The sequence below is a fragment of the Ignavibacteriales bacterium genome, assembly GCA_026390595.1.
In the GTDB taxonomy this organism is placed as follows: Bacteria; Bacteroidota; Ignavibacteria; order UBA10030; family UBA10030; genus UBA9647.
Map to the genome: position 1 here is coordinate 1 of JAPLFQ010000032.1, position 115,343 is coordinate 115,343.

Below are 115,343 nucleotides of genomic sequence, written 5' to 3' on the forward strand. Positions count from 1 at the left end.
TTGACCGGGAAGCTCATAAGCATGTAGTCATCAGTGATACAACGCTGATCGTCTAGCGATTGCGAGGATTATCAGTTGTCCTTCGGGACTCAGTGAGAGCGCCGTTACTTGCCGGGCGCCGTGCATGACGCCTAACGTTTAAGCAAGCCGCCGTTGCGAGCTGCCGGCATCGAACTGATCGTCAATTGCTCCGGCAGCGAGCAATGGAGCGAGCTCATTTCATTTTGCCAATCGTGAACTATACGCGCCTATGCAGTGAGCGAGCGCCGGCTTGCGTTTTGTTAGCCGCTGCCGCATCCTGGTAGATTACTTCCCGATTTCTCTCAACCCAACTCTGCCTAGAGGCGGCGCACGTTTCGAACCGTGTCGCATTCGTTTTGTCCTTTGCCTCTGGTTCGTTTCCGCTCCGCTTTCCGACCTTTGTCCCAAATCCATAAAGCCAAGTGCGCCGCCGGCCTGAGGGACGCTACTTCTTCCGAGCAATGCGGTGGCGGCTAACGTTTAGCCAAACCGCCGTTGCGAGCCGCCAGAATCGAACTGATCGTCGATTGCTCTGGCGGTGAGCAATGGAGCGAGCACTTTACATCTAGCCAATTCTTGTTTCAACATCGCCTATTAAGTGTGCGAGCGCCGGTCGAGCGCCGGTTTGGCGTTTGTTATGCGCAGGCAAAGAACTATATCGATCGCGTTTTGCGGCACAAAACCAAAGTCAACAAGATGATCTATAGCTCGCTGACATTTGTCGCTTAACGGCGGGAGCTAAGCTGCGCCGATGCGCTTTGAGATGAAAAGATTTTTACGATTGCAGTTGGTTTGGCGCTATTGTACTTCTTCAGATTGCGCTGCCCGTTCTTCTACAGGACTTGCTGCACCGAGCGCAGCTTGAGCGACCTGTTAGGCAGGCCGCGCTTACTACAGTGGATCGCTAAGCCATGCCAAGTACAACGGCATGGGAGAAGTTCGGACTGGTCCGACAATGGTGTTGATGGCGGCCGTTGCTGAAAAGAGATTCACGAACGACCTGTAATCGTCGAATGAGGTTCTGGTCGCGCTGAATGAATGGACCAACATCACGGTTGCGGTGCAGTGAAATCGCTGAGCCTCGAGAATGGCGGACGCCGTTCGGTGAAGCAATTGATACCGTAGGTTGTGAACTGACGACTCTGGCAACGACAGAAGCTTGAGTAAGTATGCCATTCGTTCACGCTTGCCAGCTGAGGCATTCTCAAGCCACTCAGACACGAAAGGTCCAAATGGCTCTTCGACTTTTCCTTCAACCATGATGGCTGTCAGTCCGTCCGCTCCACCGGCCAAGACGAAGAGATCGTTCTGAGAAGCCCGAGACCCGCCTGGTAAATCAACCTTGTGCTCCGGGAAACCTGCGAGAAAAGTCAGATTGTGAAGACGGAGTATATGAGATGAATCGAAGAGCCTCTTTAGGCTTTGCGGGAATCCATTCGCTCCTTGCCAGCTAAGCGCGAGCGATTTGGCGGAAAAGCCATCCTTCCAGTGCTTCTCAGGGTCCGCGAGAAGCTGCTGCCAGTCGGAAGCTTGAGATGTGGGCAAATAGAACATGGTCGTTCTCCTATTTTGAGATGCCGGTTATGAATCCATGACCAAGCTGGTAGACGACTGTCTCAAAGCGCTTCGCCGGCAGGTCATCGTTGAATTCGAGTACCACACAAAGGTTCTCTTGTTTGGCAGGGTCGAATGTCGCTTCCTCATACTGGCCAGAGAATAGCTCATTGGCCTTGGCCAACACGAGTTCGCGCATCCGCTGCTTGATGACAGCATGCTCTATGTTCAAGCCCAATAATTTGATACTCGTACGAGACAGATTGAACTCAAGAACGCCATTTGTGGCAGCGGCGAGCGAGAGAATCTGGGCCTTCTCATTGACATTCTGCCGTTGAAAGAAAAGATACTTCCTTTCGGCGGACTCCGCATTCGGTACATAGTCGACGCGGCTGAACTTAGGACCAGACACGATCGAAGGGAATTCAGAAGCGAGACGCTTCATCGCAAGGTCAGCGTAGTATCCGAATCCACGATTTGCCCGCTGTCCAAGAATTCGGTAGAGGGGCACAAGGAGCACCGCAACCGTGGATAGAGTTGTGAGCACTTGGGCAATCGTCTCGCCAGTGAACCCATCAAGATATACCCAGAATGATCCGGCAATGAGAGCAACGGCCGCCGGAATCAGTTCCTTTGCGCTGATAGAAGTGCCTACTGTCGTTGCCATGCTCGTCCTCCGATATGGGTGGTTCGTGTCGCGGCCTGCCGAACTATTGCTTATATGGTTTCCGTGTAAGACCACTGTATGTTCCACCGCAGCATGACACGCCACAGTGAGAATTTCCAAAAGCGCTCAGCCCAAACAAGTTATCGCAGCTCAGTTCACGGGCGAGATTGTTAGACAGTTTCGGCATGACATGGCACGCCTCTCGTTCCCTCGTGCCGCAAAACGCAGTATCAAATGAATCTTTGCTTGCGCATAACGTTTAGCCAAACCGCCGTTGCGGACCGCCGTACTAGCGAATTCCGATTTGCGGCGGGACGCAATGGAGCGAGCTCTATTCATTTTGCCAAACCCGAACTGTCTTGGCCTATCCAGTGAGCGAGCGTCGGTTTGGCGTTTGTTAGGCGTTCGTGACCGGAGGCGGTGCCATCCATTTGCTGCGTATGGATGCACGATGCTTCGACGTTTTGCTTAACAGCAAACCAAAGATCTGAATTCGCCACTCTCTCAAGATCTTTTCCCGCCGACGGGCATGACGCCTAACTAGTGCAAGAATGTACTTTCGCGTTTTCGCGCGGCATGGGCGTGCCAAAATCGCGTTTATTTTTCTCTTGGCTGTAAGATCTGATCAATGGGGCTCCGCAATGTGGCAATCTGCTTCCGGCTCACATGCGTGTAAATCTCCGTCGTTCTTACACTACTGTGCCCCAAGAGCTCCTGGATGAATCTGATGTCGGTTCCCTGCTCAAGTAAATGCGTCGCGAACGAGTGCCTTAACGTATGGATCGAGACATCCTTCTGTATGCCTGCCTTGGCCGCTGCGTTCTCAAACACCTTCTCTGCACTTCTCACCGAATACGGCCTGCCGGGTATCTGTCCCTCAAACAGCCACGTCCTCGGCTTGTAAGCCTTCCAGTATTGCCGCAGTACGTCCAACACACCATCGGAAAGCAACGTGTACCTGTCCTTCTTCCCTTTTCCCGAGCGGACATAGATCATTTTCCGCTCGCTGTCTATGTCCTCTGGCTTCAGAGTGACGACCTCACCCACACGCAGGCCAGCCGAGTACACGAGCATCATCATAACTCGATGCTTCAGATTCCCTAACCCGTCCAGGATCGCCCGCACTTCCTCGAGCGAGAGTACGACCGGTAGTTTCCTTCCCCGCTTCGGTCGCTCAATCTCTCCAACAGCAAATGGACGCTTGTACACCTCAACAAACAAGAACCGTAGGGAGTTAATGATCTGACTGATCGTCCCCGCAGATAGCCCTCTCTCCTCAATCTGAAACAGCAGATAGTCCCGCACGTCATCCACCGTGACTGTTTCAAGGCGCCGAGGCGACGAGTACTCTTCAAACGACCGGACACAACTCGTATAGGTCTTGATCGTTTTAGGGGAATAGTTGCGAATAGTCAGCTCCCTTCGCAGGGCCTCAAGAGTCGAGGAGGACTTTGTAGCCTGCTTCGGAGCCGGGGGTATTGATGGCTTCGATCGCTCATGAAAACCAAATGCGTCGGCAACAGAACGGTCAAGAATGCGCCAGTCTGTCTTAAATATCGTGAGAAGACTGTCGAGGACATCTCTCGTTCGTGGAAAGGTCCATGATCCCGCGACCAAATCCCTATGATGGCCGGGAATCGACCCGAGCAAACGAGTCTTCAGTTCATCGCATTCGCACTTGAGTCCCAATCGGTCGGGAGGCACAAGGAAGAATTGGGGTTTGGATCGGGGGGAGTGAGAATTGTCCGACTTCGAGGAAAGCATGCGCCCTCCGGTGAAATGATCCGATACATCTGTTCTCGCAGCGAGGCGTGAGCGTTCCAGAGATCAGGAATAATCCCTGAACGCGCATACGGTCAGAAGGAGCCACTGCCGCAAACGTACTGCTGTCTTGCTTAAGAATCAATAAGTACAAGTACTTACAAATCCTTGTAGCGTAAAGTACCGACAAGCACTCGTCGTCGAAAACAATTGGCAGGAATACTCCACGGCGGGAAACGTTGACAGGACGGGTCGGCAGCACATCGCACGCTATTTCACGCCGAGGTACCGGAGAAGGTTCGACAGGGCGGTTATCGCATCAAAAAGATTGACTTGATATGGAGAAGGTGGCGGCTTCATTGGGTTTTCTGTTGTTCCATAGACCGCGAGGTTTCTTCGCAACTTCGACTCCAGCTCGCTGGGAATGCGGAGGTCCGCAAAAGCGCGGTCGAGTAGCTTCTTTCTGTCCCGTTCAGCTAAATCGATTTGCAGTACGCCGAGAATGAACGCTTGTTCAAGCAAGTAGTCCTTCAACTCGGGGTACAAAATGCCAAGCGAATCTATGACGTGAATCGTCAGTTCAGGAAACCTAACATCGCGGAAATCCAAACGGCTCAATGCCCCTGGTGCAGAGGATTGTCTTGATCTTGAAGTGACCCGGGGAGGCTGAGTCTGGATCTCCGTCTCCGGAGCATTCGTCTTCTTGTCCTGAGGGAGTTTCGTCGAGTCCTGAATTCCGATGTTCCTTACGGGAGAGAGCTCCTGTGTCACTCTAGGAGGGCCTACCTGCGCAAGGGCGATGGCCGGCCAAAGGATCAGGACACCTATACAGAGCTGTGCCCGACATCGAAGGTTGGAAAATAAAGTCGTGTTGTATACTCTGAGTTGTTCAGGAGTAGGAGGACAAACTAGAGACGAGCCGGCCCTTCGGAAAGTTCCAACGCCTACGCAGCAATCTCGACAGGCTCTCGAACACCAATAACGTCGTACAGGGTCGTCCTCTGAGCCGCCGCGAAGCCCGACTCGTGAATCAACCGGATGCACTCTTCCGTGTTGGTCTTGTTCACGAAGTTGGCAGCCGCATGCACGTTCTCTTCCATAAGCGTTCCCCCAAAGTCATCTGCGCCGAAGTGGAGAGCGATTTGTCCGGTCTTCTTTCCTTCTGAAAACCATGAGGCCTGAATGTGCGGGAAATTGTCCAGGTAGATGCGCGAAAACGCAATCATTTGAAGATAGCGAGTCGGACTCGCATAGGTCGGGATGATCTTCTCGAGGGGCGTATTGCCGGGCTTGAACGACCAGGGGACGAACGCAGTGAAGCCTCCCGTCTCGTCCTGCAACGACCTGATACTCTCGAGGTGCTCCACAATGTCTTCGTCCGTTTCAAGGTGGCCGTACATCATTGTCGCGGTCGACCTGTAACCGATCTTGTGTGCCTCACGCATCACGTTCAGCCAGTCTTCGGAAGTGCCCTTCTTACTGCTGATCTTTTTCTTGACCCGATCAGAGAGGATCTCCGCTCCCCCGCCGGGGATCGACCGAAGTCCCGCATCCCATAATTTACGGAGAACCTCTGTAAGGGAATACCCCGAGATCTGCATCATCCCGATAATTTCTGAGGTGGAGTAGAAGTGCGGGTGAATCTGAGGCACTTCCGCTATCGCACGCCTCACCATCTCTGTATAATACTCAAACGGCAAAGAAGGATGCACTCCCCCCTGCAGGAGAACGGTCGTTGCACCGGCTTCAGCTGCTTCCTTGAACTTCTGGATCATGTGGTCCACAGTGTACGTGTACTCCCCCGCTTCACCGGGATGACGATAGAATGCACAGAAAATGCAATCGATGGTGCAGACATTCGAATAGTTCGGATTGGTGTCGAGAAGATACGTCACCGCCCGCTGCGGATTTTTGTTGAAACGGATCTCGTTCGCCAAAGCGCCGAGCTCAAGCAATTCTGCATTGCGGAGAAGGAACACTCCCTCACCCTTCGTGATCCGATGTCCCGCTCGTACTGATTCCTGGATTCCTTCTACTGTCATGCCCTCTGCTCAGAATGTAAGTGCGTATCCAGCTGATTTGAGTTCTTTGATGATGCTCAGGCTCGCTTCTTCCAGCTTCACCACGATTGGCTTCACGACAACGCCTGGAATATTCTTCGGGACCTCGACGTCTGTCATGTGCAACACCATCACATGGTTCTTTCCTAGATTGCCGACAAAGTGACCCAGTTCAAACATCGCGTAAGCAAGATCATCAGAATTGAGGACGAAGAATGCAAATTGCGCCCCCTCTTCCCTCGAAATAGTCTCAAGCGCAATCATTTCTCCGTGGCTGCGGTCAATCGGTATTTCTTCGACTCCCACATCTGAGAGAAACTCTGCTATCTGCTGCCGCAGAGGATCATTGATCTCGCCAATCACATACGCTTTCTTCGGTGCAGTCGGCGGCGCTGCCGCCTGGACAGGAGCAGCGGCTTCCGGCGGCGCTGCACTCTTCACAGGAGGTCTCAGTGTCCTCGGCCCTCCGGCTCCCTGCGGCTGGCTCTCTGACGGCGACGACAGAGGAGCGGGTGATGCCGCTTTGACCGGTTCTGCCGCCAACTCGGGAGTGGCTTTCAACTTCTCGAAGAGCTCCCGCATGCTTGTATAGATGAGGTTGGCCGACGCCTGATAAAACAATCCGCCATTCGCATCGCCGGTGATTTTGTTCTTGTATGGGAAACCGATTGGACCAACAACCTCCAGGGATTCGAGACAGGCTTTGCGCCATGCAAGGTACTTGTCCTGCATGCGCGCATTGTAGCCAGAGAAATCAAACCCGCCGAGAGGTGTGAGTTTCGCACCCTCGTCAACGAGCGATTCAAATCTCTGGATCATCGTCTCAGCCATACCGTAACCCGGTGTCTAGTTCTGGCGCAGCTTGCTGCCATCCGTTGTCCGATCCGCTTCCCCCTCAAGCGACGCAAGCAATCCTTCGAACAGATCGATCGCTTCGCGTTCACGTTCCCCTAAATGATAGTTGAATCCTTCCAGGTATTCCGTCGCTTCATGGGAACTCCATCCAATTCTCTTCGCGTGTGCGGCGCTGATGCGCTCAAGATCCAACTCTCCATTTTTGAGGGCCGTTTGGATCAAGGACGAAAGCTCCTCTCTTTTCTCGGTGCCAAGAGCGTTTCTCACTGCCCAGACTGCGAAGACAAATGGCAGCTTCTGCCAGTCATACCATTCGGCTGCCAGGTCATAGACGAGCTCAAAGCTCTGCAACCCCGTCTTTTGATGGCGCATGGCCTCATCACCGATGAGCAGCACCGCGTCAAATTCATCATAGCTGTTCACACCCGTGTGCATGCGCCTGAGCTCAGCCTTCACTCCATACTTTTTTTCAAGAAGGACCTGAAGAAGCCGTACGGACGTGGCAGTGTCGTCAACAATCCCGACGATCTTTCCCTGAAGTTCGCGCCATCCATGGTTTGAAAACAGCATGACGCTCTTGACCTGATCGCGGGTCGCTATGCAATACGGCAGTACCGTTAATCCCTCTTTCTGGCTGAAGTAATCACACAACGAGAACAACCCGGCATCGAGCTGATTGTTCCGCGCCAACACCCCCATGCGCCTCGGCGTCACCGGCAGCATCTTGAACTGACGCTTCTCGAAATGATGGTAGAACGGGACCGAATTGAGATACGGGATCTTCCCGACTACATCCGTCGCGTAGAGGTTCAGAGGATTGTAGTACACGTCGCGCTCCACGGGAATCTTGCCAGCGTCGCGAATGATCCTGATTATCTTCTCCTTCGTGAGCTGCATCGGGGCGATGGCACCAGCGTCGTGGGCTATCTTCTCACCGCCGACCGTTCCGTCGAGGTCGTCCGCGCCGAAGTTCAAAGCAACGGAAGCCACCTCCTCCGTCAACATCACCCAATACGCCTTGATATGCGGGAAGTTGTCAAGCATCAGTCTCGACACCGCAATCATCTTGAGATCATCGATGGCAGACGTGAAGCGGTTTGTGGGCTTGATACCTGTTGCACCAGGCTGAAATGCCAGAGGTATGAACGTCAAGAACCCGCGCGTTTCATCCTGCAAGGTCCGAAGCCTTATCAAATGCTCAACACGCTCCTCCTGCGTTTCGATGTGGCCGTAGAGGATCGTGCTGTTCGTCGGAATACCGAGCCTGTGCGCTGCTCTGTGAATATCGAGCCACGCCTTCGCTCCGATTTTCGAGCTGAACAGGCGCTTGCGAACTCTTTCAGAAAACACTTCGGCTCCGCCCCCCGGCATTGTGCGCAGTCCGGCTTCCTTCAGCTGCCGCAGAACTTCTTCTATCGAAAGCTTGAATTTCTTATGGAAGAAATCGATTTCAACCGCCGTGAACGCCTTGATATCGACGTTGGGAAAATGCTTCTTGATCTGCCGCAGCATATCGAGATAGTATTCCCACTCCCAATCGGGATGCAGCCCTCCGGTGATGTGCACCTCGTGAATCTCCGGGGTCAGCTTGCTCAGAATATCATGCACCGTCATTTCGTATGCTTGCGGGCGCCCCTTCTTTGTCGCGAAGTCACAGAACTTGCAGGCAAGCACGCATACGTTCGTCGGCTCGATCTTCTGGTTGAGCACAAAATACACAGCATCGCCGCTCCGCTCCCTTTGTACGGCGTGCGCCATCTTCCCCAGCGAAATGACATCGGTGGTCCCGAAGAGGGTCAGCCCGTCTTCAAGATTCAGCCTTTCGCCCTGCTGCACCTTCTCCCAGATCGGAAGGAGATTCGTGTCACGAAAATGAATTGTCTGCGCCATCACCTTCCCGCATTATGACCAATACTCTTTCCAACGACTATCGACTTTCTTCACTACTTCTTCCGGCATGCGCAATGGTTCCGGGTAGCCGGCTTTCCACGTCGCGTCGATGCCCATCACGCCCTTATATATCGGTGCGATTCCCTGCAGCGTCTGTTCTCTGAAGACAACATCCCGTTCACAATCAAAACGCGTAAACACACCCCAAATGGAATTCTCCTGGTCTTTGATGTTCACATCCTCGCTGACCGCCGCGATAATTCTGAGATGTTGGAGCTCCCGGCGCCTGACCAGTTTGTCTACGATCGCTCTGCCTTTGCCGGCAACTGTCACCGTCAGGAAGCAATTGTCGGCTATGTGCGCATCGAGTATGCGCCGATCCATGGCTCGGATGTCCGCAAGCCGGGCGCGCCCGGTCGATTTCACCTTCGCAGGCTCGGCAGCACGATGCTTCTTCGTTGCATCGAGTATCATCCTGCTTCCCAGCTCGGTCTTGAAGCTCGTGAAGTCAAGCGTGTCCATCGGTACCTTCGGCAACAGCACGAAATCAAAATACGGGTCGAAGTGATCCCGAATCTCACCCAAGACCGCACTCCAACTGCGCACATCGACGCCTGCGCTCACGAGGATCATGGATTTCGTCAGCGAAAGCTGGCCGGTGCCGAGCAACCCAAGAGCGGTCTTCATTGCTTCTTTCTTGTACCGCGCGTTAACCGAAACGACGAGGAGGTTATGGAAGCCCCCCTCGTAGTACGCCCACACATCTCTGATTTCGCTGTGAAGAACTCGTGCCAGCGGGCCGAGTATCTGCTGCGTCGCGTCGCCGAGGAACTTGTCTTCCATCGGCGGTATACCCACAACAGTCGCCGGATAGACCGGGTTCCGCCGGTGGGTCATCGCTTTCACATGAAACACAGGAAACGGAGCCGAATGCGAGTAATGCCCGAAGTGATCGCCGAACGGACCTTCTTTTCTTCGCTCCTTCTGCGGCACCACGCCTTCGAGAATGAATTCCGCCTGGGCCGGGACCTGAATTGATACGCTTTTCCCTTTTGTCATGGCTATCGGGCCGCCGCGCAGGAACGCTGCGAATGCCACCTCATCCATTCCTTCGGGAAGGGCGGCGACAGAGGCAAGCAGAAGCGCCGGCTCGGTGCCGAGAGCAACAGCGAGTTCAAGATCCTGTCCGAGCTGCTCGGCCTGATGATAATGGAATCCGCCCCCCTTCTGAATCTGCCAGTGCATGCCGGTGGTCAACTGGTCGTACACGTGGATGCGGTAAATTCCGACATTTCGTTTTGCATTCACCGGGTCATAGGTGAAAACCTGCCCGAGCGTCACAAACTTGCCGCCATCTCCCGGCCAACAGGTTTGGATCGGCAACGTGTCGAGATTCGGCCCGAGAACGACTTGCTGCGAATCTGCCACTCGTACACGCCGTCCGCGGGCAGAGAGGATCCGTCTGAACATGCTTCTCCGGTCCCACATCGCGCCGAAACTCGGCGGCGTCAGGCCGTCAACAAAATTGAAGAGCTCCTGACCAATCTGTTCCGGATGTCTCCCCAATGCATGCTCGATGCGGCGCTCGGTGCCATACACGTTTATCACGAGCGGAAACTGCGAGCCCTTCACGTTCTCAAACAACAACACCGGCTTGTTCTCCCTCAGGGAACGAACAGCGATTTCCGTCACTTCCAAAAACGGATCGACCTCTGCCTTTATTCTCCGCACCTCTCCGATGGATTCGAGATAACGAAGAAACTCCCCCAGCGATTTAAAGTGCATCGGAATTCCCTAAGAGAAAGCACCCTTGAAATTGTCGATTGCCAATTTTCGATTATCGCTTGCCGGTTGTCAATTGGCGATTATCAATTGACCATTCACAATTCTTCCGCTCTCCACCCCTTCGATTCCCGGACACCAATCACACCGAGGACCTTATCTACGAACCCCTGCACGTACTCGTCGACCGTCTTCGGCACGAAGTAGAGCGGCGGGGAGATGGGCATGATGACGGCGCCGCTCCTCGAAAGCGCAGCACACTGTTCGAGCGTGATCGTCGAGAGCGGCGTCTCGCGAACGCAGATGACGAGCTTGAACCGTTCCTTCAACGCGACCTGTGCAGTCCGTGTGATGAGCGAATCACCGATCCCCGACGCGATCTTCCCGAGCGTCGAGGTTGAGCATGGAAGGATCACGTATGCGTCGAACCGGTTCGAGCCGGACGCCACAGGAGCCGTGAGGTCTTCATCAGAGAACTCAGTCTTCACGTATGGATGAAGATCCTTCACGTTGATACCGAGTTCATCCTTCAGCAAAACCTTCCCCCACTTGCTGACGATGAGATACTTATCCCCTTCACACTGCTTCACGAACTCGCGTGCGTAGACCGCTCCGGAGGAGCCGGTAATGCCGATGACGATTCTCATGGGAAGTATGCTCCGACGACGATCATGCCCAGGACCACAAAGCCGAGCACCGCGTTGATCTTGAAAAATGCCAGCTCCACATCGCCCGCTTTCTTGTGCTCAAGATACAGCAGGTATCCCGACAGCATAAGAAGAGGAAGCGCCGCGAGCGCCTTGATATAGAGTATGAAGAGAAGCGCCAACGAACCGAACGCGAGGACGTGCAACAACGCCGAGATGCGCAGGGCTTTCGTCCTTCCGTAGCGCGAGCTGAACGAATACAGTTGTTCCGTCCGGTCGAAGAGTTCATCCAACGTCGAATAAATGATATCAAACCCCGTCACCCATAGGAGCGTAAACAGCGAAAGCAGCGCTCCGGGGACGATGTTCTGCAATGATTGTTCGACGGCGAACCACCCTCCGAGCGGCGCCATGGCGAGCCCGAGCCCGACGCCGAAATGGGCCAGCGCAGTGAACCGTTTCATGTATGGGTAGAGGGTGAAAATGAGAAGCGGCAAAGGCGATAACGCCAGGCAGAAAGGCGAGATGAGCGCAGCAGATCCCAGATACATGCCGACACCGACTGCGAGGACCAGGAGCGCCTCGGGAACATTCATCCGCCCGCTGGGAAGTTCGCGCACAGCCGTGCGCGGATTACGCCGGTCGATCTCCCGGTCGATGATCCGGTTCAGCGCGAGCGCTGCAGTCCGAGCCCCCGTCGCCGCTGTGAGAATCAGCAGCAACAGCATGAGCGTAGGCGGTGCCTTGGATGCAAGAAAGGCGCCACTGTATATGAGCGGGAGCGAGAAAAGCGTGTGTTCGATCTTGATGAACCGTAGGAACTTCTGAAGTCGCTGCAACAATACCCCTTGAGGCAATGATGGTAGATTTTTCTTCAATATAGCGCAAAATGGTACGGCAATCAAGAATAGCCAAAACGCCAAAAAAAAATGCCATCAACAAGGATGGCATCTTCTACAGCTGGAATTATGGAAGAGCTACTTAATGCCGGCGCCGCTTTCCAGATCGCCGTTCACGGTCAACACGGCGAGTTTGCCTGTGCTGTCGCTTGCGGCAAGGAGCATACCGTTCGATTCCTGTCCCATCAGTTTGGCAGGCTGGAGGTTCGTAACGACCACAATCATCTTTCCCACCAAATCCTCCGGCTTATAGTGCTGCGCGATGCCGGCTACGACCTGGCGCCGTTCCGTCCCGATCTCCAGCTGAACCTTCAGCAACTTGTTCGATTTGGGAACGAGCTCCGCAGACACGACGCGCGCGAGCTTCAGCTCCACCTTCTTGAAATCATCTATGGTGATGAGCGGCTTCACGTCCGCCGGAGGTTTTGGCGCTTCCACCGGTGCCGGTTCATTCAATGCCTTGATGATCCCGTCTATCTGTTCGTCTTCGATCTTAGTCACCAGTATCTCCGATTTTCTGAATGTATGGCCGGGTTGCAGCGGCCGGTCTCCGGCACTCTCCCACCCTGCTGCACTCGGAGCCCCTTCGAGGTTCAGCGTTTCCCAAATCTTCCGTGCAGTCGAAGGAACGACAGGTTCCATGAGAATCGCCAGAGAACGGACAACCTGAAGGCAAATATTCAGCGTCGTCGCACAATGCTCCGGATTGGATTTGAACGATTTCCACGGCTCGCTGTCGTTGAAGTACTTGTTCGCGGCCCTCGCGAGATTCATCGACTCGATAACCGCCTCGCGGAACTTATACCGTTCGTACAATGCTCCGACTTTCGCCGGAGTTTCTGCGATCACCGCTGCCATGTCTGCGTCGCGGGCATCCAGCGGACCGAGGACAGGAACCGCTCCGCCGAAGTTCTTCTCCGTGAACGCGAGAGTGCGGTTCACGAAGTTCCCGAATATGTCGGCGAGTTCGTTGTTCGTCCTGGCTTGAAAATCCTTCAGGTAGAAATCACTGTCACGCGACTCGGGAAGATTGATCGCCAGCGTGTAGCGAAGCGAATCCGCCGGGAAATGGTTGAGGAAGTTCTCGAGATCTATTCCCCATCCCCTGCTCTTCGAGAATTTCTGACCTTCAAAATTGAGGAATTCGTTGGCCGGCACATTTTCCGGAAGGATATACTGTTCCTTTCCGGAGTCGTTCCAGGCCATCAACATCGCAGGGAACACGATACAATGGAACACAACGTTGTCTTTGCCGATAAACGCTACGTATTTCGTGTCCTGGCCAAGCCAGTACTCCTTCCACTTCTCAGGTTGTCCGATCCGTGCAGCCCATTCTTTTCCGGAAGAGATGTAACCCAGAACTGCATCGAACCAGACGTACAGCACTTTCTTTTCGTATCCGGACACAGGCACAGGAACGCCCCAGCTGAGATCCCTCGTCACGGCCCGGTCCTGCAACCCGTCTTTGAACCAGCTTTCGCAGTACCGCAGAACGTTATCCTTCCATCCATCCCGCTCGGACCGCTCCTTCACGTACGCAACCAGCCGTTTCTGAAAATCTCCGAGGGGAAAATACCAGTGCGACGTGGTCCGGACAACCGGCGTGGTACCGCACAGCTTGCACTTCGGATCGATCAGCTCGGATTGGTTGAGCCACGTGCCGCAGTTTTCGCACTGATCACCCCGGGCCTCCGGCTTCTTGCAATTCGGACACGTCCCTTCGACGTAACGGTCTGCAAGGAACATCCTGTCCTTTTCGCAGTAGAGCTGTTGTTCTTCCTTCTCTTTCAGTACGCCACGGCGGTGGAATTCCGCAAAGAATTCCTGCGCTGTCGCATGATGGAGAGGCAGCGAAGTCCTCGAGTAATTGTCGAAGCTCATGCCGAACTTGTCAAAGGCGGCTTTGTTCAGACTATGATAGCGGTCTACGACGGCCTGCGGCGTGATCTTCTCTTTCTCCGCGGTCACTGTAATGGCGACCCCGTGTTCATCAGAACCGCACAGAAACAGGACATCGCGCTTCTTTGCCCGCTGATAGCGAACGTACATATCGGCGGGGAGATACGCTCCCGCCAGATGGCCAAGGTGGAGCAATCCGTTTGCGTACGGCAATGCCGCGGTGACGAGTATTCTCTTGGGCTGTGATTTCACGAAATGTCTGCTAGGATGATGCCAGATGGCGTTTCAGGTCAATTGCAAGTGACGTGACGACAAGAGGAAGGTAGCCATTTTTGCCAACAAGAGCAATGCTGGTCTCGACACTGCCGAGCGCGTCGGAGAGACGGGCACGTGGAAATTTCTCATTGAAGCTGGTCAGATCTTTGAGCTGCTCACGGTTCAACAATCCGCTTTCACCCTGTTCGCGGAGCACCATCGCGTCTCGCAGCCACACGCCCAGCAATTTCATCCATCGCTCGACCGCATTTCTGTCTCCGAGCGCAACGATCCGTTCCACTTCGAGGGCAAGCGGGATCTTCTGAGTACCAAGGAGCAGCCGCAGAAATTGCACAGCCTCCCGCCGCTGTGCGACGATATCGATCGAAAGCAATTCGAGCGCGGCCGTGTGGCTCCCGTCCGCCAATCGGGCCACAAGCGCCGCCTGTTCCGGTTCCACGCCGTGGCGGTCAATCAGCGCGGCCTGCAATTCCTCCTCACTGAGCGGATCGAACTGAACGAGCTGGCACCTCGAGAGTATTGTCGGCAGCAGCTGTTCCTTGTGCGCGGTGGTCAAGATGAAGACGGAATCGGAAGGAGGCTCCTCGAGCATTTTCAAGAGCGAGTTGCTCGCCTCCGGGTTCATTTCCTCGGCGTGCGATATGATGAATACGCGCTTCCCGCCTTCAAAGGATGAAAGCGAGGCCTCACGGCGGAGAGTGCGGACGCTGTTGATTTTGATGAAATTCGCCTTGGGTACCAGTATTCTGTGGTACGGGTTCTCCGCTTTCAGTTTCAGCTGTCCTTGGATCGACTCGATCTGCTCTTCCGTCAAGCCCGCGACAGGATCATCGCCCGATTGCTCGTTCTTCCCTACCGGCAGGGCAACGATGAGACGGAGGTTCGGATGCTGAAGCTGGTCGACTTTCCGGCAGCTTGCGCATACTCCGCACGGGTCAGCTGGGTTCACCTGGCAATTCAGGGCGCGGCCAACCTCGATCGCCATTGCGTCCTTCCCTACTCCTTCGCCTCCCCAGAACAAATGCGCGTGCGCCACAGAGCCCGACGAAAGGACCCGCCTCAGCAGCTCTTTGACCCGATGTTGACCGATGATTCTGTCCCAACCCATGCGCAGTACCTAAAATGAATGGCCGATACCGAAGTGAAGCACAAGTGCCCCGAGCGTTTCTTTGTAGAACTTTTTCTGTGAGATCCACTGCCGTTCCTGTTCCGCTGATGGATCGTAGACTCTGAATCCAAGATCAATGCGAATCGGACCGGCAATTGTCGCGTATCGTATGCCGAGGCCAGCCGCCATCGCAATTTCACTCGCCTTCACGTCGCTGGCTCTTGGCCAGACATTTCCGAAATCATAGAAGAACACCAGGGAGAATCGACTGAACTCAACGAACCCGAGGCGGCCGGCATTGCGGAGAAGATTCCACCGAGTCTCGATGCTCCCTTCAAACACAGCGTTCCCTCCTTCTTCAGGAAGCCGTGACGCAGCAAGACCCCGAGCCCCCCACCCGCGAACGCTGCCGCTCCCGCCCCCGAAAAACCTTCTCGTAACAGGCACAGGCGCCGGGGAATTGCCGTAGAGTTCGGCAACGCCTCCGTACAACCGGAAAGCCCAGATCGCCGCCTTATCCCGCAACGGGTCCACGTACCATTGGCCGCGGCCGGAGAGCTTCACATACTTCGAATACGGCAGGTCCGTCCCAAACAAACTGCCGAATACGGAAGGTATGACGCCCGCTTCTTCGATGCTGACCGAGTGGAAGAATCCGCCAGATGGATAGAAGATGTCGTTCCGTTTGTCCCGCTGGAGTGTAAATGAGAGAATGGAATTGAACTGCGGGCGCCGATCGATGCTCAGCGAATCGAAGTAGAGTGCGGCGACAGTCGCGTTGATCGCCTCGTAGCCGATTCGTTCCAGACTCCATTCGAGAAACGCGGTCGTATACCGCGCAGTCTGCGACGTGACTGCAAATCGGCCGCGAATGATCGGATTGAAATAATATTTGTGCCTCTTCTCCACGATGAATGAGAGAGAAGGTGTGAAGGAAGTTTTGTTGTTGAAAAAGTAGGGCTGGTTGATCTGGAACGAAAGTTCGGCATTTCCGATGACGGAGCTGTCCCTAAGTCCCGTCCCACTAAACACCCGCGAGAACTCCACGTCCTGTATGGACTGGAGCTGGAATTGGAACTTCGTTTCGAAATTCCTCGCCCCGCCGAAAAAGTTCCTGTTATTATAGCTTACACCAAGAAGGATGTTGAACGCGTTGTTCTCGTCGTTGACACCGATTTCAGGAACAAGTTCCTGGAACGGGCGCGGGCGGACGAATACCTGCGTCGAAATATCGAATGTCGTGTCGGCCTTCACACCGATGACCGGCTCGATGCGCGATGTCTCGAAAACGCCAAGTCTGTTCAGGTTACGCTCGCTGTCGGATCGTTTTGCCTCGCTGTAGAAATCCCCTTTCTGAAAATCGAGGTGCCGCAGAATCGCGCCTTCATCAACAGCTCCGGATGCGATGGAATCCTGCCGCACCGTGATACCGCCGAACACATACCGTTTGCCCCTGGTAATCGCGATCACCAGCCTGATGTTTCCGGTCGACGTATATCTGTACGGGACAATGCTATCGACCCGGACATCGGCATATCCGTTGTTGAAGAACGCGTTGACGATCCGGGCGCGTTCGCCGATAACGCGGTCGGCGACATAGGGCTCCCCTGGTACGACCAGCGGGCGTGCTTCTATTTCTTCCACGACAGACTGCGGAAGGTCTTCAAACCCGACTCGCTGAATCGAATCGATGAGCGACCGATGTCCCTCATGAATGAGAAACGACAACGCAATGGTCTTGCGGCCGAAGTCGGGGCGGAGGAGCGTGTCGATGTGAACTGAAAAGAATCCCTGATCCCTGTAGAACGCCTGAAGGCGGGTATGGTCCTGTTCGAAGCGAGTCCGATCGAAATACTCGGGCTTGTCGCCGAGTTTCTCGCTGATGGTGTACATGAACTTCCAGAATCCGGCCGGCGATTCCTTGGTCTGCATGATACCGAGCAACGCGTCATCGCGGAACGATTCGTTCCCCTCGAAACGCATTCCCGAGATTTCAAGCCCCTGCGTCTGTTCCTGCGCGGCAAGCAACGCAGCGCAGCCCGCAAGGAAGAGAACGATATTGAGTAACCGGCAGTTCATCGGGAGTTCATAAAAAAACCCAGCCGCGCAACGCTGGGTTCAAACCTGGCCCTTACCAGTTTCACGGAGGGCAACCTCATCCGAGGTGGAGTGGAATTAGTACTCTTTGTCGTCTTCAAAAAAGAAATCTTCATCGGTCGGATAGTCCGGCCAAATCTCCTCCATACTTTCGTACGGCTCGTCGCTGTCTTCCAATTCTTCCAGATTCTGCAAAACCTCCAGCGGCGCCCCCGTTCTCACAGCATAATCGATCAATTCCTCCTTGGTTGCGGGCCACGGCGCGTCATCCAGATACGATGCTAATTCGAGTGTCCAAATCATTGCTCAAAATCTCCTCCGAACTCATCAACCACCCGGGAACATCCCCCCCGAGTCTCCACGACTACTGGCTCGATGCGAGCTGTTCTTTAATCTTTTTGTAATCAACGTCGTCAAAGAAATAATCAACGGGATTCTGCAGCACGCCATTCAGGCGCACTTCGTAATGCAGATGCGGGCCCGTGGCGATGCCTGTCTTGCCGGACAGCGCAATCGTTGCGCCCCGCTTCACACGTTCTCCCGGTCGGACCAACACTTTGCTCAGATGGCCGTACACCGTCGTGTATCCGTATCCATGACTTACCACAACCATGACTCCCAACCCGGCTTCAGTACGCCCGGCAGCTTCCACGACGCCATCACCCGTCGAGTGCACCGGCGTGCCGATGTCGTTCGAGATATCGAGACCTTCATGCATCCTTACATCGTGGAAAACAGGATGAAATCTCATCCCGAACCCATGCATCGAATAATATCCAGCCATCGGCTTGATGGCAGGCAGACAAGAATACATTCCTTTGTTCCGGTCATATTTCTGGACAGCTTCGGTGTAGCTCGTCTGCTGAAGCTGTACTTCCTTCTCTGCCTTCGACATCGAAAGCCGGAGATCGTTGAGCACCCTGTTGACGCCGCTGGGCACCCCAAGGTCAATACGTTCATCCGTTCCGCCAAATCCCGCAGATCGAGTATCATCATCGAGCTTCGGGAGGTCTACCAACAACCGCAATTCGTTTCCCTGATCGCTCAGGGCCGCGAGTTTGTTCTGCAATCCCTGGAGTCTGACGCCAATTGTCCGAAGCTGATCGCGCAAGATGGAATTTTCGGCAACGAGAACCTGATTCCTCTGGAGGCCGAGACCGAGAACATCGTCAAACATCTGGTTCGTGACGAATCCGGCGCCGAGCACGAGCATCCCAAGGATCATCGAGATCGTGGTGACTTTCGTCTTAAACCATCGAGCCTCGATGAAACTGAGAGATTTCGACGAGAAATAGTAAAGTCTGAATCTCTTCATCCTGTAGTTGGGCCGTATTCTTTTGTGCCTGTTTGGGGTGACGGCAGATTCGCCTGAATCAATCCCTCACCGTGAAAAATGTGACCGAAGTTAGATAATATTAGGGGTTTTGTCAAGCCAATTTGTCCCCATTACTCGAAATCGTGCTCAAAGTAGTCGATGGCTCGTTTCCCCTTTGATTTCTCCGCAATTGCCGCATCGAGTCGCTTGGCAAATTCACGTGCAGCGTCATATCCATAGTGTTTCTGCAGATAATCAAGGGCAATAACTTCCACTATGACGGTGATATTCTTGCCTGGGAATATCGGGAGCTTGACGTGCGGGATATCCACACCAAGGATTGCGATGCTCTCGTGATCGAGCCCGGTACGGGTGTATTCCATATCGTTTCGCCATTCCTGCAACTCCACTACAACTTCCACGCGCTTCTGGAACCGGATGGACCTTATCCCGAAAATCGAGCGGATGTCGATCAGGCCGAGGCCGCGGATTTCCATAAAATGCTTCACGACGTCAGTTCCGGCACCGATCAGGATCCCCTCCCCCTTGCGAGTGACCATGATGACGTCGTCCGCCACCAGGCGATGCCCGCGCTCAACGAGGTCGAGGGCAATCTCGCTCTTGCCAATCCCCGACCTGCCGGCCAGTATGACGCCAATGCCGTACACGTCCATGAAGGAACCATGAATCACGGTTTGAGGCGCGAACTGGTCGTCCAGGAAATCGCTGACAAAATACACAAGCTTGGTGGTCTCAAGACTGGTCTTAAAGACAGAAACGCCGTGCTTCGTCGCGATTTCCACCAGCTCGTTGTCGAGCTCGTGATCACCGCTGACTACGATGCACGGAATGTCGAACTGGAAGATGGTGTGGAATGCCTTGATACGTTCGGCGAGACTCAAATGCCGGAGATACCGCAGTTCCGTGTTGCCGAACACCTGCACGCGGTCATAGGTAAACAATTCCACATAGCCGGCGAGGGCGAGCCCGGGCCGGTGAATGCTCTTGTCACGGATCACCTTCTGAAATCCCACGTCCCCGTTCACCGAGGCCATTTTCACGCGGCTTTTGTTCGCTTCAAAGAAGTATCCGACCGTGATGCTCTCCCGCCGCGTCTCTTTCAGATTGTCAAGTGCCATGGAAGGTTTCCCCTGTGTTCATTCCACTTTCGATTGTACGCGCCGGACCTGTTTTCGGTCCTTTGCGTGGAGTTTCGCTTTGTATTTCTTCAACTGAGCCAGCACCTTCGCGACCGCTGCGTCTATCGACTTGTGGTAGTCATCGCTGTCCGCCACCGCGGCGATCTTTTGTTTGTATACGGAAAGAACAACCTCAGCGGTCTTCACGCTGTTCTGCGCCTTCTGATAACTCAGCTTGATCTCGCATTTCATGATGCCATCATAGTAGCGGTCGAGCTTGTCCACTGCGTCCTTCGCATAGTCAATCAGTTCCTCGTGCGCCTTGAAGTGACGTGATGTAACGATCGCGTTCATCGTAAGCTCCTTTCCTCTGCTTCACACTGTTCTATGCTTTTGGATGAGATTGACGGTAGACCTTCTTCAACTGTTCCGTTGAAACGTGTGTGTACACTTGCGTCGTCGACAGACTCTCGTGGCCCAGCAGTTCCTTCACCGCCCGCAAATCCGCACCGCGGTTCAACAGGTGTGTTGCGAACGAGTGGCGGATGACGTGCGGCGACCGCTTCTGCATCTCCGACACCTCGCCGATCAGCCCTTTCACAAGCCGGATGATCGCCACAGGGTAGAAGCGTGCTCCCTTCGCAGTCACAAAAAGCGCAGACTCTTGACTGTCAGCGGCTCCTTTCAGAACGACCCGCCCCCGGTCGAGCAGGTAGGCCCTGATCGCCTGAAGTGCCTGACGCCCCACCGGAAGAATGCGCTGCTTCGATCCTTTGCCCGTCACCTTCACGATGCCCTGCGCGAAATCTACATCGTCCACATCGAGGTTAATCAGTTCGCTGAGCCTCATGCCGGTGGAATAAAACAGTTCGAGGATGGCGGCGCTTCGCCTTCCGTCGGGCGTACCGGTATCAAGAGATTCGAACAAGCGATTGACGGCGGACTCGTCAAGGTACGATGGGAGCCTTTTGTCGAGCTTGGGCGATACGAGAGTCAGCGTCGGATTTGTTGCCGTGATTTTGTGTCGTTTCGCGTACCGGAAAAAAGAGCGCATGCTTGCAATCTTTCTCGCAATGCTCTTCTTGCTCAGATCTGCTTCGAGCAGGCTGCTCAGATAGGAACGCAGGAGCGGCTTCCGGACATCGTCGAACGAATGGGCGTGGTGTGCATCGAGGAACGTCAGTAGCTGGTGCAGGTCTGCTTCGTACGAGCGAATGGTGTTGACTGAATAGTTACGTTCGACATCAAGATATTCCAGGAAATTGCGAACGCTTGTGTGCATGCCAACACAACCCTTAGAGATCGTCATCGCATTCGATGGGTGAACTAGGCAACAACAGCCATTTGTTCCCTCTCAAATTCCTCTCCGCAATCGGGGCATTTCAAAAACTCCCCTTTCGTCTGCGTGTATTTCTCCACAAGATAGGTAGAGCCGCAATTCGAGCAGGGGCGGTTGACCGGCTTGCCCCACGAGGCAAAATCGCACTCAGGATACCGGTTGCATCCGTAAAACGTACGCTTGCCTTTTTTCGTCTTTCGCTCGACGAGATCCCCTTGCTTGCACTTCGGACATGGGATCCCCATGGAAATCGGTTTCGTGTTCTTGCAGGCCGGATACGTGGAACAACCAAGGAACGTTCCGAACTTTCCGGCCTTCACGACCATGTCTCCACCGCACAATTCGCACTTCATACCGGCCAGGTGCTGGTGCTTCTCCGCATCTTCGGCGAGTGGTTTCGTGTTCTTGCAGTTGGGATACCCGGAACAGGCCATGAACCGGCCGTTCCTCCCCCACTTGATGATCATCTTTCGCTCGCACACCTCGCACACTTCTTCGGTCTCTTCCTGGAGCGATTTCTTGATCTTCGCGGCGTTCTTGTCCACCTTCTCCAGCGCCCTGATGAACGGATCGTAGAAATCCTTCATCACTTTTACGTACAGCTGTTTGCCGGAGGCGATTGTGTCGAGTTCCGCCTCCATTTGCGCAGTAAACGTCACGTTGAAGATGTCAGGGAAGTACTGGACCAGCAGCTTGTTCACCTGCATGCCGAGCTCGGTGGCAAAGAGTTTCCGCTCGGTGTGCTCGACATATTTTCTGTCAATGACCGTACTGACGATCATTGCGTAGGTGCTCGGACGACCGATGCCCAGCGACTCGAGCTCCTTCACAAGGCTGCTCTCTGTGTAACGAGGAGGCGGTTTCGTGAAATGCTGCCTGGGGATAATATCGCGCAGCGTCGCAGACTGTCCCTTTCCAAGGTTTTCCGGCAGTTTCGAGACAGGATCGACGTCCTCCTTCTCACCACCGTTATCCTCAGCAACGTCATCGTAGACCTGAAGAAACCCGCGGAAGAGCGGACGCTGGTCGGTTGCACGGAACAGGTAATCCCCGCCCACGACATCGACAGACATCTGTTCGAATTCAGCGGGAGACATCTGGCAGGCTACAAACCGGTTCCAGATCAATTCGTAGAGCAGGTACAGATCTTTGTCCAGATGTTTCTTCACCTCTTTCGGGGTGAATTTCAGAGACGTGGGGCGTATGGCTTCGTGCGCGTCCTGCGAAGATTTTCCCTTCTTGAAGAGCTTCGGCTCCTTCGGGAGGTATTCCTTGCCGTAGTTGTTGAAAATGTACTCCCGGACCTGCGCGACAGCTTCTGCGCTCAATCGCGTCGAGTCGGTTCGCATATACGTGATCAATCCAGTCGGACCTTCTTCGCCGACGACAACGCCTTCGTAGAGCTTCTGCGCAAGCATCATCGTCCGTTTGGCAGAGAAGCGCAACCGTCGTGCGGCTTCCTGCTGCAGCGTGCTCGTGATGAACGGAGCTGGCGCATTGCGCTTGACGGGCTTTCGTTCGACGCTCTTGATTTCGTACGTGTGCTTCCGGATATCATCCAGATAGCCCCGCACGGTCGTCTCGTCCGGGATTCGCGGATCGGACCCCGCGACCTTCATCAGCTTTGCGAGGAACGGTTCGCTCTGCGAAGTTTGAAATTCGCCCGTAATGGACCAGTACTCTTCTGGAACGAATGCTTTGACCGCAACTTCCCTCTCGCAGATGAGCCTGAGAGCTACGGACTGGACACGTCCAGCGGAGAGGCCGTAGTACACCGTCTTCCATACGAACGGGCTGACTTTGTAGCCTACGATCCGGTCCATCGCACGGCGGGCCTGCTGAGACAGGACGAGATGCGAATCCACTTTCTTCGGATGCCGCATGCCCTCCTGCACACCTTCAGCGGTAATCTCGTGGAACAACACGCGCTTGATGTTCTTGTTGACCCCCCGGATCTCGTCTGCAAGATGTGCGGCAATCGCCTCCCCTTCGCGGTCAGGGTCAGTCGCAAGAAAGATCGCCTTCGCTTTCGATGCGCGGTCGCGCAGTTTTTCTATGACTGCGTCCTTTCCCTGGATGTTCTCGTAGACAACAGCAAATTCATTCTCGACATCGACGCCAAGCTTGCTCTTGGGAAGATTCTTGATATGACCGACCGACGCCTCGACAATATACTCCTTGCCGAGGTACTTGTTGATTGTCTTCGCTTTGGAGGGAGACTCAACTATGATGAGAGATTTCTTTTCCATTCAACCTGCGCTAATGAATCGTATCGTCACTATTCAAGGAAATGCGGCCACCGAGGCCGGACTGATTGTCGCCATCGAGCAGCATACCTGCCACAAAACTTTTCATCTCGGGAACGCCGACGCTTGAAAACCCAGCCCCCATGATCCGCTCGATGATGGTCTCGATATCCGAATTGGAGAGCAGCCCCAGCTGGCGGCACTGCAGAAGATACCCGAATCCTTCGGATGTGATGACCATCTTCTCCGCCTCATGCAGAACCCGATGTGAGAGGCGCGTGTCCTGGTCTTTGGCGACCAGTTCCTGGCCGACAGACATCCGCTCAAACAGCCACGAGAAGGCCGTTGAGATTTCGGTCTGCGTATATCCGTTTTCCGTCAGGAGCGAGACATCGACATCATTGAGCTGCTTGTGAGACTTCAGCTCGCTCACCAGAAAAAGGATGATCTCAACAATCCGTTCCTGCATTGCGCTACTCCCTGTTGGATCCAGCCAGTCGGGCCAGAATTCTGTCTTCCCGCTTTGTCATTCGTGCTTTCCTTCGGCCATCTGTATCAGTGTAGCCGAGCAAATGGAGCGTCCCGTGGATCAAGAGCCTCCGGGCTTCCTCCGCGAACGGGACGGCATACTCTCGGGCCTGGCTCTTCGCCCGGTCGAGGTTTACGTAGATCTCCCCTTCAAGAGGAGCCCCTTTCCCTTCGCCAAGCGGGAACGCGATGACGTCGGTGACAACGTCGTGTCGTAGATAGCGCCGATTGATGCGCCGGATGAACCGACTCCCAACAAAGACAACCGACACCTGGAACGATCGCACGGACTCGTGCTCGAGAACGCTCTGAACAACTCGGAAAGTTTCCCGCTTCGGAAATCGAAGAGACGGATGATGGTGCGCGACGAAAATCATCCAGCCTTCTTTGGTAGTTTCCGTTTCGTTTTCTCCTGACTTTTCCGACTCCCCTTCGCCTCTGAGCCCGAGGATGCAGACTGAGGAAGGATGTTTTCAGTGAGTGATAATGCGATGCCGGAGAGCATCACTTCCGGACCTAATGTTGTGAAGTCACCCGAGAGGATACCGCGGTCCACATTTGCATAGAGCGAGCACCCTCCCTCACGCTCCACGGTAAGACCCGAGAGCTTCCCTTCGGACTCTGCGACAAAGGTAATTTCACCCAGGAGCTTACTGACCACATACCCCGTGCAGAAATGCAGCTGCAGGTGAGCCGTTGGCGTGTAGACCGAAATGAGATTTCCCCGGCGAGGGCCGATGGAAATCGACGGGTAGACCTCCAGCGCGAGTTTTCGATTGAGGCTCTTGTTCTCGAGCTCAAATCGATAATTGCTGCCTCTGTGTTTGACCGATACACCGAGGATCTGCGCGATCTTCTTGATGTCCGATTCTTTGAACTCGAATTCTATCAGTGAGCGTCCTGTCATTGCATTCAGAGAAATAAAAACCCCGTCAAGTCTCTTCAGCACTCAAACCATGTGTTGAGACGCGGGGTGTCGACATGAATGGAATCGCGTATTGTCTTCAAATCAAGTTCTTGTAAATCAACTCTTGCCTCAGACTATGCTTCGCCGTCCCTCTGATTCCTGACCTGAATATAACCAAGGCACGAGTGATTGTCAAGTTTAGATGCTCAGGACCATGTTCTCCGCGGCGGCATCACACTCAAAACCGTATCCGCGCGTCTTCAATTCCGCTTTGCACTTTCTCAGGATATCGTCCACCTTGTCATCGCTGTGCGTCGGTTCGTGATGGAACAACACCAACCGCTTCACATCCGCCTCGGCTGCAACCCGCAATGTAAAGAGATAGTGTGAATGGCCCCATCCTACTCTGTCAATGTATTCCTCGGGCGTATACGTCGCGTCATGGATCAGCACATCCGCGCCGCGGCAGAAATCGAACACGCGCTGATTGGGATCTCCCCGCTGGGAGTCGTACTTCTCCTTTACAATCGGCTCAAAGTTCGTCATGGACGCAGCGACTTTTCCGTCATATGGCTCGTTGTCGCTTATGTACACCAGCGTCTTTCCCTTGTACTCGAGGCGATAGCCGACGGTGAATCCCGGATGGTTGACGTACATCGTCTTCACCGTACACCCGCGCAGTTTGATCTCTCCCTCTTCCCGTATCGGGCGGAAGTTGATCTTTGCCTTGAGCTCGTTCAGCTGAACAGGGAAATAGATCCGATCCATTTGCTCTGAAATGATCTCGCTCAGAGATTTGTCGATGCGGTCGGTTCCGATAATTGTCAATTCATTTCCGGAAATGAAGGCAGGCTTGAAGAACGGAAATCCCTGAATGTGGTCCCAGTGCGGATGGGTAATAAGGAGATGTGCATTGAGGGACGCGCCGTTGTTGATCATCTCGTCCCCGAAATTCCGTATGCCGGTCCCGGCATCGAAGATCACCAGCTCATTGTCGTCAAGTCGCAACTCGAGGCAGGGCGTGTTGCCGCCATACCGGACAGTCTGCTTGCCTGGCGTCGGAATCGATCCGCGCACACCCCAGAACCTGAGCTTCATACGAAATCCTTCCCCAAGCTATTCCCGATATGATTTGACGTAGTCAACATAATTGTGTGCCGATTGAACGATGCCTGCGCGCTCCTCCTCTGTCAACATCCGCTTTACCCGTGCCGGTACTCCCGCAACAAGCGCCCCTTCGGGCACTTCAAAGTGCTCAAGAACAAGCGAACCCGCGGCAACTAGCGCATACGGTCCGACCGTCGCGTCGTCCAGCACCTTCGCCCCCATCCCGATGAGACAACGATCCTTGATGGTGGCTGCGTGCAGTATGGCACCGTGCCCTACAGTAACATCGGAACCGACAATGAGAGGATATGTATCGTGGGTCACGTGCAGGACACAATTGTCCTGGATGTTCGTCCTCTCGCCGATCCGAATATAATGAACGTCTCCGCGAATAACTGTGTTGAACCACACACTGCTCCCCGCGCCAATCTCGACATCGCCGATAATCTGCGCCCCTTCCGCAATAAACACCGAAGGGTGAATCCTTGGCGTAATACCCCTGTACGGGATGATCATCGTCCGGATGCCTCGACATACTTCGGCGGCTGCCACCCGGGCCGGTTCCACCTCTGAAGCTGTATCTTGATGCTCCCGAGGATCACGTTCATGCGGGCAACGATGGGAACCCTGGCCTGGTCGTTGCTGAACCAGCCCCGGAACCCTCCAGTCAATCCGAAAATCCCTACATAATCCGCTTTCCCGTCGAATGCAACGACATCCACAGGATAATCAACCACATCGATGTCAGCATCCTCGTGCCGATTCATGAAATTGATGTATGTGTAGACCAGTTTGTTCTCGATGAGCGTCGGCACTCGAACCTGGGATTTCTCGAGGACATGCTCACGGGCATAGTAGAACAACGAAAGGCCATCCTGACACTGGTCAGTAATGACGATTGTTTCGGTCGAGTCGACCTTTCGCACACCGGAAGTGAGTTTTCTCCCCTTCTCGAGGAACGCCTTCTTGGTTTCGTAGTCGAAACGGAACCTCTTGAAGATGACCCCATTCTTCGAGCTGTCATCCTCCACCCAGGAATAGGAGTACACACTGCCATCCATCTCGCTGTAAAACTGAATATGGAGACTGACGAGCCAGTCCAACGACGGGTTGGAATCGATGAGCGCGCGGGTTTTGTAGATAGTTCTGCCGCCCCGCTGCTCCTTCTCAACAATCTGAGTCCGGATCGTACCGATGTTGAAAAACGAATAGCTAACTTTGTATTCCAGTTCCTCGCCGACCTCCAGCATCTGGCTTTGCAGAACGGGAGACGCAACGACTTCCGGACGCGCGTACGTATGTGAAGGGATGCCCGACCCCATCAAGAGCAACGAGCAGAAGGCCATCCATGCAAAAGCGGCTGATGCCGGCGTCCACCGGCTAAGTGTTTTTTTCGTCATCTCGGGGTCAGTTCAACTTCGCAATCTTCTCAGCTTCCGGAAAGAGGCTCAACGCCTTCTGGTATTGAGCATCGACCTGAAGCATCAATGGATACCATCCCTCGTTTCCCCAGAAATTTCTCGCGAACGTTGCCTTCAATCGTGTCTTTGTGAATGTGAGGTCTTTCTGAAATTCCTTCTCGTCGACCTTGAGCTCGTGAGCTTCGAGGTAGGACCGGAACCCCGTGACCATTTCATCCGATATCGTAAAGGAATCGCGGAATTTCTTCCAGTTTTTCGAATACTCGGACCGGATGGAGAGGCCTTTCCCGTCGAGGTGTGCAGTGACATACTGTTCGTACAGGCCACGCCGGAGGATGCTCTGTGTCAACGCGGTGAGTTGCGCGTTCTTTACAACGTAGTCTGGCGTGATGCCGCCGCCCCCGTAGACCACACGCCCGGCGTGCGTATGGAAGACCGGATGTGACGAATCACTTTCGGCTTTGTGCTCGAGGTTTTCCCCCTCTTTCTCCTTCCGGGCGAACGCTTCCTTCTGATACTCCTCCTTATCCTTTCCCTCGTACTCCCTCTGGATCAATCGTCCGCTCGGCGTGTAATAACGCGCGATGGTCAACCTCAGCGCCGATCCGTCCTTCAAACGCCATTGCCGCTGCACAAGCCCTTTTCCGAAGCTTGTCTCACCGACAATCAAGCCTCGATCCCAGTCCTGTATTGCACCGGCGACGATCTCGCTCGCGCTCGCCGAGTAGTTCCCCAGCAAGACGATAAGCGGCAGATTTTCATAGGACTGACCGGTCTTTGCGAAATACACCTCATCAAACTCCGAGATGCGCGCTTTTGTATAGACGATCTTGTGGGGTGTCTCTTTGGTTCCGCCATCCAGGAAGAGATCTGCCATCTCAAATGCCTGTTCGAGCAATCCGCCGGGATTCGAACGAAGATCCAGAATCAACCGCTTCATGCCCTGGGTTTTCAGCCGCTTGAGCGCCTGCTCCATCTCTGCGGCTGTCTGTTCGCTGAACTTGTTGACGCTGATATAGCCTATATCGTCATTCACCATCATGGCGATGTCAACGCTGGTGATGGCTATTTCGTCGCGTATAATCTCGAAGTCAAGCAGTTCCTTTGTCCCGGGCCGGTGCACTCCCACTTTCACTTTTGTCCCCTTCGGCCCCCTGAGGTGCGCCTTGACCTGATCGTTGTTCCAGCCGACAGAAGAAGAATCACCGATGCGGACGATGCGGTCATTCGTTTGGATGCCGACTTTCGCGGACGGTCCGCCGCCAAATGTATCCACAACGAGAATCGAATCATTTCGAATGGTGAAGGTGACCCCTATTCCATCAAACTTCCCGCGATACTCTTCCGCGACCTGCTCAAAGGCTTTCGGAGCGATATAGACCGAGTGGGGATCGAGTTTGTCCAGAAGTCCTTCCACAGCAGACTCTGTGAGTTTCTTGGCATCCACCTCTTTCACGTAGTATTTCTGCGTCAGGCTGAGGACCTCGCGGAACTTGTCCGCCTGATCGATCACCGAGTCGCCGGAAACCAGCTGCCTGATTTCCATTCCTGCGAAGAGGCTGACTGCCATCAATGCGACAACCGTCCAAAGTGAAATCTTACTCTTCATGCTCCAATCCTTCGTCAGAAAACCTTGCAGAAACTCATCCAATTCCTATCTATCACAAAATGCTCGAAAATTGGCACAAATGCAAGAAACAAGCCGCATTGGCCCCGAATACTGATCGGGACACCTCACTCAGGCAAAAAGGAGGGAAATTGATAATGCGGTGTGGGGATGAGGGGTGATCTCGCTTGTGGAATCGTCGACGGAGCACTCACCGAAAATCGACCGAACGGATCATCACTTCTCCGGTTTCATCTGCGGGAAGAAGATGACGTCCCGGATCGAATCCTTGTTCGTCAGCAGCATCGTCAGACGGTCGATACCGATGCCGAGACCGGCCGTGGGAGGCATGCCGTACTCGAGTGAACGCAGATAGTCCTCATCGAGAACCTGCGCCTCTTCGTCGCCGCGGGCGCGGAGCTTCATTTGTTCTTCGAAGCGGGCCCGCTGATCGATGGGATCGTTGAGTTCGGAAAACGCGTTGCAGATTTCGTGACCGTTAACAATCCCTTCAAACCGCTCCACCAACCCGGGTTCGGTCCGGTGCTTCTTCGCCAGCGGAGACATCTCGAGCGGATAATCGGTGATGAACGTCGGCTGGATCAGGTACGGTTCGGCTTTCTGGCCGAAGATCTCATCGATGATGGCGCCGACACCCGCAGAGGGCTCAACGTCGATGTGAAGTTCCTTTGCGATCGCCCGCAGTTCCTGTTCGGTCTTGCCGCGCAGGCTCTTGCCCGTGAATTCCTGAATCGCGTCAAACATCGTGATGCGTTTCCACGGAGGCGTGAAGTTGATTTCATGGCCGGCAAGGCTCGCGATCGGCGTCCCGTTGACGGCCATCGCGACTTCGTACACCATCTGCTCGACCAGCTCCATCATCCAGCGATAGTCCTTGTAGGCGACATAGATCTCCAGCATTGTAAACTCGGGGTTGTGCGACCTGTCCATCCCCTCGTTGCGGAAGTCTTTGGATATTTCGTACACGCCGTCATAGCCGCCGACGATCAGGCGCTTGAGATACAATTCATCTGCGATTCGCAGGTACAGGTCGATGTCGAGCGCGTTGTGATGCGATTTGAACGGCCGCGCAGAAGCCCCGCCGTAGATGGGCTGAAGCACCGGGGTTTCCACTTCCAGATATCCGCGATCGTCAAAAAACCGCCGGATGGTGCTGATGATTTTTGCCCGCTTCACGAACACCTGCCGGACATCCGGATTCACAATGAGGTCGACGTAACGCTGCCGGTAGCGGAGTTCCTTGTCTGAGAACGGGTCGTACACCACCTTGTTCCCCTGCTCGTCGACCTTTTCCTTGACAACCGGAAGCGGACGCAGCGACTTTGCCAGCAGCGTCAATTCCTGCGCATGGATCGACACCTCTCCCATCTTTGTACGGAAAACGAATCCCTTCACACCGACGAGGTCGCCGATGTCCATCAGCTTGAAAGCGTCGTACACAGAACCGAGCTCTTCCTTTTTCAGATAGAGCTGTATCTTTCCCTGCGAATCCTGTATGTGGCAGAAGGACGCCTTCCCCATGCGGCGCAGGGAGAGAATCCTCCCGGCAACCACGACGGTGCGCTGCGGTGCTTCGTCCTTGAAACTGTCGACAAGATCCTTCGAGAAGTCTGTGCGGTCAAATTCGTACGGATAGGGATTGATGCCCGCATTCTTCAGGCTCTCGAGTTCCTCACGACGGCGCAGCATCAGGATGTTCAAATCCTCATGCTCGGGAACCTGCTGCTCTGACGGTTTGTGTTTCGGATGTTGTGGGTCGTTCATACTCTGTGACTATCGTTCTCGTGATTGAATCCTGAAAAGAGCATTCGTCCGGCAGCTATGGTCGCCGCCGGTTCTGAGGATACTCGGGAAGGTTGAGGCGGTCGGGCGCAACGCGACCATACAGTGCTGACATCTCGTAGACTCGCAGAGCGTGCTCAGGTCCGACCTGGTCCCATGAGAATCGCCAGTCCCAATTGCCGAGGGCCTTGCCCGGAAAGTTCATGCGGCCTTCAGTTCCGAGGCCGAGCACATCCTGGAACGGGAAGATCGCCATGTCGGCGACTGAGCTCGAAGCGAGCCGCATCAGGTCAAACTGCGCTTCATGACCATTTGCGCCGCAGTACTTCTTCACAAAAGTTTTTTCCCTCTCCGTCGCGCTTTCGTACCATCCCCGGGTGGTATCGTTGTCGTGAGTCCCGGTATAGACAACGCTGTTGTGTTCATACTGATGCGGAAGGAACGGATTGTCCGGACCTCCGGCAAAAGCGAACTGGAGCACCTTCATCCCCGGAAACTCGAACTGGTTACGAAGCTCGATGACATCCGGCGTGATCACACCGAGATCCTCCGCAATGATCGGCAGGTTACCGAGTTTTCGCTGCACGGCCTTGAACAGTTTCTCCTTCGGCCCGGCAACCCAACGACCGCGGACAGCGGTTCTTTCAGTGGCCGGTATTTCCCAATAACCGACGAAACCACGGAAGTGATCGATGCGCGCGATGTCGACAAGGAGAAACGTGCGCCGGAAGCGTTCGACCCACCACTGGAACCGATCCTCCTCCATCTTCCCCCATCGATAGAGTGGATTGCCCCAACGCTGGCCCGTCTCACTGAAGTAATCCGGCGGAACCCCGGCGACCACGGTGGGTTTACCCTTTTTATCAAGGAAGTAGAGCTCGGGATGAGACCAGACGTCCGCACTGTGATGTGCCACGAAGATCGGAATGTCGCCAATGATTTTGATGCCCCGATCGTTCGCGTATTTCTTTACATCTGCCCACTGCCGGTAGAACTGCCATTGGGCGAACTTCCAGAATTGAATCTCCCCCGCCAGTTCGTTGCGCGCACCTTCGAGAGATTTTGGTTTTCGCTGAGCCAGGTCTGCGTCCCATTTTGTCCATTCGACGCCGGCGTAGTGGTCCTCAATCGCCTTGAACAATGCGAAGTCTTCAAGCCATGACGAGTGTTCCTTGCAGAACGATTGGAAGTCGGCTTCTTCGGACTCGCGGTGTTGGGCAAAAAACCTGTCCGCCGCTTTGTGAAGCGCCAGCATGCGGTACGGGATAGCCTTTGTGTAGTCTACGCGGTTTGACTCAAAAGCGGGAACCGGAAGGAGATCTTCCTGCTTCAGCCATCCTTTAGCCAGAAGTGCCTCAAATCCAATCAAAAGAGGATTTCCGGCGAATGCTGAAAGTGCCATGTACGGAGAATTTCCATAGCCCGTCGGTTCGAGCGGCAGAATCTGCCAGACCTTCTGGCCGGCCACGACGAGCCACTCGATGAAGTGTCTCGAGACTTCGCCCAGGTCTCCGCAGCCATAGGGACCGGGGAGCGACGTCGGGTGAAGGAGAATTCCACTGCTTCGGGAAAACCTCATAGGCTACTCTTCCAATCCCGCTTGTTCTTTCAGATGTCTGACTTCCTTCCGTGTGAGAGCTCTCCAGCGTCCGCGGGCAAGACCTTGCGTCGTAAGACCTGCGAACGATACGCGTTCGAGAGCATCCACTTCATAGCCGAGTGTCTCGACCATCCTGCGCACTTCCCTGTTTCGTCCCTCCGTCAACGCTATGAAAATCTCCTTGCGCTTCGTTCCCGGGATCACTCCTGCCTCATGCGGCTTCGCAATTCCATCCTCCAAACGCACACCGCGTTTTAGCCGGCTGAAATCTTCGTCGGCGATCCCCCGCTCGAGCTTCACCCGATACACGCGCTCGATTTTGCCCTTCGGGTGTATAAGGGAGTTGGCCAATTCTCCATCATTCGTGAGGAGAAGTACACCCGTGGTGTTCCTATCCAATCTCCCAACCGGATAAATCCGATCGCGCATTTTCACATAGTCCATCACTGTCACACGCCCGCGCTCGTCGCTGGTGGTCGTGATACAGTCTTTGGGCTTATTGAGAAGCAGGTAGTGAATCTTCCGCTGGAGGGCTACGATTTGACCCTGGAGGGTCACACGGTCGGAAAACGGGTCGACTTTGACTCCAAGCTCGCGAACGATTTTGCCATTAACCTTGACGACTCCGGAGAGAATCAGTTCATCATTCTTTCGGCGTGAGCCTACCCCCGCGAGAGCGAGAAACCTGTTTAACCGAATAGCTTTTTGATGAACCCTTGAATCTTCTCTTTCCACGACTTCCACCGGGTCTTAGGTTGGGAACCATTGTGAGCATCAGGCTCGTCCGCATGCGCCATTTCAGACTCCGTGTACCAAACAACCTCAGTGTGGTCCGCACTTGTTGGGGGAACGGCTTGCGGTGTGAATTCGGTTATATCCTTGACAGTTTCGCCCGCGCTGGCTGTATCGTCTTTCTGCGTCGGAATCACATCCTTCACAGCAACATCAGCCGGCAGAACAGTTTCCGTATCAATCTCCTGGACAGTATCGGCGGCCGTTGCTTCATCAGCCGATTCCTCCTCAATCACAAGCGGATTCTCTTCTTCCGCGGGCAGTTCTAAGACTTTCGGCGCTAATTCCAGATGGTCTTCCACGACAGGCGAGGCCTTCTCTTCACTTACGACTTCTTCGGGCCCAACCAATGGTTCGGTCGAATCCGACTGCGTGAGGCCTATGTATCTGGATTGCTCTGCGCTAAGGAGGACATCGCTGGAATCCACTTCAGGTTCTGATGGCTGACTTTGAATCGTCAACTCATTGTCAACTGTGGGAACGGCGCCCGACTCACTCGGTGCCAGCTCATCAGATACAACCACAGGCTGATCTTCAAGCATGGAGGCAGAAACCGTTTCAGGAGAGACGTTTACCGACTGCTCCTCCTTTGCCGCTTCAGGTGTCACGGCACCTGCCTCGTCAGCCAAGCGCACCTTGATTTCCCGCGTCCGCTTCCTCGGCAGGATCTTGACATCGTCATCCAACCCGGCTTTTCGCTTCGGGATATGAGGCAAGCGGGATTTGAAGTCCTCTTCCTGCTTCACCTCTTCCATTCCCTGCTGTGCTTCCAGCATACGCCGCTCGGTCTCAAACTGACTGTCTCCGAGGATCTCCTGGATTTCGCGAGGCTTCGGGAGGTCATTCAGATCATTCAAACCGAAATGCCTCAGAAACTCTCTTGAGGTGCCGTAGAGTAACGGCCTTCCAACTGTCGGGGCACGTCCAACGATGGTCGCGAGGTCCTTTTCCAGCAGCGTGCTGAGCACGTAGTCGCAATTGACACCGCGAATTGCCTCCAGTTCGGGTTTTGTAATCGGCTGCTTGTACGCGATAATGGCGAGCGTTTCCACCGACGACTGGGACAGTTTCCGTCGGGTCTGCTCTTTGTAAAGCTTGCCAAGCCACTCCGCATAGGCCGGCAGCGTGGCAAACTGGTAGCCGCCAGCAATCTGGATGACCCGAAAAGGCTTATCAGATGACGTATACTCGGCATTCAACTCTTCAACGACCTGCGCGATCTCGTCGTATGAAATCTTGCGCGGCTCGGCCCCTTCGGTACCCTGGTCTTCGTACAGCGCTTGTATCTGGCGAACGGTCAAAGGTTCGCGTGCTCCGAAAATCAGCGCCTCCACAAGGCTCCTCACTGAGGTCGGCACTTGCAGCATTGCTCCTGGTTGGGTTGTCGTGATTGTCTCAGCCATCGGGGTTTACGCCACATTCCTCATGATAGATACCTCGCCAAACGGCTCCGCCTGGCGCACCACTATTCTGTTCGATCGAATCAGTTCGAGCAACGCGATAAACGTGACGACGACACGGATCCGCTCTACCATGTCCTTCACCAACTCGTAGAACGTAGCCTCCGAGCGCCTGGAGAAGTAGTCGTTGATATAGTCGATTTGTTCCTCGAGCGTCACATTGAGCCGGACAATTTCATGAACGAACTTCTTCGGCATGCGCTCGATTGCGAACTTGAAAGATGAAATCAAATCAAAGAGCGAAACGTCCCTGAGCGACTCGTCCTCTTCCTGCTGGGTGGTAACCCTCGGGTCGGCCTCGTAGTATCCGCGATAGAACACCTTCCGCTGGGCTGCTTCCTGAACCACCATGCCGACGGCTACCTCCTTGAAGCGTTTGTACTCGACGAGGCGTTTCACCAGGTTCGCCCGCGGATCCTGTTCCTCTTCCTGCCCAGGTTCGGGCGGGAGAAGCGTCTTCACTTTTATCTGCATCAACTCAGCCGCCATGACAAGAAACTCTCCTGCAATTTCCAGATCGAGCGCTTCCATGTAATGGACGTAGTCCAGAAACTCTTTCGTAATTCTCGAGATCGGGATGTTGTAGATATCGAGCTCGTCCCGTTTGATGAAAAACAGGAGGAGATCCAACGGCCCTTCGAACTCGTGAAGCTTTATAGTATATGTTTGATCTGGCATCTTGGTTTGGCTGTCACGACAGAAGTCGCGGCTCACCCCATCTTCATCGCTTCATGCACTTCGCTCATCGTCTGATGCGCGATGGTTCTGGCCTTCTCTTCCCCATCGCTCAGGATCGACTTGACCTCGTCGAGATGATTTTCGTAGTACAAACGTTTCTCTCGATGAGGTCCGAGCGCGTCCACTATCCTGCCGGCACATCGCAACTTGCAGTCAACGCATCCCAATGCCCCACTCTCACATCCTGACCGGATTTCCGCTGTTTCTTCCGGATTGAACTTGTTATGGTACGCAAATACGAGACAGACATCCGGATGTCCGGGATCCCCCTTCCGCAACTTCTGGGGATCTGTCACGGCCCCTTTCAGTTTCTTCTTGATCACGTCGGGCTGATCAGAAAGGAGCACGGTATTGCCGATCGATTTGCTCATGCGACGTCCGTCCAAACCTGGAAGCCGCGCAAATCTTGTAAGCTTCCCCTCCGGCTCGGGGAACACCGGTTTCGCCGCCGCGTACTGTGCGTTGAACCGGCGGGCGATCTCCCGCGTAATTTCGATATGAGGAAGCTGGTCCTCACCAACGGGAACGACATCGCCTTTGTACAGAAGAATATCAGCTGCCTGCAGCACGGGATATCCCAAATGGCCATACACGATTGTGTCCATTTCCAGGTCACGAACCTGCTCTTTGAGCGTGGGATTCCGCTCGAGCCTGGAAGTGGTAATCAGCATCGAAAAAATCAGATGCAGCTCTGCATGTTCCTTTACCCGTGATTGCCTGAACATCGGGCTCACTGCCGGATCGAGCCCGGCAGATAACCAGTCGACGAGCATATCCACCGAGTTTTCGTAGATCTCGGATGAATCAGGATTCGTCGTAAGAGCGTGATAATCCGCTATCAGATGATAGTTCTGGTATTCACCCTGAAGCGAAACCCAGTTTTCCAATGCGCCGACAAGATGGCCAAGATGCAACTTCCCCGTTGGGCGCATACCGCTCAGGATGACTTTCTTTCTTTGGCTCAACGCTCGCTGCAATCTCCTTTCGCCACTCGTATTCTAACGACACATCGCCAGATTCTCTAAGCACTCAATTCATGAAGAGATACGGTTTCCAGCCATCGTCCACACTTCCCACAAAATCACGAATAAACATAACGTGATTTGGACGGATCGGCCTCCTTTTCAAAGACATCATCACTTCACCCGGCAGCCGATCCCCCTTCTTGTTGTTGCATCGCACGCATGCAGCGACAAGATTCTCCCACGTATCCTCGCCCCCTCTCGCCCTTGGAATTACGTGATCCACAGTCAACGGCACATCACCGCGCCCGCAATACTGACATCGGTGTCCATCGCGGCGCAGAATATTTTTTCGAGAAAGTACAATCTTCTTGAAGGGGATACGAACGTAGATAGAGAGGCGAACGATGCTCGGGAACGGCATCGTCATCGAAACGGCATGAAGGGACCTACCATCAGAAGCTTCGATCAACTCAGCTTTCCCAAGAAACAGAAGGATAACAGCCTTTTTTACGTTGCAGACGCTCAACGGCTCGTAATTGTGATTCAAAACGAGCACCTTGCGGTTAAGTTTTCCGTTGGAACGTAGAACGAGTTCTACTGCGCTGAAGTCTAAAGCACCTCCTCACGTCTACAAATATGGACCTTTGGTGAACAGTTGCTTGAAGAATCAATCATTATTCCTTGCAAAATATAGCATAATCGAAAATGATAGTCAAGGATTGAAATCGCGAGGAATTGAAGGAAAAGTCTGAATCCGAGGGAGTTTTGAACTTATCGGCCGGGAAGATGAGGTGCTTTCCGAGGAGGAAATGCTCACCCCTTCATGCATGGGTCGTGGTATCAGTGAAGCAGAGTCTGACGGGCAAAAAGCGGGTCACTTTGGCTTTCTAAATCGGGTCTTCATCTCCCGGATCGAATCTCCGCCAAATTTCTCAAGAAATGCGTTCGCGAGAACAGGCGCGATGACCGCTTCGCCGATCACCGAACAGGCCGGAACAGCGCAGACGTCCGATCGCTCATAGCGTGCGCCGACAGTCTTCATCTTCCTCAGATCAACGGATTGCAGCGGGTTGGCAAGTGTCGAAATCGGCTTCATGGCTGCATGGAGGACAATCATCTCGCCATTCGTGATTCCTCCCTCCAGTCCGCCGGCTTTGTTCGAAGACCGAATGACCTTCCCGCCCCTGAGATCGAATCCATCGTGCACCTTAGACCCAAACTCGGCAGCATTCGCGAATCCAGCCCCTATCTCAACACCCTTGACGGCGTGTACCGACATGAGCGCTTGAGCGAGCAACCCATCCAGCTTCCGGTCATAATGCACGTAGCTCCCCAACCCGATGGGAGATCCAGTCACAATAACCTCAAACACCCCTCCGAGCGTATCGCCGAGCTTCTTCGCCCGTTTGATCAGAGCGATTGCCTTTTTCGAAAGAGAGTCATCGAGTATTCGGACTTCAGACTTGTCGGCTTCCTCTGTAATCTTGTACGAGCCGCACGAGGCAGTTATGAGCTTTCCGAAAATCCTGTCGATGACTTTCCGATCAGTGACTCTCACCTGGCCGATTGAGATGACATGGCTCCCGATGAAAATCCCAAAGTCCTCCAGCAACTTGCGTGCGATAGTGCAGCACGCGACACGCATTGCAGTCTCACGCGCACTTCCACGTTCAATAGTATTCCGGATGTCGTCGAAGGCGTATTTCTGAGCGCCAGCAAAATCCACGTGACCTGGCCTGGGAACGGAGATTTTCTCAACGCCCTTGCCATCTCCGCCTACCGCCATTTTCTCTGTCCAGTTCTGCCAATCCTTGTTCCTGATCAACAACGAGATCGGAGATCCAAGCGTCTTTCCAAAACGGATGCCCGAGAGAATCTCAACGGCATCCGATTCTATGCGCATCCTTCCGCCTCTTCCATACCCCTGCTGCCGGCGCCACAGTTGATGATTGATGTATTCGGCTGTCATGGGGAGCCCGGCTGGGATTCCTTCGATGACACCGACGAGTGCCTGGCCGTGCGATTCACCTGCAGTAAGGTATCGGATCAACGTGAACTCCTTTGGTTCTTGCAGTTTTTCAAGGTGCCTATAACCAATAAAGCGAAAATTGGTCCGATTATCAATCGGCCAAAAACCAAAAGGCGCAAGTTTCGCCCGCTCACTGCGGAGGAATCCTGCGCCCTTCAATATCAGCATTCGTCCAGGGTTTACTTCCCAGGGACCTCAATCGCCACGAAACGCATCGACTTGTCCTTCCCCTTGACTCTCATGAGAACTGCATCTCCCGCCTTCTTCCCTTTCAGGACCTTGTCGAACTGTGCCACCGAAGAGATGTTCTGATCACCGACGCTTACGATGACGTCGCTTGCAGCGAGTCCGCGCTTGTTCGACTCGCTCATCGGCTCAACATTCTCCACGAGCACACCGTTCTCTACGCCATACTCCTTCTTCACTTTTGAATCGAGATTGCGGACAGTCATGCCAAGATTCTCGAGCTCCAACGTTCCTTTGGAGCCCGCATCCGTCGGCTCCTCGGATTCATCCTTCGGATTCCTGGCGGCCACTTCCTCCTCAGCTTCATCGCGGGACTTCAACGTGACCTTCTTCTCGAATGACTTTCCATTTCGATACACTTTGAGAGTTACGTTCTCACCAGGATAATGCGAAGCAACAATCGTCTGAAGTTGATTCGAAGTATTGACTTCTTTTCCATCGACAGAGAGAATGATGTCTCCCTCCTTCAGCCCTGCTTCGGCCCCCGCACTGCCCGGGTTCACGGTCTGCACAAAGACCCCCGACGGTTTGCTGAGACCATTCGCCTTCGCGAGGGTCGCATCAACCGATTGTATAGACACACCGATATACCCGCGACGCACCTTTCCGTATTTGATCAGGTCAGTCGCGACTTTCTTCGCGAGGTTGATCGGAATCGCAAAACTGTATCCCTGATATCGGGCGTTAGTCGTGGCAATCGCCGAATTGATGCCGACGACCTCCCCCTTGACGTCCACCAGAGCACCGCCGCTGTTTCCGGGGTTCACTGCTGCATCCGTCTGAATGAAATCTTCGATGCCCAACGGAGAACCATCTTCGATGATCCTCAATTGGCGTCCGAGCGCGCTCACGATTCCCTGCGTCATCGTGGACGTAAGACCGAGAGGGTTGCCGAACGCGAACACCGTGTGCCCGACCTCCACGTTATCTGAATTCCCGAGGTGAGGTACCGGCAAATCCTGAACATCGACTTTGATTACCGCCAGATCCGTGTACTTATCTGTGCCGATCAGTTTCGCTTTCTTGAATACTCTGTTGTCCCAGAGCGTCACTTCAATGCCATCCGAGTTTGCACTTTCAACAACATGATTGTTGGTGAGGATGTATCCATCCTGGGTGAGTATGACTCCGGATCCAGCGCCTACTTCAGGCTGCTGCCTCGGAGTCTGCATATCTGGACCGAAGAAATGGAAAAAAGGATTCTGGGAACTTCGGCCATTCTTCGGCTTGGACGTCACGACAATGTAGACAACCGTCGGCGTCACTTCCTTCGCTATTCCGTGATACGCCTCGTTGAGCGACTGCAGTGTAGGGTGCGGCGTGGATTGCTTCGACTGAGCACCGAGCTTGACATCCTGCCCCGCAAATGTGAAATCGACTCCCTTGAAACTCGACACGAGCGTTACTCCAAAAACGATGCCCAGAGCAATGAGCAGTACTGCAGCAACAACTGATTTCATCGACATGGAAAATCTCCTCGACACTGTGTTAATCCTTTGATAATTGGTTAGTCATTGAACAACCCCGGTATTCAGGGGGGCTGTCCTTCCTCTGAAACAACGAAATTCCTCAAGATGTCTAATGATTTTATGGGCTTGAGATCCTCAAAATGTTGACGCAAATATAAACGCAAAGTTCCATCAATTTCGTTCCCCGCCGCTGCCGTGAACTCAACCGAAGCGACGGATTCGAGCCGTGCCGTGAGAAACCGGTGCAGAATCTTCAGCGTGCTTAGGGAAATACGTGTGTTTCCGTCCTCCTGATTTCGGTGCTCCCCGATTCCCTGGAAGGCTCTTTTCTGCAGATGGATGTTGGTTTTAGCAACACCTACCTGGGAACTGCAGGGACCACAGATGACAGAGCCCCTCGACAGCTGGAATACAGCGGACCCGTCTGGCCCGATCTCATCCAGCTTTCGCCCGCAGTCCATGCAAGACTCGATGTCGGGCGAATAACCGAAAATCGATGCACACCGGATTTCGAAGGCGAAAAACAGGTTCACGAAGTTCTTTCCGGCACGCTCGATCTCATCCAGAGTCTCGACCAGCAAGTCGTACAGCGCTTTGTTTTCTTCTTCGTCGTGCGCCAGCTGGTTCACGAGTTCGAGTACGGCAAGGGCGACGGCCATACGTTCGAGCTCACTATTGATCCTTTTGTAGGTTTTGACCGCATCACACTGCGAGACCAGCTGCAGTTCACGGTTCTCTTTCTTGTACAGGACAAGCAGGACGTTCGTGATCGGCTCGAGACCGGCGCCAAATTTGCTCTTCGCCTGCCTGGCCCCTTTTGCGAGGCATTTTACCTTCCCGAAGCGGCGGGTGTAGAACGTGACGATTTTACTGCTGTCACGGTAGTTCATCGATTTCAGGACAACGGCCTCGGTCTTGGTAATCATCGCCGCACTCAGCGAAAGACCGCTTTGCGGATCAGTTTCGACATGTCCTGCTTTTTCAGCACATCGAGCGCATCACGAAATGGCTTTCTCAGTACTCCCTTTTCGGTTACGATTGCCGTGATGAGGTCATTCGGGGTCACATCGAACGCCGGCGAATAGACATCCACTCCTTCAGGCGCTATGACGTAATCACCAATCATCGTGACTTCCAGACTGCTTCGTTGTTCTATCGGAATCTCACTCCCCGACACCATCTCGAAATCAATTGTTGTGCTTGGCGCTGCGACATAGAATGGGACTTTATGATATCGTGCAAGCACTGCCAGGCTGTATGTCCCCACTTTGTTGGCCACGTCCCCGTTCAGCGTGATACGATCCGCACCGACAACAATCGCATTGACTTTGCCTTGTTGAAGCAGAAACGCTGCGGTGCTGTCTGTGATAAGCGTGGAGGGGATTTGAAGCTGCCGCAACTCCCAGGCAGTCAAACGCGCACCCTGGAGGAGGGGACGCGTCTCGTCCATATAGACGTGTTTGAGCTTATGCTGTTCCCACGCTGTTCTCAAAATATTCTGAGCGGTTCCGTCGCCCCCGGTCGCCAGGCTCCCGGTGTTGCAATGTGTCAGGACGCTCGCAGCATTGGGAAGCAGCTCCGCCCCGAACTGGCCAATGAGCCGGCACATTTCTTCATCTTCTGTGTGAATTGCCATCGCTTCCGCGAGAAGAGTCGTATGAATGCTCGCGAAGGACTTGCCGGCCGATTCGATGGCGACGTTCCGCATGCGATTCAGAGCCCAGAAGAGGTTCACGGCGGTCGGGCGTGTGGAGGCGAACAGGTGGGTCGTGCGTTCGACGAACGCGGCAAAAGACCGGGCATTAACGGGCTTCTGGCGGTCGAACGCGAGTACGAAACCGTACGATGCCGCGATGCCGATCAAGGGCGCACCACGCAACGCAAGGGTCCTGATCCCGCGGGCGACGACGTCCTCATCATCGGTTTCGATGTAGCTCTCTCTTGTCGGAAGCTGCGATTGATCGAGAAATCTGACTTTGCCGTTGCACCACTCAATCGATCGCATGACGATTACCTTTCATCAAACCGCGAGATCTGCATGAAGGCCCGGTATCGGTCCTGGATCTGGAGATATGTCAGGTCCTTCATTCCGTCGACGCTGAACTTCTCGACGCAGAACGATGCGAGTGTGCTTCCATAGACGACGGCGCGCTTCAGATTCTCGGGAGAGAGATCGTCCGTGCGTGCCAGCCAGCCCACGAACCCTCCGGCGAACGCGTCACCTGCCCCGGTGGGATCGTTGATGTTCTCAAGCGGATATGCAGGCGCGGAGAAAATCGTTTCCTCGGTCACCAGCACGGCACCGTGTTCCCCCTTCTTGATGATGATGATCCTCGGCCCCATTTTCATGATCCGTTTCGCGGCCTTGATCAGGTTGGGTTCGTTCGTCAACAAGCGCGCCTCCGATTCGTTGACAACGAGGACATCCATGATCTTCAGGGTCTCCGTGAGTTCTTTCGGCTTGTGCTCGATCCAATAATTCATGGTATCGCCAACAACCAACCTGGGCTTGCCAACACGTTCGAGGACATGTCTCTGCAGCGTCGGATCGATATTCCCGAGGCAGACGTACGCGCTGTTCTTGTATCCGCTGGGCACGATCGGGTCGAACTTCTCGAAGACATTCAGGTCCGTGTATAGCGAATCTCTCATGTTGAGGTCGTAGTGGTACCGTCCTCCCCACCGGAACGTCTTCCCCTCGCGCACGATCTGCAGGCCGTCGACGTCGATGTCGCGGCTTTCGAGGAAGCGTATGTGCTCCCGGGGGAAATCGCCGCCGACAACAGCAACCAACCTGACGGGCGCGGTGAAATAACTCGCCGCCACCGAAATGTAGATGGCCGACCCTCCCAGAGCATCCTTCACATTACCAAAGGGCGTTTCGATGGAATCGAACGCGACGGAACCAACGACAAGTAAACCCAATGACGACTCCTTTGTGTTAGACTACAACGATAGTGATAACAGCCGGGATGCTTCCTGTCCCCCGACGAGGTACTCATGGACAATCTGCAATTCCTGTCGCTGGCCGGGCCAGACAAGCAGCGCATGAGCTGCCGCAAGGACGCACCACGCATATTCTTGATGCTCATGCGAAAGCAGCGGCGTTTGCTCCGGGTCAGTTTCGATGGCAAAGCACGGACTGACGTGAACCGTATCGTTCGACGCATCGTAGAACGAATTTACAAAAGGTATGACCCACCATCGCAATGGAGTCAATCCTGTCTCTTCCTGAAACTCACGCATGGCGGCTCTTGCCGCTGGTTCCCCGTCATGCACCGATCCGGTAACCAACTGCCACATCCCGGGGTACAGGCTTTCGTTTTCCGATCTCTTCAGTAGCAGATACCGCGGAGCGTCCTTGTTTCGTTTGAAGACACAGACCTCTACCGTCCGGGAGACGACATTTGACATGTCTCAGCCTCTTCGTTTGCCGGGTCCAGGTTTCCGCTTATGATCAGCCGGATTGGAGCGACGGAGTCGAGGTTCTCGTTCATGTTCGGCCGGATTGGAGCGGCGGAGTCCAGGTTTCCGTTTATGTTCGGCCGAATTGGAGCGACGGTGTCCGGGTTTCCGCTTATATTCGGCCGGATTCGAGCGACGGAGTGCAGGTTCCCGTTTATGTTCGGCCGGATTGGAACGACGGAGTCCCGTTCTCAGTAGTTGAACTTCTTCAGCCGACAGGTCCCGAAACTCCCCTTCGCGCAGACCTCCCAATTGCAGGGACCCGACGGAGATTCTTTTCAGTGACATAACTTCGTATCCAATGGATTCCATCATCCGCCGGATTTGTCTGTTCTTTCCTTCTGTAATCGAGAATTCCAGTATCCCGGGCGAAAGCTGCGAGGCTTGCGCAGGCTTCGTATGATGAGGGTGTCCTTCGATTCTCAGGTCGATGCCGTCGGTGATGAGGATCAACTCCTTTCTCCCGATAGGCCGGTCGAGACATACATAGTACTTCTTCTGGATATCAGACTCCGGACTCGTCAGCATATTTGCGAGCTGGTGATCATTCGTGAAGAGCAGCAATCCGCTGGAATCCTTGTCAAGCCTGCCGATCGCTGAAAGCCCTTCCCCGCTTTCTCCAAGTAGGTCGAAAACCGTCTCTTGACCGCGTTCGTCGGACCTTGTTGTGACGAATCCCGGAGGTTTGTGCAGTGCGAGATAGCGAAAAGACTTCCGCTTCACGAGCTGGTTTTCAAGTTCGATACGGTCGCCGGACATATCGACCCATCGATGCGGATTCACTTCGATCTTACCGTTGACCGAAACAAGGCCTTTCTCAATCAAGCCTAGCGCCTGCGTCCGCGATGCGATGCCAAGCTTCGAGAGCGCACGCGGCAACGTGACGCGTCCCGCTGCGCGAGAAGTTTTCATAGGGATTCGAGACCTGCAATGGAACGATTGAACAAGGAGGGACCCTTATCTGCGACGAAAAAGATAAAGCAAATTCGAATAGAATCCAAGAAAGGCAAACAGGAACCGTTATCCATTCAATGCCGGGATCCCTGTCACGTTCTTCGCCGATTTCACGGCCCGTCGGATTGCCTCTGCTGTCATTTGAGCGGCCAGTTCGGCCACAAGATCGAGATCGGCTGCGACCTGTCCGCACGAGAGGGCAAACGCGACATCACCGTCGAATGATGTGTGTACCGGAACGATCGCTCTGGCCATCCCATCATGCATACGCTGGGAAATGCGGAACAATTCGAGCTTCGAAAACAGCGCGTTCGTCGCGGCCACGACGAGCGTCGTATTGGTTTCTTCAAGGACTTTTCCCCTGGAGAGGGGGCGATGTGTCTCGGTCGTCCCAAAAAATCCTCCTTCGGGCTTGCGGGCGCCTGCGAGGACAGAACCGTCCGCATCAACGACATCACCCACAGCGTTGACCACGGCAATCGCGCTCACAATCACGCCAGCGAGTGCCGTCGAGGCTGTCCCGATTCCCCCTTTCATGCAGTGCTCAAGCCCTTTCCACTTTCCAACAGTACATCCGGTTCCCGCTCCGACGTTTCCTTCTCGCTTGTCCTCGTCACTCGCGGCAGCACAGGCCTGGTAACCGCTCAAGGCATCAGGACGGACGATATTGCTTCCGACATTCAGGTCGAACACCACTGCAGTGGGAACAAGCGGGACCCTGGCCCATGGCGTGGAGTACCCGATCGAATGCTCTTCCAACCACCGCATCACGCCGTCGGCCGCGGACAATCCAAATGCACTTCCGCCGGTGAGCAGGATTGCGTGGATCTCCTGCGCCGACTTCTCGGGAGCGAGCAACGCCAGCTCTCTGCTTCCCGGAGAACTCCCGCGGACTTCACAACTCGCTTTGGTGTTTGGAGGGCACAGAATGACCGTGCAGCCGGTGAGCGATTTGGCGTCGGTGAAATGTCCCACTTTGATTCCCGGTACGGCGGTCAGCATACGACGATCAGCCTCCTCTCTTCTCCTCTTTTTCGGCCCGCACCTGCGCAAGCACTATCCCGCACGCTACTCCGACGTTCAGCGATTCTGCTTTTCCGTATTTTGGAATCCGAACAACGAGATCTGCGACGGCAAGCACTTCCCTTGACACGCCATGCGCTTCATTTCCAAACACAAAAACGGTCCGTTCCGGTTGCTTCAGGGTCGAGTAGGATTGTTTGCCATCGCCAGACAGCGCTACAACAGAAAAGCCCTTCCGCTTCATGGCTGAAAGTGCAGCGGGAAGATCGACCCCCTCGACAATGGGGACATGAAACAAGGAACCGACTGTGGACCGAACGACTTTGTCATTGTACAGCTCTACGCATCCACGACCGAGCAGCACCACATCGGCGCCGAACCAATCCGACGAGCGTACGATAGAACCGAGGTTCCCGGGATCGCTGACAGCGTCCACCGCAACAACGACGGATACCTGACCCAAGTCCGCGCTCTCAAGCGAGTGTATTGGCTGGTGAACGATCGCCAACACTCCCTGCGCGTGAACCGTATCGGCCACCTGGCCAAGCTCAACCTCGCTGATCTCTTTGATGTCAGCACCCCGCTCTCCCAGACTCGCGAGAATCGACCTGTAATCAGGATCCTCAAAGTAGCGGGAAAGGACAGCGACGGTCTCGACCTTCGAGGACGAATTCAGTACTTCCTTCAATGCCCGCCAGCCTTCCACAACGAACACCTTCTCAGCCTGGCGGACCTTCTTCTGCGACAAGGACCGAAAGTACTTGATGTTTGCCTTCGAAACTCTCATGTCTTAATATAGACAAAATGACCAAAAGAGACAAAGCACCGCGCTGAAAGGTGACGGTCACAGCAGGCTTTGTCATCAGACTACTTGTCGTACTCTCCCCATACACTTCGAAGCTCGTCCGAAATCTCGCCGATCGTCGCATACGCCTCAACGGCATCGAGCAGGTATGGAACAAGATTCTGATCCGTCCCTGCGTTCGCATGCAGTTGCTTCAAGGACTCGTCCACCTTCCGCTGGTCCCGCGCGGCCTTGATCTCACGGAGTTTTCCGATCTGTTTCGCCCGCGTTCCCTCGCCGATATGGAGAATGGGAGGCATCTCTTCATCGCCGACCTTGTATTCATTCATTCCGACGATGATCTTCTCCTTCCGCTCGATCGCCACCTGATACTTGTAAGCGCTCTCAGCTATCTGCGTCTGGTAGAACTGCTGTTCGATCGCGGACACCGCTCCGCCCAGCTCGTCGACCTTCCTGATGTGTTCCCATACGCGGCTCTCGATTTCATTCGTGAGCGATTCCACGTAGTACGAGCCGCCAAGAGGATCGATGGTATCAGTGACGCCTGATTCATTTGCGATAATTTGCTGCGTCCTGAGCGCGAGACGAACCGAGTCCTCAGTTGGCAGGGCGAGGGCTTCGTCGCGTGAATTAGTGTGGAGGGACTGACATCCTCCAAGCACCGCTGCAAGCGCCTGAAGAGTAACACGGACAACGTTGTTGTCTATTTGCTGAGCTGTGAGCGTTGATCCGGCAGTTTGAGCATGGAACCGCAGCTTCATGGTCTCTTCCAGCTTCGCCCCGAATCGCTCCTTCATGATCCTCGCCCAGAGTCTTCGTGCCGCCCGGAACTTGGCGATTTCTTCAAAGAAATTACTGTGGGCGTTGAAGAAGAACGACAACTGCGACCCGAACTTGTCAACGTTCAGGCCCCTGTCGATCGCCGCCTGAACATATGCGATGGCGTTCGTCAACGTGAACGCGAGTTCCTGCACCGCGGTGGACCCGGCTTCGCGGATGTGATATCCGCTGATCGAGATCGTGTTCCAGCGTGGCAGGTGCTGACTGCACCACTCGAAGACATCGGTCACAAGTCGCATCGAAGGCTTCGGAGGAAAGATGTGCGTTCCGCGGGCGATGTACTCTTTCAGAATGTCGTTTTGAATTGTGCCCGAAATGTTCTTGAGGTTCACTCCCTGCTTCTTTGCCACGGCAACATACATGCAGAGCATGATTGCCGCCGTTGCATTGATCGTCATCGAGGTAGTCACTTTGTCAAGCTGAATGCCGCTGAAGAGCGTTTCCATATCTGCCAGCGTGTCAATCGCCACTCCGACTTTCCCGACTTCTCCTTCGGCGAGTTCATGGTCGGAATCATACCCGATCTGCGTCGGCAGGTCGAACGCGACGGACAACCCCGTGGTCCCCTGATCAATCAAGTAGAGGTATCGCCGATTTGACTCCTCTGCAGTCCCGAACCCGGCATACTGGCGCATGGTCCAGTGTCTGTTGCGGTACATCGCGGGATACACTCCTCTCGTAAACGGAGGCTCTCCGGGAAACCCCAGTTGAGACTGATAATCCATCGCGAACGGCAGGTAGAGAGGCTCAACCGGAATGCCCGAGTCCGTCTCGACTGATTCCTTTCGCCCCGGGAGCTTCTCAAGAGCCGGGCGGAGACGTTCCTTCGCCCATCGTGCCCGTTCCTCTTTGAATTGATCTTCCATCACGACCTCCAGTATACCGATTTGATGATTCCAGACATCCCAACCGCAACAGCATTGTCCCACATGTGCAACTCCGTGACTGTAGTCCCATGCTTCTCTCAGATCAATCCCGATCGGATCCAGGGAATCAGACGGATTTTCATCCCATCGCTCTGCAGGATCACGGCTCCATCCAGATCCGTCCGGCGAATGGGAATGCCAAGTTGCCCGTAGCGAGATAGAACCGCGCGCGATGGGTGCTTGAACTTGTTCAGCCGACCAACCGATATCAGAGCCAGCGACGGCCGAACAGCCTTCAGGAATCCCTCACTCGAACTCGTCGCCGCACCATGGTGAGCGACTTTGAGCACGTCGCTCATCAACAAATCAGTGGACGTGCGAAGAATTCGATCCTCGACCTCAGTGCTTGCATCGCCGGTGAGTATCGACGACGTTGAGCCATAACACGTTTTCAGAACAAGCGATTGATTATTGAGGTCACCCCCTGCAAGCACAGACCCCGGCTGGAGCACAAAGATGCGCGTCGCAGGGTCAAATTGCAAGCTTTCACCGGCGCGAACAACAGAAATCGGGATCCCCCTTTCTCTGACAGCGCTGAGCACCGCTTCGTACGATTTCGAAACGGGGGCAGTATCAGCAACAATAAGAGATCCCACACGAATGCTCTTGAGCAGAGAGATACACCCGCCGATATGATCATCGTGTGGATGTGACAGGATAAGAGCGTCAAGAGCCCGTATCCCCCTCTTCTTGAGATAGGGAGCAATGGTTCTCTGAGCAGCGTCGCCCTGGCTGTAGGTCGGTCCCGCGTCTATCATGACTCGCCGGTTGTTGGGAAACTCGAGAAGGAGCGCATCCCCCTGGCCCACATCGATGACGGTCACGGTGAACATGCCGCCACGCCGGGTGAAGGCTTCTGCATAGAAGGACACATTCATTCCCAACAAGATTACACCGAAAGCCCATACCACAACTCGAGGATTTCGCCGATTGAAGAGCGCTGCTACCGTTGCGTAATAGAAGACGGCGGACATAGCTCCTACACCCACGGTCTCCATATGCGCATACGGAACGCTTGCACTCCATGTGACGAATTTCAAGAGGAGTGAAACCAGGAGGTCGTTGAGAGCCGCATAGGATGAAGCGAGCCAGCCGGAAATGTAGGCGGCCCCGAGCGTGGCAAACCCAAGAAGTGTATTCAATCCGCTGACCGGTACAACGACCAGATTCGCGAGAATTGAAACAGGTGACACCTGACCGAAGTAGTAGGCGGAAAACGGCAGAGTGCCTATTTGTGCCGCAACTGATACTGCGAAAAGCTTCAATGTCGAGTCGACCCCCGTGATTCGAACCAGCTTCGCCGGAAGAAGGCTAATCAGCGGTTCAAGCTTTGGGAAGAAATATACGATGGAAAGTACTGCTGCGAAGGAGAGCTGAAAACCCACATCCAGAAGGTACAACGGGTCCCACAGCAGCATGACCAACGCCGCGAAGGCAAGCGAGTTGTAGATGTCACCCTTCCTGCCAATTACATTCCCGACAAGAATCGATCCAGCCATGATCGTTGCCCGGACGACAGAAGGACTCATTCCGGTCATCACCATGTACCAGAGCAATCCCACCAGCGTAAGACCAGTCGCAGCGCGTGGTGAGACACGCAGAAAGCCGATGAGCGAATAGAAAATCAGGGCTACAACGACGACATTCGATCCCGAGACCGCGAGAATATGAATCGTTCCGGTGTCCATAAATGCCTTTTTCACCTCAGCGGATAGATCACCGCGGTATCCGAACACGACACCTTTGAGAAAGCTCGCCTCTCCTTGGCCATGAAAGCGGTCATAAATACTGTAAATGTTATTTTGCGCTTTGGCGGAAATCTCAGAGAGGCTGAACGAACCGGGTCTTGCCAGGAGGGAAATTGAATTCGTGTCTCGGACGGTGACGAACCCTTGTATCCCGTTCAACGCCAGGTAGCGGCCATAATCGAACTCTCCCGGATTGCGCGCACCTGGAAGTGCTTCGAGATACCCTTCGATCATGATCCGATCACCTATCGCGAGCGAGTCCGGATCCGACCAGTGTGCCTTCCGCACGATCTGGACGAGAAGACGCCGCTGAGCCTGAATCTCAGCCGAATCCCTGCGGATGGACTCGGTGCGGACAATCATGTCCGCTCGGGCTCCCCTTTTCACCGGCTCCGACTCGATTCTGCCATGAATGAGTATGCGTTCGCCAAAGTATCTCGGCCCCAGGATGTCGTTCTGTATCTGGTCTTGCCGCGCGATGCTCAGGAGCAACCCAAGCAATACCATAACCGCGTGGACATACAGCGACGGAAGTATTGATGAGGAGACCCTCACCCGCGAGAACACGAAAAGCGCCGCGAGGATGCTGATCGCGCTGAAGACTGAAATGATTGTCGGCCGGAAGAATGTGGACAGGATGATGCCCGAAGTGAACAACAACACTGCCCGTACCGCTGGTCTCCGGCTCCACGGAGATGTGGTCATGCGATTTACAGTGAGGCGAGAAGCGCAGGAGTTACGTGAACGAGGTTTTTCAGAACTGTGCTGAGGTCCCGGTGTTTTCGCCCTGCAAGAATGCAGGGGACGGGATTACGGGTGTGGGATTTTGTCGAAAGGTCTTCAATATTGCCGTGATCGCTGGTCAAAATGAGGGTACACTCCCGATGGTCGAAATTTTCGAGCAGCCCTCCGAGCATACCATCGAAACGTTCGAGCGTTTCAACGGCAATCGCCATGTCTCTTCCATGGCCGGCATAGTCCGTCAACCAGTATTCGAAGAGCGTGAACGCGTGCCTTGCCGTGATACTCCATAAATGCTTGCCGGCCTCCCGCGGAGTGATGATAGGAAGATCCGGATATCCAAGTTCGGGCCAGCGAGCCCGGGTGATGTCGGCGGACACCGATTCATCCCGGCCAAGGGATTCGGCGTGCTGCAACGGCACTTCAGCGTACCTGCATGAGAGTGTCGTAACGCTCAGTCTTCTTTTACCGGAAGCCGCATACTCGAAGAACTGCTTCGGAAATGCATTTGCGAAACAGACTGTTCGTCCTCTCGACTTGTATTGCCGGAAGATGTTGTTCGATTCAATAAGCGGATGAAGCGGTGTTGCAGCATACGGTCCGAAGTGGCGACCCATCAGCTTCGACGCGTTGACACCGGTGAACAATGTCGCCTGTCCCGTACCACTTTGCGGCAATCCCTCGACACCCAGGGTGGCATTCAAGGGAATGGCGACGGCGAGATCGGATGCAATTCTTCGAAGGCCGAGATGAGGAAGCTTGCCTCCCAACAGCGACCGCAGATGAGGGAGTCGTGCCCGGAACAAAGGATTGACATCCGGGTCAGCTTTTCCAAGTCCCACGCCGTCAAGAAACAGGAACAGTGTTCGCACGTCCCACCCTTCTGATCGGGCTAAGTGCCCGTTTTGCTCTCGACCATCACAGTGACAGGTCCGTCATTGACCAGTTCGACATTCATCATTGCCCGAAAAACGCCTGTGGCGGTTTTTTCGGCGCCGAGCAATTCCTTGATCCGCCCTGCGAAATGATCATACAGCAATTCTGCCGATTCAGGAGCTGCAGCCTCGCTGTAACTGGGGCGGTTCCCCTTTCTCGTATCGCCGTACAGAGTGAACTGGGAAACCACCATCACCGATCCCCCGACATCCTTGACCGAGAGATTCATTTTGCCCTGAGCATCTTCGAAGATCCTCAATGCCGCACACCGGTCGGCAAGATACTCGGCATCAGCCGCCTGATCTCCTTGTTTCACGCCGAGAAGAACCAGGACTCCCGGCCCGATGGCACTGTGCATCGATCCATCGATTGTGACCGAACACCGCTTCACCCGTTGTATGAGCGCTCTCATTGCTCCTTGCCCTCAATGCAGAATCGTTGCTCACCTCATCTTGTGAGTCACTTCTAATCACGCGGACTGCCCCAATACGATCCTTGGAATCCCCTGTAGGTCTTTGGCGACCGAAAGGTCCGCGAAGCCAGCCTTCCTGAATATTCCGACGACAGTTTCCGACTGCTCGTGTCCGACCTCGACGAGGATCCATCCGTTCTCGCGGAGAAGGGAGCGTCCGATCTCGGCCATTCGACGGTAGAACGCGAACCCATCCCCGGCATCGCTGACCGCCGTGAGCGGTTCATGGTTCCTGATCTCCGGAGCTAGCTGCTCCCATTCCTGAGCCGAAACGTACGGCGGATTGCTGACGAGCAAATCGAACTTCTGCGAAAACGCTTCCACAATGGAATCAAAGACCGACAACTCCCTGAGAACAACTCGCTCGGTGACTCCATGCGCCGAAATGTTTCCCCTCGCAACTTCGAGGGCCTCTCTATCCACGTCGATACTCGTCACATGAGCGTTTCGCACCAGCTTCGCGACTGAGACTGCAATATTGCCGCTCCCGGTACCGACTTCGAGGACGGTTACCGGGCTTCCCTCAGGCCTTCGGCCACAGACAAGCATGATTTGTTCGACAAGTGTTTCGGTTTCGGGCCGGGGAATGAGCGATCGTGGATCAACTTGAAACTGCATGCCCATGAATCCCGCGGAACCGACTATATACTGGACTGGTTCGTGCTGCAGGCGGCGCTCGAAGAGGGTTCGGAAACCTTTCAGTTCGTCCTTGCTGAGCGGTTGGTCGAACCGCGTGTAGAGCTCGATACGCTGGCAATGGAGAGCATGCGAAAGGAGAAGCTCGACCGTGAGGCGAGCTTCGTCGAACCCGTGACGTTGGAGATAGTCGATCGAGAACTTCATCAGGTCCCGGATAGTCCAAGACTGCGGCACCTGTTGAAGCGTCATGTTCGGGGAGATCGTTTGGACTTTGGGTGTGCGGCCCGTTTCTTTGCGCGGGAATTGACGGTACGTGGCCGGGATTTCTTTCTTGACTTCACTTTTGCCGACGGCCGCTCCTTCGCAGCGGGCTTCTTTGATTTGCCGGCAGAAGGCCTCTTGGCGGTCTTGCCAAGAACTGTTTCCAACTCTTTCATTTTGTCAGCCGAAAAGGTCTTCTTGACTTCGCGTTGGAGTTTCTGCGTCCTCGCGAGAATCTCAAGTAACTGGTCTTCCGTGTCCTGGTCTCCCTCCGGACGGCGCTCCCACGCTTTTGTCAAAGCGGTCATCGTCAGGTCCACCTTGCGCCGGATCATCCCGCCGAGTATCTCTGGGGTGAGCTCGACACTTTTCAGCTTCACGCGATCGCCGGAGTAGAATCCGAGCGTCTCGAGTTCTTCCTGCTGTTCGGATTCTTCACGCTGTGAACCGTCGAACGGTTCACCATTCTCGTCGAGGGATGGCATGAATTCGAATCGCGTATCGCCTTCGAGCAGGGCTGTGAAATCAGGAAGCGAAGGGATTTCGAATCCCTGCTTCTTCCCCTGCCTGTCCATCGCCTCCCAGATCTTTTTCACCGGGACGATGACATCCTTGTCTGTCGCCAATATACGTTCAGCTTCATTCAGACAGCGCTCGTACACTCAATCCTCCGAACCAAAGCACGTGAGATTTCTTTGAATGAATGTAAAGTTATTTAGAGGAAAGCGCAAGCAAGCCAATTTGCAGTCCGATGAAACGCAAATGTAGTGATCCGTTTCCAAGGCGAGACTACGTGGAAGGCGGTCTACAAACGACAACGGGTCGAACAATGTCGACCCGCGGGAGATTCGCAAAGCAGTGTTGAGAGACTCACTTTTTCTTCTTCATCTTGTCGGCGAAAAGCTGGGCCGACTTCTCGATGTCATACCCCACCTTTGGCATATAAGATCCGCCAAATTTCTCGACCATTGACTTGAGAGTGTCGTAGGCGTCTGCGCTGCAGAAAAATATCGGCGTGCTCTTGTTCACGCCCTCTCGGCGCGCAAGCTGGAGGAGCGCAATGCCGGGAAGATGGCCCTTTAGGTGCGTGTCTTTAAAGTCGTTGTCGAGAATGACGAGGTTAAAAAGCTCAGACCTAATCTTTTCCCACGTTTCAACGCTCGTCGCCGTCTCGACGATTGTAATTTCATCTTCGAGGATCGCCGTACACACTTCGAGCGCAAATCCGTGGGATCTGCGTTGCCCGTCATCATCATCAGCAACCAGAACTTTGTAGGGCATCTCTAGCTATTTTCCTTCAACGAATACGGCGATAGTTGTGTGTAAAACGTACGACTTTTTCAATGTAAAAACAACACTCACTCGCCCGCTCAATTGCGCTTCACTGTTTCCTGTGCGCGTGCGTACACAACGGTTCCCCCGACGATGGTCTTTTCCACAACCGTCGTGGGAATTTCGTGTGATTCAATTCTCATGATGTCTTTCGACAGAATGACAAAATCCGCCAATTTGCCTTTCTCCAATGACCCCAAGAGATGTTCTTGAAAGGCCGCGTATGAAGCCCAGGATGTGTATGCTCGAATTGATTCCTCACGTGTCATTTTCTGCGACGCGTACCAGCCGTTTTCAAATGCGGCGGTGTCACGAACCCCACCCGATGAAAGCTCAAAAAAAGCCCGAATATCCTGGGAGTTTTTCGGCTTCCCGGCAAGGTCCTGCCTCGTTACCGCTGCATAGATTCCGAGTATTGGATTGGGGCTTTCAACCGGAAAATCCGATCCTCCGGGAATGATAACTCCGGTCTCCAGCAGCGAGCGCCAAGCGTACGCACCCAGGATTCTGGCCGATCCCAGTCGCGCTTCTGCCCAGTACATATCCGATGTACAATGAATTGGCTGCATGCTCGGTATGATGCCCAGCTTTTTGAAACGAGGGATATCCTCAAGCGCGAGAACCTGGACATGCTCGACTCTCAGTCGATGGTCAGCAACAGGATGATCTTTCAGTGCCGCCTCATATACGGCAAGAATAATCTTGTTGGCACGGTCTCCAATGGCGTGTGTGCAGACCTGGAATCCGTTCGCCAGTGCTTCATCAACCGCCTGTCTGAGCGATTTTTCATCGGTCACCGTCAGTCCTCTATTGCCCGGATCGTCGCTGTACGGTTCCAGGAGGGCAGCCCCCCGCGAACCGAGAGCCCCATCCACATACAGTTTGAGGGCCCTCACCCAGAGTCGATTGTCGCCATAGCCTGACAATCTCCCCTTTGCCGGACCGGACTCCGTCTTTTTCGTGTACTGATCCCACGTTTCCCCCAATCCTTCAATCGCGGTATACACTCTGAACGGAAACTCTTTCTTGTCGATCAACCCTTTGTAGATCTCAATATCCTTTGCATCAACCCCCATGTCATCCATACACACGATGCCAAACTGCAGGCATTCCCCGACCGCCAGTTTGATGGCCTCCTCAGATTCCTTGACGGATGGCGGGGGAAGAAACTTGCTCACCAGCGACATGGCGTTGTCTACGAATACGCCTGTCGGATTCCCCGACTTGTCCCGTTCGATTTTTCCACCTGCCGGATCTGGTGTTTCTTTGGTGATTCCGGCAATTTCCAGACCTTTCTTGTTGATCCATGCGGCGTGCCCGTCGACGCGGGCCAGATAAACCGGATTGTTTGGAGAAATCTTGTCAAGAACTTCGTGTGTCGGAAATCGCTTCGTCGGCCACAAGTTCTGATCCCACCCTCTGCCCCGGACCCACTGACCCTGTTCCGTTCGTTGCACTCGTTGGACCACAAGACCTGCAACAACTGCTTCAGATGACGCCCCCACCAAATCGACAGTTATCTTGGATACCCCCAGACTCATGAGATGGGCATGGGCATCAATGAAGCCGGGCAGCACTGTTTTTCCACCGAGGTCGATCACTTGTTTTGCCCGGACGCTTCCTTCGAGATCATGCTTCGAACCAATCGCGACAATACGGTCCCCGCGCGTGGCCAGCGCTTCTGCGACATTCATTCTCCCGTCCATCGTGTAGATGCGACCATTGACATACAGCACGTCAGCGGGCTCGGGAACGGTGTGAAGGAATAGGTATGTGCAAAGAGCGATACACACGAAGAATAGTATGAACCAGGCTAATTGTGTATTCATGAGTTTTCCGGGGAGTCAGTTTTGAATTGACCGGACCGTAATCTCCGCGTCAGAATCAGGTTTTCGGCGAGTACACTTGCCACCGACATCTTCGTGCACTCCTATCGCCCACATAATTCTCATCCGGCAGAGCAGCCCAAGTATCGGTGCGGAAACGGCCAATGATGTCGAACGGTCGTGCGTGATGAATCATCGAACACGTGAGGGTACGGCTAAAGGTAGCTCACGTGAAGTGGAATTGCAATTAAAAAGGGCGTGTGCTATCAGGAACAACTGGAAGACAACAGGGTCGCCGTCCTCGAATTGTCGTTGGGATCATGGAATCTTCCCTTTTGGTTCGCGACGCTCGACAATAATCTGGTCGCGCCACTTCCTCATGTTTGTTGGTCACGTCCTGACGCAGCAGTATCAACAATTTCGAACAGAGCGTCAATGCTCGGCGTCATCTCGTTTTCGGTTGGCACCTTTTTAGCTGACCTCGGAATTAGGCGATTTTTGTCAGATGACTTCTTGCAGAAACTGCTTTTTCTGATTGGCCGGCTAATGATGGCAGGAAGGCCGATTTCGGCCCAAATATCAAGAGATACCTTATCCAAGGGACTTAATCTATTGGGAGTAAACGGCCTTGACAAGTCGCTCAACAATCCCTATTTTCCACCTGCATTTCGCAAAAACGAGCTCAAGACAGTAAATTTCAGGGAAACGACAGGACCAATGCACATAGATCTTCTTGCCCAGACGCTCCCCTTTATAAAGAGCCATATTCACCAGAACCCTCTTCCGCTTTCGGAATGGAAACTGAAGGAAGGGGAATTGCCAAACGGCGGCTCACCGACGCTGAACGACAACACCTGGTGGAAATACACTATTCCTGCCCCGTGGGGTGGATATGACAAGACCGTCTGGTTTCGCCGGAGGGTTGTGATTCCTGAAGCGTATGCAGGAAAGAGATTAGGTCTCGTCTTCGAAATGTCTGACGCCCTCCTCTACGTAAATGGAAAGGCATTTCAGGGAATCGACAAGAACCATCAGGAAGTGCTCCTCACAGACAAAGCTCGCACAAATCAGTCTTTTCTGATTGCCCTTGAAGCGTATAGCGGACGAAAGAAAGATCTTAGCACGTTCAACTCCGCACAGCTCGTTGTTCTCAATCCCGTTGCCAGGGCACTCCATAACGGGCTGACGGCCCTGCATGATCTCGAGAAAATTCTCGGCCCCACGTCTCACGAAACAAAGGACATCAAGGAACTCATCAGGCAAACCCTGATTTTTCTCAAATACTTCAAACCTGACGGTGAAGAATATCCAAACGCGATCGGGAGAGCATACAATTTTCTTACCCGGACACTTGAGGCGGATTACAAGACCACAATTCCCGGGCTTATCCATCTCGTCGCTCAATCTCACATCGACGTGGTCTGGCTGTGGCGGCTCCAGGAAACAAAAAAGAAATGCGCCCGGACATTTTCAACTGCCCTGAGGCTCATGGAGCAGTATCCGGAATTCACCTTCAGCCAGAGTCAGGCATTTCTGTATCATCTCACCAAGGAACACTACCCCGACGTTTTCAAGGAAATCAAGCAGCGAATCGCCGAAGGCCGATGGCAGGCAATTGGCTCCATGTGGGTTGAACCAGACTGCAATATCCCGAACGGCGAAGCACTTGTCCGTCAAGTGCTGCATGGCAAGCGGTTCTTCAGGAATGAATTCGGCGTTGATTCCGACATTCTGTGGCTCCCCGACACATTCGGCTACAGCTGGGCGCTGCCACAGATCATGAAGAAATCGGGGATCAGGTATTTCTTCACGACGAAACTCACCTGGAACGATACAAATCCATTTCCCCACAATACGTTCTGGTGGCGGGGAATCGATGGTTCGAAAGTCCTGGCGCACATCCCCGCGGTCGGTCTGGAAGGATCCGTGACACCGAAAGATCTCAAGAAAAGCTGGGAGAGCTACCAGGAGAAGGAAACAAGTCCGCACACAATCCAGACTTTTGGCTATGGCGATGGGGGTGGAGGACCGACGGCGGACCAGCTCGACACAACACGGGTCGTCAAGTCCGTTGTTGGACTTCCCGGCTCAGCACTCTCGACGACGGGGCAATTCTTCAAGACCGTTGAAGAACACGCGAAGGAATTCGAGACCTGGAATGACGAACTGTACCTCGAGAAGCATCGTGGCACGTTCACGACACACGGCTGGGTGAAGCGCGAGAATCGCCAATCAGAAGCTCTGCTGTATGCAACGGAGCTGCTCGCCGTGGTCGGCATGCTGGTCGGCAATAAAGGCGCCTCGAGAAGATATCCTCAGCAACAGATTGAGCGTGCCTGGAAGAAACTCCTCGTCAATCAGTTCCATGATATTGTCCCGGGTACATCTATTGCGGAAGCGTACGAGGATGTTCGGAAAGACTTTGCCGCTCTCCGCTCTTCGTGCCAGACGATTCAGGCTCATGCCCTCTCGGGACTGATCACAAAAGAAGGAAAGAAGAAACCGCAGACGGACTTCCGTTTCGCCGCGTTCAATCCCCTTGGTTGGCAGCGCAACGAGTACATCATTCTGGAGTTGAATTCACAGGCGAAATCGTTCGTCGTTACGGACGGGAATGGCAATGCGGTGGAGAACCAAGTCCTCGGCCGGCGCAAGGGAATCGTTCAAGTCCTTTGCTATGCTGAAAACATCCCTCCCCTGTCGTTTGGGCAACTCATCGTCACACCATCAGACGCGAAGCCCGCTCCTCCAAGCCCCTGGAAGATGACGAATCGTCTCGTGGAGACGCCAAGGTACCGCGTTCGGTTCGATTCACGCGGCGGGATTTCTTCGCTTCACGACAAGACGCTTAGACGCGAGCTTGTTGCGAAAGGCGCCCGTATCAATCACTTTCAGGCATACAAGGATATCCCGAAACAATGGGAAGCCTGGGACATAGAAGCAGATTATATGAGCAGGCCCGTTGACCTTTTCAAGCTCGAGCGCCTTCGCACAGTTGAAGATGGACCCCTGCGCGCAACGGTCAGACTGGAACTGAAATCAGATACTGGATCACGCCTCACACAGGATATCCATTTCTATCACAAATCTCCCAGGATTGATTTCGAAACATCCGTGTCCTGGAAGGAGCGGCAAACACTCCTGAAGGCCGCTTTCCCGCTCAACGTGAAGACGCACGCCGCAACATACGAAATTCAATTCGGCGCCCTGCAGCGATCTACCAAGAGCGGCGACGCCCGTCAAAAGGCGAAGTTCGAGGTTCCCGCGCAGCAATGGGTTGATCTCTCGGAACAGAAGTTCGGCGTGAGCCTTCTGAACGACTGCAAGTACGGCTATGACGCTTCCGGCACCACGATCCGCCTCACGCTGCTGCGCTCTCCACATCACCCACACCCCCTCGACCCGTCGCGGCTCAACGACGACCGACTGACGGATCAGGGCGATCATGTCTTCACGTACGCTCTCTATCCTCATTCGAAAGACTGGCGGGGCGGAGAGACCATTCAGCGCGCCCGGGAGTTGAATCACCCATGCATCGTAACACCCGGAACAGCTGGTTCTCTGCCATGGTTGTTCTCGGTCTCAAGCCCGGGGATTGTGATCGACAGCATCAAGAAGGCGGAGGATTCAGACGATGTGATCGTTCGTCTCCACGAAGCGTACGGCCAATCGGTCAAGACGACGCTCACCTTCGGCGTACGAGCAGATGCCGCTACCGAATGCGACCTGCTGGAACAAGAAGTGGCAACTCTGAAGATCGCCAAGATGAAGCTGTCGCTGAAATTCTCCCCCTTCGAGATCAAGACATTGAAGGTGAAGTTCAGGACGAAACGATAGTTCTCGGGTCGTACAAGCCGGACTATTTGGACAGGCGCGGGCCGTCAGATCCCGGAGCTGTGGCGCCATCAGCTTCCCTCTTCCCTGAACATTCATCCGCTTCCGCAGTACCGCACTTCCGAGTACCGAGACAGAAAACACCGGCCTCTTTTTCAAATGCCCATATGAAAACACGCAAGAGCGGTATCTGGAACACTCTGTTTGGAATCCTGCTTACTGTCTCTCTCGCTTTCTCACCCGGAGCGTTTACTGGCATTGCTCAGTTGCCAGAATACCTGGAGGTTCAGGTCGGGGCTGACAGACTCCTGTCCGAATACAGCCACCTGATCAACGGGAAGAGGCTGGCCCTCGTCTCCAACCACAGCGGGCGACTCTCGGATGGCACACATCTCGCCGACGCGCTCTTCAGATACAAAAACACCAGGCTGATGGTTCTCTTCGGCATGGAGTTCAATATCAGGACGAACGACTATTCACTTCCACGCGACAAAGAACAAGATGTAGACAAAGAGACCGGCCTCGTGAAGTATTCGCTCTATGGCGACGTCCACAAGCCCACTGCCGATATGCTGCGCGACGTCGATGTCATCGTGTTCGACATTCAGGAGGTCGGCACGCGGTTCTACGAGCATGTCAATGTTCTCGGATTCGTAATGGAGGCAGCGGCGGAGAATAACAAAGAGGTCATTGTGCTCGACCGCCCCAATCCGCTCACCGGACTGCAACCGGACGGTTTCCTCCCTGATGACGAGTTCCTCTACCGCTTCGGGTCTTTTGGCAAGATACCAGTGCTTCACGGGATGACTATGGGAGAACTTGCCCGGATGTACAACGATGAGACCATGCTGCGCGGAGGACGCCGGGGGAAGCTTCACGTTGTTGAGATGAAGGGATGGAACCGACGGATGTGGTTTGACGATACAGGATTGCCATGGAGAAAGCCGTCACCGAATCTCATCACGCTCAGCTCGGTTATCGCATACACGGGGACATGCCTGTTCGAAGGTATCAACATATCGGAGGGACGCGGGACGGACAGACCTTTTGAATATGTCGGCGCTCCATGGATCGATCACCTCAAAGCCGCAGAATTGCTCAATGATCTTCATCTCGATGGAGTCGTGTTCGAACCGGTGGAATTCACTCCCGAGAAGAAGCCTCATCTGAGCCGCGAGCCTGAACTGAGCGGGCAGCCATGCAAAGGGATTTTCGTCCACGTGACCGATCGGAACAAGGTGAGACCTTACAGGGCCGGCATTGCGCTGGTTTGGGCATTCCATACACTGCATGCTGACAAAATGGCGTGGGACGAAAACGTAATCGAAAGGCTGACCGGAACGAAGAGATTTCTGAAGATGATTCGAGCCGGAGCTCGGCCCCGGGAAATCTACTCTTCATGGGGGGATGAGCTAACCCGGTTCGCAGAACGAAGCAGCAAGTATCTGCTCTACCGGTGAGCAGAACACATCAGTATGCATCAAAAACAAACGGGCGAGTAATCCTCGCCCGTTTTTCATTCCATCTGCTTCAGCCCCGCTTAACGAAGCAGAGTCCCAGGATCGAGATTCGGCGACTCGATATCCTTGAAATACTTCACCGTCCCAACCTTCAGCTCCAGCGTTGCCTCGTCGTCGGTGACGATGATGCCGTGCGGATGAAGCTGGAGGGCGCTCACCGTCCACATGTGATTCACGCCGCCTTCGACAACGTTCGCCAGCGCACGCGCCTTCTTGTAGCCATTGATAATGATCAGCACTTCTTTCGCATCGAGGACTGTTGCCACGCCGACGGTCAATGCAGTCTTCGGCACCTTCGCCGTGTCGTTGTCAAAGAATCGGGCGTTGGCAATAATCGTGTCCAGCGTCAGGGTCTTCACTCGTGTCCTTGAAGAAAGCGATGATCCCGGCTCATTGAATGCGATGTGGCCATCGGGCCCGATGCCGCCGAGGAACAGGTGGATGCCGCCGATCTTCTTGATCCGGGCCTCGTAGTCGGTGCATTCCTTCTCAAGGTCCTTCGCGTTCCCGTTCAGGATGTTGACGTTTTCCTTCTTGATATCGATATGCTTGAAGAAGTTGTTCCACATGAATGAGTGGTAGCTCTCAGGATGATCTTCGGCGAGGTTGATATACTCGTCCATATTGAACGATACGACGTTTTGGAACGACACCTTGCCAGCCTTGTGCATTGCCACCAGTTCCTTGTAGGTTCCAAGGGGCGATGATCCGGTGGGAAGTCCAAGCACAAACGGCCTATCCGGCGCCGGGTTGAAATCGCGGATCTTGCGGACCACGTACGATGCAACCCATTTACTGACCAGATCATAATCAGATTGTATGATGACTCTCATGCGAGTTACCTGCCTTCCTTAGTTCTTTTTGTATTTGTTGAAGTAATCCGGCAAGTGAAGCTTTACTTGTTCTTCCAGTTCCTGATCTGTGATGGACGACATCCTTCCATCCTTCTCGTACTGGTCCATCACCCATCGGAAAATCTTCGCCACCTTCATCACAGTCAATCGTTCTTCGCCTTTGAGCCCGAGGAATTCGTTCACCCAGAGGGCGACACCATCGGATCCCGATTTGTCCGTAATGGAAACGCGTGGCGGACGGTTCAGAAGCGCCGTCGTGTCGAAAATATTGTAGATCTGCTCAAACTTCCTGAGACCGCCGGCGTGGATGCCGGCCCGCGTTGTGTTGAAATCTCTTCCCACGAACGGATAATTCGTCGTGAGCTGCGTACCGATGACCTTCTCGTAGTATTGCGCCAGTTCCGTAATTACCTGGAGATTCACGCCGTTGAGTCCGCCTTTGAGTGCGACGTACTCGATGACCGCTCCTTCGAGCGGCGGATTTCCCGTCCGCTCCCCAAAGCCGAACAGCGTGGAGTTCAGTGCATTCAATCCATAAATCCATGCGCTCGCGCCGTTGGTGTGAACCTTGTGAAAATCATTGTGACCGTGCCACTCGAGCCGGTCTGCCGAGACTCCGATTTCGTTTCTTAACCGCCATATCATCTTCGGGATCGACCGCGGTTCGGCTGCGTTCGGATACGAAATACCGAACCCCATCGTGTCGCACAGACGGATTTTTACTTTCATATGGTCGGGGACCTGCTCGCTGAGACGCTCGAGTCTCTGTACGAACGGGTAGACAAACCCTGCAAGATCTGCGCGTGTTACATCTTCCAGATGGCAGCGCGGCCGGACGCCAGCCTCAAATGCGGCTTCGACGACCTCTACATACTGATCCATCGCCTGTTTGCGCGTCTGATTCTGCTTGTGAAAAATATGGTAGTCCGACGATGACGTGAGCATGCCGGTTTCTTTCAACCCCATTTCCTTCACAAGGCGGAAATCCCCCTTGTTCGCCCTAATCCATCCGGTGATTTCGGGATAACGGAGATTGAGTGCACGACAGGCATCGATCGTGGCGCGGTCATTTTTCGTGTACAGGAAAAACTCCGATTGGCGGATAACGCCGTTCGGACCACCGAGTCGTGACATCATCTCAAAGAGAGCGACCATCTGCTCCAGCGTATACGGCGGGCGCGCTTGCTGCCCATCGCGAAACGTCGTGTCGGTGATGTGAATATCGCGCGTCTTCACCTCGTGAGGATCGAACTCGACAATCTTCCCGTCGATCAGTTCGTGGATCTTCCCCTCGAAATTGATGAGCGGGGGAAGCGTGTAGGGAAATGACTCCTCAAGAAGATTGGGGGATGACACGTCCTTCAGCTCGTAGGTCTTCATCGCTACTCCTCCTGTTGTGTAGAGTCATGGCTTCGCCCGTTCCCCCACCATTCACGCTGCCAACGCATTCACGGTCAGCCGGGGCACAGCGAAACCTAGACAGTGCTTGATGCTATCAAGGCCCTGAATTGCTCTTTCCGCGTTCGAATCGCCGCTCCCTCTGCGGCAAGCTTCTGCACGACGCCGTTCGTCTCGATCGTGCCCCGAACGGCTTCAAAGTCCTTCTGCATATCTTCGCCCGACTGATGAAGCCCGTAGCCGATCTTCGCGAAGGTACCGAATTCCTTCTTAGAATCTTCGATGATGATCCCCTGCAGCGATGTCGCGGCATTCTCCCAATCGTCCGCGGCCGCGAGCAGCTGATCCTTCGTCACATTCTCGAGCTGAATGCCGTACTCCTTCGCATACGCTTCATACACGTACTGCCATTCGTCAGTACGATATGCATCGTACATCGCCTGAAATTCCACAAGCAACGCCTCGTACGAGGACACCGCCCCCGCTGCGACACGTGTCTCGAGGGAAACCATTCGCTCGGACGGCGTCAACAGCCCGCTGATGTCGGTCCATTGGGCGGAGTGTTGGAGAATCGCCGCCGGTTTCAATGATGCCATCGCAGCGGACCAGTTCTTTTCATTTGTGAGTGCTTGCTGGATTCGCTGCATTACCTTGTCCTGAAGGTAGCGGGTGATCGCAAGAGAGTAGAACTTGGCCCCTTTTTTCAACAGCAACCGGCTCAACTGTGCGCCACCGTAGGTCACGTACGATTTCTCCTTCGGAACGCTCACGCTGAGAGCAAGAAGATCGTCCCGTCCGCGTCTCATCTTCTCGACGGTGTAGGGAGAAAAGACATCAAAGATAATCAGATCGCGTTTCTTCGGCGCCTTGCGGCCGTCACGTTTCGGCCATTTCTCTCCATCCCGCACGGTTCCGACCGACACCAGGTTCATGCCGGGAACAACCTTTGAATTTCCATCCTCTTCTGAAATATAAGAGAATGGGAGGTTCGGCAGGTCAAGGTTTGCATAGTGCTTGCCGATCACGACACTAAACGCCCCGATATGCGCTTCAAGCAGAAGATACGAGAACGAGCCGGTCTTCGATCCACGTTCGAGAATGCCCTGATGGACCGGGCCGAGCTTGTACATGTGATTGCTCTGGTTTGTCCCGCTCCCTGCATTATAGAAAGAGAACACTCCCGCAATCAGAAGTGTTGACTTATGGTGTGTGACGGTATAAGGTCCGCCAAAGAGCGATACGGCCTCGCCGTGAAACGCTTCGCAATTCGCGAAGAACAGAGAATTCTCGGCGGAAAACTGCTTTCCCATCTTGACGGCCTGACCGACAAAAACCTTGTCGAGCACCGCACCGCTTTCCACCCGGGCTCCTTCGGACAGGATGAACGATTTCGCCTGTACTCCCTCGCCAATCTCGGACGGATGTTCCGCACAGCTGTTGATCGTACCATTTTCGAGGAACTGCGTACCATGGACATTTGCTTTGACGCCGAAGTTCACGTTGTGAATCGTCCCACAATGCACTATCCTCGCTCCGCTGCTGACGCGTCCCTTCTCTGCCTTGGCCTCCTTCGCTTTCGCTTCGACCAGTTCTTCGAGCTTTTTTGTGAATTCGGTGTTGTGCCGGATCATTCCCTGAACGTAGGCGGTCTGAGATGTGAGATCGTTGAGAATTCGGACGCCCCTCCCTCCCCCTTCATTGATCGTTTCGAGCTCGATCCCGTTGCCGAACGATGCCCCTGCATCAGCGACCAGAGCCGCGACATCTTGAATGAGGACGTCATTCTCTATAACGTAGTTCGCTACAACGGATCCGATATTCGCGATCCGCACATTGTCTCCGATGTCGCATCCGGCGATGGATGCCGAATAGATGCCGTTCGGCATTTCGATTGCGTCAACATTCTGCATGCCGCTCGTATCGCCGATACGGACGATTCCTGAAAAGTGCGCATTCCGTATTCTCGCCACGTCGCATCCCGGCGAGATAGTGATCTGCCCCCAGTCGGCTGCAGTGCAACCCTGTTGCACGAGAGTTTTCGTTTGTTCGTTGGTGAGTTGATGATATGTCATAGAAGGACCGCGCGTGGTTTCAGTTTTGAATTCAGGAGAAACGCCCAGCACGTTGCAGGAACGAGATCAACGGGAAATCTCTGCCGATGATCTGGCGGACATCACAACGATGGTACAAGATTCTACCAAAACAGCAATTGAACTTCAAGAACAATCAGACGATGCGAACAGAAGCGCTCCGGACACCGGTGCTCACAACTCGGGCAATCCCATGTTTTCTTTTTCGATGTCCCTGAAGTACTTCACCGTCCCGACCTTCAGCTCCATTGTCGCCTCATCGTCGCAGACGATCATTGCATGCTCATGCAGCTGGAGCATCGAAACCGTCCACATGTGATTCACTTCGTCTTCGAGTATCTTCTGCAAGGCCCGGGACTTGTTGAATCCGCTTATCACCATCACGATTTCCTCGGCGTCCATCATAGTCCCAACCCCCATCGTGACCCCGGTCTTCGGTACCTTGTTGATGTCGTTTCCGAACCACCGTGCGTTTGCCGCCCGCGCACCGTGCGTGATAGTCTTGATGCGCGTCCGGGAGGAAAGCGACGATCCGGGCTCGTTAAAACCAATGTGCCCGTCCGGCCCGATGCTCCCGAGAAACAGGTGGATCCCTCCCGCCTTCTTGATGCTCTCCTCGTAATTCCTGCACTCAGCGTCAAAATCGGCGACGTTGCCATTCAGGAGCCGCACATTGTCGGGATTGATATCAATGTGGCTGAAGAAGTTGTTCCATAGCACCGAATAGTGGCTCTGCGGATGGTCCTCGGGTATGCCCGCATACTCGTTGAGGCCAAATGCAACCACATTCCGGAACGTCACATTCCCATCCTGGTGCAGGCTGATCAATTGCTGGTAGGTACCGACGGGAGACATTCCAGCCGGCAAACCAAGGACAAATGGCTTCTCCGCTGTTGGATTGAATTCCTTGATCCTCTTGGCGATGTAGTACGCCGTCCACTTGCTCAATGCCTCGTAGCTGTCGTGAATGATGATTCTCATGCGGAGATTCTCCTTTGGCTAGAGCATGATCCTGGCATCTGCGACGAAACAACCGCCGCCTTCGTCATTCACAATCAGTGGATTAATGTCGAGCTCTTTGATCTCCGGAAAATCGGTCGCCAACGCAGCAAGGCGCTGGATCGCCTCCTCCACACTGCGAATATCACGCGGCTTTTTGCCCCGCGCTCCTGCCAGCATCGAATATGCCCTGATTTCCCGTATCATTTCAGACGCGGAACGAGGCCCCACAGGCGCAACGCGGAAACTGACGTCTCTGAATACTTCCACAAACAGTCCGCCCAATCCAAACATGATCACGGCCCCGAACGATGGGTCACGCTTCACTCCCAGGATGACCTCTTCACCTTTCGAAACCATCTTCTGGATGTAGATGCCTTTAATTCGCGCGCCCGGCTTCGCCTTCTCGACGTTTTGCAGGATGGAATCATATCCCTCTCCCGCAGCCTCGGCGGTCCGTATATCCAGAAGCACTCCCTTGACATCGAACTTGTGCACGATGTCATCCGAATCGACTTTCATCACAACGGGGAACCCGATACGCCCGGCGATACTGATCGCTTCCTGTCTCGACTTCGCGAGCCCCGATGGCAACGTCGGCAAGCCATACGCCTCGAGAATCGTGACTGATTCTTCTTCGGGCAGATAGTTTCTGCCAGCGGCGATGGCGTTCTGAATGACGGCACGCGCCTTTTCTTTGTCCAATCCCGAAAACGTCTGCACTTCCTCGGATTTCGTATCGCGATGATGCTTGAAAAAGAGGGCGCTCGCATAGGCGCGGCACATCGACTCCGGAAGAATGTAATGCGGTATGCTGCGCTGCTGGAGGATATCGATACCAACCGCAACATCCTTCTCGCCCATGAACGACGCGTACGCCGGTTTGTCGAACTTCCCAACAGTGTCGCACACTTCTACGGCAATGTTCTCGATGTCCGTCATCGATTGCGGCGTCAGGATGACCAGTACTCCATCGACTCCCGGATCCTGCAGCGCTCCGCCCAGAGCCACCTTGTAACGATCGGCTCTGGCGTCCCCAATCACATCCACAGGGTTCTTGATGTTCGCTGTTGCCGGAAGGCTCTTCTTGTAGATCTCAAGTGTGGCATCCGAAAATTTCGCAAGCTGGAGATGCTGCTTGATTGCGGCGTCCGTTGCAAGCACACCCGGTCCACCGGCGTTCGTGATAATCGCGACGCGTTTTCCCTGGGGAAGCGGTTGGTACGCGAGTGCGATTGCGTTGTTGAACATTTCTTCGATTGTCGTGCAGCGGATGATGCCGGCTTGCCTGAAGGCGGCATCGCATACCTCGTCGCTTCCAGCGAGAGAGCCTGTGTGAGAGGCGGCAGCTGCGGCACCTTCGCTTGTCCGGCCGGATTTCAAGATCAGTACCGGCTTTCCGGATTCGGAAATAATCTCCTGCGCTGCCTGCATGAGCGCGACACCGTCCGTGATCTCCTCGAGATAGACGAGGATGACTTTCGTCTTCGGATCGTTTTTCAGGTAACGCATCAGATCGATTTCGTTGATGTTCGCCTTGTTGCCGAAGCTGACGAACTTTGAGAAGCCGATGTGTTTGGCCTGAGCGTAGTCGAGGACTGCGGTGCAAAGGGCGCCGCTCTGAGAAAGGAACGCGATGTTTCCTTCCTGCGGCATCTTGCGAGCGAACGATGCATTGAGGTGAGAAAGCGGATCGGTGTTGATGACGCCGAGACAGTTCGGACCGATGAAGGAGATGTTGTGCTTCTGTGCGATCGCCTTGATCTCTTCTTCCCGCTGTTTGCCGGCCGCGCCGACTTCACGGAAGCCTGCCGATATAATGATCGCAGACTTGACTCCTTTTTGTCCGCACTGTTCGAGAGCCAGGTTGCAGACGCTGCTCGGAAACACGAGGATAGCGAGATCGACGGGATCGGGAATGTCGATTACGTACTTGTATGCCCGCACGCTGGCCACCGAGCGTTCCTTCGGGCTGACAGGGTACACAATTCCCTGAAAGTTATCCTTCAGGATGTTCGCAAAGATGTCGTGCGGCACAGTGCCGACGACACGGTTTGTGCCAAGGACGGCGACGGATTTCGGATAAAATACGTGCTCTAGGTCCTTCGCAGGCGGAACTGAAGTTTGAGACATTGTACCTCCCCAGGTTGTCTACTTCAGATAGCCAGCGATGAATTCGACCGCGCCATCTACTGTCGCCACTTCGCGCGCCTTCTGCTCGTCCATCTGTATGTTGAACTCCTCTTCGAACGCGGCGATAAGCTCGATGCTCTGCATCGAGTCGGCGCCGAGATCGAACGAGAAATTTGCAGTCGGCGTGATCTCCTTCACATCCACCTTCAATACCTGAGCAGTGATCTTCTCTACTCTCGCCTTGATCTCAGACTTATCCATTGCTTTCCTCCATGTGGAACTTGTGAATATCGTCTAAATGTAATGGTGGGAATAACTTGAACAATATACGTACCATCTTTGGCATCTCAAAGGAATAAGAGAAAAACGGCGGAATGCGGCAAAAGTTCGCAAAATCTAGAAATTTCCGGAGTGCTTTTCCAGAATTCCTTTCGCGGCCGACGCGGGCTGGGGAAGGCCGGATCCTTGCGTGCGCTGATAGGCTAGCAATAGTCCCCTCGGAGGCGGCTGAACCGGGCGGGCACGGCCGTCGCTCGATGGGATCCCCAGACGGCAGAAAGCCGCCGGAAATAGTCATGAGCTACCCTTTCATGGGATTGACGGCGTTGCTCATTGAGAACGCCGTGCCTATCTAGGGACTCAAAGATACTGGGGGTGTTTCAGGGAGGGGAAATGGGGGAAAATCGTTGGAACGGGGAAAGAGACCTTCTTGCAGTGCTCTCATGCCAAAGTTTGGTCAAAACCTGCTAGTATCGCGTCTCTGCAGTTGTCTGAATAAGTCCCGTCAGGGACGAGATGTACATTGATTTGAAAACAAGCTGTTTTCCGAGAACTCCGTCAGGAGTGACATCTCAAATTATTCAAGGTACTTGCTAAACGTGACACTAGGAGAAAGAAATACCCGGGTTTCCTCCTGCAAGAAGGATGGGGTTGGGAAAAAAACCTAGATTCTGGAATACCTCCGGGTAGCCGCAGCGAAGCATCTCTTTCGCGGGTTCGGCTGGGGTGATTGCAGCATCCCTTCAAAGCACGCTGCAGCTACCAGCGGGAGGTGGTGGGAGTCAGTTGGCCGGACCTTGAATCCAGACGCCACTGCTGTGTGAGACGGGTTGTTGAGATTCTTTGTCAGCAGGTTTCGTCAGAGCTTTTCGGACTTCGTTTTCTGTAATCACCAGCCTAAGGCCGGGTCTGTCCGCTTCGCTCCTGGGCTTTGCCATCTGCCAGATACTCGGCAATGCGCCAAAATATGATTTTCGAAACTCTTCCATCGTCATCCCTGTGGTATTCTTGAAGAGCCGGGCGCCGACATCTTCCCGCAAACCCAAATCGAGACAAATCACTTTGCAGAGAGCTTCCGACGTGAGAAGACGCTCCTTCATCCGGCATACCCTCGACTCCCGGATGTACCTGCTCAGGCTCACCTTCTCCGTTCGGTAGAACGATTGCTTCAATTTGTCGAGAGGGCAGTCTAGTTGTGTCGCAACCTGCTGGGCCTTTTTCAACGTGGTGAGGTTTGAAGAAACAAAGGACTTCACTTGAGGTATGTCGATCGTCATGGCGGGATCTCCTGCGTAGTTGAGGATTGAGGGAGCGTGGATTGTGGAGCAGCGAGTCGTTTGCGAAGAGCCAAGGTCACACATGGTGCGATCCTTCGGTTGGACTGGAATGAACGATATGTTCGAAGCAGGATCGAAATGATGATCGGAGCTTCGACGATCAGGGGCGGGACTGACCAGTTGCCGGGTTGAGATCAGGAAGAACGAGGGACACCTTGACCGCCCATGCGAAAATAATGAGGGCAAGAGTCAAAGTCAAGTTAAATTACGGAATATATCCGAGATATTGCGGAATCGGCCTGTAAACCGATTGGCATTTTTTTGAGGACTATTGTTTTCGAGCTGTCGGGATACCGAGTCTCTTCATGCGATATCGCAACGTGTCTTCGGTCATCTTGAGGAAGCGGGCGGCTCGGCTTTGATTGAATTCGAACTTCTCCAGCGTGCGCATCAGGATCCCCTTCTCGATGATCTCCATCGCGTTGTCGAGCGCGAATTCCGCCCCCTCATCGATGCGCGTGATGATGCGCGAGAGCTCTGCCTGCTCATTGACGAGCCCGGCCGGGAGCCGGAACACCTCTTTGTCGTTCGACAGCACGATGCTGCGCTCGACCATCCTCTTCAGTTCCAGGACATTTTCCTTCCACTCCTGGCGCACGAGGACACCGATGGCATTGGAATCGATGATCATTCCTTCTATCCCGAGATCCTTGCCAACCTGAGCGACGAAATACTCCACCAACTCCGGGATATCATCGCGCCGTTCGCGGAGCGGTGAGATCATTATCATTTCCCACCGCTTTGTCTCCTCAGTGACCCCGGGGAGAACTGTCCCCGCCTTCACCGCTGCCCCGATCGGACCTTGAAGCAGGAAAATCAGGCGCAAATCGCGCTTCTCTTTCCGGAGAAAGGCGAGGAGATCACACACCGAGCTCTGAGCTGTCAGCCCCGAGCGATCGATGTCTTCGAAGATCAACGTCGTACCATCAACCAATTTGAAATTCCCATGGTCCGGGGCGATCGGGTTGTAGAGCTCTCCGCTTTGCATGGCCAAATCGACCAACTTCCTCAGCCGGCTCGGATCGATGACGGCGATGTTCAAACGAACACATGGCTTCCTGGCATCCTTGCTCTCATTATGTATGGCTTCGGCAGTCAATCCCTTGCCGACACCCGATTCACCGATGATTACGACGTCTTTCCTGCCACGAGCCAGTCTTTTCACATCTTCACGAAGTTGCCGCGTGGCCGGACTTGATCCTACGATCTGCATAGTGCGAAACCTTTCATTTGTCTCATTCTGTACGCGCCTTCGTGACGTCTTTCGTCTGTACGTCCTTTGGCTGAATGAGAAACCTCTGGTCAAGCTCGTTCGGATTCATGAATTGCCGCAACACCCAGTTGTCGAATGCGTCGCGCCAGCGGGTGATGCGGGAGGCATCGGTCGCCAACCGAATCTCATAAAAGCGACCTTCAACACTTTGAATAAATCTAAGGCGTAAGATGAAAAGGAAGAGAAGCACGATCATGATTCCCGTTGAAAGGTACATCCCAAGATGCGCGAACGCAGCATAGGCATCCCATTGCCGAACCGTTGTGAAGGCGTAGTGGTGAAGGGCTTCACAGGAACAAAACACCAGAAGGCACCAGAGAATTTTTTCAAGGTACGCGCTCTTTGGAGGATCTGCTATGAATTGGTAAATAATGAAAACGAGTATACAACCTATTAGTAGAAGCGATATCAACACGCAACTCCTCCATAGCGGCCTGTAAACAAGCAGATATACGGCATCACCCTGACAATATGGCCACAATTCCAAAACTCGAGCCTCCTTAGCCCGAAGGACATCCTGATTCTCTGGGCGAATCCCAATCGTCAAGGGTGCGACGGACGCAATCAACGCTAAAGATGGTCGCTCCATCCCATCCTGATGAAGCTCTTGAGTCGCAAGTTGGATAGCTTTGTAGTCCTTAATATCCGTTGTTGTGTACAAGTATTTCGGGTTGGCGTAGTATGCATAGAACAAGGATATCCATATGGTTCCGACGACAGACACAGCGATGAAGTACTTTAGAGGCAACCTCAGTTTCTGAAAGCTCAAATGAACGACAAGGAAAACCACACTCACGGCTAGCAACAGGAAATACAATTGCGTTCGGTATTGGTGCTCATAGAAACCAGCCCACGTATCAAGCGGAAACCACCACAGCTTTGCCAATTGGTACAGTTGAGTCCAGAACCCATTTATGAAGAAGACGACGGCGAGATTCACGAAAAGGGCTCTGATCTCAGGTTGGGCTTCCTTCTTAGAAAGGATCCATGAAACACTTCCGACCAAGGCACTGGCCTCTGCAAGAACGATTACGCACACACGGTCGATACCATCCGCACTCATCGCCATCACTCCTGCGAAGTTGATGACTGCGAAGGGACACCACATCATCAAGATTTTCTTGTAGAGTCTCATTCCTTGAAATAGGCCTGAGCCCGCTCCTTTAATAAGAAAATCGAAACTCGGTGTATCCGTCCACAGGAAAAAAAGGGTATTCATGAGCACAGCACCCCACCTGTCACTCCGAGTATACACCTTTTTCAAAACTCAGTCAAGAGTTTTTCCGACTACTTTCCGAGATATCTCGGATAGCGATTTGCAATTCGAATCGCAACTGGAGAATTTCAGCGAAGGACTCTCCTCACCGAGCCGCCTCTCTCACCCATTGTCAATTCCAGCAATAGCAAAAGACCCTTCGATTCTTGAGAAGCGAATCTGGGAATCCTCCCATTTCTGCGAGCAAAGGATCGAACACTGCGAAAATTATGCGATTGTTGAAGATGTCCCCAATGGCATATTTCTTGACAATCGTGGCTGTCAGACATGAAAACGTCCATCCTTGGAGAGGCAGAGTAAACATGGTCGCAGAAGAACCAGTGTATTCCATTGGCAGTGTCGCCAGAATGCTTGGCGTATCAGTTTTCACGCTCAGGATGTACGAGCGTGAAGGACTGATCATCTCCCACAAATCCAACACAAAACACAGACGCTACAGCCAGAACGACGTCGAGCGGATCAAATGCATCCGCCGCGCCATCACTGAACTGAAGTTCGGCATAGCCGGCGTCAAAGGAGTCTATGCCCTTATCCCCTGCTGGAGCATCGTCAACTGCTCCGCAGAAGACCGGGACAATTGTGCCGCATACAAGGGACACTCAAAACCATGCTGGACGCACAAACACGAGTCCAATACATGTTCCTCCAGGGTCTGCAGGCAGTGTCCAGTGTATCAGAAACTGACAGATTGCGCAAAAGTAAAAGAGAGCATATTGCTCGCCTCACAGCAGTCGCAAGCATTCACTCCTCATCCATGAGGGCATGATGAATTCGATTTCCCGAAGACGATTCCTGAAAATCTCCGCAGCGACCGTCAGCCTCGCGGCCGCCGGATGCGCGACCAAGTCTGGAACATCAAGCCTCGGCGCGAAGGAGAAAAAGAATGGGATCCAGAAAATCCCGACCTATTGTGATATCTGCTTCTGGAAGTGCGGCGCGATTGCGTACGTCAAAGACGGTGAACTGTGGAAAATCGAAGGCAACCCGGATGATCCGCTCAGCCGCGGACGCCTTTGCCCGCGGGGCACCGGCGGCATAGGCGCTCACACAGACCCCGACAGACTCCGCACACCGCTGATCCGCAAACGCGAGCGAGGTGAAGAAGTGTGGCAGGAAGTCACCTGGGATGAGGCGCTGGGATACATTGCCGACAAGATGCAGAAGATCAAATCCGAATACGGACCGGAATCGATGGCGCTCTTCAGCCACGGTATCGGCGGCAACTTCCTGAAGCACACAATGAAAGCATACGGAACTCCGAACATCTCAGCCCCCTCCTTCGCCCAATGTCGCGGACCCCGCGATGTCGGATTCCGCCTCACCTTCGGCGAGGACGTCAGTTCGCCTGAACGGACGGATATCAAGAACGCCCAATGCCTGGTCCTGATCGGAAGTCACCTCGGCGAGAACATGCACAACTCCCAGGTCCAGGAGTTCGCTGACGCGATCGACAACGACGCTTCAATCATCGTCGTCGACCCGCGTTTCTCCGTTGCCGCGAGCAAGGCCAAGTGGTACCTCCCCATCAAGCCGGGGACCGATCTCGCTTTGCTTCTTGCGTGGATGAATGTCATCGTGAAGGAGAATCTGTACGACAAAGAGTATGTGACAAAACACGGATTCGGTTTCGAACAATTCGCAGCCACACTCCTCCCCTACACACCAGAATGGGCATATCCCGAAACAGGAATTGAACCAGAAGTCATACGCGCTACCGCCCGCGAGATGGCGCGATACAAGCCGGCAACGCTCGTCCATCCGGGAAGGCACGTCACCTGGTACGGCGACGATGCACAACGCAGCAGAGCCATCGCACTGCTCAACGCACTCCTTGGAAGCTGGGGACGCAAAGGAGGATTCTACTATCCCGTCAGCATGGACGTTCCGGCATATCCATATCCTGCCTATCCGAAGCCGGCAAGAGACAAAGTCGACAATCCGAATCACAAGTATCCTTTCGCGCATGAGACAATCACCACCGGCACCCGCGATGCTACAATATCCGGCCAACCGTATCCCATTAAAGGCTGGTTTGTTTATGCGTCCAACCTGATTCACGCACTTCCAAACGAGCAGGAGACGATCAAGGCTATCCAGAACCTCGACCTTCTCGTCGTGGTCGATGTGATACCGAGTGAAATTGCCGGATGGGCGGACGTCGTTCTCCCCGAAGCTGTCTACCTCGAGCGGCACGACGATCTCAACGTGGAGTGGTTCAGGGATTCGTTCACAGCCCTGCGTCAACCGGTCGTCGAATCGCCTCACGATCAGAAACCGAACTGGTGGATCGCAAAGCAGCTCGCCGGGAAACTTGGCCTCAGCAGCTATTTCCCCTGGAACGATATCGAGGAGTATTTCAAGCACCGCCTTACCGCAGCCGGACTCGATTACGATGAGCTCAGGCAAAAAGGGATCATCAGGGGAAAGAAACAGCCCAATTACTTCGAAGAAGGGGTGCCTATTGAATTCCCCACTCCTTCGGGAAAGATCGAATTCTACTCTTTGCAGCTCCAGAAGGCAGGGTTCGACCCGGTCCCGAGATATACAAAGCCCGATCCGAATCCCCCCGGATCGTTCCGACTCCTCTACGGCCGCTCACCCGTTCATTCGTTCAGCAGGACGCATTCAAACAGGATTCTCTCCGATATGATGTCTGAGAACGAGGTATGGGTCAATGCTTCCGTCGCAGGAAGGCTGGGATTGCAGAACGCCCAGTACGTCACGCTGAAGAATCAGGATGGAGTCGTCAGCAATAGAGTGAAAGTGAAGGTGACTGAGAGAATCCGGCCGGACTGCGTGTATGTTGTCCACGGATTCGGCCATACGTCCAAAGGACTTAAACACGCCTTCCGCAAAGGTGCAAGTGATGCGCAACTGATCACCAGGTACAAGACTGATCCGCTCATGGGAGGTACGGGAATGAACAACAATTTCGTCACCATCGAACCGGCGGAGGCGTAACCATGGGGCGATTTGGAATGGTCATCGATACTGTGAAATGTGTCGGATGCATGGATTGCGTGGTTGCCTGTAAGACTGAGAACGAAGTTCCAGAAGGATTCAATCGTGACTGGATCGCACAGGACGTCACCGGCTCCTTCCCCACACTCCACATGGAAATCCGAAGCGAGCGATGCAATCATTGCGACGCTCCCCCCTGTGTGTACTGCTGCCCGACGGGAGCGAGTCACGTTCACAGCCTGGGCGGTGTAGTCCTCGTGGAACACGGGATGTGTATCGGCTGCAAGGCCTGCCTTGCCTCCTGCCCCTATGACGCGCGGTTCATCCACCCTGATGGATATGCCGATAAGTGCACGTTCTGCATCCATAGAGTGGAAAAGGGTTTGGATCCGGCGTGCGTCTCCGTTTGCCCGACTCATTGCATGACATTCGGCGACCTCGAAGATCCGAACAGTTCCGCGAGCAAGCTCCTCGGCTCAAGGAAGTACCACTCTTTGATTCCTGAGGCTGGCACAAAACCACAAGTGTACTATCTCACATAGAGGACTGTATGCACGAACTCACAACTACGAGGCACAACGAGCTCGTCGATCCCGTCCTGCAGATCTGGGCATGGCAGATTCCTGTGTATCTGTTCATCGGCGGACTCGTCGCCGGGATCATGATCATCTCCGGTTACTTTGCCCTCAAGGGTCAGTACAAGAAGAACATGTTCACAAGTTTCTACCTGCCTCACATCAGCCTCGTTCTGCTGAGCCTGGGTATGTTCTCGCTATTCCTCGATCTTGAACACAAACTGTACGTCTGGAGACTCTACACCACATTCAAGATCATGTCGCCGATGTCCTGGGGAGCATGGATACTGATTCTCGTGTACCCTGCTCTCTGGTTGAACACACTCATCCGCATTCCGGATGCATACAAGAATATCATCCCCGTGTTTGACCGCCTGAGTGCCAGAATCAACCAACATCCATTCTTGATCAAGAGCATTGGCACTCTCAACATGCTCCTGGGCACACTCCTTGGCATGTATACCGGCGTGCTCCTGAGTTCGATCGCCGCAAGGCCTCTCTGGAACAGCTCTATGCTTTGGATGGTGTTTCTCGTTTCCGGACTCTCGGCTGCGTCCGCGTTTGTGCACCTTGTCGCGCGCGACCCGGAAGAACGACTGTTACTCGCCAAAGCAGACAACGGCTTTCTGACCCTCGAGCTCTTTGTGATCGGCGGCTTCGTCAGCGGCTTGCTGAGCTCGACGGGAGTTCATTCCGAAGCAGTTCTGCTCATACTCGTCGGACCGTACGCCCCAGCGTTCTGGGTGGGCGTCATCGGACTCGGCATCATCATCCCCTTGATCATTCAGATGCTGGCAGTGAACGCCAGAGTCAAACATACATCGGCAGCTCCCATTATGGTCTTGTTTGGCGGACTTCTGCTCCGCTTCGTCATCGTGTATGCGGGGCAATACAGCCACTACACGCATCAGGCACTATCAAGATAGTACTCATTCCACTTCAACGCTGATATTCCAGGATTGATTCGAGAATCGGAGGACCAACAAATGGCAACAGCAAACGAAATAGGTCTCAGTGAGTCCAAGCTTCGCACGGGGGGGCACACAGAAAGGACAGCGCAGCCGTACTGGAACCCGTACGTCGCAGGGCTTGGACTTGGGCTTGTGCTGCTCGCTTCATTCGTGATCATGGGACGCGGCTTGGGGGCATCCGGTGCATTCTCATCCCTCGTGACGGTCGGTGTCCAGGCTGTGGCACCGAATCACGTGGCTGCTAACGAATTCTATTCTGAATACGTCGGCGACGGATCAAAAAGTCCATTGAAGGACTGGCTTGTCTTCGAAGTGCTCGGAGTGTTCGTCGGCGGGTTCATCTCAGGATTGCTCGCAAATCGGGTAACAAAAGTGGTCGAACGAGGGCCCAACATCAGCAGCGCCGGACGGCTGACGCTCGCGTTCATCGGTGGAGGATTGATGGGGATCGGAGCGAAGCTCGCCCGCGGCTGCACAAGCGGCCAGGCGTTGACCGGCGGCGCCCTGTTCAATGTCGGCAGCTGGGCTTTCATGATGATGGTATTCGCCGGCGCATATGCTACGGCATACTTTGTAAGGAGACAATGGCAATGAACGCACCCTTCTTCAAATTTGGTTTATTTGGCGATGACGTCAGTCTCGTCGTCGCATTCGTCATTGGAATCGGGTTCGGCTTCTTCCTCGAGCGGGCCGGATTCGGCAGCTCAAAGAAGCTTGCCGCACAGTTCTACTTCACCGACCTCACCGTCTTCAAGGTAATGTTCACGGCGATCATTACCGCTATGGTTGGTGTTTACTACCTTTCCGTAGTCGGTTTCGTCGATCTTTCACTCGTCTATCTGACACCCACCTTCCTGGTCCCTCAAATCGTCGGAGGTCTGATCCTCGGCGTCGGGTTCGTTGTAGGCGGATACTGTCCGGGAACATCGTGCGTCGCTGCATCGACGGGACGAGTTGACGCGATGGTCTACCTCCTGGGAATCGTTTTCGGGATTTTCGTTTTCGGCGAGGCGATCCCGTTGGTAAGCACCTTCTATCTCTCGACACCGATGGGCCAGATCACGCTTCCACAAATCTCCGGCCTCCCGTACGGTTTGATCGTGTTCCTTGTTGTGCTGATGGCTCTGGGGGGATTTGCCGGAGCAGAGTGGGTTGAGAAGAAAATGGCGGCAAAGAAAGCGAGGGCCTGATCATGAAAAACCTCTTCACTGATCTCTCCCTGAACAGAAAGCTTGCCCTCTTCGTGTTCGTCCTGGGATTCCTGGCTTTATTCGCTGGAAGCCCGTACAGAGGAACGGAGCTGAAAGTCGACGCCTCTGAGATGGCAATGATCGTCCAGAAGGAAGTTGATCATGTCTCTTCTGAAGAACTGGCCGGCTGGATTGTTCAAGGGAAGGCCGATTATCGTCTTCTCGACCTGCGTACCGAGAAGGAGTTTGGCGAGTACCACATCCCAACTGCGGAAAACATGCAGCTGACGAACTTGAAAGAGGCCCAGCTGGGCAGGAATGAGAAGATGGTCTTGTACTCTGACGGGGGGATTCACTCCGCACAAGCCTGGTTTCTCCTGAAGGCCGAAGGGCACAAGGGAGTCTACATACTGCGCGGCGGGTTGGAGGAATGGAAAGACAAAATACTCTTTCCACGACTTACCGATAACGCTTCGCCGGCCGAAGTCGCGGCGTTCGAGAAGACCAGACTCTTGAGCAAATTCTTCGGGGGATCCCCGCAGGTTGGAGGCGCTGCACAGACCACCACGCAGACGATGACGCTCCCGAAACTCGAATCCCCTACGGGAGCACAACCCAAGACAACTCCGGGAAAGAAGAAGAAAGAGGGCTGCTGAGCGGCGCTTGCATCACAGAGGAAGCGTTTGTAGCTTATCCGAAACCTTGAAGCCCTCTCTTACAATGGAGGGCTTCTCTGCTTTGAACAACTGACCTGGAACAACCGGAGTGAACAATGCAAAAACCCCCTAAGCGATACCAGGATTTCTCCAAGAAGTACCGTGACATCGCGAAAGCGTACGAAGAGATGGGATCTGCCTGTCATTCGGCGGGACCGCTTGACGAAAAGACACGAGCCCTCGTCAAGCTCGCCATTTCAATCGGCGCCCGTATTGAGGGGAGTACTCATGCACACGCCCGAAAAGCTATCGCTGCCGGTGTCAAAGCGGAGGAGCTGTACCACGTCGCACTCCTTGCCATTCCGACGATCGGATTTCCGCCTGCCATGGCGGCGATGAGCTGGGTTGAAGATATGGTGAAACCGGAACTTCCGGCCCGCAAACGCAAATGACGAAGCGGTCAGATGTTCTCGGCGCGGTTCTCGCCGGCGGCAAGAGCACGCGCATGGGTACGGAGAAAGCGTTATTGCCCGTCAAAGGCCGTCCGATGATCCAGTATGCAGCTGAGACGCTTGCGAAGGTGTTTGCTGAAACTGTAATCGTTGGCGGCAGCCAGGACAAGTACGGGTTTCTGAAATGCGAGATTGTGCCGGATCTCTTTGAGGGTTGCGGTCCGCTTGGCGGTATTCATGCGGCGTTACACCGCTCCAAGCCGCGGGCTGCCTTTGTCCTGTCCTGCGACACACCATTCATCCCTGCCGATCTCATTGAATTCCTCCTCCGAGCCAAGGCGCCGGATTTGACAGTTATCGCGACATTCGACGGGGTCCTCCAACCTCTTTGCGGAGTTTATGACGCGTCGAGTTTTCCCGAAATCGATCGAGACATCGAACAAGGCAAGTACTCCGTCTTCAAAACACTCAAGAATATCGAGCATGTAGAAATCCCAATTACGCCCGATCTCCCGTTCTTCACTCCACAGCTATTCTGGAATATGAATCGACCTGAAGATTACCGAATCCTCTCACAACCTGACGCAGGGACTTCTCATGGCTGATGCACGCACGATCAAAAAAGCGGCGCGTACACCGCTCACCTCCAGGAACAGTCAAGCGCGTTCCATCAAGCTCGTAAATTTCGAGACGGGAGAGTCCGTTTCGATTCTTCCCAGTCTGGGAGCGACCGTGCGTGAGCTGGTCCTTCGTTGCAGAGGGAGGCTCTTCTCCATCCTGGAGTATCCCAAATCGTACAAAGCGATGCTTGAAAACAAGCACTTCGCAGGGGTCAAGCTCATTCCCTTCCCGGGCCGGATCCCCGACGCGACGTACGCGTTTGCAGAGAGAACACACAAGCTTGAGGCTAACTCGAAGCGCAACTTTGCCATTCACGGGTTCTTCTTCGACAAGCCGTATCAATTGCACAAAACGAGGGTGGGCGATAACTCTGCATCATTGGTGCTTCGATCAAAGCACAACGGCAGAACCAAGGGATATCCCTTCGCGTTCGAGGTCCGATTGACATACACGCTCAAAGCGGGCTCGTTCTCCTGTACGACAGAGATCCGGAACACGGATTCCAAGCCGATCCCTGTCGGAGACGGCTGGCACCCATATTTCAAAACCGCGGGGCCTGTCAGAAAACTTCTGCTATCGCTGCCGGCACATTCCGTGGTTGAGGTCACTCCTTCGAAAGTGCCGACGGGTGCCATGCGCAAACCGATTACAAAACGAAGTGTTATCCCGCTGAACAAGAAGACACTCGACCCGGTGTTTGACTTTGGAAAGAAACGGCAGAAGGTGACGACAAAGCTCATTGATCGGAAGCTGGGACTCGAACTGCAGGTATGGCAGGATTCGGGGGCGGGGCGCTACAGGTATTTGATTCTCCACCGGCCGGATTCGGGCTCGTCGGTGGCCATTGAACCCTGGACGTGTGCACCGAACTCATTCAACAACAGAATGGGTCTGATCGTATTGAAACCGGGCGCGACATTCAAAGCATCGTATGGAGTTGTGCTGAAAAAACTTCAGAAGTGATTGCGCGCTCCTGACGGAGCTCGATGAGATAACTGCATCCTTAATTCTTCAGACATTTCGTCCCTAACGGGACGGGGAATAAGTTGGCTCAAGTTCACTTCTTCTTGGCGGCGAGGAAATTCTGGACCATCCGATTGGCGCGTTCCGTCAGCACTTCATAGCGCTCTTCATCGATGGCTTTCTTGTCGAGCAGATCACTTCCGACACCCACTGCGCACGCCCCCGCCGCGATCCACTCACCAACATTATCGATTGTCACTCCACCGGTCGGCATCAGGCGAATATCCGGGAAGGGACCACGAAGATCCTTGAAATACTTGGGTCCCAGTGAAGTTGCAGGGAATACCTTGATGATGTCAGCGCCGGCATTCCATGCAGTCAGTATCTCGGTCGGAGTATAGCAGCCGGGCATGACCGGAATGTCCCGCTTCCCGCAGAGAGACACGACGCCAAGGTTCAACACCGGGCCAACGACAAACGCCGCTCCAGCATCAATCACCTGATTCGCCGTCGTCTCGTCAACCACAGTTCCGGCACCGATGAGCACATCGGGTGGAACGGCTGTCGCCAGACGTCGGATGATTTCCACAGCTCCCGGTACTGTCATCGTAATTTCGATGTTCTTGACTCCCCCCTGTCGTACAGCTTCGATGACCTTAAGAAGCCGGTTCGTGTCTTTCATCCGGATGACAGCAACGACACCGGATTCGATTATTCGGGCAAGTATGTCTGAGCGTTTCATAGGCTACTTCAGATAGAATGTGTAGTAAGGTTCACTCTTCGCCATCCGGAGGATGAGAATTCCGAGCTCGCGAGCGTGGTAGTCTCCCCACATCGTAGACTCACCGCAAGGGATTTTCTTGCCGGCGGGTACGTGGTCCCAACCGTTCGGCCTGTGGTACACTGAATGCAGTATCAGCCCCTGATGGTTGGGATCGAGCGAAAGGTACGGCTCCTGAAACACCCGACACGCCACCGCCAGTCCTGCCTGGAGATATTTCTCCCCGTTGACCTTGTCGCCGTTGTTCAGGAGAAAATTGCCAAGGCGCACCAGACCCTGTGCGGAGATCGATGCCGCCGAGCTGTCGACCGGCTCGAAGTCATTGAATGGCTCTGCCGGGCGGTCGAGGTAATTCCCGAGCATTGACAAGCCCGGGGCTCCGGTATCCCAGTACGGAATTCCATCCGTGGGCATGTTGTGGACATAGAAATCAGCTGTTGCGCGAGCCACCGTCCGGAAGGCACCCAGGATTCTCTCGCTTCCGCCGAAAGGACTTAATGCATCCTGCGGCAAAGCAGAAAGGAACTCGAGCTCCTCGGCATAGCCCAGGAGGATCCAGGCGAGTCCGCGAGTCCAGGTCGACAACGGAGAGTAGCCCTGTTGCGTGCTCGCACACCTGTAGGACCCATCGTTGGTATTGAAGATCGATTCGTGTGCCACCCTCCCGCTCACATCGTATGCGTCGCGCCCTTCCCCGAAATAAACATTATATCGCGCTGTCGTTTCGGCATGCTGGAGCAACCTTTCCAGCAGATCAATTCTACGATCCTTCTCTCCCATGAGTACGTGGCCGAGCTGATGAGCCACAGCGAGAACCCGGAGAGAACGAATCGTGTCGGCAAACAGTGAATGCGGACCATTAAACGAATAAATGTATCCCTGCTGTTCACCAATCGAAGTCCAGCGGGCCGCCTGCACTGCTCCGCTGACCTTGATGGCCAGCTCGTAGAAATTCGTTTCCCATTGGTCGGCCGGCAACTTCTTCTCACGCATCAAGCGTAGAAGATTGCCGCACGTGCTCATCGTGTTAAACCCATGATCATGAACACCGACATGGCTCACATGACGGGGCATTTCGCGCAGCGTGCCTTCTCTGCCGATTGCCAGGAAGTCCTTCTCACCAGAGAAGTCGTACTGAAGAACAGCTGACCCGAACTGGAATCCCTGCGTCCACTCTGTCCAGCCCCTGGAGGTGTATTTGCCGTCAACAGTGAAAACTGGTGATCCTTTCCCCGGATTCCATGCCTTCTGGATGTTGGAGATCTTCTTTCCGGACAACTCGAACATGCGTTCGACAACCGGAATGAGGGATTTCAATTGAACAGGATGATCGATACGGAGCATAGTCGGTCACAATCGTTGGATGTGAAGGCCGCCGTCGACGTAGATCACTTCGCCGGTGGAAAACGGAAATTGGCCCGAGAGGAGCGCTCCAGCTGCCTGGCCCACGTCCTCAGCCGTCCCCCACCGCTTCAATGGTACCAGTCCCTCAGCGAGCAGCTTGTCATACTTCTCTTTGACACCACTGGTCATGTCGGTCAACATAACACCCGGCCGGAGTTCATACACCTGCACACCATGATCAGCCAGGCGTAACGCCCACAGCTTGTTGACCATTGCGAGGCCGGCTTTCGAGATGCAGTATTCACCGCGGTTCAACGACACTGCATCAGCCGAGATCGATGAAACGAACACAACCTTGAAGCCTCCAGGGAGCAGTGGGGATGGAGTTTCCTTGAGCCAGTAGTTGGCCACGCGCTGAGTAAGGAAAAATGGCCCTTGCAGGTTAACCCTTAGCACTTCGTCAAATGATTCTTCGGTCATCTCGGTCAGGTCTTTTCTTTCCTTCGGGGCGACTCCTGCATTATTGACGAGGGCATCGATTCTACCCATTTCCGAAAGGACCTTCTTCACGAGTTTTTTCACCTGCGACGATTCGCTGATGTCTGCCTGGACGGCCAGGAACTGCTGTTCCTTCGACAACCGGTTTGCCGTGCATTGTGATACGGTCTGCAGAGCAGATTTGCGATCTCGTGCAAAATTCACTGCCACAGAATAGCCCCGTTTTGCAGCCTCGACGGCAATTCCCCGCCCCAACCCGCGGCTTGCGCCGGTAATGAGGACAACGGGTATTGTTGTTTTCATTGGGACCATCAGAATTGGTGGAAGAGGCCGGAGTGAATCATAAGCCGGCCGGCGCAAAGTATGTCCGACCCAAAATACTAAACCAATGTCCGAAAGACAAGGAGAACCCATCGCTGACGATACCGCGTTTTGCCAGTGGAATCTTTGCGACATTTTAGCTACAATCTTCTCGAACCATCGCACCGATTCCCTCCTCCATTGTCAAAGGACCAATGCTATGAACGGGTACGACAGACGGCAATTCCTCAAGTCATCACTTCTCGGATCTTCCGGGGCGATCCTTGCGTCGTCCGCTCTTGGGCAGACGGCAACTGCCAACGCTGAGCCATCAGTGCGGCGAACGAAGCTCATCACCCGGAAACTCGGAAAGACAGGAATCGAGGTCCCGATTGTCAGTTTCGGCGTGATGCGCGCCGACAATCCGGCGCTCGTCAAAACCGCGATGGAGGCCGGTATCGTCCTCTTTGATACCGCGCACGGGTATCAAAGGGGCCGTAATGAGGAGATGCTTGGGGAAGTACTGAAAGATCAAAAGAGAGATTCCTATATTCTCGCTACGAAAGTCCAGCCCGAGGAAAAGGACAACAAGACGGGAATCCTGAAAGCCGGCTCTACTGCGAAAGCGTTTCTTGACCGGTTTGATATCAGTTTGAAGAGGCTTAAGCTCGATTACGTTGATGTTCTCTATGTACACGAGATCTCAACCAGGGAAGGTGTCTTTTTCCCGGCAATGATTGAAGCCTTGCAGGAAGCCAAGAAGTCAGGAAAAGCAAAGCATGTAGGCCTGTCGACACACAGGAATGAACCGGAAGTCATCCAGGCCGCAATCGAGGCCGGCATCTACGAGGTGGTTTTGACATCTGTTAATTTCAAGCAGGATCACTATGGACAAGTCAAAGAGGCAATAGCAAAAGCAGCGAAAGCAGGAGTCGGAATCGTTGCGATGAAGACCATGGCAGGCGGATTCCATGACAAAGAACGGACCAAGCCTATCAACTGCAAAGCGGCGCTAAAGTTCGTGCTTCAGGACGAGAATATCACCACAGCGATACCGGGCAACACGAATTTTGAGCAGCTCGCCACCAATGCCAGCATCAACACCGATCTTGCGATGACCGACGAAGAAAAAGCCAGCCTCGCGCTCGGCAAGTCCGAAAGCGGCTTGTACTGCCAGGGATGCGAGCATTGCGTACCGAATTGCCCGAAGGGATTGCCGATACCCGACATCATGCGCGCGTACATGTATACTTATGGATACAAGCAACCCGAAATGGCGCAGGTTCTGCTCAAGGGGCTCAACGTCTCCGGAAATCCATGCAGCGATTGCGGCCATTGCACGGCAGTGTGCACAAAGGGGTTCAATGTAGCCGACAAGGTCGCTGACGTCTCGCGCCTCGTCAACGTGCCAGAGGAATTTCTAGCGTAGGGAACTGAATGAAGAAGAATACTGCAGCACTTGCCGCGGCACTCTTGCTGCTTGTGCTTGAATCGCCGGCTCAGAACACGGCCTCGACTTTTCCGCCGATTGCCGGCTGGAAGCTGACGGTCGAAGAAACCGTCTACACACCGAATAATCTCTGGGATGTGATCGACGGGGCAGCAGATTTGTTCCTCGAGTACAATTTCGTCGACCTCCGCATCGCCCGCTATCAGCGCTCATCCGACATCGAGATTAAAGTCGAGCTTTACAGGCACAAGACGGCAGTCGATGCTTTCGGAATGTACTCGCAAGAGCGTTATCCCGACTACCATTTCATCAACCTTGGGACGCAAGGATACACAGAGAAAGGTACTCTGAATTTCCTCTGCGGCGAATACTACGCGAAGATCTCGACGGTTCAGTCGGCCCAGGAGGCTCAGGTTGGCTTGATGGCAATTGGGAAAACCTTGGCGCGTGGTCTCAACAGGCCGAGTTCATGGCCTGACCTGCTTGCAGCATTTCCACAGAAGGGCAAACAAGCCAATACCGAACAATTCATATCAAAGAACTTCCTTGGCTATAGCTTCTTCAACAATGTCTACACGGCCAGTTACATCGAAGATGTCCCGTTCAAGGCCTTCATCATCAGGATGGGATCGGCCGAAGAGGCACGCAAGACGGCCGAAACGTATTTCGCGTCCCTGCCGAAAGATGGCGTATCAAAGAGCCAAGGCAGCAGGTATCTTGTTCGCGACCCGCACACCGGACTCATAGAATTTGTCCTCGGTTCAAACTCGATTTACGGTGTCATCGGAGCCGGAGACAAAGGCTCGGATGCGCTCCTCGTTGAAATGGGCAGGGGCCTCGGCGAATTGCATTGAGAATACGCAGGACTAGCCGTTGACAGCAGATTTGGATATACGGGAAGTCGAAATGAATATCGACTTACATCTTGGTCATATTTTCTTGACATCTCGCCCCCTTCGTGGTATATTAAATGCGGGAGTGCCTTCCGTCCGCGAAGATTTTGGAGGGTGTTAGCCCGGATTCAGAGTAGTTTACATACGCCTCTTATTCAGAAAGGCTGAGGGAACAGGCCCGTTGACGCCTTAGCAACCGGTCCCGCTGTAGGGGATGCTGGTGCTTCATCCTGCCCTCTCGAGCAATCGAGTGTGGGAAAGATAAGAGAAGAAGCTTGTTCAGAGCCTCTTCAGGATATCATTTCCCTGAGAGGCTTTTTCGTTTTATGGATGCGCTGACAGTTTCCTCCCACAGCAGACGATTTCGAGGAGATGTAATGAGAGTATTGAAGTTTGGCGGGTCTTCCGTAGCAGATTCGGAGCGAATTAAGGCGGTGATCGACATTGTGATCGGATCCCAGAAGGCTCATGGACAGCTGGCCATCGTCGCATCTGCCCTGCACGGGGTAACAAATCGGCTCATCGAGGCGGGGCAGCGGGCATACCGGGGAGACAAAAGCTACGAAGAGCTGCTCTCGGCCTTGCAAGAACGCCACAGGAGGGTCGTGAATGATCTGCTTGGGACTCAGGCTGACCTTCGTGCCCATCGATTTATCACCCAATCATTTCAGGAATTGTCGGAATTCATCCACGGGATCTGGATCCTTGGTGAAATTACGAATCGGACGCTTGATTTCGTGATGAGCTACGGCGAGCAGCTTTCGTGCGTCATCATAGCAGAGGCTCTCGTGCAACGAGGAGTACCTGCCAACTATGTCGACAGCAGAACGCTGATCCAAACCGACCTGAACTACGGAGCCGCCCAGGTCAACTTCGACCTCACAAACTGGAATCTCCTGAATCATTTCAAGAGCAGAACAGATATTCAGGTCATCACCGGGTTCATAGCCCGCGGCCCCGAAAACGAGACGACAACGCTCGGGCGCGGAGGCTCGGACTATACAGCTTCCATCATCGGGGCGGCGCTGGATGCGGAAGAAATCGAAATCTGGACAGATGTCGACGGAGTATTGACCGCTGACCCGCGGAGAGTTTCTGAAGCGTATTCCCTCGAATCCCTCACGTTTGAGGAAGCGCTTGAGCTCTCTCATTTCGGAGCGAAGGTGATTCATCCGCCGACGATGCTTCCCGCTCTCCACAAGAGGATTCCCATCCGGATCCGTAACTCCTTCAACCCCTCCTTCAAGGGAACTCTGATCTGTGAGCGCCCCTCTGCCGAGACTGAAAGCCCCGTGAAGGGGATCGCCTGCATGGATCGGGTCAGCCTGTTGAAGGTGACAGGTGAGGGCATCATGCGAACAATCGGCATCGCTTCCAGAATCTTCGCAGCTCTCGCAAGGAAAGAGATCGAAGTGACGATGGTGACGCAGTCTTCTTCAGAGCACAGCATTTGCCTCGCTATTACATCCGAGCACATACGAACGGCCAGGGAAGTCGTTGAGCTCGAATTTCGCGTCGAAGTGCACCATGGGCAGATTTCTGCGATCACCGTCGAAAACGATTGCTCCATCATAGCAATCGTCGGAGACCGGGTGCAAAACATCCCCGGCGTCACGGGCAAGATCTTCGATGCGCTCGGCCGCAACGGCATTACGCTGCGCGCGATTGCTCATGGTTCTTCGGATCGAAACCTGACGCTCGTCCTGAAGCAGAGCGATCTTCAAAAAGCGATGAATGCGCTCCACGATCATCTCTTCCTCTCCCGGCAGAAGACCCTGAATCTTTTTCTCCTCGGTCCCGGCCTTGTCGGCAGCGCGTTGCTCGAGCTGCTCAAAGACCAAGAGGACTTTGCCCGCACTTCACTTCGGACACGCTTCCGGCTCGTGGGCATCGCAAACAGCCGGCAGATGCTCTTTAACGAAAACGGAATCGATCTCTGTCACTGGCGCACGCTCCTGTCCTCCAGCGCCCTGGCATCATCCCTCTCCGAGTTCACGGCAAAAGTGCGGACCCTGAACGCTGCCAACTCGATCGTCATCGACTGCACGGGGGGTGAACCAGCCGTCAGGCAGTACCTCGACCTCCTGCAATCCAGCGTCTCCGTGATCACTTCGAGCAAAGTCGCAAACACGCTTTCGAATGAATTCTACCGGCAGCTCCGTTCCACTTCATCGAGGCACGGCGCGGAGTTTCGCTACAGCACAAACGTGGGTGCAGCTTTGCCGATCGTGGAGTCGATCAAGAGCATCATTCAGACCGGCGACTCAATCGAGCGCATCGAGGCGGTTCTCTCGGGGACATTGAGCTACATCTTCAGCTGCCTCAACGCCGGGAGATCGTTCAGCGACGCTGTGCAAGACGCACAGAAGCGGGGCTACACAGAACCCGATCCCAGGACAGATCTCGGAGGCATCGATGTCGCGCGCAAGCTCCTGATCCTCGTCCGGGAATCAGGCTATGCCATGGAAATGGACGACATCACCATGGAGCCATACCTGCCGCAGGAAGTGTTCAACGGAACCGATCTTCCCGCAGCGCTTCGCAAAGCCGATGCCATTCTGGAAAAGCAGAAAGCGGCCGCGCAAAATCTCGGCCGCAAACTGGTGTTTATCGCGCGATTTGAAGGCGGCCGCGCGCGCGTTGGAGTTGAAGAGATCGGTTCAGACCATCCCTTCTATCATCTTTCCGGCAATGACAACATTGTATCTCTGACGACCCGCATTCTCTACCGGCAGCCGCTGGTGGTGCGAGGCGGCGGCGCCGGAGCACAGCTGACGGCATCAGGCCTGTTCAATGATATCGTCCACGTTTCACATTCGATGAACTAGGGAACCCTGAGGAGACTCGATGAGCGTAGTGCTTTCAAACGAACATCGGCATCGCAGCGAACTGGAACAGCGCGGCGTCTTGTGCATTTCCGAACAGGAAGCAAACCGGGCCGACATCCGTCCTCTCCGCGTCGGCATCCTCAATATCATGCCGAAGGGAGAAACATACGAACCCTATCTTCTCTTCCCTCTGAGCCGTACGATCATCCAGATAGAGCCTGTTTGGATCCGTCTCCACTCACACGCATACAAGAGCACTGACATTGATCATCTTGACCAGTACTACGATTATTTCGAAAATGCGATCGCGAAAGCGCCGCTTGACGGCCTTGTCGTGACCGGCGCTCCGGTCGAGGAAATGGAGTATGAGGATGTGAGCTATTGGGATGAGATCACGACCATACTGACGTTCGCGCGTCAGAACATCACCTCCACGTTCGGTATCTGCTGGGGAGGCATGGCCCTGGCCAAGATGGTCGGAATCGAAAAGGAAATGTTCAGGGAAAAGCTCTTCGGGGTGTATGAAACCCGCAACCTCGATCGGTCACATCCCATCACTGGCGAGTTGGATGACATGTTCTGGTGCGTGCAAAGCCGGCACTCGGGTATGTCCGATTCCGTACTTGAACGCGAGCGATCGAAGGGCAGGATCAACCTGCTGGCTCATTCGAACAACGGCGGGTATACGATTTTCGAAAGCTCCGACCGGCGATACCTGATGCACCTGGGACACCCGGAGTATGAAGCACAACGCCTGGTGGAGGAATATCGGAGAGATGCTGCTCTGGGAAGGTCAGATGTACCGCTGCCTGCCAACCTCGACATCAACAACCCGGTCAACAGATGGCGAAGCCATGGGCTGGAATTCTTCGCACAATGGATCCGGTATATCTACGAACCGACGAGCCGGGAGGGCTGAGGTGGTGGATGAAGACCAGTATTCTCTTGTTTCGTTCCGCCCTTTGCGGATGCCTCTTCCCGAGCCGCTGCTAGACCTTCAGATCCGGCACGTCCACCCACTTGCGCTCTGACCAGCTCTTCAGCGCCAGCTCAGCGAGTTGAATTCCTTTCGCCCCTTCAAGAAATGTCCACGGGAATGGCTCGTTGTTCACAACGTGCTTCAGAAACAACTCCCATTGCATCTTGAACGCATTGTCAAACGGCTGCGGAGCTGCCACATCCTTCCAACCGGCGAAGTAATCGACAGGATTTTCTATGTCCGGGTTCCAGACGAATGTCGGAGTCTCGGCGGCACTCATAGCCACGCACTTGTGCAGGCCGGCAACGGCTGATCCGTTTGTCCCATCAACCTGGAGCGTGAGGAGATCATCGCGCCGGACGCGCACGGACCAGGAAGAATTGAAGTTGCAGACAACCCCGTTGGCACAGAGAATCGTGGCATATGCAGAATCGTCTGCCGTGCATCGATACTCCTTACTCTCCTCGTCGAGCCGGGTGTCCATGTGGGTCGCGCCAAGACACGAGATCGAGGAGACGCTTCCGAAAAGATTGTCGATTACATATCTCCAGTGACAGAGCATATCGGTGATGATTCCGCCCCCGTCTTCCTTCCGGTAGTTCCAGGAGGGCCGCTGACAGGGCTGTGACTTACCATCGAACACCCAGTACCCGAATTCCCCCCGCACGGAGAGAATCTTTCCAAAGAAGCCGGTATCGATCAGGTATTTCAGTTTCAGCAATCCTGGCAGCCACAATTTGTCCTGGACGATCCCATTCTTCAAACCGGCCGCCGCTGCCGCTCTCGTAAGCGCCATCGCCTCGTCAAAACTCGATGTAATCGGCTTCTCGCAATAGAGTGATTTCCGTGCTTTGATCGCTTTGCTGACCGCCGCGCTGCGCTGGTTGGTGGTCTGTGCGTCGAAATAAATAGCATTGGAAGAATCGGCGAGGCAGGCATCGAGATCGGTCGAATACCGTTTCAGGCCGTACTTCTCCGCCATCGCTTTAAGTTTCTCTTCGTTTCGTCCAACGAGAATAGGATCAGGCATGATCACATCACCTGACTTTGTCTTCACACCACCTTGATCCCGGATGGCAAGTATGGACCGTACCAGATGCTGGCGGGTACCCATACGACCAGTGACGCCATTCATGATGATGCCGACGGTATGAATCCGTGGATTTTCCATTATCATTAAACTCCAGACAAGTTGTCAGAAACTGCGAACTTTGTTTGTCAAGGTTTGTCCGTGCATTGCGGACACGCCCCCGGAGGGAGCGGCGGCGCCTCGACCCCCGCCTTCGGGAGTGTCCCATCGAGCTCCTGCCTCCAGTGTGCAACATCGCCGGCCGGACCGTAGCAATACATCATGTGGAGGGGCGTGTCTCCCATGTTCGTCAATTGGTGGAATACTCCGCTGGGGATATACACAGCCTGCCCCGCATTCAATATCTGTCGCTCTTCACCGAGGCACATCTCGGCGGTTCCATTTACGATGAAGTAGACTTCTTCCTGTTCCTGGTTATGCCATGGGACCTGTCCCCCTTTCGGTTGCAGCGTCACGTATCCCATGCTGAACATTTTCGCCTGGACCGGCGATGCACCGCCGACCAGATTCTGCGTCCGGCGCCGGGCCGGATAGGTGCGTCCATCAATCTTGTTCAGATCAGCAACGATCATAACGATATCTCCAATTTCACCGTGGAAATCCCAGACGTTATTCAAGGAAAAATGCCTGTGGGGAAGTAACCGAGAGCGATCGGAGCGCTGATTTTGCATGGCTCTGCGGTTGCACTACGAAACTACGGCAGAATGGAGAGAAACGCAATTCTCAGCTCCGCTTTTTCGCGGATATCACGATGAGGCCCGAATAGTCTTTAGAGTCGTCTCCCTTCGAGCTCGACCAGTTTCCTTACCCACACCATCATTTCCAGAAATTGGCCCGGCAGGAGAGACTGAGCGCCATCCGAAAAAGCCTCTTCAGGATTGGGATGGACCTCGACGATGAGCCCGTCTGCGCCGACTGCGACAGCGGCTTTTGCGAGAGGCGTGACCAGACTGCGCACCCCGGTGCCGTGGCTCGGATCGACGATGACCGGCAGGTGGCTCATCTCTTTCAGGGCCGGGACAGCAGAAAGATCGCATGTATTGCGGGTGTAGTCTTCAAAAGTACGAATCCCTCTCTCGCAGAGTATCACCTCGTAATTGCCTTGCGAAAGGATATACTCTGCAGACATGAGGAGTTCCTTCAACGTGCTCGACATGCCGCGTTTGAGCATCACCGGCTTCCTGGCCTTGCCAACTTCTTTGAGGAGAGCGAAATTCTGCATGTTGCGGGCACCGATCTGGAGTATGTCGGCATAGTCAGCGACCAACGATACATCACCAGGCGCGATCACTTCCGTAATCACGTGGAGCCCCTCCTTCTCGCCCGCCTCGGCAAGTAATTTCAATCCTTCCTCCTCGAGACCCTGAAAACTGTACGGAGAAGTCCGCGGCTTGAACGCACCGCCGCGGAGGATTTTTGCTCCGCCGGCTTTGACTTGTTTCGCAGAGAGGAAAATCTGCTCCCGGCTTTCAACGGAGCAGGGCCCGGCCATCACAACAAAGTGGTCGTTTCCGATTACGGTCGGCTCGGTCCCTTGCTTCGGCTTCAATACGACCTGACTCCGGGCTTCTTTCCATTCCCGCCCCGCAAGTTTGAATGGCTTCAGAATCGGGACAACGCTCTCGACCCCGTCCAGCGAATCGAGCGCCTGCAGCCTCGATTTGCCACGCTCATCGCCGACACACGCGATGACAGTGCGCTGCTCGCCGAATATGGGATGAACCTGATAGCCTAGTGCTTTGACCTTTTCGAATACGTGATCGGTTTGCTGCCGGGTCGCGCCGGCCTTCATGACAATAATCATACTCTGTCCATTATCCTCAGTTACTGTTCTTAAATCGAAATTAGTTCAGCACGCCCACAGGACGCTTCATCGCTACAGAAGCACGGGCTTTCGTATTTGGAATTGAATGTCCCTCGAACGAAGCCCGTCTATTTTTTTGCGCTGTTCTCAGGCCTCAACGATCTCACCATCGCCCCGGCCTGCCACATTTCTGAGTTCTTCCACTCGTCGAGTTCTTTCTGCAGTTTGTCGCGATAATCACGTGCGCCGCACGTATCGAGCACTCGCTTGGTTTCCACCCCCTGCTGCACATCCCTGTAGAGCAGTTCGAACAACGGTTTCGTCGCAGCCTCGAAGCGTTTGGACCAATCCAGCGCTCCGCGTTGTGCAGTCGTGCTGCAGGCGCCGAACATCCAATCCATTCCATGATTTCCCACCAGCGGATAAAGACTCTGCGTGGCCTCCTCCACCGTCTCATTGAAAGCTTCGCTGGGCGAATGGCCCATTGCGCGCAGCGTATCGTATTGCGCCTTCATGAGTCCGGCAATCGCTCCCATCAGGACACCCCGTTCGCCCGTGAGATCGCTGTAGACCTCCCGCTCGAATGTCGTCGGGAACAAATATCCGGAACCAATCGCGATTCCGAGGGCGAGGACTCGTTCCTTCGCCCGTCCTGTTGCGTCCTGAAAAACGGCAAAGCTCGCGTTGATGCCGCTCCCTGCGAGGAAGTTCGTCCGGACGGTGCGCCCTGATCCTTTTGGAGCGACAAGAATGACATCGACATCAGGCGGTGGGATTACTCCGGTCTGGTCCTTGAACACAATCGAAAACCCGTGCGAGAAGAACAACGCTTGTCCAGGCTTGAGATGCTTCTTGACGAGAGGCCATTGTTCCTTTTGCCCGGCATCGGAAAGGAGGTACTGAACCACCGTGGCCTTGTCGATGACGTCTTCGATATTCGAGAAGAGATCCTTTCCTTCAACCCAGCCATCCCGCACAGCCTCGTCCCATCCCTTGCCTCCTTTTCGCTGTCCGACGATGACAGGGATACCGTTGTCGCGCATGTTCAGCGATTGACCATGACCCTGCGGGCCATAGCCAATGATGGCGACAACTTCGTTTTTCAACTTCTCCTGAGCAAGTGAGAGGGGGAATTCCTCGCGTGTCACAACTTCCTCGACGACTCCGCCAAAATTCATTCGTGCCATTGGTATAGGTTCTCCTGATTGGAAATGGATGTTTTCACATGGTTCCTGCATGCGGCGCTTCTGGCCGCTGATTCCTTTTTCTACGTGAGGCGATCTATCACAGCCTGAGCCATCTCGCCAGTTGAGAGTCTTCCACCCAGGTCCGTCGTCCTCAAACCATCCGAGATTGCTTTGTCCACCGCCGTTTCAACTGCTGAGGCTTCCTGTTCGAGGTGCAACCCGTACCTGAGCAGCATGGCTACGCTGAGAATGCTTCCCAGCGGATTCGCGATTCCCTTACCGGCTATGTCCGGCGCGGAACCATGAATGGGCTCGAAGAGCCCGGGGCCATCTTCACCGAGTGATGCTGACGGGAGAAGCCCCATCGAACCGGCAAGCACTGATGCCTCATCGGTGAGTATATCACCAAATGTGTTTTCCGTTACAAGGACGTCAAATGTCGCCGGCGAAGTGATCAATCGCATCGAGGCGGTATCCACGAGCATGTGCTCGAGCGTGACCTCAGGGTTCTTTTTTCCAAGTTCCGTGGCTATCTGGCGCCACAGTCTTGAGGTCTCCAGGACATTCGCTTTGTCCACCGAAGTTACTTTCTTTTTGCGGTATGCTGCAAGACGGAAAGCAAGCTTAAGAATCCGGTCGATCTCGTAGTCGTGATACTCCATCGTATCAACAGCGCGGACACGCCCTTGTTCCTCGTAACGTCCTTTTGGTTCGCCGAAATAGAGTCCGCCTGTAAGCTCCCGCACCACCAGGAGATCAACCCCATTGAGCCTGTCGGCCTTCACGGGTGAAGAATCCAGGAGTGCCGGATGCGATCGGACGGGACGGAGATTTGCGAACAAACCCAATCCTTTGCGGATCGCAAGCAGTCCCTGCTCAGGGCGCACCGGTGCAGTCGGATCGTCCCATTGAGGACCGCCCACGGCACCGAGCAGCACTGCATCGGAGGATTTGCACGCTTGCAGTGTTGCGTCAGTCAATGCAGTGCCATGTTTCTCGATCGAGCACCCTCCGAGCAAGTGCTCCTCGAACGAAAACACATGTCCGTTCAGCGATGCGACTTTTTCCAGCACGCGCACGCCCGCAGATGTCACTTCCGGGCCGATGCCGTCTCCTGGCAGTGTAACAATATGTGCTTTCACGGAAACTCCCTGATTACGATATGGATCACTGCGCCATCGACAGACCGTACTCCACGCTGTCTGCCAAAGCGCGCCAGCTCGCCTCAATGATATTTGCGCTGGCCCCGACTGTACTCCACCGAACCGTGCCATTCTGAGTGTCGATGAGAACTCGCGTTATAGCAGCGGTGCCCAGACCACCGTCGAGGATCCGGACTTTGTAGTCAGCCAACTGAAAACCATTTATCGATGCGTAGATCGGAGAAAGAGCTTTTCGCAACGCGGCGTCAAGCGCGTTCACCGGGCCATTACCTTCCGCAACCGTATGTACCACTTCGCCTTGCACTTTCACTTTCACAGAAGCTTCGGCGAACAATCCCCGCCCCTTCCGATGCTCAACGTTCACAGCAAAATCGATCAATTCGAAGGGAGGAGTATAACCCGGCTGCTGACGCTTCATCATGAGAGCGACCGAGGCCTCTGCTGCTTCGAAAGAAAATCCCCTCGATTCGAGCACCTTTATTTCGTTCAACACTTCCGCCACCCCGGGCCCCGCATTGATGTCAAGCCCAAACTCCTTGGCTTTGCTCAAGAGATTCCCTCGTCCCGAAAGCTCGGAGACGACAACCCGCAACTGGTTCCCAACCAGGGAAGGATCGATATGCTGATACGATTGTTCGTTTCTTCTGATCGCAGCGACGTGGATGCCCCCTTTGTGGGCGAATGCTGACTTGCCGACGTAGGCAAGATGCTCATCCGGCGCAAGGTTGGTCACCTCTGCAACGAAGTGAGACAACTCGGTAAGTTTCCTGAGATGATCGGCCGGAAGACACCGGGTTGCGGACTTCAATTCGAGATTCGCGATCACCGAAACGAGATTTGCGTTGCCACACCGTTCGCCGTAGCCGTTGATCGTCCCCTGAACGTGGACGCATCCCTCCCTGATCGCTGCAAGCGAATTCGCGACCGCACATTCGCCGTCGTTGTGTGTGTGGATGCCAAGCGGCCCGAGACTCTGCTCATTCACGGTACGGACAATCGAGGCAATTTCCCAAGGCATGGTTCCGCCATTTGTATCGCACAGGACCACCATCTCGGCGCCCCCTTCCACGGCAGCTCGAATCGTCGCAATGGAATATGCGCCATCGAGCTTGTACCCATCGAAGAAGTGCTCGGCATCATAGATCACACGCCGGTCCTTTGACCGGAGATACCTGATACTCTCTCTGATGATTCTCAGATTTTCGTCCGGAGTCGTTTGGAGCACATCTGAAACGTGCAGCAAAGAGGTCTTGCCCACGACAGTGCAGACCGCAGTTTGGGCGTCGAGCAGTGCGAGAATATTTGCGTCCGTAGACGGCTCGCCGCCGACGCGACACGTCGAGCCAAAAGCGGCGACGACGGCGTGTTTCAGCGACAACTGTTGTACGCGCCGGAAGAAATCGACATCCTTTGGATTCGACCCCGGCCACCCCCCCTCGATATAATCGACGCCAAAATCGTCCAGCCTTTGGGCGATCTTGAGTTTGTCATCGCACGACAGGGAGATTCCTTCGCGCTGTGTTCCGTCTCTCAGAGTCGTATCGTAAATTTGCACTTTCACGGTATCAGCCTTCCCTTCTACGAGTGCTCTTGTTCGTACTTCGCAATCTGCTTCTCGAACTTCAGCAAGAATCCGAGTTCGTCGGTCCCCTCCAAGAGACACGTCTTGGCGAATCCATCGATCGGGAACTTCTTCTCGCTCCCATCAGGCACGCGGACCGTCTGCGATTGAAGATCGATCGTGAGTTCAAACGGGGAACTGTCGCCCGCCAGGGCGCACAGTTCCTGATGGACCACAGCGCTCACAACGACCGGAAGAATGCCATTCTTCAGGGCGTTGCCTTTGAAGATATCGGCGAACGAAGTGCTGATCACGGCTCTGATGCCATTGCCGATCAATGCCCACGCGGCATGTTCGCGGGAAGAGCCGCAACCGAAGTTATCTCCTGCGAGGAGTATCTCTGCACCCGAGTACTCCGGCCGATTGAGGACGAAATCGGACTTCGGAGAACCCTCCTGATGATAGCGCCAGTCGGAGAACAGATTTGCCCCCAGGCCCAGTTTGTCCGTCACTTTGAGGAAGCGCGCGGGAATAATCTGGTCCGTGTCAATATCATTGACGAGCAACGGCATGACGCGAGAGGTGAACGGCGGAAAGTGATTCATGACCCCAAACCATTTATGAGTAAGTGAGAAGCGTACGAACATCAGTGATCTTGCCGGTAACCGCAGCTGCAGCAGCCGTCAGCGGAGAGGCAAGAAGCGTTCGCCCCCCTTTTCCCTGGCGCCCTTCAAAGTTCCGGTTGCTCGTGGAGACTGCGACCTGCCCGGGACTCAGCTGATCACCGTTCATGGCGATGCACATCGAGCAACCGGATTCACGCCACTCGGCACCTGCCTGCCTAAAAATGACATCGAGTCCTTCCGCCTCCGCCTGAACTTTGATCGCCTGCGATCCGGGCACGACCAGCACACGCACACCAGCAGAGACCTTTCTCCCTTTGAAAATGGTCGACGCCTGGCGCAGGTCGCTGATGCGGGAATTTGTGCAGCTTCCGATAAACACAACGTCGACCGGCTTACCTGCCAGGAGTTCACCCGGTTTCAATCCCATGTAATCGAGTGACTTTTGAAATGCGAGCTTCACTGAAGCGTCTGTCATAGAGCCTGGGTCCGGCACAGAACCAGTCACAGCCATGCCCATACCTGGGTTAGTACCGTAGGTGATCATGGGACTCAATTCGCCCGCGTTGATCGTTATGGTTCTGTCGTAGCCTGCGCCCTCGTCGCTCGGAAGAGTCTTCCAGTAACTGAGCATCCTGTCCCATGTAGAATTCTTCGGGGCATATTCCTTTCCGGAGATATACTGATACGATGTCTCATCAGGCGCTATCATCCCCGCCCGCGCTCCGCCTTCGATCGACATGTTGCAGACCGTCATTCGCTCTTCCATATCCAGAGATCTGATCGCGCTGCCGGTGTACTCAAAGACGTGCCCCGTACCTCCGGCGACTCCAATCCTCGAGAGGAGTGAAAGGATGATATCCTTCGCGGTCACTCCCGGCTGGAGCTTCCCTTCGACGCGCACCTCAAATGTCTTCGGTTGACGCTGAAGCAGGCACTGTGTCGCCAGCACGTGTTCGACCTCACTGGTACCGATGCCAAACGCCAAGGCACCGAATGCCCCGTGCGTGGATGTGTGGCTGTCTCCGCACACGATGGTCATTCCGGGCTGCGTCAATCCAAGCTCAGGGCCGATAACATGGACAATGCCGCGCTGGGGACTGTTCATTCCAAAGAACCGAATGCCGAACTCGCGGGCATTGGTCTCCAGCTGCTGGATTTGTTTCTCTGCTATCTTGTCCGTCATCGGGATCGACGGATCAACCGTCGGGATGCTGTGATCGACGGTCGCGAACGACTTATTCGGACGTCTGACCTTGAGGCCGCGCTGACGCAGTCCGGTGAACGCCTGCGGCGACGTGACCTCGTGAAGCAAATGAAGGTCGATGTACAGGACGGCAGGCGAATCAGGTTCCTGTGCGACGAGATGATTGTTCCACACTTTCTCAAACAGCGTCAAAGGTTTGTTCATTCTTGAATCCCTGCGTTGATGAAGTTACATTGGAACAGTTTCGGGTTTTTGAGTAGCTTGCTGCCCTTCCCGCCGCTTCCTGGCACTGTTTGCACGATTCAGCGCTTCAAGATATGCCTTCGCGCTTCCCGTAATAACGTCGGTACTTACTGCCCTGCCGTTGAAAAGAACTCCTTCGAAGTCCACCCGCACGAATACTTCGCCGATCGCGTCATGCCCGAATGTCACCGACTTGATCGAGTATTCGGTTAGTTTCCCTATGATACCCGTGATGCGTTCGATGGCCTTGTATGCAGCGTCCACCGGTCCATCTCCGGTGGCAGAATCCACGAAGCGCTCATCACGCAGCCGCAACTCGACGGTCGCCGTTGGGCGAAGGTTCGTGCCGCTGAGCACCTGAATATTGTCGAGATGATAGAAATCCTCTGCCGCGCTCTCACGATCTTCGACGATGGCGATCAGATCCTCGTCGAAAATGTCCTTCTTCTGATCGGCGATGGTGCAAAATGACTGATATGCCCGTTCCAGGTCCTCGGTCGCCAATTCATAGCCGAGTTCCGTATATCGCTGCTTCAAAGCGTGGCGGCCGGAGTGTTTCCCCAACACCAGTGTGCTATGCTTAATCCCCACCGATTGCGGGGTCATGATCTCATACGTGATGCGGCTCTTGAGCATGCCATCCTGATGAATGCCTGCCTCGTGCGCAAACGCATTGGCACCGACGATAGCCTTGTTGCGCTGGACCATCATGCCGGTCAACGTGCTCAGAAGCTTGCTCGACTTGTAGATCTCTTCAGCATTCACAGTGGTGTCAACGCCAAGCGTTTCCTTCCTCGTCCGGATCGCCATCACAATTTCTTCCAGCGCGGCATTTCCGGCCCGCTCGCCGATCCCATTGATCGTGCATTCTACTTGCCTCACTCCGTTTCTGATCGCGGCGAGTGAGTTCGCAACAGCAAGACCGAAATCGTTATGGCAGTGAGAGCTGAGTGTGATGTGTCGACTCGCGGGGACTCGCTCCTTCACCATGCGGAACATCGCGCCGTACTCTTCCGGGACAGCATAGCCGACCGTGTCTGGCAGGTTGATGACAGTCGCGCCGGCATCGATGGCCGCAGCGACGATCGAACAGAGAAAATCGATGCTGCTCCGGGAGGCATCCTCACAGGAAAACTCCACATCGGAGCAAAGGGACTTGGCGTGCTTGATCCCCTCCACCGCATCGGCAAGAGCCTGATCTCGGCTCTTCCTGAGTTTGTGTGTCAGGTGGATGTCGGATGTGGCGATAAATGTATGAATGCGCGGCTTCTTCGCATATTGAATCGCCTCCCACGCCCTGTCGATGTCTCCCTTGACCGTGCGGCACAGGGCGGCGACGGTGCAGTGCTCAATCGTCCGGGCGATGACTTGAACCGCCTCAAAGTCGCCTACGGAGGCAATTGGAAACCCTGCCTCGATGACATCCACACGAAGCAGCTCAAGCTGCCGCGCCATCCTCACTTTTTCTTCCAGGTTCAGGCTGCAGCCGGGCGACTGTTCCCCGTCGCGAAGGGTGGTGTCAAAGATGTAGATCCGTTCTTCCATGTTTCTGGATCTCCTACGATATGATGATTGTATTCTTTCCTGCTCTGAGGGGATGACCGATCAATTCGATCATCACAATTTTGGTTCGGCCGCTGTTTGGGCGGACACACCGACGGTTTGTTTTGCCGCTTGTATGGGCACAACCTTCCAGAACATCTGTTGATACTCCGTCCAATTCATGAGAATCTTCTGCGCACGTGCGCTGCCGGTCTCCTCGACGTGACGGGAGATGAACGAGAGCAACAGCCGAGCGTCCTCCGGGTCATCGAGGCGGTGAAAACGAACCAGCTCCGAGTTGCACCTTTTGTGGAAGTCTCCCAGGAAGTCGAGTACATACGCTGCACCTCCGGTCATTCCGGCCCCGAAGTTCCTCCCCACGGTCCCAAGCACAACCACGCTGCCGTTTGTCATGTATTCACACGCGTGATCTCCGGTCCCTTCGACGACCGCGAGTGCGCCGCTGTTACGAACGGCGAATCGTTCTCCCGCCCGGCCACACGCAAACAACGATCCTCTCGTTGCGCCGTAGAGCACGGTGTTTCCCATGACCACATCGTGCGTCGTGTTCTTTCGCTGGCGCGACGGCATGATGACGATTTCGCCTCCGCACATCCCTTTTCCGACGTAATCGTTCGCTTCTCCTACAAGGACGAGCTTTACACCCTGGACGAGAAATGCTCCGAAACTCTGACCCGCACTCCCCGAAAGCCGCAGTTCGATCGTTTTCGGCGGCAATCCATGATCACCGTACATGTACGCGATCTCGCCGGAGAGCTTTGTGGCTATCGAACGATGCGTATTGCGAATCTTGTAGCTCCGGACGATGGGGGACTTGTCGCGCAAGGAATCCTTCACGTCCTGCAAAATTGTGTCATCGAGCGGTTTGTCCGGCTTGTCATTCCGGTACCAGACTCTCAGACGCTGATCGCGTTCATAGTTACGCCGAGCGAGAATCCGGCTCAGGTCGATTGTGTTCGCTTTTGGATGGTCCGTGACCGCCAACTGACGCAAGAGGTCTGTTCTGCCGATAATCTCAGTCAGCGAACGGAAACCCAGATCCGAGAGTATCCTCCGCACATCGTCCGCGACGGCGTCGAGATAGCGGATGAGCATGTCGGGATTCCCCTCGATGCGCGCCCGGAGTTTTTCATCCTGCGTCGCGATACCGACAGGACATGTGTTGAGGTGACACTGCCGCACGTACCGGCATCCGAGGGCGACAAGGGCTGCGGTGCCGAAATTGAATTCCTCGGCGCCGAGCATGGCGGCAATGACGATATCGCGGCCGGTCTTCAACCCTCCGTCAACCCGGAGCGTCACACGTTCCCGCAGACCGTTCATCACAAGGACCTGTTGCGCCTCCGCGATGCCAAGCTCCCAGGGAGCACCCGCGTTCTTGATGGAGCTCAACGGAGAAGCGCCGGTCCCCCCGTCATATCCGCTTATCAGGATCACGTCGGCGTACGCCTTCGCGACACCGGCGGCTATCGTGCCAACTCCTGCTTCCGAAACGAGCTTCACGCACACCCTTGCCCGTGGATTCACCTGTTTCAAATCGTAAATCAGCTGAGCCAGGTCTTCAATGCTATAAATGTCGTGATGCGGCGGCGGCGAAATCAGCGAAACACCAGGCATGGCTTTCCGGAGACGGGCTATCAGTGGAGACACTTTGTTGCCGGGGATTTGTCCCCCCTCTCCCGGCTTGGATCCCTGCGCCATCTTGATTTCGAGTTCCTTCGCGCTGGCGAGATACTCCGCCGTCACGCCAAATCTGGCGGATGCGACCTGTTTAATGGCGCTATTGGACCAGTCGCCGTTCGGCATCACATGAAACCGCCTGGGATCCTCACCCCCTTCTCCGCTGTTGCTCTTGCCTCCGATGCGATTCATCGCTATCGCGATCGTCTCGTGAATCTCTGGCGAGAGTGCACCAAGCGACATTGCAGCGGTCGTGAACCTCCTGCGAATGTCCTCGATCGATTCGACCTCGGCGATTGGAACCGGAGAATTGATTTTCTTGAACTCGAGCAGGTCTTTGAGGCCAACCGGGCCTGAGTCAGAGAGCGCTTTTTTTAGATGATCATAATCTTCGCCGGATCCGCTGACGCGGAGTTTCTGCATCGCGCGCAGCGCGTCGGGAGACCATGCCCGGCGTTCGCCATTCCTTCTATACCGATACATCCCCTCATCGACAAGGTTGCCGACGCCGCCGCCGAATGCTCTCGTGTGCCGGTCCAGAGCTTCTCGCGCGATTTCTCTCAGCCCGAGTCCTCCTATGCGTGTCGGAGTACCGGTGAAGTATGCTTCGACCACTTCGTCCGCGATGCCGATAGCCTCGAAGATCTGTGCGCCGCGATATGAACCGAGCAGACAGATCCCCATTTTGGAGATGACCTTAAGGATGCCGTTTTCGATCGCCGTCCGGAAGTTCGCACATGCCTGATTGAGCGCATCCGGCGAAGCAGGCGGGACCAATGAACGTATGGTCTCAAATGCGAGGTACGGATTCACCGCATTTGCTCCATATCCGATGAGTGTAGCGAAATGATGAACATCCCTCGGTTCAGCCGTTTCCGCAACAACGCTCAGTTTGAGCCGCTTCTGGAGTCGCAGGAGATGATTATGAACAGCACCTACCGCGAGCAGGATTGGAATGGGGGCTTTCTCGCCATCAATACCGCGATCGCTCAGGACAACCAGGAACTTCCCTTCGTCGGCGGCACCTTCGGCAGCCTGACAGATCTTCCTGATCGCAGATTGCATCCCATCCTCGCCTTCGGAAGCATTGAACAGGACCGAGAGCGTTGCTGTCTGAAACGCCGGATCTTCAAGCGAGCGCAGCCGCTCCAACTCCGAGTTGAACAGAATCGGGCTCTCGAGCTCGACCTGCTTCGCATGCTCAGGAGACTCACCGAACCAGTTGTGGCGATATCCGAGTTTACTTGTCAGAGACATGACCAGGCGTTCCCTGATAGGGTCGATCGGGGGGTTCGTCACCTGTGCGAACTGCTGCCGGAAATATGATGGGAGCAATTTCGGCAGTTTCGACAATACTGCGAGCGGAGCATCGTCCCCCATTGACCCCACAGGTTCCTTCGCTTCCTCCATCATCGGTTTAAACAGCGCGGGGATTTCTTCGGCGCTGTAACCGAAACAAATCTGGTACCTGACCAGATGCTCCCCAGTTGGTCCTGCACCGTTCAAAGGTTCGACCTGCGTTAAACGGCCAAGCTTGGTGATATTCTTGACCCACGTCGAATACGACTTGTGACCCCCGATTTCGTTTTTGATCTCGACATCCTTCAGAAGGATGCCCTTCGCGGTATCGACGGCGATCATCTGTCCAGGCCCGAGTCGTCCTTTTTCAACAACCAGAGCATCGTCGATTTCCAGTGCGCCGACCTCGGAGCTCAGGACGATCAGACCCGTTGAAGTGATCTTGTACCGTGCAGGGCGCAGGCCATTACGGTCGAGTGTGGCACCGACGGTTGTCCCGTCACTGAACACCAGGGCCGCCGGTCCGTCCCACGGCTCGCTGAAGCACTCATTGTATTCGTAGAAGTCTTTTGCCTGCTGCGTGATGTCATCACGCGCCCGCCACGCTTCCGGGACAAGCATCATCATCGAATGCAGGATCGATCTCCCGGAGAGAGTCAGCGCTTCGAGGGCATTGTCCAGGTTCGCCGAATCGCTCCCCTTGGGCTGGATGAGCGGCTTCAGGAACCGGATGTCTTCGCCCCAATAATCGGAGACGATTTCCGCTTCGCGTGCCGCTGTCCAGATTCGATTTCCCTGGATCGTATTGATTTCACCGTTGTGTGCGAGCATGCGGAAGGGCTGAGCGAGGTTCCACGTCGGGAAGGTGTTGGTGCTGTACCTCTGGTGATAAATACCAAAGGCAGACTCAAAACTGCCGCTCTGCAGGTCCGGATAGAACTTGTCAAGAGCGGTCGCAATCATCAACCCTTTGTAGACGATTGTACGGCTGGAGAAGGAGCAGACATAGAAATCATCGATTCTTGTTTTCAGGAGATGCTTCTCGATTTCTTTCCGCACGAGAAAGAGTTGGCGTTCGTACTCCAGTGCACCGAGATGCCGCGGTTTCTTGACAAGGATCTGCTGGATTCTTGGCGCGGTGAGCGCCGAGCTGTCGCCGATAACTTCCATGTCAACCGGGACCTTACGCCATCCAAGCAGGCCCAGACCGTGGCGGGAGACAGAATGTTCTACAAGTGCCTTGCACAGCGAATACGCATCTTCATTTGCCGGCATGAAGAACATCCCCACACCGAGATCGGCATCCGATTCGAGGCGTGATGACAAACCGTTCACCTGCTCCACGAAGAACTTCACGGGAAGTTGAGTCAGGATACCCGCTCCGTCGCCGGTTTGGGTATCGGCCGCGACGGCGCCGCGGTGCGTGAGGTTACACACCGAGCGGATTGCCTGACGAACGATTTCGTGGCTTTTGCCCCCCGCGATATTCGCAACGAAACCGGTGCCGCAGGCATCGTGCTCAAACCTTGGATCGTATAGTGGATAAGGATTCAAGCGTCTTTGCAGTAATGTTGATCTGATCGTCCAGCGTTGGCGGACAACAACGACGTTACACTTCCCCCTGGAACTCCCGCTTCAGGGCGACTCTTCCCGTCCGGGCAAGTTCCTTGATCCCGAATGGCTTCAGCATTTTGATAATCGCATCGACCTTCTGCTGGCTTCCCGTAGCCTCCAGGGTCAGAGATTTCACGCTGATGTCGACAACTTTCGCGCGAAAGATCTCTGCGATCTGCATAATCTCGGAACGGGAGCTCTGGGTGGACTGCACCTTGACGAGCACCAACTCGCGCTCCACGAAATTCTCGAAGGTCAAGTCGACCACCTTGAGCGTATCGATGAGCTTGTGGAGCTGCTTCGTAATCTGCTCGATGATCTGGTCGTCACCCCGCGTGACAATTGTCATCCTCGAAATCGACTCTTCTTCGGTCGGTCCGACGGAAAGACTGTCGATGTTGTACCCTTTCGCAGAGAACATACCGGCGACCCGCACGAACGCTCCGAACTTGTTCTCCACCAGGACAGAAATGGTGTGCCGTTTGAGATGAGCCGGCGGGTTCGCTTCATTGCCGCCTTGACTTCCTGGTTGCTGTGTGTGTGTCATGGTTTCTGATCCGCCATTGAATGAATGTGTTGTCCCTTGCTCACCGTCATCAAGGTTTCTTCGGGGGCTCCGCCTGCAGGCGCGGCGACGGGCTCAGGGACATCGATGATTTCGTTCACTGTTTGCCCTGCAGGAATCATCGGATAGACGTTGTCTTCCTGTGCGACCACAAATTCGACAAAGACGGGACCATCCTTCTGGTCGAGCGCCTTCCTGATAACATCTTCTACTTCCGCCGCGCGTGTGACGCGATACGCGGGACAACCGTACGCCTCGGCGAGCTTCACGAAATTGGGATTCTGCAATCCGACGTGGGAGTATCTTCTCCGCCAGAAGAGTTCCTGCCATTGACGGACCATTCCTAGGAACCCGTTGTTGATGACGAACACCTTCATAGGAAGCTTGTGTTCAACGATGGTCGCCATTTCCTGGCTGTTCATCTGGAATCCGCCATCGCCGCTGATCGAAATGATCGGCAATCCTGTGTGCCCGAAGCTTGCGCCCATGGCCGCAGGGAGCGAGAATCCCATTGTGCCAAGGCCTCCCGAGGTGATGTGAGACCGGGGGTGAACCCAATTGAAGAATTGTGCCGTCCACATCTGATGCTGGCCGACGTCGGTGACCACAACAGCGTTGCCGCCTGTGATTTCTGCGAGTTTCTGAATGACGTACTGAGCACGAATTGCTTCACCGCTCCTGTAGCGCAACGGATGTTCCCGTTTCCACTCTTCTATCGTCGCCAGCCAGTCCTTCGTATCCAACCGATGGACAGACTCGATGAGTTTCTTCAAAACCGTCTTGACGTCACCGACGATCGGAACATCGACGGGGACGTTTTTGCTGATCGCCGACGGATCGATGTCAATATGGATTTTCTTTGCTTCAGCGGCGAACGCTTCCACCTTGCCTGTGACGCGGTCATCAAAACGGGCACCGACTGCGATCAGAACGTCGCAGTACTGAACAGCCACGTTGGAATACCAGGTTCCGTGCATCCCCAGCATACCGAGCGCAAGAGGTTCGTTTTCAGGATACGCTCCGAGTCCGTGCAACGTGGTCGTCACGGGGCACCCCAATGTATCCGCAAGTTTCTTCAACTCCGCCGCGGCGTTTGACTGTATGACGCCGCCTCCTACGTAGAGAACCGGCCTCTTCGCGGCGTTAATGAGTTCGGCCGCTTTCTTTATCTGCTTCAGATGACCGTCCGTTACCGGCTTGTAGCTGCGAAGCTCAACGCTCTCGGGATACTCGAACATGGCTTTCTGCGCCATCACGTCTTTTGGCAAATCGACAAGGACAGGGCCCGGTCTGCCGGTGGTGGCGATATAGAACGCTTCTTTGACGGTCTTCGCGAGTTCGTTCACGTCGCGGACGAGGTAGTTGTGCTTGGTAATAGGCCTGGTGATACCGACGATATCGGCCTCCTGGAAGGCATCGTTCCCGATCAAATTGAGCGGAACCTGCCCGGTAAACACCACAATGGGAATTGAATCCATGAAGGCGTCGGCAATCCCCGTGACGGTGTTCGTTGCCCCGGGGCCCGACGTGACGAGAACGACACCCGGTTTTCCGGTAGCTTTTGCGTATCCTTCCGCCGCGTGCGTCGCCCCCTGTTCGTGGCGCACGAGAACGTGCTTAATGTGCGAGAGATCGACAAGGGCATCATAAATGCCAATCGTCGCACCTCCCGGATACCCGAAGAGGACTTCAACCCCCTCCGCAATAAGGCAGCGGACGAATATTTCTGCACCCGTCATCATCTTGCCGCCCTTCTTCTGCGTCCCCGAAGCCTTATGTGCCGACATAGAGTGTCCTTGTCTTGGTGAAGAGTTTGGTTGTTACGATCGGTCTCATTGATTCGTCCCGCCGTTCTGGTCACAGCGGGACGATCAGATCCGCATGTTTTGCGGACGTCTCAATCAATGAGATTTTCTATTAACTAAGTGAAGATCCGTCACTGCGCCTACGCTGCTGCTAGAAACGAGGGCTGCATATTTAGCCAGCACCCCCCGATGATACCGTTGCGGCTGCGGTTTCCACGATGCTCTGCGTGAGGCAAGTTCAGGGTCAGAGACGTTAAGCTGCAGCAATCGTCTCTCGGCGTCGATTGTAATGCTGTCACCTTCCTGCACAAGCGCGATCGTTCCGCCCACCGCTGCCTCAGGCGCCACGTGGCCAACCACCATTCCATATGTCCCGCCGGAAAACCGTCCGTCTGTAATGAGGCCGACTGCATCACCAAGTCCGGCACCAATGATCGCCGACGTGGGAGCGAGCATCTCGCGCATTCCGGGTCCACCCCGCGGGCCTTCGTACCGAATGACCAACACATCGCCAGCCCTGATCTTCCCGGCGAGCACCGCCTGCAAACAATTTTCTTCTGACTCGAACACGCGCGCGGGGCCAGTGATCTTCGGATTCTTCACACCGGTAATCTTCGCGACAGCTCCCTCAGCAGCCAGGTTTCCCTTCAGTATCGCCAGGTGACCGTGAGAGTAGACCGGATTATTCCATGGCCGGATGACTTGCTGGTCAGTGCGAGGCGCAGGCGGGATCCCTGCAAGGGATTCAGCGATTGTCTGGCCGGTGATCGTCATCGCGTCACCGTGCAGAACGTCATGGGCCAGGAGGATTTTCATGACCTGAGGAATTCCACCGGCCTGATGCAACTCCGTCGCGACGTACCTGCCGGATGGTTTGAGATCGCAGAGAACCGGGACACGAGCGCGGATAGTCTCAAAGTCATCGATGGTGAGTGGCACCTCCGCTGCGTGCGCAATGGCCAGGAGATGCAATACCGCGTTCGTGGAGCCCCCGATCGCCATGACGACGGCGATCGCGTTTTCGAAAGCTTGTCGGGTGAGAAGCTGGCGTGGAAGGATCTGTTTCTGAACCGCGAGAGCGAGGACCTGGGCAGATTTTGCAGTACTGTCGGATTTTTCAAAATCCTCCGCGGCCATCGTCGATGAGTACATCAGGCTCATGCCCATCGCCTCGATCGCAGAAGACATCGTATTGGCCGTGAACATGCCGCCACACGATCCAGCACCCGGACATGCGTGTCGTTCGATCTCCTGCACTTCCTGCTCGGTAATCTTCTGTGCGCTGTACTGGCCGACGGCTTCAAAGGCGCTCACGATGGTAAGATCTTTGCCGTTCAGGTGACCCGGCTTGATGGTTCCGCCGTAAACGAAAATCGCAGGAATGTTAAGACGGGCGATTGCGATCATCGCACCGGGCATGTTCTTGTCACAGCCGCCGATCGCCAGCAGTCCGTCCATTGCCTGGGCGTTGCAGACCGTCTCAATCGAATCGGCGATGACTTCCCTGGAGACGAGCGAGAACTTCATCCCCTCCGTGCCCATCGATATGCCGTCGCTGACAGTGATCGTACCGAACATTTGAGGCATCGTGTTGACGGCCCGGAGTGCGTCCATCGCGCGGTCAGCCAGGTCATTCAGACCGACGTTACAAGGGGTCAAGTTGCTGTAGCCATTTGCAACACCAATGATCGGCTTCGCGAAGTCTCCGTCTCCGAACCCCACAGCGCGAAGCATTGCGCGGTTGGGAGTCCGTTCCACCCCTTTTTTTATCATATCACTGCGCATAGTTCACCTTTCTCAAGAACGACAACTCTCGTTCGCCTGAGGTGAACCTGCTTTACCGTGTTATTCTATTGGGAATATGTATCGGGTATGCTCGGTTAACCTCTGGCGTCTCTCAGGCGATAATAAAAAGCCCAAGAAGCAGGAGGCTCACGAGACTAATAAGGAGGAGGCCAAGGAGGGAAATACCAGAAACAGGGCGCACTATGACGATGCCCTGGTTACACGACAAGCTTCTGGCTATGATTGATTGATTTCCCACTTGACTCAAGTAAAGTGATGTCTATACAATATAACAAATCCACCTGACATGTCAAGAAGAAAATCGCATTGGGTTCGCCTTTCTTATACCCTGAGGGAAGTACCGCAGGCTCTCTGCGGCTTCCTGCTGGCCTGTGTGGGCCTCGCATGACTCATCGCATCTCGAGACATTCTTTGACCTTGGCAAGAAATTCTGCAAGGGCAAAGGGTTTCTTAAGAACATTCCCGGCATCGAGCGAGATACCTCGTTTTGCTGCCTCCTTTTCGGACATACCGGTCATGAAAATGAACGGAATGGAACGCATTTTCGGATCGGTCTTGAACTTGTCCAACACTCCCAGTCCGTCCAGTTTTGGCATGACGACGTCGGAGACAACCAGGTCTGGAGGATTCTGAAGTGCCAACTCCACCCCATCTTCTCCGTTGACCGCCTGCATTACGACATATCCCGATTGTTCCAGCAAAGCCGTCACGGTGCGGCGACAGATTCCGTCATCATCAATTACGAGGATCCGCTTCATACTTTTCTCCTGATGGGCTTCATTGAGCCGATTGTGAATGAAACAAGCCCGATCGCAGATCCAGTCGATTCAATTCGGCCTCGGATTTCATCAGCGCATCGACAAGGGCGATCAGCGAGCCCTTGTAGATATCGACGTATTCGTCGGGATGATCGATCGATCGGACCCTCACGAACGCGTTGCGCAAATCTACGATTTCCAGATAGGGGGTACTCCTCACCTCGACTCTTTGAAGTACTTTCTCGAGACCCGGGTTCGGCCTCCCGGCGTGCATGGTGGCAACAATCGTGTCGACCTGTTCTTTCATACGATACTCCAATCGTTCGCGTAGTCGTGCAATGAGTTAACTGCTGACGAATTGTGCAGATCGGCGCTCGCCGGCACCTCCATTGTGAACTCGCTCATTTGAGAATGGATCGAATGAACGCCACCCGGCGAATCCCTCGAATGCCGCCAGTTTCTGCAGAGGGGTTCTTCCCCCAAGCCATGGGATCGATCGGCAATTGTTATGGAAGAAGAGAAAATGGACCAGGTCACGGTGCAATTCCCCTTCTGAAGCCCCGACGATTGATCCCTCCACGATGCCGCCAAACATGAACTTGTCGGCGATCCCGTACAGGGGGTCCTGCGATACCTTCGTTATGATGGAATGCGAACACCCCTTTTCTTCGATAATCTCCGAAAATTCATGATATGAACGATCTCCGGCTGCGTGATAGAACGGCCGCTGATTGCGGGAGCGTACGTGCGAGACGACGAAAGGGAATGTCTCCAGCGCGTGGTCGAAGAACGACGCAGCCGCCGCCGTCGTCGGCGCCAGGTACACCTGGGCAACCTGCAGGAAAGTGCAAGCATCAACAGCAGAGAATACAACCGGTTGCAGGCCATTCACATTCATGGAAAGATCCTTCGCTCTCAGAAAGACAAGATGCCCCGGTTTTGGAGCCACTTCATCAAGCGTGGAGACAATGTTCTGCATTTGCACTTCGCCGGTTTGCGTAAGTTCCCGGCAGAGGCCTTCAAGTCTTACCGCGAGCGGTGCATCGAGCGAACGGATCGTCTCCGTCCTTTCTTGAGCGGACATTTGTTTCCCTCCTCTTCTGATTTTTGTCGCCACAATCATCCTAACAACGACAACCTATTTCCCAGCGAACAACCCGGTCCATCTCGTTTTCACCGGACCTTTTCTGGCAGCCGGCTTCGGAAGAATGACAGGGCCCCTCACATGAGTTGTACAGATCACATGCCAGGTATGTGTAAATTCCGCGGTCAACCCAAGCAACCCGATCGACCGCAAACGCGACAGATAGGATTGCCCCGCCACTTGCAACGGGCGCATTTCGAAGAGGCACGACCTGGGCTCCGTTGGGCGACAATCACGGTGCGCACTCCGGCCCGCAGTTCCATATTTGAGAATCTCAAGCAGGCGAGCGTGTTCACAATTCTATCGACCAGCCGAATCTCACGTAAGGCTCGGGGAGCTTGCGACTCATCAAGCAAGGGTTTTGCGGTCAGTATCAGAGTGACTTGACGGATGAGACGGCGCATGTGCATTTCCTCTTTCATCTGAAGTTCGTTGACGAAAGATGTGCATCAGCAATGCCACGCCCAAGAGCGGAGAAGCCACGGATGGGCTCCTGCAACCTTATGTAATTCGGCTACTTACTACGGCGGATATTTTGGGGAGGCGTCTGAGATACTGGAGGCCTGTAAAATCTACAAGTCCAGAACCAAGTGAGACCAAATTGAGCTTATCAAGAAGGGGAAAGGACGGACGGGAGACAAGCATGTCCACTAGAGCAAGCGGGCACATGCCAAGAGATATATTTTGAGTTGCGTGGATGGAAACCTGACACGAGCGATGACACTGGGAAGTGCTCGGACAGAGCTTCCTTCAGGAGCAATCAGAAGAAACGTCCACAGTTCGCCGAATGCCAGAAAGCGGTACTAGGAGTTTGCAGAAAAACCAGTTTCTTTCACCACGAAGGCACAAAGACCCGAAAGTCTGTATCAAGAAACTCGATTTTGAGAGGATTTGAATATCCTGAAGACATTTTTGAGACTTCGTGTCTTTGTGGTCGTCATTTTTTTTGTATTTCAGAATCCTCCTAGTGGACTTCGCCAAGATTGTACGCCTGCATCTTGGAATAGAGGGTCTTGACACTCATCCCAAGAATCTTCGCAGCGACCTCTTTGTTGCCGCTGACAGCCCTCAACACGCCCGCAACGTGAGCCCGCTGCATCTCCGTCATTGAAACGGGGCTCCCGGCCTGAATTCCTGCATTCGCAACTTTCGAGGACAAATCATGAGCGGGTCTCGACTTGAGCGGGAGGGCAAGATCGTCGAAATAGATGACATCATCTTGAGAGAGAATGACCGCCCGTTCCATGACATTTTCCAGCTCACGCACATTTCCCGGCCAATCGTACTTCATCAGGACTTCGAGTGCTCTCTCGTCAAGCCGCTTCGGTTCCTTTGCACCCGCATGCTGCCGAAGGAAATGATTAACGAGCAGGGGTATATCATCCTTGCGTTCCCTCAAGGAGGGGAGCTGCAGTGTAATCACATTCAGCCTGAAGAGAAGGTCTTCCCGGAACCGCCGGGCTACGGCCTCCTGCCGAAGGTCCTTGTTTGTGGCGGAAACGATACGTACGTCGGCTTTGAGATTCTTGTTGCTGCCAACGCGTCGGAACTCTCCTGTCTGCAAGAATCTCAGCACCTTGGGTTGAACGGTGAGGGACATCTCGCCGATTTCATCAAGAAAGAGAGTACCTCCATCGGCCATCTCCACCAACCCCTGCTCGGTACTCGTTGCGTCGGTAAAGGCCCCCTTCTCGTGACCGAACAATTCGCTTTCGATAAGCGTTTCAGGAATCGAAGAGCAATTGAGCGCCATGAACGACTGCGTTTTTCTCGAGCTGTTGGCGTGAATGAAGTTGGCGACAAGCTCCTTGCCCGTACCGCTTGCACCTTCGATGAGGATTGTGGAGTCCGAAGGAGCGGATCTCTCTGCGAGATCCAGCATTTCAAGAAACCCACGGTTTCGACTGATGATATGACTCGAGAGGGCGCGCCGGGAGAGCTCCGCCTTGAACACTTTGTTCAGGAACAGAAGTTTCTTGCGCTCGAGCGCCCGTTCGATGAGATACAGGAGCTCGCTCGAGGAGTACGGCTTTGTGACATAGTAATATGCGCCGTGTTTCATGCATTCGACGGCGATCTTGACCTCATCGACGGCGGACAATACAATCACTTCACAGTCACCGTGCCTCGGCTTGATGCACTTCAGGAGCTCAAGACCATTCAGACGCGGCATGTTCACGTCCAGCAGCATCAGATCGAACGGCTGCGTTTGAAACAGAGCGAGAGCTTCTACTCCATCGGCAGCTTTCGCGACTTCGTACCCCTCCTGCTCAAGCATATGGCTCAGGGCATCCAGAAAATCTTCGCAGTCATCAACGGCAAGGATCGAAATCGGCTGTTTACCCATGGCGACTCTTTCGCTTTCCTAGGATTGGTTTTGCGTGGAGCTGTAGACGTAGATACTGTTGACGATCGGATCGAAATGATGGTGTGCTAAAATTTTCTCGATGTGTGTGATCCCGATAGCCGAGTCCTTTGGGAGAAGCTTCGTTCCCGTACCGGTCACGAGATCGTGGGCAAGAACCATTCCCGCCTGCAGTTCAAGAATGTTGACCTGCCGCTTTCCCTCCATCCAGGCTGGATTCTCGACTATCTGAAGGTACTCCTCGGCAAGCTGAACAACACGTGGATCGAGAACAGTCCCTTTCGCCCTTCGCACTGCTTCAAGCTGATCCTGCCGCGTGAAGCCCTTTGCAACAGGTAATTGTTCTATGACATTGGCGAGCCTGAGGATCCTTGAACCGAGAGGAATCTGCTGATTCATCAACCTGTCCGGATACCCGGTGCCGTCATAGTTTTCCAACTGGTAGCGGATGAGAGTGCTCGCGTCCTTGAGCTTCGGGATTCCCCCAAGAATAAGCTGGCCAAGGTTGGGGAAACTCTCGAGCTCATTCCGTTGATCTTCTGAGAGATCAGGACGCTCTTTGCGGAGCAACTCGTCCGGGAAACTCACCTTGCCGATTTCGTGCAGCCTCGCGGCCGTGCCGAGGGTCTGCAAATCGGCTCCATTCATTTCGAGCTTCGCGCCGATCCAGAGGGCCATTTGCTCAGAGCGTTCCGCCCGAGCAGATGCGTTCGGAACCCGCAAGCCGATCAGATGAATGAGAAGTTGGAGCACGCCGGTATAGCTCTCTTCCAGAATGAGATTCAACTCAGCGAGCGCCTTGCGGTCTTCAACCATTTCGTCGTGCATGGCGCGAATGCGCAGGGACGCCCGGACCCTGGACAACAACTCCTCAGCATGTACAGGACGGGTCACATAATCGTCAGCTCCGCTGTCGAAGCCCCTCACTTTGTCTCCTACGTCGTCGCTGCCCGTGAGCAGAATAAACATCGTTTCGCGAAGGGCTTTGTCGCTCTTCACACTCCGGCACAGTTCTACGCCATCCATCACCGACATATAGATGTCGCTGATAATGATCGCAGGATGTTTTTCCCCGACGAGAAGGAGCGCTTCTGCCCCGTTCCCTGCGCAGAGAACGTCATAGGATGACTCGCTGCGGAGCACGGCCGACAATATCTCTCTTTGGGAGTCATCGTCATCGACGATGAGCACCCGGGTCTTCTCACTCATTCTTCTTT

97 protein-coding genes and 1 riboswitch (1 of these 98 running past the window's edge) are annotated in these 115,343 nt (G+C 54.4%); of the genes, 16 read left to right on the top strand and 81 right to left on the bottom strand.

The window, feature by feature from the left end; all coding sequences use genetic code 11:
• Positions 1-912 precede the first annotated feature (912 nt).
• From NTU47_17000 to NTU47_17245, 50 genes are all read right to left on the bottom strand, one after another.
• Positions 913-1,575, bottom strand: coding sequence for a hypothetical protein (locus NTU47_17000; protein ID MCX6135506.1), 663 nt, complete (start codon positions 1,573-1,575; stop codon positions 913-915).
• 10 nt (positions 1,576-1,585) lie between these two features.
• Positions 1,586-2,242: a hypothetical protein gene (locus NTU47_17005; protein ID MCX6135507.1), complete on the bottom strand. Its 657-nt coding sequence runs from the start codon at positions 2,240-2,242 to the stop codon at positions 1,586-1,588.
• 597 nt (positions 2,243-2,839) lie between these two features.
• On the bottom strand, positions 2,840-4,006 hold the full coding sequence (locus NTU47_17010; GenBank protein ID MCX6135508.1) for a site-specific integrase: 1,167 nt from the start codon (positions 4,004-4,006) through the stop codon (positions 2,840-2,842).
• Positions 4,007-4,273: 267 nt separating this feature from the next.
• The gene (locus NTU47_17015) at positions 4,274-4,774 is read right to left on the bottom strand and encodes a hypothetical protein (protein MCX6135509.1); all 501 of its coding nucleotides are present in this window, start codon (positions 4,772-4,774) and stop codon (positions 4,274-4,276) included.
• Between the two features lie 173 nt (positions 4,775-4,947).
• The gene (gene mqnC / locus NTU47_17020) at positions 4,948-6,045 is read right to left on the bottom strand and encodes a dehypoxanthine futalosine cyclase (GenBank protein ID MCX6135510.1); all 1,098 of its coding nucleotides are present in this window, start codon (positions 6,043-6,045) and stop codon (positions 4,948-4,950) included.
• Positions 6,046-6,054: 9 nt separating this feature from the next.
• Entirely contained in the window at positions 6,055-6,894 is an 840-nt protein-coding gene (locus NTU47_17025) for a nucleotide-binding protein (GenBank protein ID MCX6135511.1), read from the bottom strand.
• A 15-nt stretch (positions 6,895-6,909) separates the two neighbouring features.
• Positions 6,910-8,808, bottom strand: a complete 1,899-nt coding sequence (gene mqnE, locus NTU47_17030) for an aminofutalosine synthase MqnE (protein ID MCX6135512.1) — start codon at positions 8,806-8,808, stop codon at positions 6,910-6,912.
• A gap of 12 nt (positions 8,809-8,820) precedes the next feature.
• Positions 8,821-10,593 carry a UbiD family decarboxylase gene (locus NTU47_17035; GenBank protein ID MCX6135513.1) on the bottom strand — a complete coding sequence of 591 codons (1,773 nt, stop codon included), beginning with the start codon at positions 10,591-10,593 and terminating at the stop codon, positions 8,821-8,823.
• Positions 10,594-10,688: 95 nt separating this feature from the next.
• Positions 10,689-11,237, bottom strand: coding sequence for a UbiX family flavin prenyltransferase (locus tag NTU47_17040; GenBank protein ID MCX6135514.1), 549 nt, complete (start codon positions 11,235-11,237; stop codon positions 10,689-10,691).
• Positions 11,234-12,076 (bottom strand): putative 4-hydroxybenzoate polyprenyltransferase, encoded by an 843-nt coding sequence (gene ubiA, locus NTU47_17045; protein ID MCX6135515.1) that lies wholly within the window; start codon positions 12,074-12,076, stop codon positions 11,234-11,236. Before ubiA ends, NTU47_17040 begins: the two co-directional genes overlap by 4 nt.
• A 138-nt stretch (positions 12,077-12,214) precedes the next feature.
• A complete protein-coding gene (gene metG / locus NTU47_17050; GenBank protein MCX6135516.1) occupies positions 12,215-14,287 on the bottom strand; it encodes a methionine--tRNA ligase in 2,073 nt (690 codons plus the stop codon).
• A 10-nt stretch (positions 14,288-14,297) separates the two neighbouring features.
• Positions 14,298-15,419, bottom strand: coding sequence for a DNA polymerase III subunit delta' (gene holB, locus NTU47_17055; GenBank protein ID MCX6135517.1), 1,122 nt, complete (start codon positions 15,417-15,419; stop codon positions 14,298-14,300).
• Positions 15,420-15,428: 9 nt separating this feature from the next.
• On the bottom strand, positions 15,429-17,498 hold the full coding sequence (locus NTU47_17060) for a BamA/TamA family outer membrane protein (GenBank protein ID MCX6135518.1): 2,070 nt from the start codon (positions 17,496-17,498) through the stop codon (positions 15,429-15,431).
• 96 nt (positions 17,499-17,594) lie between these two features.
• Complete coding sequence (locus tag NTU47_17065; protein ID MCX6135519.1) at positions 17,595-17,819, bottom strand: DUF2795 domain-containing protein; 225 nt, start codon at positions 17,817-17,819, stop codon at positions 17,595-17,597.
• 61 nt (positions 17,820-17,880) lie between these two features.
• Positions 17,881-18,831, bottom strand: coding sequence for a M23 family metallopeptidase (locus NTU47_17070; protein MCX6135520.1), 951 nt, complete (start codon positions 18,829-18,831; stop codon positions 17,881-17,883).
• Between the two features lie 131 nt (positions 18,832-18,962).
• Positions 18,963-19,970: an HPr(Ser) kinase/phosphatase gene (gene hprK / locus NTU47_17075; protein ID MCX6135521.1), complete on the bottom strand. Its 1,008-nt coding sequence runs from the start codon at positions 19,968-19,970 to the stop codon at positions 18,963-18,965.
• 18 nt (positions 19,971-19,988) lie between these two features.
• Positions 19,989-20,324 (bottom strand): ribosome-associated translation inhibitor RaiA, encoded by a 336-nt coding sequence (gene raiA / locus NTU47_17080; protein MCX6135522.1) that lies wholly within the window; start codon positions 20,322-20,324, stop codon positions 19,989-19,991.
• Between the two features lie 31 nt (positions 20,325-20,355).
• A complete protein-coding gene (locus tag NTU47_17085; GenBank protein MCX6135523.1) occupies positions 20,356-21,252 on the bottom strand; it encodes a tyrosine recombinase XerC in 897 nt (298 codons plus the stop codon).
• 44 nt (positions 21,253-21,296) lie between these two features.
• Positions 21,297-23,558 (bottom strand): type I DNA topoisomerase, encoded by a 2,262-nt coding sequence (gene topA, locus NTU47_17090; GenBank protein ID MCX6135524.1) that lies wholly within the window; start codon positions 23,556-23,558, stop codon positions 21,297-21,299.
• A 10-nt stretch (positions 23,559-23,568) separates the two neighbouring features.
• Entirely contained in the window at positions 23,569-24,024 is a 456-nt protein-coding gene (locus NTU47_17095) for a DUF494 family protein (protein ID MCX6135525.1), read from the bottom strand.
• A gap of 4 nt (positions 24,025-24,028) precedes the next feature.
• On the bottom strand, positions 24,029-24,460 hold the full coding sequence (gene ybeY, locus NTU47_17100) for an rRNA maturation RNase YbeY (protein MCX6135526.1): 432 nt from the start codon (positions 24,458-24,460) through the stop codon (positions 24,029-24,031).
• Positions 24,457-24,990 carry a hypothetical protein gene (locus tag NTU47_17105; GenBank protein MCX6135527.1) on the bottom strand — a complete coding sequence of 178 codons (534 nt, stop codon included), beginning with the start codon at positions 24,988-24,990 and terminating at the stop codon, positions 24,457-24,459. Before NTU47_17105 ends, ybeY begins: the two co-directional genes overlap by 4 nt.
• A 198-nt stretch (positions 24,991-25,188) precedes the next feature.
• A complete protein-coding gene (locus NTU47_17110) occupies positions 25,189-26,088 on the bottom strand; it encodes an MBL fold metallo-hydrolase (GenBank protein ID MCX6135528.1) in 900 nt (299 codons plus the stop codon).
• 18 nt (positions 26,089-26,106) lie between these two features.
• Positions 26,107-26,613 carry a gamma carbonic anhydrase family protein gene (locus NTU47_17115; protein ID MCX6135529.1) on the bottom strand — a complete coding sequence of 169 codons (507 nt, stop codon included), beginning with the start codon at positions 26,611-26,613 and terminating at the stop codon, positions 26,107-26,109.
• Positions 26,610-27,497: a DUF3108 domain-containing protein gene (locus tag NTU47_17120; protein ID MCX6135530.1), complete on the bottom strand. Its 888-nt coding sequence runs from the start codon at positions 27,495-27,497 to the stop codon at positions 26,610-26,612. Before NTU47_17120 ends, NTU47_17115 begins: the two co-directional genes overlap by 4 nt.
• 7 nt (positions 27,498-27,504) lie before the next feature.
• Positions 27,505-29,127, bottom strand: coding sequence for a S41 family peptidase (locus NTU47_17125; protein ID MCX6135531.1), 1,623 nt, complete (start codon positions 29,125-29,127; stop codon positions 27,505-27,507).
• Positions 29,128-29,361: 234 nt separating this feature from the next.
• Positions 29,362-30,909, bottom strand: a complete 1,548-nt coding sequence (lysS, locus tag NTU47_17130; protein MCX6135532.1) for a lysine--tRNA ligase — start codon at positions 30,907-30,909, stop codon at positions 29,362-29,364.
• 55 nt (positions 30,910-30,964) lie between these two features.
• A complete protein-coding gene (malQ, locus tag NTU47_17135; protein MCX6135533.1) occupies positions 30,965-32,506 on the bottom strand; it encodes a 4-alpha-glucanotransferase in 1,542 nt (513 codons plus the stop codon).
• 3 nt (positions 32,507-32,509) lie between these two features.
• A complete protein-coding gene (locus NTU47_17140) occupies positions 32,510-33,262 on the bottom strand; it encodes a pseudouridine synthase (protein MCX6135534.1) in 753 nt (250 codons plus the stop codon).
• Positions 33,217-34,722: an SMC-Scp complex subunit ScpB gene (scpB, locus tag NTU47_17145; protein ID MCX6135535.1), complete on the bottom strand. Its 1,506-nt coding sequence runs from the start codon at positions 34,720-34,722 to the stop codon at positions 33,217-33,219. Before scpB ends, NTU47_17140 begins: the two co-directional genes overlap by 46 nt.
• 6 nt (positions 34,723-34,728) lie before the next feature.
• Complete coding sequence (locus NTU47_17150; GenBank protein ID MCX6135536.1) at positions 34,729-35,457, bottom strand: segregation/condensation protein A; 729 nt, start codon at positions 35,455-35,457, stop codon at positions 34,729-34,731.
• Between the two features lie 32 nt (positions 35,458-35,489).
• Positions 35,490-36,482 carry a tryptophan--tRNA ligase gene (gene trpS, locus NTU47_17155; GenBank protein ID MCX6135537.1) on the bottom strand — a complete coding sequence of 331 codons (993 nt, stop codon included), beginning with the start codon at positions 36,480-36,482 and terminating at the stop codon, positions 35,490-35,492.
• Positions 36,483-36,546: 64 nt separating this feature from the next.
• The gene (locus NTU47_17160; protein ID MCX6135538.1) at positions 36,547-37,029 is read right to left on the bottom strand and encodes an HNH endonuclease; all 483 of its coding nucleotides are present in this window, start codon (positions 37,027-37,029) and stop codon (positions 36,547-36,549) included.
• A gap of 327 nt (positions 37,030-37,356) precedes the next feature.
• The gene (gene aroC, locus NTU47_17165) at positions 37,357-38,532 is read right to left on the bottom strand and encodes a chorismate synthase (GenBank protein ID MCX6135539.1); all 1,176 of its coding nucleotides are present in this window, start codon (positions 38,530-38,532) and stop codon (positions 37,357-37,359) included.
• A gap of 158 nt (positions 38,533-38,690) precedes the next feature.
• A complete protein-coding gene (locus tag NTU47_17170) occupies positions 38,691-40,223 on the bottom strand; it encodes a Do family serine endopeptidase (protein MCX6135540.1) in 1,533 nt (510 codons plus the stop codon).
• Positions 40,224-40,288: 65 nt separating this feature from the next.
• The gene (gene recO / locus NTU47_17175) at positions 40,289-41,152 is read right to left on the bottom strand and encodes a DNA repair protein RecO (GenBank protein MCX6135541.1); all 864 of its coding nucleotides are present in this window, start codon (positions 41,150-41,152) and stop codon (positions 40,289-40,291) included.
• An 8-nt stretch (positions 41,153-41,160) separates the two neighbouring features.
• The gene (gene mtnA / locus NTU47_17180) at positions 41,161-42,231 is read right to left on the bottom strand and encodes an S-methyl-5-thioribose-1-phosphate isomerase (protein ID MCX6135542.1); all 1,071 of its coding nucleotides are present in this window, start codon (positions 42,229-42,231) and stop codon (positions 41,161-41,163) included.
• A gap of 5 nt (positions 42,232-42,236) precedes the next feature.
• Entirely contained in the window at positions 42,237-43,151 is a 915-nt protein-coding gene (locus NTU47_17185; GenBank protein ID MCX6135543.1) for a PfkB family carbohydrate kinase, read from the bottom strand.
• Between the two features lie 21 nt (positions 43,152-43,172).
• Positions 43,173-43,640, bottom strand: coding sequence for an NUDIX domain-containing protein (locus tag NTU47_17190; protein ID MCX6135544.1), 468 nt, complete (start codon positions 43,638-43,640; stop codon positions 43,173-43,175).
• A 3-nt stretch (positions 43,641-43,643) separates the two neighbouring features.
• Complete coding sequence (locus tag NTU47_17195; GenBank protein ID MCX6135545.1) at positions 43,644-44,603, bottom strand: pseudouridine synthase; 960 nt, start codon at positions 44,601-44,603, stop codon at positions 43,644-43,646.
• Between the two features lie 108 nt (positions 44,604-44,711).
• Positions 44,712-45,647 carry a P1 family peptidase gene (locus tag NTU47_17200; GenBank protein MCX6135546.1) on the bottom strand — a complete coding sequence of 312 codons (936 nt, stop codon included), beginning with the start codon at positions 45,645-45,647 and terminating at the stop codon, positions 44,712-44,714.
• A gap of 7 nt (positions 45,648-45,654) precedes the next feature.
• Positions 45,655-46,455 carry an RNA methyltransferase gene (locus NTU47_17205; GenBank protein MCX6135547.1) on the bottom strand — a complete coding sequence of 267 codons (801 nt, stop codon included), beginning with the start codon at positions 46,453-46,455 and terminating at the stop codon, positions 45,655-45,657.
• Positions 46,456-46,535: 80 nt separating this feature from the next.
• A complete protein-coding gene (locus tag NTU47_17210; GenBank protein MCX6135548.1) occupies positions 46,536-48,179 on the bottom strand; it encodes a methylmalonyl-CoA mutase family protein in 1,644 nt (547 codons plus the stop codon).
• Between the two features lie 98 nt (positions 48,180-48,277).
• Positions 48,278-50,692 carry a DNA internalization-related competence protein ComEC/Rec2 gene (locus NTU47_17215; protein ID MCX6135549.1) on the bottom strand — a complete coding sequence of 805 codons (2,415 nt, stop codon included), beginning with the start codon at positions 50,690-50,692 and terminating at the stop codon, positions 48,278-48,280.
• 5 nt (positions 50,693-50,697) lie between these two features.
• Positions 50,698-51,600 carry an alkaline phosphatase family protein gene (locus NTU47_17220; GenBank protein MCX6135550.1) on the bottom strand — a complete coding sequence of 301 codons (903 nt, stop codon included), beginning with the start codon at positions 51,598-51,600 and terminating at the stop codon, positions 50,698-50,700.
• 20 nt (positions 51,601-51,620) lie between these two features.
• Positions 51,621-52,076, bottom strand: a complete 456-nt coding sequence (dtd, locus tag NTU47_17225) for a D-aminoacyl-tRNA deacylase (protein MCX6135551.1) — start codon at positions 52,074-52,076, stop codon at positions 51,621-51,623.
• Between the two features lie 57 nt (positions 52,077-52,133).
• Positions 52,134-53,024 carry a peptide chain release factor N(5)-glutamine methyltransferase gene (gene prmC, locus NTU47_17230; GenBank protein MCX6135552.1) on the bottom strand — a complete coding sequence of 297 codons (891 nt, stop codon included), beginning with the start codon at positions 53,022-53,024 and terminating at the stop codon, positions 52,134-52,136.
• Positions 53,021-53,698 (bottom strand): hypothetical protein, encoded by a 678-nt coding sequence (locus NTU47_17235; GenBank protein MCX6135553.1) that lies wholly within the window; start codon positions 53,696-53,698, stop codon positions 53,021-53,023. The genes prmC and NTU47_17235 overlap by 4 nt, the downstream gene beginning before the upstream one ends.
• 208 nt (positions 53,699-53,906) lie before the next feature.
• The gene (locus NTU47_17240) at positions 53,907-54,317 is read right to left on the bottom strand and encodes a hypothetical protein (protein MCX6135554.1); all 411 of its coding nucleotides are present in this window, start codon (positions 54,315-54,317) and stop codon (positions 53,907-53,909) included.
• A gap of 89 nt (positions 54,318-54,406) precedes the next feature.
• Complete coding sequence (locus tag NTU47_17245) at positions 54,407-56,197, bottom strand: amidohydrolase (GenBank protein ID MCX6135555.1); 1,791 nt, start codon at positions 56,195-56,197, stop codon at positions 54,407-54,409.
• A 714-nt stretch (positions 56,198-56,911) separates the two neighbouring features.
• Here NTU47_17245 and NTU47_17250 point away from each other — a divergent pair.
• Together NTU47_17250 and NTU47_17255 are read left to right on the top strand one after the other, a co-directional pair.
• Positions 56,912-60,031, top strand: a complete 3,120-nt coding sequence (locus NTU47_17250; protein ID MCX6135556.1) for an alpha-mannosidase — start codon at positions 56,912-56,914, stop codon at positions 60,029-60,031.
• 164 nt (positions 60,032-60,195) lie between these two features.
• Positions 60,196-61,488, top strand: a complete 1,293-nt coding sequence (locus tag NTU47_17255) for a DUF1343 domain-containing protein (protein ID MCX6135557.1) — start codon at positions 60,196-60,198, stop codon at positions 61,486-61,488.
• An 80-nt stretch (positions 61,489-61,568) separates the two neighbouring features.
• Here NTU47_17255 and nagB (NTU47_17260) read toward each other — a convergent pair whose 3' ends face one another.
• From nagB (NTU47_17260) to NTU47_17300, 9 genes are all read right to left on the bottom strand, one after another.
• Positions 61,569-62,381, bottom strand: coding sequence for a glucosamine-6-phosphate deaminase (gene nagB / locus NTU47_17260; GenBank protein MCX6135558.1), 813 nt, complete (start codon positions 62,379-62,381; stop codon positions 61,569-61,571).
• 18 nt (positions 62,382-62,399) lie between these two features.
• Positions 62,400-63,782, bottom strand: coding sequence for a hypothetical protein (locus NTU47_17265; GenBank protein ID MCX6135559.1), 1,383 nt, complete (start codon positions 63,780-63,782; stop codon positions 62,400-62,402).
• Positions 63,783-63,877: 95 nt separating this feature from the next.
• Entirely contained in the window at positions 63,878-65,872 is a 1,995-nt protein-coding gene (locus NTU47_17270; GenBank protein ID MCX6135560.1) for a DUF4954 family protein, read from the bottom strand.
• A 192-nt stretch (positions 65,873-66,064) separates the two neighbouring features.
• Positions 66,065-66,871 (bottom strand): glucosamine-6-phosphate deaminase, encoded by an 807-nt coding sequence (gene nagB / locus NTU47_17275; protein MCX6135561.1) that lies wholly within the window; start codon positions 66,869-66,871, stop codon positions 66,065-66,067.
• 18 nt (positions 66,872-66,889) lie between these two features.
• A complete protein-coding gene (locus tag NTU47_17280) occupies positions 66,890-69,022 on the bottom strand; it encodes an acetate--CoA ligase family protein (GenBank protein ID MCX6135562.1) in 2,133 nt (710 codons plus the stop codon).
• 18 nt (positions 69,023-69,040) lie between these two features.
• Positions 69,041-69,283, bottom strand: a complete 243-nt coding sequence (gene acpP, locus NTU47_17285; GenBank protein ID MCX6135563.1) for an acyl carrier protein — start codon at positions 69,281-69,283, stop codon at positions 69,041-69,043.
• 800 nt (positions 69,284-70,083) lie between these two features.
• Positions 70,084-70,578 (bottom strand): hypothetical protein, encoded by a 495-nt coding sequence (locus NTU47_17290; GenBank protein ID MCX6135564.1) that lies wholly within the window; start codon positions 70,576-70,578, stop codon positions 70,084-70,086.
• Positions 70,579-70,906: 328 nt separating this feature from the next.
• Positions 70,907-71,851 carry a sigma 54-interacting transcriptional regulator gene (locus NTU47_17295; GenBank protein ID MCX6135565.1) on the bottom strand — a complete coding sequence of 315 codons (945 nt, stop codon included), beginning with the start codon at positions 71,849-71,851 and terminating at the stop codon, positions 70,907-70,909.
• Between the two features lie 22 nt (positions 71,852-71,873).
• Complete coding sequence (locus tag NTU47_17300) at positions 71,874-73,046, bottom strand: hypothetical protein (protein MCX6135566.1); 1,173 nt, start codon at positions 73,044-73,046, stop codon at positions 71,874-71,876.
• Between the two features lie 374 nt (positions 73,047-73,420).
• Between NTU47_17300 and NTU47_17305 the strand changes: the two genes are divergently transcribed.
• From NTU47_17305 to NTU47_17350, 10 genes are all read left to right on the top strand, one after another.
• Positions 73,421-73,945, top strand: coding sequence for a MerR family transcriptional regulator (locus tag NTU47_17305; protein ID MCX6135567.1), 525 nt, complete (start codon positions 73,421-73,423; stop codon positions 73,943-73,945).
• A 7-nt stretch (positions 73,946-73,952) separates the two neighbouring features.
• Complete coding sequence (locus tag NTU47_17310) at positions 73,953-76,148, top strand: molybdopterin-dependent oxidoreductase (protein MCX6135568.1); 2,196 nt, start codon at positions 73,953-73,955, stop codon at positions 76,146-76,148.
• A 2-nt stretch (positions 76,149-76,150) separates the two neighbouring features.
• Entirely contained in the window at positions 76,151-76,690 is a 540-nt protein-coding gene (locus NTU47_17315) for a 4Fe-4S dicluster domain-containing protein (protein ID MCX6135569.1), read from the top strand.
• 8 nt (positions 76,691-76,698) lie between these two features.
• Entirely contained in the window at positions 76,699-77,649 is a 951-nt protein-coding gene (nrfD, locus tag NTU47_17320; GenBank protein MCX6135570.1) for a polysulfide reductase NrfD, read from the top strand.
• 60 nt (positions 77,650-77,709) lie between these two features.
• Positions 77,710-78,288 carry a YeeE/YedE thiosulfate transporter family protein gene (locus NTU47_17325; GenBank protein ID MCX6135571.1) on the top strand — a complete coding sequence of 193 codons (579 nt, stop codon included), beginning with the start codon at positions 77,710-77,712 and terminating at the stop codon, positions 78,286-78,288.
• Entirely contained in the window at positions 78,285-78,884 is a 600-nt protein-coding gene (locus tag NTU47_17330; GenBank protein ID MCX6135572.1) for a YeeE/YedE thiosulfate transporter family protein, read from the top strand. The genes NTU47_17325 and NTU47_17330 overlap by 4 nt, the downstream gene beginning before the upstream one ends.
• 2 nt (positions 78,885-78,886) lie before the next feature.
• Complete coding sequence (locus NTU47_17335; GenBank protein MCX6135573.1) at positions 78,887-79,540, top strand: rhodanese-like domain-containing protein; 654 nt, start codon at positions 78,887-78,889, stop codon at positions 79,538-79,540.
• Between the two features lie 116 nt (positions 79,541-79,656).
• Positions 79,657-79,992, top strand: a complete 336-nt coding sequence (locus NTU47_17340) for a carboxymuconolactone decarboxylase family protein (GenBank protein MCX6135574.1) — start codon at positions 79,657-79,659, stop codon at positions 79,990-79,992.
• Entirely contained in the window at positions 79,989-80,597 is a 609-nt protein-coding gene (locus NTU47_17345; protein MCX6135575.1) for a molybdenum cofactor guanylyltransferase, read from the top strand. The genes NTU47_17340 and NTU47_17345 overlap by 4 nt, the downstream gene beginning before the upstream one ends.
• Positions 80,590-81,576: an aldose 1-epimerase gene (locus NTU47_17350; GenBank protein ID MCX6135576.1), complete on the top strand. Its 987-nt coding sequence runs from the start codon at positions 80,590-80,592 to the stop codon at positions 81,574-81,576. Before NTU47_17345 ends, NTU47_17350 begins: the two co-directional genes overlap by 8 nt.
• 94 nt (positions 81,577-81,670) lie before the next feature.
• Here the strand turns inward: NTU47_17350 and eda are convergent, their stop codons facing one another.
• The 3 genes from eda to NTU47_17365 are packed head-to-tail and all read right to left on the bottom strand — an operon-like array spanning position 81,671 to position 84,502.
• Positions 81,671-82,318: a bifunctional 4-hydroxy-2-oxoglutarate aldolase/2-dehydro-3-deoxy-phosphogluconate aldolase gene (gene eda, locus NTU47_17355; GenBank protein ID MCX6135577.1), complete on the bottom strand. Its 648-nt coding sequence runs from the start codon at positions 82,316-82,318 to the stop codon at positions 81,671-81,673.
• A 3-nt stretch (positions 82,319-82,321) separates the two neighbouring features.
• Positions 82,322-83,701 (bottom strand): hypothetical protein, encoded by a 1,380-nt coding sequence (locus tag NTU47_17360; GenBank protein ID MCX6135578.1) that lies wholly within the window; start codon positions 83,699-83,701, stop codon positions 82,322-82,324.
• Between the two features lie 6 nt (positions 83,702-83,707).
• Positions 83,708-84,502, bottom strand: a complete 795-nt coding sequence (locus NTU47_17365) for a 3-ketoacyl-ACP reductase (protein ID MCX6135579.1) — start codon at positions 84,500-84,502, stop codon at positions 83,708-83,710.
• 217 nt (positions 84,503-84,719) lie between these two features.
• Here NTU47_17365 and NTU47_17370 point away from each other — a divergent pair, with 217 nt between their 5' ends.
• The 4 genes from NTU47_17370 (at position 84,720) to NTU47_17385 (ending at position 90,589) form a co-directional block, all read left to right on the top strand.
• Positions 84,720-85,928, top strand: a complete 1,209-nt coding sequence (locus NTU47_17370; GenBank protein MCX6135580.1) for an aldo/keto reductase — start codon at positions 84,720-84,722, stop codon at positions 85,926-85,928.
• Positions 85,929-85,936: 8 nt separating this feature from the next.
• Positions 85,937-86,803, top strand: a complete 867-nt coding sequence (locus NTU47_17375) for a hypothetical protein (GenBank protein MCX6135581.1) — start codon at positions 85,937-85,939, stop codon at positions 86,801-86,803.
• A 187-nt stretch (positions 86,804-86,990) separates the two neighbouring features.
• A riboswitch (SAM riboswitch) is annotated at positions 86,991-87,110 on the top strand.
• 109 nt (positions 87,111-87,219) lie between these two features.
• Positions 87,220-89,670 carry a bifunctional aspartate kinase/homoserine dehydrogenase I gene (gene thrA, locus NTU47_17380; GenBank protein ID MCX6135582.1) on the top strand — a complete coding sequence of 817 codons (2,451 nt, stop codon included), beginning with the start codon at positions 87,220-87,222 and terminating at the stop codon, positions 89,668-89,670.
• Between the two features lie 19 nt (positions 89,671-89,689).
• Entirely contained in the window at positions 89,690-90,589 is a 900-nt protein-coding gene (locus NTU47_17385; GenBank protein ID MCX6135583.1) for a homoserine O-succinyltransferase, read from the top strand.
• 70 nt (positions 90,590-90,659) lie between these two features.
• On the opposite strand, the gene NTU47_17390 is transcribed toward NTU47_17385, so the two are convergent.
• The 19 genes from NTU47_17390 to NTU47_17480 all read right to left on the bottom strand — a co-directional run.
• The gene (locus tag NTU47_17390) at positions 90,660-91,820 is read right to left on the bottom strand and encodes a Gfo/Idh/MocA family oxidoreductase (GenBank protein ID MCX6135584.1); all 1,161 of its coding nucleotides are present in this window, start codon (positions 91,818-91,820) and stop codon (positions 90,660-90,662) included.
• A 47-nt stretch (positions 91,821-91,867) separates the two neighbouring features.
• Complete coding sequence (locus tag NTU47_17395; protein MCX6135585.1) at positions 91,868-92,410, bottom strand: cupin domain-containing protein; 543 nt, start codon at positions 92,408-92,410, stop codon at positions 91,868-91,870.
• 98 nt (positions 92,411-92,508) lie between these two features.
• Positions 92,509-93,543: a 3-deoxy-7-phosphoheptulonate synthase gene (aroF, locus tag NTU47_17400; protein ID MCX6135586.1), complete on the bottom strand. Its 1,035-nt coding sequence runs from the start codon at positions 93,541-93,543 to the stop codon at positions 92,509-92,511.
• 128 nt (positions 93,544-93,671) lie between these two features.
• Complete coding sequence (gene ilvC, locus NTU47_17405) at positions 93,672-94,730, bottom strand: ketol-acid reductoisomerase (protein MCX6135587.1); 1,059 nt, start codon at positions 94,728-94,730, stop codon at positions 93,672-93,674.
• A gap of 80 nt (positions 94,731-94,810) precedes the next feature.
• Positions 94,811-95,872, bottom strand: a complete 1,062-nt coding sequence (leuB, locus tag NTU47_17410; protein ID MCX6135588.1) for a 3-isopropylmalate dehydrogenase — start codon at positions 95,870-95,872, stop codon at positions 94,811-94,813.
• Between the two features lie 25 nt (positions 95,873-95,897).
• On the bottom strand, positions 95,898-97,454 hold the full coding sequence (gene cimA, locus NTU47_17415) for a citramalate synthase (protein ID MCX6135589.1): 1,557 nt from the start codon (positions 97,452-97,454) through the stop codon (positions 95,898-95,900).
• 17 nt (positions 97,455-97,471) lie between these two features.
• Complete coding sequence (gene leuD / locus NTU47_17420; protein MCX6135590.1) at positions 97,472-98,101, bottom strand: 3-isopropylmalate dehydratase small subunit; 630 nt, start codon at positions 98,099-98,101, stop codon at positions 97,472-97,474.
• A complete protein-coding gene (gene leuC, locus NTU47_17425) occupies positions 98,073-99,488 on the bottom strand; it encodes a 3-isopropylmalate dehydratase large subunit (protein ID MCX6135591.1) in 1,416 nt (471 codons plus the stop codon). The genes leuD and leuC overlap by 29 nt, the downstream gene beginning before the upstream one ends.
• A gap of 24 nt (positions 99,489-99,512) precedes the next feature.
• Complete coding sequence (locus NTU47_17430) at positions 99,513-101,072, bottom strand: 2-isopropylmalate synthase (GenBank protein MCX6135592.1); 1,560 nt, start codon at positions 101,070-101,072, stop codon at positions 99,513-99,515.
• Positions 101,073-101,144: 72 nt separating this feature from the next.
• Positions 101,145-105,623, bottom strand: a complete 4,479-nt coding sequence (gltB, locus tag NTU47_17435; GenBank protein ID MCX6135593.1) for a glutamate synthase large subunit — start codon at positions 105,621-105,623, stop codon at positions 101,145-101,147.
• A gap of 55 nt (positions 105,624-105,678) precedes the next feature.
• Entirely contained in the window at positions 105,679-106,230 is a 552-nt protein-coding gene (ilvN, locus tag NTU47_17440; GenBank protein MCX6135594.1) for an acetolactate synthase small subunit, read from the bottom strand.
• Positions 106,227-108,035: a biosynthetic-type acetolactate synthase large subunit gene (gene ilvB, locus NTU47_17445; protein MCX6135595.1), complete on the bottom strand. Its 1,809-nt coding sequence runs from the start codon at positions 108,033-108,035 to the stop codon at positions 106,227-106,229. The genes ilvN and ilvB overlap by 4 nt, the downstream gene beginning before the upstream one ends.
• A 114-nt stretch (positions 108,036-108,149) precedes the next feature.
• Positions 108,150-109,838, bottom strand: a complete 1,689-nt coding sequence (ilvD, locus tag NTU47_17450) for a dihydroxy-acid dehydratase (protein MCX6135596.1) — start codon at positions 109,836-109,838, stop codon at positions 108,150-108,152.
• Positions 109,839-110,248: 410 nt separating this feature from the next.
• Positions 110,249-110,617, bottom strand: coding sequence for a response regulator (locus NTU47_17455; GenBank protein MCX6135597.1), 369 nt, complete (start codon positions 110,615-110,617; stop codon positions 110,249-110,251).
• Positions 110,618-110,636: 19 nt separating this feature from the next.
• Positions 110,637-110,924, bottom strand: coding sequence for a hypothetical protein (locus tag NTU47_17460; protein ID MCX6135598.1), 288 nt, complete (start codon positions 110,922-110,924; stop codon positions 110,637-110,639).
• Positions 110,925-110,960: 36 nt separating this feature from the next.
• Positions 110,961-111,701, bottom strand: coding sequence for a hypothetical protein (locus NTU47_17465; GenBank protein ID MCX6135599.1), 741 nt, complete (start codon positions 111,699-111,701; stop codon positions 110,961-110,963).
• 1,024 nt (positions 111,702-112,725) lie between these two features.
• Positions 112,726-114,108 carry a sigma-54 dependent transcriptional regulator gene (locus tag NTU47_17470; protein ID MCX6135600.1) on the bottom strand — a complete coding sequence of 461 codons (1,383 nt, stop codon included), beginning with the start codon at positions 114,106-114,108 and terminating at the stop codon, positions 112,726-112,728.
• Positions 114,109-114,126: 18 nt separating this feature from the next.
• On the bottom strand, positions 114,127-115,335 hold the full coding sequence (locus NTU47_17475) for a response regulator (GenBank protein MCX6135601.1): 1,209 nt from the start codon (positions 115,333-115,335) through the stop codon (positions 114,127-114,129).
• A protein-coding gene (locus tag NTU47_17480) for an OmpA family protein (GenBank protein ID MCX6135602.1) crosses the window boundary here: on the bottom strand, positions 115,328-115,343 show its 3' end. It continues 782 nt past the right edge of the window; 16 of the gene's 798 nt are visible here — the last part of the coding sequence; its start codon lies off the right edge, out of view; the stop codon is at positions 115,328-115,330. The genes NTU47_17475 and NTU47_17480 overlap by 8 nt, the downstream gene beginning before the upstream one ends.

Coding starts and splice junctions, on each gene's coding strand:
- NTU47_17000 (MCX6135506.1), bottom strand. CDS start 1,575: ATGTTCTATTTGCCCACATCTCAAGCTTCCGACTGGCAGCAGCTTCTC.
- NTU47_17005 (MCX6135507.1), bottom strand. CDS start 2,242: ATGGCAACGACAGTAGGCACTTCTATCAGCGCAAAGGAACTGATTCCG.
- NTU47_17010 (MCX6135508.1), bottom strand. CDS start 4,006: ATGCTTTCCTCGAAGTCGGACAATTCTCACTCCCCCCGATCCAAACCC.
- mqnC (MCX6135510.1), bottom strand. CDS start 6,045: ATGACAGTAGAAGGAATCCAGGAATCAGTACGAGCGGGACATCGGATC.
- NTU47_17025 (MCX6135511.1), bottom strand. CDS start 6,894: ATGGCTGAGACGATGATCCAGAGATTTGAATCGCTCGTTGACGAGGGT.
- mqnE (MCX6135512.1), bottom strand. CDS start 8,808: ATGGCGCAGACAATTCATTTTCGTGACACGAATCTCCTTCCGATCTGG.
- NTU47_17035 (MCX6135513.1), bottom strand. CDS start 10,593: ATGCACTTTAAATCGCTGGGGGAGTTTCTTCGTTATCTCGAATCCATC.
- NTU47_17040 (MCX6135514.1), bottom strand. CDS start 11,237: ATGAGAATCGTCATCGGCATTACCGGCTCCTCCGGAGCGGTCTACGCA.
- holB (MCX6135517.1), bottom strand. CDS start 15,419: ATGGGTTGGGACAGAATCATCGGTCAACATCGGGTCAAAGAGCTGCTG.
- NTU47_17060 (MCX6135518.1), bottom strand. CDS start 17,498: ATGAACTGCCGGTTACTCAATATCGTTCTCTTCCTTGCGGGCTGCGCT.
- NTU47_17065 (MCX6135519.1), bottom strand. CDS start 17,819: ATGATTTGGACACTCGAATTAGCATCGTATCTGGATGACGCGCCGTGG.
- NTU47_17070 (MCX6135520.1), bottom strand. CDS start 18,831: ATGAAGAGATTCAGACTTTACTATTTCTCGTCGAAATCTCTCAGTTTC.
- hprK (MCX6135521.1), bottom strand. CDS start 19,970: ATGGCACTTGACAATCTGAAAGAGACGCGGCGGGAGAGCATCACGGTC.
- raiA (MCX6135522.1), bottom strand. CDS start 20,324: ATGAACGCGATCGTTACATCACGTCACTTCAAGGCGCACGAGGAACTG.
- NTU47_17085 (MCX6135523.1), bottom strand. CDS start 21,252: ATGCACACAAGCGTTCGCAATTTCCTGGAATATCTTGATGTCGAACGT.
- topA (MCX6135524.1), bottom strand. CDS start 23,558: ATGGAAAAGAAATCTCTCATCATAGTTGAGTCTCCCTCCAAAGCGAAG.
- NTU47_17095 (MCX6135525.1), bottom strand. CDS start 24,024: ATGCAGGAACGGATTGTTGAGATCATCCTTTTTCTGGTGAGCGAGCTG.
- ybeY (MCX6135526.1), bottom strand. CDS start 24,460: ATGATTTTCGTCGCGCACCATCATCCGTCTCTTCGATTTCCGAAGCGG.
- NTU47_17105 (MCX6135527.1), bottom strand. CDS start 24,990: ATGACAGGACGCTCACTGATAGAATTCGAGTTCAAAGAATCGGACATC.
- NTU47_17110 (MCX6135528.1), bottom strand. CDS start 26,088: ATGAAGCTCAGGTTCTGGGGTGTGCGCGGATCGATTCCGACGCCAGGC.
- NTU47_17115 (MCX6135529.1), bottom strand. CDS start 26,613: ATGATCATCCCGTACAGGGGTATTACGCCAAGGATTCACCCTTCGGTG.
- NTU47_17120 (MCX6135530.1), bottom strand. CDS start 27,497: ATGACGAAAAAAACACTTAGCCGGTGGACGCCGGCATCAGCCGCTTTT.
- NTU47_17125 (MCX6135531.1), bottom strand. CDS start 29,127: ATGAAGAGTAAGATTTCACTTTGGACGGTTGTCGCATTGATGGCAGTC.
- lysS (MCX6135532.1), bottom strand. CDS start 30,909: ATGAACGACCCACAACATCCGAAACACAAACCGTCAGAGCAGCAGGTT.
- malQ (MCX6135533.1), bottom strand. CDS start 32,506: ATGAGGTTTTCCCGAAGCAGTGGAATTCTCCTTCACCCGACGTCGCTC.
- scpB (MCX6135535.1), bottom strand. CDS start 34,722: ATGGCTGAGACAATCACGACAACCCAACCAGGAGCAATGCTGCAAGTG.
- NTU47_17150 (MCX6135536.1), bottom strand. CDS start 35,457: ATGCCAGATCAAACATATACTATAAAGCTTCACGAGTTCGAAGGGCCG.
- NTU47_17170 (MCX6135540.1), bottom strand. CDS start 40,223: ATGTCGATGAAATCAGTTGTTGCTGCAGTACTGCTCATTGCTCTGGGC.
- recO (MCX6135541.1), bottom strand. CDS start 41,152: ATGATTACCAAGACCGAGGCCGTTGTCCTGAAATCGATGAACTACCGT.
- mtnA (MCX6135542.1), bottom strand. CDS start 42,231: ATGCGATCGATTGAGTGGTGCAACGGCAAAGTCAGATTTCTCGATCAA.
- NTU47_17190 (MCX6135544.1), bottom strand. CDS start 43,640: ATGTCAAATGTCGTCTCCCGGACGGTAGAGGTCTGTGTCTTCAAACGA.
- NTU47_17195 (MCX6135545.1), bottom strand. CDS start 44,603: ATGAAAACTTCTCGCGCAGCGGGACGCGTCACGTTGCCGCGTGCGCTC.
- NTU47_17200 (MCX6135546.1), bottom strand. CDS start 45,647: ATGCTGACCGCCGTACCGGGAATCAAAGTGGGACATTTCACCGACGCC.
- NTU47_17205 (MCX6135547.1), bottom strand. CDS start 46,455: ATGAGAGTTTCGAAGGCAAACATCAAGTACTTTCGGTCCTTGTCGCAG.
- NTU47_17210 (MCX6135548.1), bottom strand. CDS start 48,179: ATGGAAGATCAATTCAAAGAGGAACGGGCACGATGGGCGAAGGAACGT.
- NTU47_17215 (MCX6135549.1), bottom strand. CDS start 50,692: ATGACCACATCTCCGTGGAGCCGGAGACCAGCGGTACGGGCAGTGTTG.
- dtd (MCX6135551.1), bottom strand. CDS start 52,076: ATGAGAGCGCTCATACAACGGGTGAAGCGGTGTTCGGTCACAATCGAT.
- prmC (MCX6135552.1), bottom strand. CDS start 53,024: ATGACGCTTCAACAGGTGCCGCAGTCTTGGACTATCCGGGACCTGATG.
- NTU47_17240 (MCX6135554.1), bottom strand. CDS start 54,317: ATGCCCTACAAAGTTCTGGTTGCTGATGATGATGACGGGCAACGCAGA.
- NTU47_17245 (MCX6135555.1), bottom strand. CDS start 56,197: ATGAATACACAATTAGCCTGGTTCATACTATTCTTCGTGTGTATCGCT.
- NTU47_17250 (MCX6135556.1), top strand. CDS start 56,912: ATGCACATAGATCTTCTTGCCCAGACGCTCCCCTTTATAAAGAGCCAT.
- NTU47_17255 (MCX6135557.1), top strand. CDS start 60,196: ATGAAAACACGCAAGAGCGGTATCTGGAACACTCTGTTTGGAATCCTG.
- nagB (MCX6135558.1), bottom strand. CDS start 62,381: ATGAGAGTCATCATACAATCTGATTATGATCTGGTCAGTAAATGGGTT.
- NTU47_17265 (MCX6135559.1), bottom strand. CDS start 63,782: ATGAAGACCTACGAGCTGAAGGACGTGTCATCCCCCAATCTTCTTGAG.
- NTU47_17270 (MCX6135560.1), bottom strand. CDS start 65,872: ATGACATATCATCAACTCACCAACGAACAAACGAAAACTCTCGTGCAA.
- nagB (MCX6135561.1), bottom strand. CDS start 66,871: ATGAGAATCATCATTCACGACAGCTACGAGGCATTGAGCAAGTGGACG.
- NTU47_17280 (MCX6135562.1), bottom strand. CDS start 69,022: ATGTCTCAAACTTCAGTTCCGCCTGCGAAGGACCTAGAGCACGTATTT.
- acpP (MCX6135563.1), bottom strand. CDS start 69,283: ATGGATAAGTCTGAGATCAAGGCGAGAGTAGAGAAGATCACTGCTCAG.
- NTU47_17290 (MCX6135564.1), bottom strand. CDS start 70,578: ATGACGATCGACATACCTCAAGTGAAGTCCTTTGTTTCTTCAAACCTC.
- NTU47_17295 (MCX6135565.1), bottom strand. CDS start 71,851: ATGCAGATCGTAGGATCAAGTCCGGCCACGCGGCAACTTCGTGAAGAT.
- NTU47_17300 (MCX6135566.1), bottom strand. CDS start 73,046: ATGAGACTCTACAAGAAAATCTTGATGATGTGGTGTCCCTTCGCAGTC.
- NTU47_17305 (MCX6135567.1), top strand. CDS start 73,421: ATGGCATATTTCTTGACAATCGTGGCTGTCAGACATGAAAACGTCCAT.
- NTU47_17310 (MCX6135568.1), top strand. CDS start 73,953: ATGAATTCGATTTCCCGAAGACGATTCCTGAAAATCTCCGCAGCGACC.
- NTU47_17315 (MCX6135569.1), top strand. CDS start 76,151: ATGGGGCGATTTGGAATGGTCATCGATACTGTGAAATGTGTCGGATGC.
- nrfD (MCX6135570.1), top strand. CDS start 76,699: ATGCACGAACTCACAACTACGAGGCACAACGAGCTCGTCGATCCCGTC.
- NTU47_17325 (MCX6135571.1), top strand. CDS start 77,710: ATGGCAACAGCAAACGAAATAGGTCTCAGTGAGTCCAAGCTTCGCACG.
- NTU47_17330 (MCX6135572.1), top strand. CDS start 78,285: ATGAACGCACCCTTCTTCAAATTTGGTTTATTTGGCGATGACGTCAGT.
- NTU47_17335 (MCX6135573.1), top strand. CDS start 78,887: ATGAAAAACCTCTTCACTGATCTCTCCCTGAACAGAAAGCTTGCCCTC.
- NTU47_17340 (MCX6135574.1), top strand. CDS start 79,657: ATGCAAAAACCCCCTAAGCGATACCAGGATTTCTCCAAGAAGTACCGT.
- NTU47_17345 (MCX6135575.1), top strand. CDS start 79,989: ATGACGAAGCGGTCAGATGTTCTCGGCGCGGTTCTCGCCGGCGGCAAG.
- NTU47_17350 (MCX6135576.1), top strand. CDS start 80,590: ATGGCTGATGCACGCACGATCAAAAAAGCGGCGCGTACACCGCTCACC.
- eda (MCX6135577.1), bottom strand. CDS start 82,318: ATGAAACGCTCAGACATACTTGCCCGAATAATCGAATCCGGTGTCGTT.
- NTU47_17360 (MCX6135578.1), bottom strand. CDS start 83,701: ATGCTCCGTATCGATCATCCTGTTCAATTGAAATCCCTCATTCCGGTT.
- NTU47_17365 (MCX6135579.1), bottom strand. CDS start 84,502: ATGAAAACAACAATACCCGTTGTCCTCATTACCGGCGCAAGCCGCGGG.
- NTU47_17370 (MCX6135580.1), top strand. CDS start 84,720: ATGAACGGGTACGACAGACGGCAATTCCTCAAGTCATCACTTCTCGGA.
- NTU47_17375 (MCX6135581.1), top strand. CDS start 85,937: ATGAAGAAGAATACTGCAGCACTTGCCGCGGCACTCTTGCTGCTTGTG.
- thrA (MCX6135582.1), top strand. CDS start 87,220: ATGAGAGTATTGAAGTTTGGCGGGTCTTCCGTAGCAGATTCGGAGCGA.
- NTU47_17385 (MCX6135583.1), top strand. CDS start 89,690: ATGAGCGTAGTGCTTTCAAACGAACATCGGCATCGCAGCGAACTGGAA.
- NTU47_17390 (MCX6135584.1), bottom strand. CDS start 91,820: ATGGAAAATCCACGGATTCATACCGTCGGCATCATCATGAATGGCGTC.
- NTU47_17395 (MCX6135585.1), bottom strand. CDS start 92,410: ATGCAAAATCAGCGCTCCGATCGCTCTCGGTTACTTCCCCACAGGCAT.
- aroF (MCX6135586.1), bottom strand. CDS start 93,543: ATGATTATTGTCATGAAGGCCGGCGCGACCCGGCAGCAAACCGATCAC.
- ilvC (MCX6135587.1), bottom strand. CDS start 94,730: ATGGCACGAATGAATTTTGGCGGAGTCGTCGAGGAAGTTGTGACACGC.
- leuD (MCX6135590.1), bottom strand. CDS start 98,101: ATGTTCGTACGCTTCTCACTTACTCATAAATGGTTTGGGGTCATGAAT.
- leuC (MCX6135591.1), bottom strand. CDS start 99,488: ATGAACAAACCTTTGACGCTGTTTGAGAAAGTGTGGAACAATCATCTC.
- NTU47_17430 (MCX6135592.1), bottom strand. CDS start 101,072: ATGGAAGAACGGATCTACATCTTTGACACCACCCTTCGCGACGGGGAA.
- ilvN (MCX6135594.1), bottom strand. CDS start 106,230: ATGACACACACACAGCAACCAGGAAGTCAAGGCGGCAATGAAGCGAAC.
- ilvB (MCX6135595.1), bottom strand. CDS start 108,035: ATGTCGGCACATAAGGCTTCGGGGACGCAGAAGAAGGGCGGCAAGATG.
- ilvD (MCX6135596.1), bottom strand. CDS start 109,838: ATGCGCAGTGATATGATAAAAAAAGGGGTGGAACGGACTCCCAACCGC.
- NTU47_17455 (MCX6135597.1), bottom strand. CDS start 110,617: ATGAAGCGGATCCTCGTAATTGATGATGACGGAATCTGTCGCCGCACC.
- NTU47_17460 (MCX6135598.1), bottom strand. CDS start 110,924: ATGAAAGAACAGGTCGACACGATTGTTGCCACCATGCACGCCGGGAGG.
- NTU47_17465 (MCX6135599.1), bottom strand. CDS start 111,701: ATGTCCGCTCAAGAAAGGACGGAGACGATCCGTTCGCTCGATGCACCG.
- NTU47_17470 (MCX6135600.1), bottom strand. CDS start 114,108: ATGGGTAAACAGCCGATTTCGATCCTTGCCGTTGATGACTGCGAAGAT.
- NTU47_17475 (MCX6135601.1), bottom strand. CDS start 115,335: ATGAGTGAGAAGACCCGGGTGCTCATCGTCGATGACGATGACTCCCAA.